Raw genomic sequence first — 112,867 nt, forward strand, 5'->3', positions numbered from 1 at the left:
GGCCACGGCGGCCAACGGCGCGGCGACGAGCAGCGCACGCGGCACCTCGGTGCGTCGTTCAAGCCGCATGCGCCACCTCCCGGCCGGCACCGGCCATCGCCAGGCCGATGTCGGCCAGCGTCCAGTCGGCCGCGGCGCGCGGCGCGCCGAGCACGCCGTGGCAGATGACGGCGACACGGTCGGCGAGCGCGAAGATCTCGTCCAGGTCTTCGCTGATCAGCAGCACCGCGGCGCCGGCGGCGCAGGCGTCGAGCAGCTGCTGGTGCACGTAGGCGACGGCGCCGACGTCCAGGCCCCAGGTCGGCTGGTTGGCGACGACCAGCCGCGGCGTCGTGCCGCTGCCCCGCAGCGCGCGGCCGAGGATCAGCTTCTGCATGTTGCCGCCGGACAGCGAGCGCGTCGTCGTGTCCAGGCCGCCGCCGCGCACGTCGAAACGTTCGACGACCTCGCGTGCGAAGGCGCGTGCGGCGCCGCGGCGCACGACGCCCCAGCGGGCGAAGGCCGGGCTGGCGTGGCGCTCGAGCACCGCGTTCTCCCAGATCGGCAGGTCGCCGACGACACCGACGGCGTGGCGGTCTTCGGGGATGCGCGCGACGCCGGCTTCGACAAAACGCCGCGGCGACGGCGGCAGCGCCTGGCCGTCCAGCCGCACGGCGCCACCGGGTGGCGCGTGCTCGCCGCACAGCGCCTCGGCCAGCGCCTGCTGGCCGTTGCCGGCGACCCCGGCGACCGCGAAGACCTCGCCGGCGCGGATGGCCAGCGTCGTGCCGGGCAGCTCGCAGACCACCGGACCGGGTTCGTGGCGCGTCTTGACCGCCGGGGCCACCGTGCGGCCGACCATCGCCTCGGCGAGGTCGGCCTTGCTCGCGCCTTCGGCCGGCAGCACGGCGATCAGCTTGCCGCCGCGCAGCACGGCGATGCGGTCGCTGACACGCAGCACCTCGTCGAGCTTGTGGCTGATGAAGATGATCGACAGGCCGCCTTCGACCATCTGCGCCAGCGTCGCGAACAGCGACTCGCTCTCCTGCGGCGTCAGCACCGCGGTCGGCTCGTCGAGGATCAGGATGCGCGCGCCGCGCACCAGGGCCTTCAGGATCTCGACACGCTGGCGCTCGCCCACCGACAGCTCGGCGATGCGCGCGTCGGGGTCGACCTGCAGGCCGAAACGCTGCGCCGCGTCGAGCAGGCGGCGGCGCCAGTCGCCGCGGCGCGTGAACGGCTGCCACAGCGGCTCGGTGCCGAGCATCACGTTGTCGAGCACGCTCAGGTTGTCGGCCAGCGTGAAGTGCTGGTGCACCATGCCGATGCCGGCGGCCAGCGCCGCCTTCGGCTGGCCCGGCGGCAGCGTGCGGCCGTCGACCTCGATCGAACCTTCGTCGGCGACGTAGTGGCCGAAGAGGATGGACACCAGCGTGCTCTTGCCGGCGCCGTTCTCGCCGAGCAGCGCGAGCACCTCGCCGCGGTCCAGATCCAGCGAGATGCCGTCGTTGGCGACCAGGGGGCCGAAGCGTTTGGTGACGCCCTTCAGGCGCAGGACCGGGGGACTCGCAGACATCGGCGGATTGTCACGCACGAAGCGCGCCAGCCCGGGCGGGCGCCGGGGCGGCCGCTACCATCACGGCCGCCCGCCACCTGAAGCACACATCCTGGACTCCTGCCCCAACTGCGAGCAGCCGCTGCCCGAGCCGACGCCCAAGTTCTGCCCGCACTGCGGCCAGGAGACGCGCGTGCGTGCGCCGACCGTCGGCGAGTTCGTGCAGCAGTTCGGCGGCGCCTACCTGTCGACCGAAGGCGCGATGTGGCGCACGCTGGCGCTGCTGCTGCGCCGCCCCGGCGAGCTGACGCGCCAGTACCTGCGTGGCCGGCGCAAGCACTACGTGCTGCCGCTGCGGCTGTACCTGACGATCAGCGTGCTGGTGCTGCTGGCGGTGCGTGTGTCCACGCTGCTCGACCCCAGCACGCCGCAACCGGCGCTGCAGGTCGACAAGGGCGAGACGCCGAAGATCGAGCTCAGCGTCGGCGGCGCCAGCATGCAGGTCGGCATCAAGCCGGGCGGCGAGGGCTTCGAGTGCCGCAACGTGCCGGCGGCGGTCTGCAAGCGGCTGGAGCAGCGCCTGGGCATCGGGCCGGCGGCGCTGGCCAACGACACGAGCGGGCTCAAGGCCCGGCTGACCGACGCCGTCGGCCCGATGATGTTCGTGCTGCTGCCGTGTTTCGCGGCCGGGCTGGCGATCGCCTACCGCAACCGGCGGCTGCGCTACACCGAGCACCTCGTCTTCGCGCTGCACCTGCACGCGTTCTGGTTCCTGATGCTGGGCGTGACGCTGCTGCCGCTGGGCGGCCTGCAGCTCGTGGCGTGGCTGGCCGTGCCGGTCTACACCTGGCTGGCGCTGCGCCGCGTCTACGGCGGCCGCTGGTGGACGCAGGCGCTGCGCGCCAGCGTCCTGGCGACGTTCTACTTCACGACGCTGGTCACCGCGACCATGTTCGCGGCGCTGTGGGCGCTGCTGGCCTGAGGCCGCGGCGCTCCGGGCCTCAGCCCTCGTGCGTGCAGTCGCGCGAGGGCCTTCGGCAGGCGCAGAACGCCTTCCGGCGTCCTGCGTCCAGGCTCAGCTCTTGACCAGGCTGGAGACCAGCGAACGCAGCGCGTCCTTCAGCCGGTCCTGCGCCAGCGCGCTGCACTCGGCGGCCGTGGCGACCGGGCGGCCGTCGAAGACCGTCGAGCTCTTGGCCGGCTCCCAGACGAAACGCCGCGTCGGCGAGGTCTTGGGCAGCAGCGTCACGCGCGCGGTGACGACACACAGCTTGCCGTCGACGACGCCGCCCTCGACCTGGCTGAGGAAACCCCACTTGGCCTTCGGGTAGAGCTTGACCAGGCGCTCGGTGGGCAGCGCCTCCTTCCAGGCCGCCATCACGGTCGGCTTGTCGATCAGCGCGGCGGTCGAGAAGTCCTCGATGTCGTAGGTCGGGGCGGTGGCGGCCGACGCGAACGGCGCGGCGACGGCGAGAACGGCGGCACAGAGCAGGGCACGGGTCATGGAAGGCGCTTCTTCGTCTTGTTGGCGAGAGGGGGCGTGAGCCCGCGGGCGGGCGTCGTGCGCCCGGGCGGCATGCTAAGCGCGAACGCGCCGGGGGAACCAGGCGGTTCCCCCGGGCCGCGTCACTTGCCGGCCTTGGGCTGGCTGTCGTCGACCTTGACGACGAAGCTGCCGTCGAGGATGGCCTTCTCCTTGGCCTGGACCTTGGCGACGAGGTCGGCCGGGACCTTCTTCGCGAACGTGCCCAGCGGCGACAGCTCGGAGCCCTTGAACTTCATCGTCGAGTAGCGGCCGTAGTCCTCGGCCTTGAAGGCGCCGGCCTTCACCGCCTTGAGCGCGGCGTCGATCGTCGGCTCCATGTTCCACAGCGCCGAGGCGACCACCGTGTCGGGGTACTGGGCCTGGGTGTTGATGACGTTGCCGATCGCCAGCACCTTGCGCTCCTTGGCGGCGTCGCTGACGCCGAAACGCTCGGCGTACATCACGTCGGCGCCCTTGTCGATCATCGCGAAGGCGGCTTCCTTGGCCTTCGGCGGGTCGAACCAGCTGTTGATGAAGCTGATCGAGAACTCGACCTTCGGGTTCACTTCCTTGGCGCCGGCGATGAAGGCGTTCATCAGGCGGTTGACCTCGGGGATCGGGTAGCCGCCGACCATGCCGATCTTGCCGCTCTTGCTCATGCCGGCGGCGATCATGCCGGTGAGGTAGGCCGGCTCCTGGATGTAGTTGTCGAAGACGCCGAAGTTCGGCGCCTGCGGCTTGCCCGAGCTGCCCATCAGGAAGGCGACCTTCGGGTAGTCCTTGGCGACCTTGCGCGCGGCGGTCTCGACGGCGAAGGACTCGCCGACGATCAGCACGTTGCCGGCCTCGGCGTACTGGCGCATCACACGCTCGTAGTCGGCGTTGGCGACGTTCTCGCTGAACACGTACTCGACCTCGCCACGCGCCGCGGCGGCCTTCAGCGCCTTGTCGATGCGGCTCACCCACTGCTGCTCGACCGGCACGGTGTAGATGGCGGCGACCTTCAGCTTGGTTTGGGCGAAGGCCGGGACGGCGACGGCGGCCGCCAGCGAAGCGGCGGCGAGCAGGGTGATGCGGCGGGTGATCTTCATCAGGGCTCCTGGGGCTGTATCGGTATGTGACGACGACAACCGGCCCACTTTAGCAAGGGCCATGCCTTGACGCACTTGACGGCCGCCAAGAGTGTCAGGCTGGGTTGTCAGTGCGACTGTCGCGCGTCATTGACTTAGGGCAAAACTGAAATCAGGGTGCCCGCCTACCGTGCGAGTCCGAATCGCGAGGAGCCGTTTCCATGCGTGTGCTGTTCATCCACCCCAACTATCACTCCGGCGGTGCCGAGATCGCCGGCAACTGGCCTCCCGCGTGGGTGGCGTACCTGGCTGGCTACCTCAAGGCGGGCGGCTACACGGACGTCATCTTCGTCGACGCGATGACCAACGACCTGAGCGAAGACCAGGTCCGCGAGAAGATCACGACGCTCAAGCCCGACATCGTCGGCTGCACCGCGATCACCCCGGCGATCTACAAGGCCGAGCGCACGCTGCAGATCGTCAAGGAAGTGAACCCCGACATCGTCACGGTGCTCGGCGGCATCCACGGCACGTTCATGTATCCGCAGGTGCTCAAGGAAGCGCCGTGGATCGACGCCATCGTGCGCGGCGAAGGCGAGCAGGTCATGCTGAACCTGGTCACCGCCGTCGACCAGGGCCGCTTCATGGCCGACCGCAACTGCGTCAACGGCATCGCCTTCGCGACGCCGGACGGCAAGGTGGTCGCCACGCCGGCCGAGCCGCCGATCGAGGACCTGGACCGCATCACGCCGGACTGGGGCATCCTCGAGTGGGACAAGTACATCTACATCCCGATGAACAAGCGCGTCGCGATCCCGAACTTCGCGCGCGGCTGCCCGTTCACCTGCTCGTTCTGCAGCCAGTGGAAGTTCTGGCGCGACTACCGCATCCGTGACCCGAAGAAGGTGGTCGACGAGATCGAGGTCCTGGTCAAGCAGCACGACGTCGGCTTCTTCATCCTCGCCGACGAGGAACCGACGATCCACCGCAAGAAGTTCATCGAGTTCTGCGAAGAGCTGATCAAGCGCGACCTCGGTGTGCTGTGGGGCATCAACACCCGCGTCACCGACATCCTGCGCGACGAGAAGCTGCTGCCGCTGTTCCGCAAGGCCGGCCTGATCCACGTCTCGCTGGGCACCGAGGCCGCCGCGCAGCTCAAGCTCGACATGTTCAACAAGGAGACCACGATCGAGCAGAACAAGCGCGCGATCCAGCTCCTGAAGGACAACGGCATCGTCACCGAAGCCCAGTTCATCGTCGGCCTCGAGAACGAGACCGCCGAGACGCTGGAAGAGACGTACCGGATGGCGCGCGACTGGAACCCGGACATGGCCAACTGGGCGATGTACACGCCGTGGCCGTTCTCCGACCTGTTCCAGGAACTCGGCGACAAGGTCGAGGTCTTCGACTTCGAGAAGTACAACTTCGTGACCCCGATCATGAAGCCCGACGCGATGGACCGCGGCGAGCTGCTGGACCGGGTGATGAACAACTACCGCCGGTTCTTCATGAACAAGGCGTTCCTGCAGTACCCGTTCACGAAGGACAAGCTGCGCCGCAAGTACCTGATGGGCTGCCTGAAGGCGTTCCTGAAGAGCGGTTTCGAGCGCAAGTTCTACGACCTGGGCCGCGTCGGCTACTGGGGCCCGCAGTCCAAGAAGGTGGTCAACTTCAGCTTCGACAAGGAGCGCCGCATCGACGCCCAGACCGCGGACGCGCTGTCGCGCGTCGACGACGGCTGGGTCACGATGCACGGCCCGAAGATCGAGATGAAGCGCCGCAAGGGCGACGAGAACTTCGAGATCGCGGCGAAGGCCATGGCCTGCGGCGGCGGCACCGAGCAGCTGACCGAAGAGCAGCAGGCCGCCACGGAGGCGCGCGCGTCGTGAACGTCGCCGGCCGCATCGGTCCGAACGCCATCATCCGCGTCGCGGAGGTGCTGCCCTCGCGGGTCGGCACCGACCTGACGCGGCGGCTGTTCGACCGTGCCGGCCTGGTGAACTACCTGACCGCCCCGCCGGAGTCGATGGTCGACGAGGCGGAGGTGCGCCGCCTGCACGGCGTGCTGCGCGAGTCGCTGGGCCCGGCGGCCGCGCGCGAGATCGCGCACGCCGCCGGCGTGCGCACCGCCGACTACCTGCTCGCCCGGCGCATCCCCAAGCCGGTGCAGGTGCTGCTCAAGCTGATGCCGGCCCCGCTGGCCGCGCGCGTGCTGCTCACCGCGATCAGCCGCAACTCCTGGACCTTCGCCGGCAGCGGCCGCTTCAGCTACGTCGTCGGCCGCCCCTGCGTGCTGACGATCCGCGACAACCCGCTGTGCCGCGGCTGGCAGGCCGACGAGCCCGCCTGCGACTTCTACACCGGCACCTTCGAGCGCCTCTTCACGGTGCTCGTGCACCGCAATGCGCAGGCCCGCGAGGTGGCCTGCGAGGCCTGCGGCGACACCGAGTGCCGCTTCGAGCTGACCTGGTAGACGCCTGATGCGCGGCCCGGCGCGGAAAACGCCGGCAAGGTGTCACAGGACACGGCCTAGAATCTGCAATACCCCTTGATGGGGGACGTTCGGCCGTCTTCGCGACGGCCGCCGCCATTTCCGCCTGCCCGGCGCGCCCGCGATGACCCTGACCGCCCTGACCGCCCTCTCCCCTCTCGACGGCCGTTACGCCGCCAAACTCGCCGCGCTGCGCCCGCTGCTCAGCGAGTTCGGCCTGATGCACCGGCGTGTGCAGGTCGAGGTCGAGTGGTTCATCGCGCTGTCGGACGCCGGTTTCGCCGAGTTCAAGCCGCTGTCCGAAGCTGCACGCGGCCTGCTGCGCAGTCTGGCGCTGCGTTTCAGCGAGGCCGACGCCCAGGCGATCAAGGACATCGAGCGCACGACGAATCACGACGTCAAGGCGGTCGAGTACTGGATCAAGGCGCGCATCGAGCATGAGCCCGAGCTGAAGACGGCCGGCGAGTTCGTGCACTTCGGCTGCACCAGCGAGGACATCAACAACACCAGCCACGCGCTGATGCTGAAGGCCGCGCGTGACACCGTGCTGCTGCCGGCGCTGGATGCGCTGATCGAGCGCCTGCGCAAGATGGCGCACGGCTTCGCCGCGGTGCCGATGCTCAGCCGCACCCACGGCCAGACCGCCAGCCCGACGACCGTCGGCAAGGAGATCGCCAACGTCGTCGCGCGGCTGACGCGCGCCCGCGACGTCATCGCCTCGGTGCCGCTGCGGGCCAAGATGAACGGCGCGGTGGGCAACTACAACGCCCACATCGCCGCCTGGCCCGAGTTCGACTGGGAGGCCTTCAGCCGCCAGGTCGTCGAGGACCGCCTGGGCCTGGTGTTCAACCCGTTCACGATCCAGATCGAGCCGCACGACTACATGGCCGAGCTGTTCGACGCCGTGACCCGCTGCGACACCATCCTGATCGACTTCGCGCGCGACGTCTGGGGCTACATCTCGCTGGGCTACTTCAAGCAGAAGACCAAGGCGGGCGAGATCGGCTCGAGCACGATGCCGCACAAGGTCAACCCGATCGACTTCGAGAACGCCGAAGGCAACTACGGGCTGGCCAACGCGCTGCTGACGCATCTGTCGCAGAAGCTGCCGATCAGCCGCTGGCAGCGTGACCTGACCGACAGCACGGTGCTGCGCAACATGGGCGTGGCGCTGGGCTACGCGGTGCTGGGCCACGACAGCCTGCTGCGCGGCCTGGACAAGCTGGAGCTCAACGAAGCCGCGCTCGCCGCCGACCTGGACGGCGCCTGGGAAGTGCTGGCCGAAGCCGTGCAGACGGTGATGCGCCGCCACGGCCTGCCCAACCCCTACGAGCAGCTCAAGGAGCTGACGCGCGGCCGCGCCGTCACGCGCGAGACCTTCCACGCCTTCATCGACAGCCTGGACGCGCTGCCCGCCGGCGAACGCGAGCGGCTCAAGGCGATGACGCCGGGCAACTACATCGGCCGGGCGGTGCAGCTGGCGCATAAAGCATGACGTCTTTCATCGACCGGCTGGCCGACGCGACGGCGCGCCAGGCGTCGATGCTGTGCGTCGGGCTCGACCCCGAGCCGGCGCGCTTCCCCGGCGCCTGGAAGGGCGACGCGACGCGCATCCACGACTTCTGCGCCGCGATCGTCGACGCGACGCACGACCTCGTCTGCGCCTTCAAGCCGCAGATCGCCTACTTCGCCGCGCACCGCGCCGAGGACCCGCTCGAACGCCTGGTGGCCCACATCCGGCGCGTCGCGCCCGGCGTGCCGGTGATCCTGGACGCCAAGCGCGGCGACATCGGCTCGACGGCCGAGCAGTACGCACGCGAGGCCTTCGAGCGCTACGACGCCGACGCGGTGACGCTGTCGCCGTACATGGGCTTCGACTCGATCGAGCCCTATCTGCGCTGGGACGGCCGCGGCCTGATCCTGCTGTGCCGCACCTCCAACCCCGGCGGCAGCGACCTGCAGAACCAGCTGCTCGACGGCGGTGAACGCCTGTACGAGCGTGTCGCGCGTCTGGCCGCCGGCCCGTGGAACCGTGACCGCCGCCTGGGCCTGGTCGTCGGTGCCACCTTCCCGGAGGAGATCGCCCGCGTGCGCGCGATCGCGCCGACGGTGCCGCTGCTGATCCCCGGCGTCGGCGCCCAGGGCGGCGACGCGGCGGCCACGGTGCGTGCCGGCTGGCGCCCCGACGGGCCGATCATCGTCAACTCGTCGCGTGCCGTGCTGTACGCGAGCGCGGGCGAGGACTTCGCCGCCGCGGCCCGGCGTGTCGCCGAGGCCACCCGCGAGCTGCTGCAGCGCGAACGCGGCTCGTAGCCAGGGCTCACCTTGGTCACGCGCCCGCCCGAAGACCACGCACTGCCGGCGTCGCAGCGCAGTCCGGCCGGCGACGCGACCACCGAGCGCCTGCGCCGGCGCACGCAGGCCGGCCGCCGTGCACTCGGGGCCACGGCCCTGGCCTGCGCGGCCGCGGCGCTGGCCGCACTGGCCGCACCGCTGCCGCTGGACGCCGCACTGCGTGTGCCGCTGGCCCTGGCGCTGGGCCTGGGTGCGCTGCTCGCCGCCACCGGCAGCCGGATGGGCGGCAGCGCGCTGCAGCTGGCCGAGGCCGCCGCCGCCGGCGAACGCCGCGCGCGCACGCTGCTCGAGCTGGCCTCCGACGTCTGCTGGGAGCTCGACGCCGAGCACCGCCTCGTCGCCGCCTATCGCCAGCGCGGCGACACGAGCCCGCTGGCCGGCACCGAGGCCCGGGGCCGCCTGCCCTGGGAGCTGCCGCAGTTCCAGTGCGACGACGAGACCCTGGACCTGCTGCGCGCCGACCTCGACGCCCGCGCCCCGTTCCGCGACCGGCTGGTGCACTGGCTGGGTGCCGACGGCCGGCCGCTGTCGCTGCTGGTCAGCGGCGAGCCGCGGCGTGACGAACGTGGCGGCTTCGCCGGCTTCTGGGGCGTCGCGCGCGACGTCTCGGCCGAGATGGACGCGCGGCGCGCGCTGGCGGCCGCCGAGACCCGCTGCGAGGAGCTGTTCGCGCGCATCCCGACGCCGCTGGTGCTGCACCGCCGCGGGCGTGTGCTCGACGCCAACCCGGCGGCGCTGGTGCTGCTGGGCTGCGACACGCTGGAGACGCTGGTCGGCCACGAGCTGCTGGGCGCCTACGAAGCCGGCGAATCGCGCGAGCGCGAGCGCCGCCGCTTCGACGAACTGGAGGGCGCACCGGTCGGCACCGCGCTGACGATCGCCGACTTCCGCCTGCAGCCGCGCGGCGGCGAGCGCCTGTCGGTGCGCGCGATCTCGGTGCGCATCGAGGCCGAGGGCGGCCCGGCGACGCTGTCAATCTACGCCGACGACACCGACCGCCTGGCCGCCGAGCAGACGCTGCGCCGCTCCGAGGCGGTGCTGGCGCACCTGTTCGCCAGCAGCCCCGAGCTGATCACGCTGACCGACCTGGGCACCGGGCGCTTCACGATGGCCAACGACACCTTCGTGCGCGCCACCGGTTTCGCCGCCGCCGACGTCGTCGGCCGCACCGCGATCGAGCTCGGCCTGTGGCTGCACGACGAGCAGCGCCGCCAGTTCGCCGAGCAGATGCAGCGCAGCGGCACCGCCACCGACCTGCCGGCGGACTTCCGCGCCCGCGACGGCCGCGTGCTGTCGGTGCTGGTCTCGGGCACACGCTTCAGCGTCGAGGGCCACGACTACCTCGTCGTCAACGCACGCGACGTCACCGAGACCGAACGCAGCCGGCGCGAGCGCGAGGCGATCCTGGACAACGCCTCGATCGGCATCGCGGTGACACGCGGCGGCCGCTTCATGATGGCCAACCGGCGTTTCGAGCAGATGTTCGGCTGGCCGCCGGGCGGCCTCGTCGAGCGCCCCGCGGCGGCGGTCTGGCCGGGCAGCGACGAGATCGTCGAGATCGCCCGCGGCACGCTGCCGGCGCTGGCCCGCGGCGAGCCGGTGGAGATCGAGGGCCATGCCCAACGTCGCGACGGCAGCACCTTCCTGGCCCGGCTCGTGGTCAAGGCCGTCGACCCGGTCGACCCGGCGCGCGGCGGTGCGGTCTGGATCGTCGAGGACGTCACCGAGCGGCGCGAGTTCGAGCGCCGCCTGGCCGCCGCACGCGACGCCGCCGAGGCCGCCAGCCGCGCCAAGAGCGCCTTCCTGGCCAACACCAACCACGAGCTGCGCAACCCGCTCAACGGCATGATCAACCTCGCCAAGCTGGCCCGCGACGCCCAGCTCGACGAGCAGGTGCGCCAGCAGTACCTGGACCACATCGCCGAGAGCGCGCAGTCGCTGGCGGCGATCGTCTCGGACATCCTGGACGTTTCCAAGATCGAGGCCGGCCGCATGGAGCTGGCCAGCGAGCCCTTCGACCTGGTCGAGCTGCTGCACGGCGCGCAGCGCGTCTACGCGACGATGGCCGCGGCGCGCAGCCTGACGCTGGACTTCGACATCGGCCCGGGGCTGGACGGCACCGTCGTCGGCGACCCGCTGCGGGTGCGCCAGATCGTCACCAACTTCCTCGGCAACGCGCTGAAGTTCACCGCCGCGGGCGGCGTGCGTGTCGTGGTGCGCCGCGTGCCGGCCGGCCGCGTGCGGCTGGAGGTGCACGACACCGGCCCCGGCATCGACCCGGCGACGCAGGCCCGGCTGTTCCGCCCGTTCACGCAGGCCGACGAGTCGACGACGCGGCGTTTCGGCGGCACCGGGCTGGGGCTGTCGATCTGCCGCGAGCTGGCGACGCTGATGGGTGGCGAGGTCGGCGTCGACAGCCAGCCCGGCCGTGGCAGCGTGTTCTGGGCCGTGCTGCCGCTGCCGCGCAGCCTGGCCCCGGCGCCCGCTGCGGCGGCCGCCGCCAGCGCGGCGGCGGCGGGCGCGCCGCGCGAGCTGGCCGGCGCACGCGTGCTGATGGCCGAGGACAACCCGGTCAACATGATGATCGCGGTGGCGCTGCTGGAGCGCTGGGGGCTGCAGGTCGAGCAGGCGATCGACGGCCGCCAGGCGGTCGAGGCGGTGGAACGTGCCGCGGCCTGCGGCCAGCCCTTCGATGCCGTGCTGATGGACGTGCAGATGCCGGTGATGAGCGGCTACGAGGCAACACGCGCGCTGCGCTACCGCGAGGCCGGCCGGCGCCTGCCGATCATCGCGCTGACCGCCGCGGCGCTGGTCAGCGAACGCGAGGCCGCGACCGCCGCCGGCATGGACGACTTCCTGACCAAGCCGATCGACGCGGACAAGCTGCGCGAGACCTTGGCCCGCTGGGTCCGGGCCTCGGCCTGAGCCGGTCGTTCAGTCGAGCGTCACCTCGGTGCGCACCGTGCCGGCGCGGTCGGCGCTGGCGACGAGCCCGATCGCCGCACCGCGCGGCCCCTGCACGACCCATTCGACGACGGCGCGGTCGGCGGTGATCTCGCGCTGCGGCAGGAAAGCCTGCAGCGACTGGCGCGGCGCATGGCCGTCCAGGTGCGGGCCTTCGATGCGTTCGCGGCCGGAGATCAGCGTGCACTCGGGCGGCAGGTGGATGCGGAACACCGTGCCGCGCACCGTCTTGCGCTCGATCGCACGCTTGCTGATGTTCGACGGCAGGTAGCCGGCGTTGCCGACGGCCAGGCGCACGCGCCAGGTGTCGGGGCCCAACGCCCGCACCTCGGCGCGCAGCAGCTCGAGCTTCGGCAGCGACAGCGCGAGCTGCGTCAGCCAGGCCGGGAAACGCGCCGCCTCGCGCTCGCGCAGCGCCGGCGGCGGGTTGCGCCAGTAGTTCATGCGGTCCCAGCCGCCGAGCTCGACCATGCCCAGCTGCGGGTGGCGGAACGGGTACCAGTCGACGTGCGCCTGGCCGCCGCACTGCTCGTCGCTCCACTTCAGCAGCTTCAGGTCGTCCTCGGGCGGGTGGTCGCGGTACCACTCGATCCACTTGTAGTCGGTGATGCCGGCTTCCTTGTTCGGCGCCCAGATCTCGACCGTCCAGAACAGCGCGCCGAGGTGCTCGTAGACCCAGTCCTGGGTGCCGGTGATGACTTCCTTCGGGTGGTACTTGAAGTCGTGGAAGCTGCTGATCGCCGGGTAGCCGGTGAGCCTGGCGCCGATGTCGGACAGGCGCTTGTAGATCCACAGATCCTCGGGCGTCATGTCGTCGTCGGACTGGGTGCCCATCGGCCGCAGGATGACGCCGCTGTGGGTGTGGAAGCTGACCGCGGCGCCGACGTTGGGGTGGCGCACGAGGAAGTCGACCATCGCCCGCACCTCGGGCTCGCTGGCCGGGTAGGGGCCGGCGCCGAGCTGCTCGAACTCCTGGCGCCAGTAGGCGGGGAAGTTGCGGTTCAGGTCCAGGCCCTCGACGTCGCGGTTTGCGCTGATGCGCACGCCGTCGAAGTGCTTCAGCGTGCCCTCGGGGATCAGCCGGTAGTACTCGCCGCCGAACTCGCCGGGCTCGCGCGCGACCATCAGCCGCGGTTCTTCGGCGTGTTTCTTCCACGGGCCGTGCGGGTCGGGCACCCGCATGTAGAGGATGCGGCCGTCGCCGTCGACGTCCTCGATCGTCAGGCCGTCGACCGGCTCCTCGGCATACGGGTAGGGCCGCGTCGACGAGCGGATGTGGCGCGGGCGCTCGGCCAGCGCTAGCTCGGCACCGTCGGGGTTCAGCCGCGGGCAGAGGTAGACGGCGCGCGTGTCCAGCAGCTGGCGGATCTTCTCGTCGCCGGCTTCGTAGCCGGTGACGAGCTGGTGCAGCCAGTACAGGCAGGCGGTGCTGGCGGTCAGCTCGGCGGCGTGGATGTTGCCGTCGACCCAGAACGCAGGCTTGTCGACGTCGGCGCCGGTGTCGGGGTTGGTCAGCACCACCAGCCAGATGTCGCGGCCCTCGTGGCTCTTGCCGATGGACTCCAGCCGCACGAGCCCGGGGCGGGCGGCGGCGTAGTCGGCCAGCAGGCGCGAAAGCTCGGCGTGGCGGTAGAAGACGTCGAAGCGGGGGACGGGAATGGCGGCCATGGTGTCGTCGCGGCGGGAGACCGCGGCGATTGTGGCCCGCGCCGGCCGTGCGTGGGGCTCAGGGGCAGCGCCGCAGCCGGCACTCGCCGTCGACGAAGACACGCAGCTCGCCCGGTGCGAACGCCGACCAGGGCTCGCCGGCGGTCAGCGGTTCGGTGGCGACGATGGCGACGCGGTCGCCGGGCTGGGTCAGCGCGGCGAAGTCGACCGTCAGGTCCTCGTCGGCCAGCGTCGCGGCGCCGAACGGATGGCGGCGCTCCAGCGAATGCAGCTTGGTCGAGCCGTGCGCCCACAGCGCCTGGCCGTTGGACAGCAGCAGGTTGAACGTGCCGTAGCGCGCCGGCAGCGGCAGCAGCTCGGCCAGCGTGCAGGTCAGCTCGTCGATGCTCGGCAGGTCGGCGTGGGCCTTGTCCAGCTCCTGCATCAGCCAGCAGAAGGCCCGTTCGCTGTCGGTGTCGCCCACCGGGCGGAAGGCGCCGTGCAGCCGCGGCGCGAAGTCCTTCAGGTCGCCGTTGTGCGCGAACACCCAGTAGCGGCCCCACAGCTCGCGCACGAACGGGTGGGTGTTCTCCAGCGCGACGCGGCCCTGCGTCGCCTTGCGGATGTGGGCGACGACGTTGAGGCTCTTGATCGGGTAGTGCTTGACCAGCTCGGCCACCGGGCTGGTGCGCGCGCCGTGGTGGTCGATGAAGTGGCGCAGCCCGCGCTCCTCGAAGAAGCCGATGCCGAAGCCGTCCTTGTGTTCATCGGCGCGACAGGCCAGACCGGCGAAGCTGAACATCACGTCGGTCGGCGTGTTGGCATTCATGCCGAGCAGCTGGCACATCGCGGTTACTCGAACATCAGTTTGGTCATGCCGCGCCAGCTGAGCAGGCGGCCGGGGTTCTGGCGCTCCTCGAGCACCGCGCTCATGCGGCGCAGGATGCGCGGGCTGCGGCGCGCGCGCCAGACGACGAGGTCGGCCAGCCAGGGCAGGCGGTTGACGTGCGCGGCCTTCTCGTAGAGCTCGAAACGCGGCTTCAGGCCGGCCAGCGCGGCCTCGTGGCGGGCGCGCACCGCGGCATCGTCGCCGCCTTCGGCCAGCGCGGCGGCGGTCAGCAGGCCGGTCTCCAGCGCCTTGCCGATGCCCTCGCCGGTGAAGGCGTAGGTGCTGCCGGCGGCTTCGCCGGTGACCAGCAGCCCGGGACGCGACCAGCGTGCGCCACCCAGCGAGCAGCGCAGCGGCGCGCCCTTCCAGTCGCCGCGCAGCTCGCCGCGCGCCAGCAGGTCGGCCGCCGGGGCGTGCACCGCGGCGAAGGTGTCGAGCATCCGGCGCAGGTTGACCTCGCGCATCGAGGCCCGGCCCCCTTCTTCGCTGGCGTGGCTGGCGGTCAGCCCGACCCCGACGTTGAAGGTGCCGCCCGGGCCGGGAAAGATCCAGCCGTAGCCGCCCGACAGGCGCGGGTGCCAGACGATCTGCAGCTCGCGCAGCGTCGCCGCGAGCTCCGGGTGGTGCAGGTAGCCGCGCAGCGCGACGCTGCTGGGCGCGCGGCGCTCGCAGACGCCGGCGGCGACCAGCGGCGGCGCCGCGGCGCCAGTGGCGAGCACGACCCAGCGTGCACGCACCTCGTGTTCGATGCCGTCGCCACGCAGCCGGGCGCCGACGACACGTTCGCCGTCGAGCAGCGGGGCGACGAAACGCCACGGCGCGGCGAAACGCGCCCCGGCCGCACGCGCGGCGCGGCAGACGATGTCGTCGAGATCACGCCGCGGCAGCACCGCCAGCGTGCCGGGCACGTCGACGTGGCCGCCACGCGGCGCGACGCAGCGCACGTGCGCGGCGCGCAGGGCGCGGTCCATCACCTCGTCGTGCACGCCGAGCACACGCAGCGCGGCGTGGGCGTCGGGGATCAGGCCGTCGCCGCAGACCTTGTCACGCGGGAAGACGTGCTGGTCGACGAGCAGCACGTCGTGCCCGGCCGCGGCGAGCGTGCGCGCGCAGGCGCTGCCGGCCGGGCCGGCGCCGACGACGAGCACTTCGCAGGCAGCCGGAAGCACGGGAGGCGACACGCGGCCCATTGTAGGGAGCGCGGCCGGGGCCGCCGCGGCGGGCTGCGGCTTGATGAACCTCAATTCAGCACCCGACAGCGCGGCGCAAGATGAGCCGCACCGAGGCTCCCGAGAGCCCTGCCGAGGAGAAGACGATGTCCACCCAACTGACGGCGGGCCAGCGGGCATGGCTGGAAGCCGCGCTCGTGCAGCGGCAGCACCAGCTCGACCGCCGGCTCGAAGACCACCACCAGGGCCTGTCGCGCGCCGAGCACGCGCACGAGCTGCGCGAGCAGGATCACGACGACCAGCCGCAGCGTGAGGACGAGCGCGACGTCGACATGGCGCTGTCCGACCTGGAGCTGCGTGAACTGGGCGAGGTCAGCGCCGCGCTGCGCCGGCTGCAGGCCGGCGCGTACGGCCGCTGCGCCGACTGCGACGAGGCGATCCCGTTCGACCGGCTGAAGGCCGAGCCCTGGGCGCTGCGCTGCGTGGCCTGCGAGAGCCGGCGCGAGCGCCAGCCCTCGCGCTAGCCGGGAGCTGTCAGGCCGCGGCCTTCACCTTCAGCCGCCAGGCGTGCAGCAGCGGCTCGGTGTAGCCGGACGGCTGCTGGGTGCCCTTGAAGACCAGGTCGCAGGCGGCCTGGAACGCGGCGCTGTCCTTGGCACGGCCGGCCATCGGGCGGTAGGCCGGGTCGCCGGCGTTCTGCTGGTCGACGACCTTGGCCATGCGCTTGAAAGTGGCACGCACCCGCGCCTTGTCGACGACGCCGTGCTCCAGCCAGTTGGCGATGTGCTGGCTGGAGATGCGCAGCGTGGCGCGGTCTTCCATCAGGCCGACGTCGTGGATGTCGGGCACCTTGGAGCAGCCGACACCCTGGTCGACCCAGCGCACGACGTAGCCGAGGATGCCCTGCACGTTGTTGTCGAGCTCCTGCTGGATCTCGGCGTCGCTCCACTTGGCCTTCTTGACCACCGGCACCGTCAGCAGGCCTTCGAGCAGGGCCTCGCGCTCGGCGTCGACGTCGGTCTTCTCCAGCGTCTTCTGGATCTTGAAGACGTCGACCTGGTGGTAGTGCATCGCGTGCAGCGTTGCCGCGGTCGGGCTGGGCACCCAGGCGGTGTTGGCGCCGGCCATCGGGTGGGCGATCTTCTGCTGCAGCATCGCGCCCATCAGGTCGGGCATGGCCCACATGCCCTTGCCGATCTGCGCCTTGCCGCGCAGGCCGCATTCCAGCCCGACGAGCACGTTCTGGCGCTCGTAGGCCTGGATCCAGGCGGTGGTCTTCATGTCGCCCTTGCGCAGCATCGCGCCGGCCTGCATCGCGGTGTGCATCTCGTCGCCGGTGCGGTCGAGGAAGCCGGTGTTGATGAAGGCCACGCGGTCGGCGGCGGCGGCGATGCAGGCCTTGAGGTTGACGCTGGTGCGGCGCTCCTCGTCCATGATGCCGAGCTTGACGGTCGCCTTGGGCAGGCCCAGCAGCGCCTCGACGCGGCCGAACAGCTCGCTGGCGAAGGCCACCTCGGCCGGGCCGTGCATCTTCGGCTTGACGATGTAGATCGAGCCGGCGCGCGAGTTGACGATGCCGTTCGCGCCGTGGCGCTGCAGGTCGTGCAGCGCGATCGTCGTCGTCACGACGGCGTCGAGGATGCCTTCGGGGATCTCGCGCCCGTCGTCGCCGAACAGCACCGCCGGCGTCGTCATCAGGTGGCCGACGTTGCGCACGAAGAGCAGCGAGCGGCCGTGCAGCACGACCTCCTCGCCGTTCGGGCCGGTGTAGCGGCGGTCGGGGTTCAGGCCGCGCGTGAAGGTCTTGCCGGCCTTCGTGACCTGCTCGGTCAGCGTGCCCTTCAGGATGCCCAGCCAGTTGGAATAGGCCAGCACCTTGTCGGCGCCGTCGACGACGGCCACCGAATCTTCCAGGTCGAGGATGGTCGACAGCGCCGCCTCGACGACGAGGTCGCAGACGCCGGCCGGGTCGGAGGCGCCGATCGTCGTGCCGCGGTCGATGCGCAGGTCCAGGTGCAGGCCGTGGTGCACGAACAGCACCGACGACGGCGCGGCGGCCTCGCCCTGATAACCGACGAACTGCGCCGGCTTCTTCAGCGCGACGGTCTTGCCGTCCTTCAGCGTCACGACGAGCTGGCCGCCTTCGACGCGGTAGCCGGTGGAGTCGAGGTGCGAACCCTTGGCCAGCGGCACGGTGCGGTCGAGCACGTGGCGCGCGTACTCGACGACCTTGGCGCCGCGCACCGGGTTGTAGGCGCCGGCGCGCGTGGCGCCGTCGGTCTCGGGCAGCGCGTCGGTGCCGTAGAGCGCGTCGTACAGCGAGCCCCAGCGCGCGTTGGCGGCATTGAGCGCGTAGCGCGCGTTGGTGATCGGCACGACGAGCTGCGGGCCGGCCTGCAGCGCGAGCTCGCTGTCGACGTTCTTCGTCGTCGCCTTCACCTTGGCCGGCACCGGCACCAGGTAGCCGATCTTCTCGAGGAAGGCGCGGTACTTGGCCATGTTCCTGATCGGGCCCGGGTGCTTGGCGTGCCAGGCATCGAGCTCGGTCTGCAGCCGGTCGCGTTCGGCCAGCAGCGCGGCGTTCTTCGGCGCCAGGTCGGCGACGAGGGCGTCGAAGCCGGCCCAGAAGGCAGCGGGCTCGATGCCGGTGCCGGGCAGCACCTGGTCTTCGATGAAGCGGGCCAGCAGCGTGTCGACGTGCAGTCGGTGGAAGGTCGTGCGCATGAGGAGGCGTTTCAGGAAGGGAAGAACGAAAGAACCTCGCGCAGGCTGGTGCCGGTGCGCGTGGGGGCGGTGTCGAACGGTTCGGGCGGCAGGCCGGCGCGGTTGACCCACAGCGTCGTGAAGCCGTACCAGGTGCCGCCGAGCGCGTCCCAGCCGTTGCTGGAGACGAAGAGGATCTCGCGCGCGGCGACACCCAGCGTCGCCGGCGCCAGCGCGTAGGCGGCGGGGTCGGTCTTGTAGCGCTGCGCCGGCTCGACGCTGATGACGTGCTGCAGCAGCGGCGCGAAGCCGGCGCTGCGCACCGCGACGGCCAGCATCTCGGGGTCGCCGTTGCTGAGGATGGCCGCCGGTACGCCACGCGCCTTCAGCGCCTCCAGCACCTCGCGGCCCTCGGGGAAGGCGCTGAGGTGCCGGTACTGGTTCATCAGCCGGTCCTCGGTGGCGGCGTCCAGCGCCAGGCCGCGGCGCGCGGCGGCGTAGCGCAGGCCGGCGCGCGTGAGGTCCCAGAACGGGCGGTAGCGGCCGCTCATCGACACCAGCCGCGTGTAGTCGATCTGCTTGTCGCGCCAGAGCTGGGCCAGCGCCTCGCCGTGGCCCGGGAACAGCTGCTCGGCGAGCAGGCCCACGCTGTAGACGTCGAACAGCGTGCCGAACGCGTCGAAGACGACGGCGCGGGGCGGGGCGGGCGTGCGGGCGACCATGGTGCAGAGGAATCTAATCGCCGCCGCGGCCGCGATTGCGTACGCCGGAGTTCGGAGTCCTGTGCACCAGGCGCACGAAACCGGCCCGATTCCAACCTTCAAGGCACGGAGCCAGCGTAAGATCAGCCGGCAATCCGGCTACCGGAATCACGAATCCCGCCGATGCCGCGCCTCAAGCAGATCGAATCCTTCGTCGCCGTCGCGACCAAGGGCAGCCTCACCGCCGCAGCCCAGGCCGAGGGCGTGGCACCGGCCGTGGTCGGGCGGCGCATCGACGCGCTGGAAGAGCGGCTGGGCGTCAAGCTGATGCTGCGCACGACGCGGCGCATCACGCTGACCCACGAAGGCAGCGCCTTCCTGGAGGACTGCCAGAAGGTGCTGGCCGACCTGGGCAACGCCGAGGCCAGCGTCAGCGCCGGCGGCGTCAAGGCCAGCGGCCATCTGCGCATCACCGCGCCGGCCGGTTTCGGCCGCCGCCACGTCGCGCCGCTGGTGCCCAGCTTCATGGCCGAGCATCCGGACGTCAGCCTGTCGCTGAACCTCAGCGACCGCGTCGTCGACATCGTCAACGAGGGCTTCGACTGCGCGATCCGCGTCGGCGACCTGGCCGACTCCAGCCTCGTCAGCGTGCGCCTGGCCGACAACCGGCGGCTGTGCGTGGCCTCGCCGCGCTACCTGCAGCGTGCCGGCGTGCCGCGCACGCCGGCCGACCTGGCGCGCCACGAGTGCCTGACGCTGTCGTCGGACGCCAGCCAGACGCGCGGCTGGGCCTTTCTCGTCGACGGCCAGGTGCAGCACCTGCGCCCGACGGGCCGGCTGGACTGCAGCGACGGCCAGGTGCTGCACGCCTGGTGCCGGGCGGGCCTGGGCATCGCCTGGCGCAGCACCTGGGAGGTGCAGCAGGACATCGCCTCGGGGCAGCTGGTGGCGGTGCTGGAGGAGTTCTCCGCGCCGCCGAACGGCATCTACGCCGTGTTTCCGCAACGGCGGCTGCTGCCGCTGCGGGTGCGGCTGTGGATCGACTTCGTCAAACACAGCTACGGCGACCCGGGCTACTGGGCCCGGGCCGCCGTCTGAAGCAGGAAACTCACTTGGCCGACAGGCACTCCTTCATGAAGGCCTTGCGCTCGTCGCCGGTCTTGCCGGCGGCCTCGGCGTTGCAGGTCTTCATGCGTTCCTGCGGCGTCGCCTTGGCCGGCTTGGCCGACAGGCATTCCTTCATGAACGCCTTGCGCTCGTCGCCCTTGCGGTCGCCGGCGTCCTGGTTGCAGGTCTTCATCTTGCTCTGCTGCGCCGTCTCGGCGGCCAGCGCCGTGCCGCAGGCCAGCAGGCCCGCGATCGCGGCGGCGATGATCGTGCTCTTCATGTCGTTTCTCCTGGTCTGCCCTCCGGGGCCGGCGTCGATTGGATCAGAGGCCCGGGCCGCGGGCCAGGGGCAATCGTGGCGAATTTCCAGCCCGATGCTTGTGGCCGGCCGCCGCGGGCCGGAAGATAGGCGCCCATGATCTCGCTGGAGGGTGTGCCCTCGGCCCTCGTGGCCCGCAATCAGAGCTGGGTGCGCCAGCAGGCGCAGTCGCTGGTGCGCCACCTCCCGGCCAATGTCGAGAAGGCCGACCTGATCCAGGTCGGGCTGATCGCCGTGGCCCAGGCCTCGCTCAGCTTCGTCTGGGACGGCGACCCCGACACCGCGGAGGCGCACGAGGCCTTCGCGCGTTATGCCCGCCAGCGCGTCAAGGGCGCGATGATCGACGAGCTGCGCCAGATGGACGTGCTGACCCGCGCCCAGCGCCGCAAGATCAAGGTGCTGCAGATCGCGCGCGAGCGCTGGCGCTCGACCAACGGCGGCGAGGCCGGCCTGGCCGAGCTGGCGCGGCTGTGCAAGATGGACCTGGAGGAGGTGGCGCTGCTCGAGCAGCTGGCCCAGGCGAGCCAGCAGCGCAGCAGCAGCGGCGAGGACGACGAGCCCGAGTTCACCGAACGCCACCACCCGGCCACCGAGAAGGACGAGGTCGAGGCGCGGGTGGACACGGCGATCGTGCTGCGCCACCTGGAGACCTTCTTCGCCCAGCTGCCGGAGCGCGAGCGCCGCGTGATCGACGCCTACCTCGGCATCGGCATGTCGCCGGTGGAGCTGGCGGCGTCGCTGAAGGTGACGCCGTCGCGGGTCTCGCAGATGTACCACGGGCTGCTGCGGCGCATGGCGCAGCGCTTCGGCACCGCGCCGCAGCAGCGCGCCACCGACCGCACCCGCCGGCCCGACCGCGCCGACATGGAGGCGCTGGTCGCCCAGCGCGAGCGCGAGCTGCAGGCGCGCCCCGAAGCCGGGCCGTGGGGCGCGATGATGGAAGACGTGCTGGTCTCGCCGGCCGAACGTTTCGGCGTGCACATCGACGTGCCCGAAGGCACGCGCTGGTAGGCGTGGAACGGGCACGCGCCGAAGGCACGTGCTCGTTCAAACGAGCTGTTGGGCGCGGAACGCGCACGCGCCGAAGGCACGTGCTCGGTGCACGCTGAACGGCGCAAAGGCACTCGTCAGACTGACTGGAGCCTCGCTCGCGGAGGGAGGCTGGAGGGAGCCGTCGAACAAGCTGGAGCACCCTCTCGGAGGGGCTCGGGGGAGCCGTACGCAAAGCCGCAGGCTAGGCGTCGGCGAGGCTTCTGCCGCGCCGACGCCTAGAGGATGCGGCGCGGATGCGCCAGCGCCTCGTGCGCGGCGTGCAGCCGGCGCACCAGCACGCCGATGAAGGCCTGGTCGAAGCGGTGGCGGGTGTCCATCGACAGCTGCACCAGCGTCTCCGGCGTGAACGAGATGCTGGTCAACGGCTCGGACACCAGGATGTCGGCGCTGTGCACACGCAGCTCCTCGCTGGGCGCCAGGTAGGCCATCTCGCCGACCGAGGTGCCCATGCCCAGCCGGGCGACACGCTGGCCGTCGCGGTAGACGTCCACCTGGCCGGCGGCGACGATGTGGAAGGCGTTGCCGGTGTCGCCCTTGCGGAACAGCGCGTGGCCGTAGGGGAAACGCTGCCACTTCGCGCGGTGCACCACCTCCCAGAGCTCGACGTCGCCGAAACGCGAGAAGAACTCCAGCTTGCGCAGCAGGTTGAAGCGCTCGGAGTCGAGCACGTTCTGGGCGTGGCCCTGCGTCACCTCGCGGTTGGCGACGAGTTCGGACAGCGCCTGCGCGAACGCGCTCCAGTCGGCCGGGCGCTCGTCGCGCTTCTTGGACAGCGCACGCAGGATCAGCGCCTCCAGCCGCGGCGGCACGCCTTCGCGCAGCAGGCCCAGCGCCGGCGGCTCGGCGCGGTAGATCTGGTGCATCAGCGCCGGCTGCTGCTGGGCGTCGAACGGCGGGCGCCCGGCGATCAGGTGGTACAGCACCGCGGCCAGCGAATAGATGTCGGCGCGGCAGTCCAGCGTGTCGCCGTCGAGCTGCTCGGGCGACATGTAGGCCAGCGAGCCGACGCGGTAGATCTGGGTGCGCTCGGTGTCGAAGTTGAAGACGCTGCCGAAGTCGGTGATCTTGACGTCGACGACCTGGTCGCCGTCGACCACCGCCAGCAGGTTGGCCGGCTTCACGTCGCGGTGGATCAGGCCCTGGCGGTACATGTAGTCCAGCGCCATCGCGCACTTGAAGCCGATCTCGACGATCTGGTCCAGCGGCAGCAGCGCGTCGGCACGGCAGAAGCGCCTGAGCGTCGAGCCGGGCACGTACTCCATCACCAGGTACGGCGCCTGGCCGTCGGCCACCGCGTCGAGGATGCGCACGACGTTGGGGTGCTGCAGCCGGCCGACGAGCGCCGCCTCGGCGGCGAAGAAACGCTGCTGGAAGTGGCTCTCGCGCGAGTCGGCGGCCAGCGCCGGGCGCACGCGCTTGATCGCCACGTCCTCCTCGCGGAACTCGTCGCGGGCGCGGAAGACCTCGCTGGTGGCGCCCTCGCCCAGGCGCTCGAGCACCCGGTACTTGCCGATGCGCTCGGGCAGGTCGGGGTCGAAGAAGGTGGACGTCGTGGTGGGGGCGTCGGTCATCGTCTCGGGCCGTGTGGGGCCGGCCGATGTTGCCACCTTCGCCGCGCCCCGGCGAGCCCGCGCCGGGAGCAGGGCCCAAAAGTAGAATCGGCCGATGATCCAAGCCAAGCAAGAGCTGCTGCAGGCGCTGGCCGCGGCGCTGGCCGAACTGGCCCCCGGCGCCGCCCCGGTCGCCGCGTTCGAGTCCCCCAAGCAGGCCGCCCACGGCGACCTCGCGATCACCGCCGCGATGGGGCTGGCGCGCACGCTGAAGAAGAACCCGCGTGAAGTCGGCCAGCAGCTCGTCGAGCTGCTCGGTCGCCAGCCGGCCTTCGAGCGCTGGGTGCAGGCCCTCGAGATCGCCGGCCCGGGCTTCATCAACCTGCGCCTGAAGCCGGCGGCGCGCCAGGCCGTCGTCGCCGAGGTGCTGCAAGGCGGCGAGGCCTTCGGCCGCAAGCCGGCCGGCGCCGGCAAGCTGATGGTCGAGTTCGTCTCGGCCAACCCGACCGGCCCGCTGCACGTCGGCCACGGGCGCCAGGCGGCGCTGGGCGACTCGATCTGCCGCCTGTTCGAGTCGCAGGGCTGGGACGTGACGCGCGAGTTCTATTACAACGACGCCGGCGTCCAGATCCAGAACCTGGCCACCTCGACGCGCTGCCGCCTGAAGGGCCTCAAGCCCGGCGACGACGGCTGGCCCGAGTCGGCCTACAACGGCGACTACATCGCCGACATCGCCGCCGACTTCGCCGCGAAGAAGACGGTGCACGCCGACGACCGCGCCTTCACCGCCTCGGGCGACGCCGACGACGTCGACGGCATCCGCCAGTTCGCCGTCGCCTACCTGCGCCACGAGCAGGACCTGGATCTGCAGGCCTTCGGCGTGCGCTTCGACAACTACTACCTCGAGTCCAGCCTCTACGCCGACGGCCGCGTCGAGGACACCGTGCGCCGCCTCGTCGACGCCGGCAAGACCTTCGAGGACGGCGGCGCGCTGTGGCTGCGCAGCACCGACTACGGCGACGACAAGGACCGCGTGATGCGCAAGTCCGACGGCAGCTACACCTACTTCGTGCCCGACGTCGCGTACCACATCGCCAAGTTCGAGCGCGGCTTCACCAAGGTCATCAACGTCCAGGGCAGCGACCACCACGGCACGATCGCGCGGGTGCGCGCCGGCCTGCAGGCCGCCGGCGTCGGCATCCCCGCCGGCTACCCCGACTACGTGCTGCACAAGATGGTCACCGTGATGAAGGGCGGCCAGGAGGTGAAGATCTCCAAGCGCGCCGGCAGCTACGTCACGCTGCGCGACCTGATCGACTGGACCAGCCGCGACGCGGTGCGCTACTTCCTCATCAGCCGCAAGGCCGACACCGAGTTCGTCTTCGACATCGACCTGGCGCTGAAGGCCAACGACGAGAACCCGGTCTTCTACGTCCAGTACGCGCACGCGCGCATCTGCTCGGTGCTGGCGCAGTACCAGGGCGAGACCGACTTCGCCGGCGCCGACCTGTCGCGGCTGACGGCGCCGTCGGAATACGCGCTGATGCTGCAGCTGGCGGCCTACCCGGGCATGCTCGAGCGCGCCGCGGCCGAACACGCGCCGCACGACGTCGCGTTCTACCTGCGCGACCTGGCCGCGGCCTTCCACAGCTACTACGCCAGCGAACGGTTCCTCGTCGACGACCCGGCGCTGGCCCGCGCGCGCATGGCGCTGCTGGCGGCCACCGCCCAGGTGCTGCGCAACGCGCTGGGCATGCTGGGCGTGTCGGCGCCGACCTCGATGTCGCGCGCCGCCGCCGAAGAGGTGCCGGCGTGAAGGGCCAGCGCGGCGGCTTCGCGCTCGGGCTGATCGTCGGCCTGCTCGCCGGCCTGGCGATCGCGCTGGCGGTGGCGCTGTACATCACCAAGGCGCCGGTGCCCTTCATCGACAAGGTTCCGCAGCGCACCGCCGAGCAGGACAGCGCCGAGGTCGAGCGCAACAAGCGCTGGGACCCGAACGCGCCGCTGGCCGGCAAGCAGCCGCCGCTGCCGGCGGCGGCCGCCTCGGCGCCGACGGCCGCACCGTCCGCGCCGCCGACGGCCGCGCGGACGCCCGCCAGCGCCCCGGCCGCGCAGGGTGGCTCCACCCGCGATCCGGCGGCCATCCTCGCCGGCCAGTCCACCGACCGGGCCGCTGAAGCGTTCGTGTACTTCGTGCAGACCGGCGCGTTCACGCGCACCGAGGACGCCGAGCAGGAGCGCGCCCGCCTGGCGATGCTCGGCTTCACGGCCAAGGTGAGCGAGCGCGAGCAGGCCGGCAAGACGATGTACCGGGTGCGCACGGGCCCCTACGGCACGCGCGACGACGCCGAGGCTGTCCAGGGACGGCTGCAGGCGGCGAACATCGACGCCCGGCTGGTCCGCGCCGAGAAGCCCTGAGCAGGGAACCCGGCACGGGTGCGGCCGGTCCCATGCGACGACACCGATCACTCGAAAGGAAACTCATGAAGCGGCGCGATTTCTCGATCCAACTGGCCGGTGCGGGCCTGGGCCTGGCGATGGCCGGTGGCGCCCGCGCGCAGGGCGGGCCGGTCGAGGGCACGCATTACGTGCGGCTGCAGACGCCCGCACCGACCTCGATCCCCGAGGGCAAGAAGGTCGAGGTCGTCGAGTTCTTCTGGTACGAGTGCGGCCACTGCTTCAACTTCGAGCCGCTGCTGGAGACCTGGAGCAAGCGCCTGCCGGCCGACGTCGTGTTCCGCCGCGTGCCGGTGGGCTTCACCGCGCGCCACCAGATCGCCCAGAAGATCTTCTACGCGCTCGAGGAGATGGGCCAGGTCGGCGCGGTGCACCGCAAGGTGTTCAACGCGATCCACGTGCAGGGCAAGCGCCTGCTGTCGGAGTCGGACATCATCGACTTCATGGTCGCCAACGGCCTCGACGGCAAGCGCTTCGGCGACGCCTTCCGCTCGTTCAGCGTGGCGACCAAGGCCAGCCGCGCCAAGCAGCTCGCCGACGCCTACAAGATCGACGGCGTGCCGGCGATGGGCATCCAGGGCCGGTACTACACTTCCGGCGCCCTGGCCGGCGGCCACGAGCGTGCGCTCGCGGTGGCCGACTTCCTGATCGCCCGCTCCCGCCAGGGCGCCTGAGCCCGGGCCCGCGCCGGGTCTTGATCCGGCGCATCGGCCTCGCAACGCGGGGCCCGCGAACCCTGTTCGACGGCACGAACTTGTGGCTAGAATGCTTGCAAGTTTCGTGCCGAAAATGACGCTCCGTTTCGCCCTCCTCCGCCGTGCCGCACCGCTGGTGCTGGCGCTGCTGTGCGCCGCCGCGGCCGCCGAGCGCGCCGACCGCGAGCGCCAGATGGTCGTCGAGGCCGACCGGCCGGGCTCGGTCGACCTGCAGCGCCAGCTCGTCGAGTTCAACGGCAACGTCGTCATCACCCAGGGCACGATGGTCATCCGCGCCGACCGCGTCGAGCTGCGCGAGACGGCCGACGGCTACCGCGCCGCCACCGCCATCGGCAGCGCCGGCCGCCCGGCGAGCTACCGCCAGAAGCGTGACGGCGTCGACGAGGTCGTCGAGGGCGTGGCCGACCGCATCGAGTACGACGGCCGCGCCGACACGCTGCGTTTCATCGGCAACGGCGCGGTGCGCCGGCTGCGCGGCGCGGTCGTCGCCGACGAGATCACCGGCTCGCAGATCGTCTGGGACAACACCGCCGAGACCTTCAGCGTCGCCGGCGGCGAGACGACCCGTGCCAACCCGAGCGGTCGCGTGCGCGCGGTGCTGAGCCCGCGCAGCGACAAGGCGGCCACGCCGCCGGCCGCGCCGGCCTCGGCCGCGCCGCTGGCGCCGGCGCGCTCGCTCGGGGGCCAGCGCTGATGGAAACCGCCGTCGCGGGCAGCCGGCTCGAAGCCGAGAACCTGCAGAAGAGCTACGGCCAGCGGCGCGTCGTCAAGGACGTGCACCTGTCGGTGGCCGCCGGCGAGGTCGTCGGCCTGCTCGGCCCCAACGGCGCCGGCAAGACCACCACCTTCTACATGGTCGTCGGCTTGGTGCGTGCCGACGCCGGCCAGATCCGCATCGACGGCCGCCCGGTCGAGCGCCTGCCGATCCACCAGCGATCGCGCCTGGGGCTGTCGTACCTGCCGCAGGAAGCGTCGATCTTCCGCAAGCTGACCGTCGAGGAGAACATCCGCGCCGTGCTCGAGCTGCAGCAGGGCCCGGACGGCCGGCCGCTGAAGCCGGCGCAGATCCAGGAGCTGCTGGACAAGCTGCTGCACGACCTGTCGATCGAGAAGCTGCGCGACTCGCCGGCGCCGGCGCTGTCCGGCGGCGAGCGCCGCCGCGTCGAGATCGCCCGGTCGCTGGCCACGCAGCCGCGTTTCATCCTGCTCGACGAGCCCTTTGCCGGCGTCGACCCGATCGCCGTCATCGAGATCCAGCGCATCATCGCCTTCCTCAAGTCGCGCGGCATCGGGGTGCTGATCACCGACCACAACGTGCGCGAGACGCTGGGCATCTGCGACCGCGCCTACATCATCAGCGAGGGCAGCGTGCTCACCGAAGGCACGCCGCAGGCGATCGTCGAGAACGCCGAGGTGCGCAAGGTCTACCTCGGCGAGCATTTCAAGATGTGACGCGCGGCCGATGAAGCCCTCCCTCCAAGTCCGCCTGTCGCAGCATCTGGCGCTGACGCCGCAGCTGCAGCAGTCGATCCGGCTGCTGCAGCTGTCGACGCTGGAGCGGCACCAGGAAGTCGAGCAGATGCTCGAGCAGAACCCGTTCCTGGAGATGGACGAGGACGCGGCGACACCGTTCGACGCGCCGGCCGAACGTGCCACCGTCGACCGCGTCGCCGAGCGTGACGACGGCGACGGTGCCGCCGAGCCGGCACCGGCCGAGGTCGACGCCGCCGAGTTCGGCACCACCGAACGCGACGACTGGGAGAACGGCACCGAGCGCGACGACTTCGACGGCATCCGCGAGACCCCGGCCGCGGCAGCGCCCGAAGGCGACGACGACCTCGACCCGCAGGAGCGCCGCGCCAGCGCCGGCACGCTGCAGGACCACCTGCGGCGCCAGATCGCCGGCATGCGGCTGTCGGCCGAGGACGCTGCGGCACTGCACGTGCTGATCGAGTCGCTGGACGACGACGGCTACCTCGCCGACCCGCTGGAGGACATCGCCGCGCGCCTGGCCGACATGCTGGACCTGGACGACGAGGAGCAGCGCGAGGCCCTGGCCGACCGCCTGCAGTGCGCGCTGCGCTGGCTGCAGAGCCTGGAGCCGACCGGCGTCGGCGCACGTTCGCTGTCCGAGTGCCTGGTGCTGCAACTGCGCACGACGCCGCGCTGCGAGGCGCGCGAGGTCGCGATCCGCATCTGCGAGCACTCGCTGGAGCTGCTGGCGCGGCGCGACGTGAAGAAGCTGACCGCCGCCACCGGCGCCGGCGAGGACCTGCTGCGCCAGGCGCAGGCACTGATCGTCGCCTGCGAGCCCAAGCCGGGGCGGCCGTTCGCGCCGGCCGAGTCGAACATCATCGTGCCCGACGTCATCGTCCAGAAGTCGGGGCGCGGCTTCAAGGTGCTGCTGAACCCGGACGTGATGCCCAAGCTGCGCATCAACGACCTCTACGCCCAGGCGATCCGCGGCCAGCGCAACGGCGCCGGCGGGCTGTCGTCGCGGCTGCAGGAGGCGCGCTGGTTCATGAAGAACATCCAGCAGCGTTTCGACACCATCCTGCGTGTGTCCAAGGCCATCGTCGAGCGCCAGAAGGGTTTCTTCACCCACGGCGCGATCGCGATGAAGCCGCTGGTGCTGCGCGAGATCGCCGACGAGCTGGGCCTGCACGAGAGCACGATCTCGCGCGTGACGACGGCCAAGTACATGGCCACGCCGCAGGGCACCTTCGAGCTGAAGTACTTCTTCGGCAGCTCGCTGAACACCGAGGCCGGCGGCAACGCGTCGAGCACCGCTGTGAGGGCGCTGATCCAGCAGCTCGTCTCGGCCGAGGACGCCAGCAAGCCGCTGTCGGACAGCCAGCTGTCGCAGATGCTCGAGGAGCAGGGCATCCAGGTCGCGCGCCGCACCGTCGCCAAGTACCGCGAGGCGCTGAAGATCGCGCCGGCCTCGCTGCGCCGGGCGATCTGACGCGACCACAGCCCAGGGTCAGGTCCCGCAGGACCTGACCCCGTCCTCCGCCGCGACGCGCCGCCGCCGCAGCTGAGGCAGCCCGGGCAGCCCGGGGTCAGGTCTTGCGAGACCTGACCCCGTCCTCCCGTCCTCCTGACCCCGTCCTCCGCGTCCTCCGCCACAACGCGCCGCCGCCGCCGCAGCTGGACTACAGTCCAGCGCTTTCGTCCGTCGCGCCGCCGTCATGACCGTCTCCCTGTTCCTTCCCTGCGCCGGTGGCGTCGAGCCGCTGCTGGCCGACGAGGCCGCCCGCATCACCGGCTGCCGCACCGAGGCCGTGCGCGGCGGCGTCTTCGTCGACGGCGACGCCCGCGCCGCGATGGCGCTGAACCTGGAAAGCCGGCTCGCCCAGCGTGTGCTGTGGCCGCTGATCGACGGCCCCTACCGCGACGAGCACGAGCTCTACGAACTCGCGCGCCGCGTGCGCTGGGACGACTGGATCACGCCGCGCCAGACGCTGCGTGTCGACGTCGCGGCGCAGCGTTCGCCGCTGAAGAGCCTGAACTTCGCGACGCTGCGCGTGAAGGACGCCGTCTGCGACCAGCTGCGCGAAACGAGCGGCGAACGCCCCAGCGTCGACACCCGCCACCCCGACCTGTCGCTGCAGCTGTACGTCGGCCCCGAGCACGCGACGCTGTACGCCGACACCTCGGGCGAGGCGCTGTTCAAGCGCGGCTGGCGCGACGAACGCGCCGGTGGCGTCAAGGGCGAGGCGCCGCTGAAGGAGACGCTGGCCGCGGCGATGCTGGCCGCCGCCGGCTGGCAGGGCCGCGAGGAGGACGGCGCGCTGCTCGACCCCTGCTGCGGCGCCGGCACGATCGCCATCGAGGCCGCGCAGATCGCCTGCGGCATCGCCCCGGGCATCAAGCGCCGTTTCGCCTTCGAGCGCCTGCTGCCCTTCCGCGACCAGCTCGGTGCCTGGCGCGAGCTGCAGCAGGCCGCGCGCGAACGTGTGCACGCGCCTGCGGTCGAGGTCTTCGCCGGCGACGTGAGCTTTCGCATGACCGACTTCGCGGCGCGCAATGCCGCCAACGCCGGCGTCGGCCAGGCCATCGCCTTCAAGACTGCCGACGCGCTGCAGCGCCCGGCGCCGGCCGAACGCGGCACGCTGATGCTCAACCCGCCGTACGGCGAGCGCATCGCGCCCAAGGGCAGCGGCAGCGCCCGCGGCGACGCGCCCGGCGGCGCGCGTGAAGGCTTCGACGGCGGCGGCTCGTCGGCCGAGTTCTTCGGCGCGCTGGCCGCGCACTGGAAACGCCGCTACGCCGGCTGGACGGCCTGGGTGCTGAGCCCGGAGATGAAGCTGCCGTCGCTGATGCGGCTGAAGGAGAGCCGGCGCGTGCCGATGTGGAACGGGCCCATCGAATGCCGGCTGTTCCGCTTCGACATGGTTGCCGGGTCCAACAAGGAGGCCGCATGAAGCGTCTGCACATCGACTTCGTCAGCGACGTCGTCTGCCCCTGGTGCGCCGTCGGCCTGGCGTCGCTGGAGCGGGCGCTCGAGAACCTGGCCGGCGAGATCGAGGCCGAGATCGAGGTCCGCCCGTTCGAGCTGAACCCCGACATGGCGCCCGAAGGCGAGGCCATCGACGAACATCTTCAGCGCAAGTACGGCGGCGCGCCCGAGCAGTTCGCCGCCGTGCGGCGCACGCTGGCCGAACGCGGCGCGGCGGTCGGCTTCGCCTTCGGCGAGCGCACGCGCATCTGGAACACCTTCGACGCCCACCGGCTGCTGCACTGGGCCGGTCTCGAAGGCCGGGCGCTGGACCTCAAGCGGGCGCTGCTCGCCGCCTACCACGGCGAAGGCCGCAACCCGAGCGACCCCGAGGTGCTGGCCCAGGTCGCGGCCGGCGTCGGGCTGAACGAGGCCCGCGCCCGCGAGGTGCTCGAACGCGGCGAGTTCGCCGACGCCGTGCACGCCGAGGAGCAGCGCTGGCTGGCGCTGGGCATCCGCTCGGTGCCGGGCGTCGTGGTCGACGAGCGCCACCTGATCTCCGGCGGCCAGCCGCCCGAGGTCTTCGAGCAGGCGCTGCGCGAGATCGCCGCCGGCCGCTGAACGGCCGGCCCGGCCGCGGCAACAACTCGCCGCGCGCCGGCGCACCGACTGCGGGCTGGGGGGTGCCCCGGGCTTCGCTGACACAGCGCAAGCGGCGGGCCGCGGTGCGGCCGAGCATGGCCTCGACGGGCCCCGCGGCGCAGTCGTCCGGCCGCCGGGCGACCGTTGTCCGCACCAGGAGATCGATCATGGCCACCCGTTTGGACCTGCTGGGCTCCGTGCCCGCACCCAACCGCACCGACCTGTTCCGGCCGCGCCCGCCGCTGCCGTTCGCCCGCCCGACGATCATCACCTTCGACGACGTGCCCGACGGCACCGTCATCGACGAGCAGTACGCCGCCAAGGGCGTGCACTTCGCGTCGATCAGCACCAGCCCGCCGCGGCGCTGGAGCAGCTACGCACGCTCGGCCTGGGGCATCGAGAGCGCACCCAACGGCGTGTCGGTGGTCGCGCCGCCGCAGCTGAGCCTGTTCGACGCCCGCCAGGGCGGCATCGAGGCGCGTTTCGACAAGCCGCAGCAATGGGTGTCGATCGACGCCCAGCCGGTGCTGCCGCCCGAGTACTTCGGCAACCCGACGGCGCGACCCTTCATCGAGGCCTACGACGCCGGCAACCGGCTGCTCGAGCGCACGCGCTACCCGCTGAACCCCGGCGACCCGGCCTGGGGCAGCTGGCAGGTGCTGATGGTGTCGGCCGGCAGCGCGGTCATCACCCGGGTCGTCATCTCCAGCGCCTGGGATGGCGGCGTCGCGGTCTACGGCCTGTTCGACCGGCTGGCTTTCGGCACCGAACGGTCGCTGCTGCCGTTCTCACTGGGCGGCTGAACCGCTGGCGATCGGCGGCAGGCGGTCGAACCAAGGCGCATCGGCCTCGAGCTCGGCCGCCAGCTGCAGCAGCGTCGCCTCGTCGCCCTGGCGGCCCATGGCCTGCACGCCCAGCGGCAGACCCTCGGGCGTGCGGTGCAGCGGCAGGCTCATCGCCGGCACGCCGGCCAGGTTGGCGAGCTGCGTGAACGGGTACGGCGCCAGGTTCTGCACGAACAGGCGCTGCACACGCGTGTCGAGCGCGCCCCAGCGCGCCAGCGGCGCGAGCAGCCCGCTGGCCAGCAGCAGGTCGGTCAACCGGGCCTCGGCCGGCGACGGCTCCAGCGCGCCGAGCGGCAGCGCCGGCCGTGCGGTCGTCGGCGTCAGCCAGACGTCGTGGGCGGTGAAGAAGGCCCCCAGCGTGCGCGCGAACCCGTTCCAGCGCGCCAGGCCGGCGGTCAGCGCCGCGCCGCCCAGGCGCTGGCCGTAGGCGGCCATCACCCGCGTCAGCGGCTCGAACTCGGTGTCGCGCGCACCCAGCGCACGCGCCTGGGCCATCACCGCCGGCACCTGGGCCGCGTAGAGCTGCAGATAACAGGCCGCGACCGCATGGCCGTCGACGGGCGGCGCGGCTTCCTCGACGTGGTGGCCCAGGGCTTCGAGCCGGCGCGCCGCGGCCTGCACCGCCGCCGCGGCCTCGGCGTCGACCGCGGTGCCCAGCGGCGAGGCCGTCGAGAACGCCACACGCAGCCGCGCCGGCGGCCGGCGCAGCGCGGCGACGAAGGGCTCGGCCGGCGCGGCGCCGGTGAACGGGTCGCCGGGCTCGGGGCCGCAGAGGATGTCCAGCGCCAGCGCGCTGTCACGCACGCTGCGCGAGATCACGCCTTCCGAACAGGCGCCGAACCAGACCTCGCCCAGACCCGGGCCGTTGGAGATGCGCCCGCGCGACGGCTTCAGCGCGAACAGCCCGCAGAACGCCGCCGGGATGCGCAGCGAGCCGCCGCCGTCGTTGCCGCCCGCCATCGGCACCACACCCGCGGCGACCGCCGCCGCCGAGCCGCCGCTGGAGCCACCGGCGTGGCGCGCCGGGTCCCAGGGGTTGCGCACGGGGCCGAAGGCGCGCGAGTCGCTGACGCCCTTGAGGCCGAACTCCGGCAGGTTGGTCTTGGCGAAGACCGTCGCGCCGGCGTCGAGCAGCCGGCGCAGCACCGCGGCGTGCACCGGCGGCACGAGGCGTTCGCCGGCGCGGCTGCCGTAGCTCGTCGGCACGCCGGCGACATCGGCGACGCTGTCCTTGACGACGAACGGCACACCGCCCAGCGGACCGGCGGCGCCGTGCGCCAGCTGGGCCTCGGCCAGCGCCGGCAGCCAGCGTGTGACGGCGTTGAGACGTGGCTGCACCCGTTCGGCCTGGGCGCGGGCCAGGTCCAGCAGCTCCTGCGGCGAGACCTCGCCGCGGCGCACCAGATCGGCCAGCGCGGTGGCGTCGTGGCGCAGGTACTCGTCGTGCCGCATCGGCGGCCATTCTGGCGGCGGCGCCGGCTGCCGCGCAGCGGGTCAGACCCGCAGCCCGGCCCAGCCCAGCACCGCCAGCGGCGCGGTGTCGGCGCGCAGCACGCGCGGGCCCAGGCCGACGGCGGCGAAGCCGGCGGCAACGGCCGCGGCCTCCTCGGCCGGCGACAGGCCGCCTTCGGGGCCGCTGAGCGTGCAGAAGCCGGCACCGGCCGGCAGCCGCTCGGCCAGCGGGCGCGCGCCGGGGCGCGGGCTCAGCAGCAGCCGGGTGCCGAGATCCTGCTCCGCGGGCAGCGCGCCCAGCCAGGCCGCCAACGGCCGCACCGGCTGGATGCGCGGCACGCGCGTGCGCCCGCACTGCTCGCAGGCGGCGACGGCCACCGCCTGCCAGTGCGCCTGCTTGCGCTCGGCACGTTCGCCGTCCAGGCGCAGCACCGACCGTTCGCAGACCAGCGGCTGGATCGCCGCGACGCCGAGCTCGGTGGCCTTCTCGACCAGCGCGTCCATGCGGTCGTTGGCCGGCATGCCGACGGCCAGCGTCGCCGCGAACGGCAGCTCGCGCTCGACGGCTTGCGGCTCGCCGACACGCACCGTGACCTCGCTGCGCCCCATCGCGACGACCTCGGCCGGCCATTCGGCGCCGCCGCCGTCGAACAGGACCAAGGCGTGGCCGGGCTGCAGCCGGCGCACCTGGACGTGGCGCGCGGCGCCGGGCGGCAGCGCCAGCGTGCTGCCGGCGGCCAGGGGAATGTCGAGATAAAGACGGGTGCTCATCGCGGCGCGCAGTGTGCCGCAAGCCGCCCCCGGCGCGCCGCCCCGTTGCTCAGGGCGCGCCGCCGAGGCGGCGGCAGAAGGCCAGCGCCGCAGCCTCGCCGTCGGCGGCCTCGAGCTCGTCGACGAAACGCAGCGCGAGCTGGCGAAGCTCGTCCAGGCCCTGGCTGCGCTCGACGTCGAGCACCATGCGGTAGCCCTTGACGAGGCCCAGCCGCGAGCGGGCCTCGGAGGTCAGCAGGTCGTACAGCACCCGCGGCTCGGCGCCGGCCAGCGCGGCCTGCGCCGCGCCCCGCGCCCGCGAGACGGCCGCCGCAGCGGCCGCCAGACGCGGCGGCGGGCTGCTCTCGGCGACGTAGCCGAGCGCGATCAGGCGCTCCAGGTCGGCCGGTTCGGCGCCGGCGACGGCGGCCAGCCACTGCTCGGCCGGCCGCGAGGGGTCGACGATCAGCAGCAGGTTGCGCGCGGCGCGAGAGAGCTGGCCGTCGCGGGAGCGGATGGCCTCGCGCCCGGCGTCGGTGCGCTGCAGGCGCACGCTCATGCGCGGCCCCGGCGGGCGCAGGCGCCCGTGCGGCGGTCGGCGCCCATGGCGTCAGCCGCGCAGTTCGCGCCGCAGGATCTTGCCGACCGGGGTCTTGGGCAGGTCGGTGCGGAACTCGACCACCTTCGGCCGCTTGTAGCCGGTGAGGTTGGCCTCGCAATAGGCCCGCACGTCGGCCTCGGTGACCGCCGGGTCCTTCTTGACGATGACCACCTTCACGGCCTCGCCGGCCTTGGCGTCGGGCACGCCGACGGCGGCGCACTCGAGCACGCCGGGCATCTGCGTGATGACGTCCTCGACCTCGTTCGGGTACACGTTGAAGCCCGAGACCAGGATCATGTCCTTCTTGCGGTCGACGATGCGGAAGTAGCCGCGTTCGTCGACCAGGCCGACGTCACCGGTGCGGAAGAAACCGTCGGCGGTCATCACCTTGGCGGTCTCGTCGGGGCGCTGCCAGTAGCCGGCCATGACCTGCGGGCCCTTGATCGCGATCTCGCCGGCGACACCGGGCGGCACCTCGTGGCCGTCGTCGTCGAGCAGGCAGACCTCGGTGGACGGCAGCGGCAGGCCGATGGCGCCGCTGTAGGCGTCGGTGTCGACCGGGTTGCAGGTCGCCGACGGGCTGGTCTCCGACAGGCCGTAGCCTTCGCAGATCGGGCAGCCGGTCTTCTCCAGCCAGAGCTTGGCGGTCGCGTGCTGCACCGCCATGCCGCCGCCGATGCTGATCTTCAGGTGGCTCCAGTCGACCTTGTCGAAGTCCGGGTGGTTGGCCAGCGCGTTGAACAGCGTGTTGACCGCCGGGAAGCTGTGGAAACGGTGCTTGGACAGCTCCTTCAGCGTCGACGGGAAGTCGCGTGCGTTGGGGATCAGGATGTTGCAGCCGCCGGTGCGCATCGACAGCATCATGTTCGCCGTGAAGCCGAAGATGTGATAGAGCGGCAGCGCGCAGACGGTGACGACCTGCTCGCCGGCCGGGATCCTCTTCAGCGCCGGCTGGTACCAGGCCTCGGACTGCAGCACGTTGGCCACCAGGTTGCGGTGCAGCAGGATCGCGCCCTTGCTGACGCCGGTGGTGCCGCCGGTGTACTGCAGCACGGCGATGTCGTCGGGGCCGATCTTGCCCGTCGCCAGCGGCTTGTTGCGGCCGCGCGCCAGCGCGTCGGGGAAACGCACCGCGCCCGGGATGTCCCAGGCCGGCACCATCTTCTTCACCTTGCGCACGACGTGGTTGACGATCGCGCCCTTGATCAGGCCGAGCATGTCGCCCATCGCGGCGACGATCACCTTCTTCGTCGGCACCGCCTCGTAGACCTTCTGCAGCGTGGCGGCGAAGGTCTCGAGGATGACGATGGCCTTGGCGCCGGAGTCCTTGAGCTGGTGCTCCAGTTCACGCGGCGTGTACAGCGGGTTGACGTTGACGATGACGTAGCCGGCCCGCAGGATGGCCGCGACGGCCACCGGGTACTGCGGCACGTTGGGCATCATGATCGCGACGCGGTCACCGCGTGCCAGCCCCAGCGACTGCAGGTAGGCGGCAAAGGCGCGCGAGAGCTCGTCGACCTCGCCGAAGCTCACGGTGCGACCCATGAACTTGTACGCGGGCAGCTCGCGATACTTGCCGAAGCTTTCCTCGAGCAACGCGACCAGCGACGGGTACAGCTCGGCGCTCACTTCGGCGGGCACGCCCGCCGGGTACTGCTTCAGCCAGATCTTCTCCATGCACCTTTTCTCCGTGGAACGCGGGATTCTGTCGGCTGCCTTACGTCCGCGTCATCCGGGATTCCGAGCAGGCACGCCTGCCCCGGGAGGTGCTGCACGCGCCGGCCTCGGGGCGGGGCCGGCGCGCAGGGCCGTCACTCGACGGCCTTGACCATCTCCTCGACGACCTTCTTCGCGTCGCCGAAGACCATCATGGTCTTGTCCATGTAGAACAGCTCGTTGTCCAGGCCGGCGTAGCCGCTGGCCATCGAACGCTTGTTCACGATGACGGTCTTGGCCTTGTAGGCCTCGAGGATCGGCATGCCGTAGATCGGGCTGCCCTTGACGTGCGCCGCCGGGTTCACGACGTCGTTGGCGCCGAGGATGATCGCCACGTCGGCCTGGCCGAACTCGGCGTTGATGTCTTCCATCTCGAAGACCTGGTCGTACGGCACCTCGGCCTCGGCCAGCAGCACGTTCATGTGCCCCGGCATGCGGCCCGCCACCGGGTGGATGGCGTACTTCACCGTCACGCCCTTCTCGGTGAGCTTGGCCGCCAGCTCCTTCACCGCGTGCTGGGCGCGCGCCACCGCCAGGCCGTAGCCCGGGACGATGATCACCGTCTCGGCATTGCCGAGGATGAAGGCCGCGTCGTCGGCGCTGCCGCTCTTGACGCTGCGCTGTGCCTGGCCGCCCGCCGCCGCCGTCGAGCCTTCGCCGCCGAAGCCGCCCAGGATGACGTTGAAGAACGAGCGGTTCATCGCCTTGCACATGATGTAGCTGAGGATCGCCCCCGAGCTGCCCACCAGCGAGCCGGCGATGATCAGCATGCTGTTGTTCAGGCTGAAGCCGATGCCCGCCGCCGCCCAGCCCGAGTAGCTGTTGAGCATCGACACCACGACCGGCATGTCGGCGCCGCCGATCGGGATGATGATCAGCACGCCCAGCACGAAGGCCAGCGCCAGCATCGCGAAGAACGCCGGCCAGCTCTCGGTGGCCGCGAAGGCCAGGCCCAGGCCGACCGTCGACAGCCCCAGCACCAGGTTCAGCATGTGCTGGCCGCTGAAGGTCACCGGCGCGCCCTGGAACAGGCGGAACTTGTACTTGCCGCTGAGCTTGCCGAAGGCGATGACCGAGCCGCTGAAGGTGATCGCGCCGATGGCCGCACCCAGGAACAGCTCGATGCGGTTGCCGACCGGGATCGGCTCGCCGCGGTTGATGATGCCGAAGGCCCAGGGCTCGGCGACCACCGCGACGGCGATGAACACCGCGGCCAGGCCGATCATGCTGTGCATGAAGGCCACCAGCTCGGGCATCTTCGTCATCTCGACGCGGTTGGCCATCAGCGTGCCGGCGCCGCCGCCGATCACGAGGCCCAGCAGCACCCAGCCCAGGCCCAGCGGCGAACCGGCGAGCTTGACGATGAGCGCCGCGGTGGTCAGCACGGCGATGGTCATGCCGACCATGCCGAAGACGTTGCCGCGGATCGAGGTCGTCGGGTGCGACAGGCCCTTCAGCGCCTGGATGAAGCAGATGCTGGCGACGAGGTAGAGCAGCGTGACGAGATTCAGGCTCACTTCTTGGCCTCCGCCGCCGGCTTGCGGTCCTTCTTCTTGAACATCTCCAGCATCCGCCGCGTGACCAGGAAGCCGCCGAAGACGTTGACCGCGCACAGCGCGACGGCCAGCACGCCCATGGTCTTGCCCAGGTCGGTCTCGGTCAGCGCTGCCGCCAGCATCGCGCCGACGATGACGATCGCCGAGATCGCGTTCGTCACCGCCATCAGCGGCGTGTGCAGCGCGGGCGTCACGTTCCACACCACGTGGTAGCCGACGTAGATCGCCAGCGCGAAGATGATCAGGTTCGTGACGGTCGGGCTCACGATTTCCATCGCCGCCTCCTTCAGTTCTTCTTCAGTTCGCCGCCCTGCGCCATCAGGCAGGCGAGCACGATGTCGTCGTCGGCCGGCACGTGCAGCGTGCCTTCCTTGGTGATGACGAGCTTCAGGAAATCGAGCACGTTGCGCGCGTACAGGCTGGAGCTGTCCGCCGCGACGAGCGCCGGCAGGTTGGTCTCGCCGATGATCGTCACGCCGTGCTTGTTCACCGTCTTGCCGGCCTCGGTCAGCGGGCAGTTGCCGCCGACGCCGTCGGCGCCACGGCCGGCGGCCATGTCGACGATCACCGAGCCCGGCTTCATGCTCCTGACCATGTCCTCGGTGACGAGCACCGGCGCCGCGCGGCCCGGGATCAGCGCCGTCGAGATGACGATGTCGGCCTGCGCGACGCGCTTGGCGACCTCGACCTTCTGGCGGTCCAGCCAGCTCTGCGGCATCGGGCGGGCGTAGCCGCCGACACCTTCGGCGACTTCCTTCTCCTCGGGCGTCTCGTAGGGCACCTCGATGAACTTGGCGCCCAGCGACTCGACCTGCTCCTTGACGCTCGGACGCACGTCGGAGGCCTCGATGACCGCGCCCAGGCGCTTGGCCGTGGCGATGGCCTGCAGCCCGGCGACGCCGACGCCGAGGATGACGACACGCGCGGCCTTGATCGTGCCGGCGGCGGTCATCAGCATCGGGAACAGGCGCTGGTACTTGTCGGCGGCCATCATCACGGCCTTGTAGCCGCCGATGTTGGCCTGGCTGGACAGCACGTCCATGCTCTGCGCCCGCGTCGTGCGCGGCGCGGCCTCGAGCGCGAAGGCGGTCAGGCCGGCCGAGGCCAGGGCCTGCAGCCCAGGCTTGTCGAACGGGTTCAGCATGCCGACCAGCGTCGTGCCCGGCTTCATCAGCGCGAGCTCCTGCGCATCCGGGCTGCGCACCTTGAGCACCAGCTCGCAGCCGAACGCCGTCGCACGGTCGCAGATCTCCGCGCCGACGGCCGCGTAGGCCTCGTCCGGCGCGCTCGCCGCCACGCCCGCGCCGCTCTGCACCTTCACGGTGTGGCCTTGCGCCTTCAGTTTCTTCGCCGTCTCTGGCGTGACGGCGACACGCGTCTCGCCCTGCGCCGTCTCCAGCGGCACCCCGATCAGCATGGGGATCTCCTAACCTACGTTGGTGAATTGGCCGCCGCGGGCGTCTGGTGCCGGCGCCCGGGGGCGTCGGAAGCTACCACAAGTCGCCGCTACGATCCGCCGATGCCGAGCACCCGCTGGACCCCCTTCGTCACCGTGGCCGCCGTCGTCGAGCACGACGGACGCTATCTGCTCGTCGAGGAGCAGACGCCCGACGGCCTGCGCCTGAACAACCCGGCCGGGCACCTCGAGTGCGGCGAGTCGCCGCTCGAGGCGGTGGTGCGCGAGACGCTCGAGGAGACCGCACGCGCCTTCACGCCCGAGGCGCTCCTCGGGCTGTACCTGTCGCGGTTCACGCCGCGGCCCGGTGACGACCGCACCTATCTGCGCATCGCCTACGCCGGGCGCGTCGGCGAGCCGCTGCCGGGCCGGGCGCTGGACAGCGGCATCGTGCGCACGCTGTGGCTGACGGCCGACGAGATCCGCGCCCAGGCCGCGCGGCTGCGCAGCCCGCTGGCGCTGCAGTGCATCGAGGACCACCTCGCCGGGCGGCGCCTGCCGCTGGACGGCGTGTACAGCCATCCCAGCCTGTGGAACGGCGCGGACCCCGTTTTGCGCTAGGACAAATCCCCGGACGCACAAGCTCAAGCTGGCGACAGGCGCGTCGATAGCCCGGGATGTCCTGGACAGTGTTCGCCCAACGCAGGCGGCACAAGGCCTCCGTCAACGCCTAGACCAGAATAAGCCAACATGCGCCAGAACCTGCCCGTGACCCAGCGCGAGCACCCGTTCCCGGACGGCACGACGTTGATGTCGATGACCGATCCGCGCGGCAAGATCACCTACGCCAACGCGGCGTTCGTGGCGATCTCGGGCTACAGCCGGGAGGAGCTCGTCGGCAAGGCGCACAACATCGTGCGCCACCCCGACGTGCCGCCGGCGGCCTTCGCCGACATGTGGGCGACGCTGAAGTCCGGCCAGGCCTGGACCGGCATCGTCAAGAACCGGCGCAAGAACGGCGACCACTACTGGGTGCGCGCCAACGTCGCGCCGATCGTGCGCGACGGCCGCATCGTCGGCCACCTGTCGGTGCGCACGCGGCCGACGCCCGAGGAGATCCAGGGCGCGGAGGCGCTGTACCAGGAGATCCGCGAAGGCCGCGCCAAGGGCCTGGCGATCGAGGCCGGCCTGCTGGTGCGAACCGGCGTCGGCAGGCTGCTGTCGCTGCGCCAGCGCATGTCGCTGGCCTGGCGCGTGCGGCTGGGCGTGATGGTGGCGGCGCTGCCGGCGGTGGCTGCCGCGGCGGTGGCCGGCGCTCCGGCCGAGGTGCTCGCCGCCGTGGCTGCCGCCGCGGGCGTCGGCGGCCTGGCCGGCGGGCTGTGGCTGCGCCAGCAGGTCACGCAGCCGATCCGTGTCGCCGCCGAGCAGGCGCTGAAGGTCGCCACCGGCCAGCCCGGCAGCACGCAGCTGCTGGACCGCGCCGACGACGTCGGCATGCTGCTGCGCTCGGTGAACCAGGCCGGCCTGAACCTGCGCTCGCTGGTCGACGACGTCGCGCAGCAGGTCGACGGCCTGGGCAACGCCAGCCGCGAGATCGCCGCCGGCAACCTCGACCTGTCGCAGCGCACCGAGCAGACCGCCGCCAGCCTGCAGCAGGCCGCGGCGTCGATGCAGCAGATGACCGGCAACGTGCGCCAGACGGCCGACAGCGCCGCCTCCGCGCACGACCTGGCCGAGGAGGCCACCGCCGCGGCCGCGCACGGCGGCCAGGCCGTCGGCCAGATGGTGGCCACGATGACCGAGATCAGCGGCAGCTCGGCGCGCATCGGCGAGATCGTCGGCGTCATCGACGGCATCGCCTTCCAGACCAACCTGCTGGCGCTGAACGCCGCGGTGGAGGCCGCACGCGCCGGCGAACAGGGCCGCGGCTTCGCCGTCGTGGCCGGCGAGGTGCGCGCGCTGGCCAAACGCTCGGCTGACGCGGCACGCGAGATCAAGCGCCTGATCACCGAGTCGCAGGAACGCGTGGAGGCCGGCAACCGCCAGGCCGGCGACACCGGCGCGGCGATGGAGCGCCTGGTGCAGCAGGTGCACCGCGTCGGCGACCTGCTGGCCGAGATCAGCGCCGCCGCACGCGAGCAGAGCGAAGGCATCGGCCAGGTCAACGTGGCCGTCAACGAGCTCGACCGCTCGACACAGCAGAACGCCGCGCTCGTCGAGGAGACGGCCGCCGCCGCCGCCAGCCTGCGCCAGCAGGCGGTGGCGCTGTCGGAGGCGGTGGCGGTGTTCGACCACGGCTCGGCCGCCCGCAGCTGAAGGGGCGCGTGGCGCGCCGGCGGCGCGAATAATCGCCGCGTTCCTTCCAGGAGGCCGGCGTGAACTTCCAGCAGCTGCGGTCGGTGCGCGAGACGGTGCGCCGGGGCTTCAACCTCACCGAGGTGGCGCAGGTGCTGCACACCTCGCAGCCCGGCGTGAGCCGCCAGATCCGCGAGCTGGAGACCGAGCTCGGCGTCGACATCTTCGTGCGCGCCGGCAAGCGGCTGACCGGGCTGACGGCGCCGGGTGCGACCATTCTGCCGATCGTCGAGCGCCTGCTGCAGGAGGCCGACAACCTCAAGCGCGCCGGCGACGACTACGCGGGGCAGGGCAAGGGCACGCTGGTCATCGCCGCGACGCACTCGCAGGCGCGCTACGCGCTGCCGACGGCGGTGCGCGACTTCCGCGCCACCCACCCCGACGTGCAGCTGCGCCTGCACCAGGGCTCGCCGCAGCAGGTGGCCGAGCTGCTGCTCGAAGGCGAGGCCGACCTGGGTGTGGCCACCGCGCTGATCGCCACCTGCCCGGACCTGGTCGCGCTGCCCTGCTACCGCTGGACGCACTCGGTCGTCGTGCCGGCGGGGCACGTGCTCGCGCAGGAGGCCGAACGCGGCGTGCCGCTGACGCTGGAGCGGCTGGCGGAGTTCCCGCTGATCACCTACGAACCCGGCTACACCGGCCGCAGCCAGATCGACGAGGCCTTCAGCCAGAAGGGACTGGTGCTGGACCTGGTGCTGTCGGCAATGGACGCCGACGTCATCAAGACCTACGTCGAGCTGGGCATGGGCGTGGGCATCATCGCCGCGATGGCCTGGGACGAGCAGCGCGACCCGGGGCTGCGCGCGATCGACGCGCGCCACCTGTTCGCCACCAACATGACGCACGTCGGCCTGCGCCGTGGCGCCTACCTGCGCGACTACGTCTACGACTTCATCCGCACTTTCGCGGCACCGCTGGACCGGGCGCTCGTCGACCGGGCGCTGGCGGCGCCGGCGGGGGTGGTGGTGGAGCCGTGAGCGTCGTGACGGCGATGCGCCCGGTGCGGGCCACCGGCGCGGCAGCGATCAATCGCCGGCAGCGTTCTTGACGTAGTTGCGAACCAGGTATTCCTCGAACATCGGCACCGTGAATGCGATATCGCCATGCGATGGGCTGTAGATCATTCCCTTGCTGATGATCTGTGACCGGCGCGGGCCGAGACTTTGGTGCGTCTCCTTCAATGCGGCCGCGACATCGGACGATCGATAAGGCCCTGACCCGAGTTTGGCCATCGCAATCACGTATTCCCGTTCCTTCGGCGTCAAGCGGTCGAAGCGCACCTTGAAGAATCCGTCGTCGAGGCGCTTCGTCGCCGCACCTGCCGCCCGCACGGCGTCAGCCAGCGTGATGGGCGATCTCTCGGCGATGTTCCAGCATTGGTATCCCCATTCCTGCAGAAAGTACGGGTAGCCTTTGGTTTTCGCCACGATCTCGTGCAGCGCTTCGTTCTCGATGCGCTCGCCCTCGTCTTCGATCGGCTGCCGGATCGCACTTTCAGCATCCTCGTTCCCGAGGGCACCCACCGCGGGATAGTGAAACAGGCGCTCGGCGTAGGACTTTGCGTCCCCGGACAGTGCCGCGACTTGCGGCAACCCCGCACCAAAGAACAGCACCGGCAATTCGCGCTGATTGGCCTTGTGCAGGGCGACGATCAGCGCCGCCAGGTCCGAGGAACGAAGGTATTGCACCTCGTCGATCAGCAGAGTCCACGCCTTGCCTGCGGCCCTCGCGGTCTCGCCAACCCGCACGAACAGCTCCGGCAGGTCCGCCTCCAGATCGCCGCTGTCGGCAACACCGACTTCCGGGTCGACCGATATCGAGATCTCGCCATAGGTGAGCTTGAACGCCGCAGAAAATGAGCGCAGAGCCCGCAGTGCCTGATGCGCCTTGGCCTTGGCATTCTCGGCAGCGGAGAGCTTTCGGACGGCTTGGTTGATCTTCGGGACGAGAAGCTCGCTCAGCGCCTTGCCCTCCGGCGCCTCGATCGCCGAGGTGATGTGGCCGGCAGACTCGGCCATCTCCTCGATCTTGTTGAGCAGGACCGTCTTGCCCACCCCTCGGAGGCCGAGCAGCATTTGCGACCGGCTCGACTTCCCGAGCAGCGCTCTCTGGATGGCGGTCCGGGCGTCTTGAAGAATGCCCTCCCGTCCCGCCAACTCGGGGGGACGGCTTCCAGCGCCAGGCGCAAACGGGTTGCGGACCGGGTCCATGATGACTCCTTGCGAACGGCCTCTATTGATTTCTAACCTAGTCTATGACCAAGAGGCTAGACTTTGCTAGCTTCAGCTAGATCTCGGCCATGGCTTCTTCCCTCATCCGTTTCGACGGCAAGCTCACCCGCTGGAACGACGACCGCGGCTTCGGGACCATCGAGTCCACCCAGGGCGGCGAACCGATCTTCATGCACATCTCGGAATGGCCCCGGGACGCGCCGCGGCCACGCGTCGACCAGCGGGTGTCGTTCGAGATCGAGCAGGGGCCCAAGGGCAAGCGGGCGACCAGGATCCAGCCGCTCGTGCCACGCAGAACAGCGGCACGCGCCGCGCGGCCGGGGCCGGCCGCCTGGGGCACGGCCACGCTGTTCGTGATCCCCGCCTTCCTGCTGCTGTACCTGGGCCTGTCGGTGCTCTGGCGGCTGCCGCTGTGGGTCGGCGGGCTGTACCTCGGCGCCAGCGTCGTCGCCTTCCTGGCCTACGCGCAGGACAAGTCGGCCGCCGAGCGCGGCGCCTGGCGCACGCCGGAGAGCACGCTGCACACGCTGGCGCTGCTCGGCGGCTGGCCGGGCGCGCTGCTGGCGCAGCAGTGGCTGCGTCACAAGTCGAGCAAGCCGGCCTTCCGCCGCGTGTTCTGGGCGACGGTGATGCTCAACGTGGCGGCGCTGGCGGTGCTCGGTTCGCCGCTGGGTGCGGCGCTCGCCGGCGCCGCAGGCTGAGCCGCTGCGCCTAAACGCTCCCCGCCACGAAGCGCGTCACGCGCCGCGGCCGCAGGTGGTAGTGGCCGCCGACGGCCAGCCCCAGGCGCTCGCGCAGCGCGACGTAGTCGGCGCGCAGCATCTCGACGTCGACGAAGCCGCCGTCGTCGCCACGGCGGAACTCCAGCCGCGTGTGCGCACCCACCGTCAGCGTGTGCGCCAGCGTCGCCGGCAGCGCGTCGGGCGCGGCGTCGGCCAGGATGTCCAGCTCGTGCGGGCGCACGTAGCCGGTCTCGCCGTCGGGCACGCCGAAGCGGCCGCGGAACAGGTTCACGTCGCCGAGGAACTGCAGCACGAACGGCGTCGCCGGGTGGTCGTAGACCTGGTCGGGCGCGCCTTCCTGCTCGATGCGGCCGGCGTTCATCACGACGACGCGGTCGGCGACTTCCATCGCCTCCTCCTGGTCGTGGGTGACGAAGACGCTGGTCACGTGCACCTCGTCGTGCAGCCGGCGCAGCCAGCGGCGCAGCTCCTTGCGCACCTTGGCGTCGAGCGCGCCGAAAGGCTCGTCGAGCAGCAGCACCTTCGGCTCGACGGCCAGCGCCCGCGCCAGCGCCACCCGCTGGCGCTGGCCGCCGGAGAGCTGGTGCGGGTAGCGGTCGAGCAGCGGGCCCAGCTGCACGAGTTCCAGCAGCTCGGTCACCTTGCGCCGGATCGTCGCGTCGTCCGGGCGCCGGTGCTTGGGCCGCACGCGCAGGCCGAAGGCGACGTTCTCGAAGATCGTCATGTGACCGAACAGCGCGTAGTGCTGGAAGACGAAGCCGACGTTGCGCTCGCGCACGTCGGTGTTCGTCGCGTCCTCGCCGTGGAAGTGCACGCTGCCGGCGTCCGGCACCTCGAGCCCGGCGATGATGCGCAGCAGCGTCGTCTTGCCCGAGCCCGAGGGGCCCAGCAGCGCGACCAGCTCGCCGGACGGGATGTCGAGGTTGAGGTCGTCGCAGACGACCGTGCTGCCGAAACGCTTCTTCAGGTTGCGGACTTCAATGCTCACCGGCAGCTCCCTTCATCGTCGCCTTCACGCGCTGCTCGACGGCGTACTTCAGCACCAGCGTGACCAGCGCCAGCGCCGCGAGCAGCGACGCGACCGCGAAGGCGGCGGCGAACTGGTATTCGTTGTAGAGGATCTCGATGTGCAGCGGCATCGTGTTCGTCTCGCCGCGGATGTGGCCGCTGACGACGCTCACCGCGCCGAACTCGCCCATCGCCCGCGCGTTGCAGAGGATCACGCCGTAGAGCAGCGCCCACTTCACGTTGGGCAGCGTCACGCGGCGGAAGATCTGCCAGCCGCCGGCCCCCAGCACACGCGCCGCCTCCTCCTGCTCGACGCCCTGGGCCTGCATCAGCGGGATCAGCTCGCGCGCGATGAACGGGAAGGTCACGAAGACGGTGGCCAGCACGATGCCCGGCACGGCGAAGATGACCTTCAGGTCGTGCTCGCGCAGCCAGCCGCCAAACCAGCCTTGCATGCCGAAGACGAGCACGTAGATCAGGCCGGCGATCACCGGGCTCACCGAGAACGGCAGGTCGATCAGCGTCAGCAGCAGGCTCTTGCCGCGGAAGTCGAACTTGGCGATGCACCAGGCCGCGGCGATGCCGAAGACAAGGTTCAGCGGCACGCTGATCGCCGCGGCCACCAGCGTCAACTTGATCGCCGCGAGCGCGTCGGGCTCGACGATCGCCGCCAGGTAGACGTCCCAGCCCTTCTTCAGCGCCTCGTGGAAGACGGTGGCCAGCGGCACGAACAGGAACAGCGTCAGGAACACCAGCGCGGTGCCGATCAGCAGCCGGCGCACCCAGGCCGGCTCCTCGGTAGGCCCCAGGCGGCGCTCGACGGCCGGGGCGGCCACCGGCCAGGGCTCCGTCTTGCGCCGCACGACGGCGCGCCAGCCGCCACGCAGCCGGGTCGTCGTCGTGTTCATTGGGGCACCCTACGGCCTGCGGCCGGTCCCGCCAGGCGGGAATGAGCCCCGGACAAGTCCTGAGGTCTCATTGGGGCACCCTTCGGCCTGCGGCCGGTCCCGCCTGGCGGGAATGAGCCCCGGACAAGTCCTGAGGTCTCATACCCCCCCCTGCCGCTTGCGCGCCCAGGCCTGCAGCGCGTTGATGACGAGCAGCAGCGCGAAGGACACGGTCAGCATCACCACCGCCACCGCGGTGGCGCCGGCGTAGTCGTACTGCTCGAGCTTGGTGATGATGATCAGCGGCGTGATCTCGCTGACCATCGGCATGTTGCCGGCGATGAAGATCACCGAGCCGTACTCGCCCAGCGCACGCGCGAAGGCCAGCGCGAAGCCGGTCAGCAGCGCCGGCATGACGATCGGCAGCACGACCCGGGTCGCCGTCTGCCAGCGTGTCGCGCCCAGCGTCGCGGCGGCTTCCTCGAACTCGCGGTTCACGTCCTCCAGCACCGGCTGCACGGTGCGCACGACGAAGGGCAGGCCGATGAACACGAGCGCCACGAACACGCCCACCGGCGTGAACGCCACCTTGAACGGCAGCCACTGGCCGATGAGCCCGTTGCCGGCGTAGATCGCCGTCAGCGCGATGCCGGCGACCGCGGTCGGCAGCGCGAACGGCAGGTCCACCAGCGCGTCGACGAAACGCCGCCCCGGGAAGCGGTAGCGCACCAGCACCCAGGCCACCAGCATGCCGAACACGGCGTTGACCAGCGCCGCCGCCAGCGAGGCGCCGAAGGTCAGCCGGTACGAGGCGACGACACGCGGCGACATCGTCGCCGCGACGAAGGCGTCCCAGCTCAGCGTCGCGGTCTTCAGGAAGGCCGCCGACAGCGGGATCAGCACGATCAGGCAGACGTAGAACAGCGCGAAGCCGAACGCGAGATCGAAGCCGGGCAGGACGGTGTGGCGGCGCAGCAGCGCGCGGGAGAACGGCATCAGGCCTCCACGCGCCGTGCCGTTCGGCCGCGCTTCATCGGTTTGCTCATGCTGGCGAGGGGAATGCAAAGGCCGACGCATCGTAGGCAGCGGCCGTGCGCGGCCTACGAAGCGTTTCGAGGATCGTTATGCGGCCGCCGTCTGTGCCTGCGCACGCCGGCGGCGGCCGGCGGCGGTCAGCGGCGCACGTAGACCTGGTCGAAGGTGCCGCCGTCGCCGAAGTGGGTCTTCTGCGCCTTGGCCCAGCCGCCGAAGACCTGGTCGATCGTGAACAGCGTGACCTTGGGGAACTGGCCCGCGTACTTGGCCGCGACCTTCGGGTCGGTGGGCCGGTAGTAGTTCTGGCCGGCGAGGTCCTGGCCCTCGGGCGAGTACAGGTACTCGAGATAGGCCTGGGCGACGGCGCGTGTGCCCTTGCGGTCGACGACCTTGTCGACCACGGCCACCGGCGGCTCGGCCAGGATGGACAGCGAGGGCGCGACGATGTCGAACTTGTCCGGGCCCAGCTCCTTCAGCGCCAGCAGCGCCTCGTTCTCCCAGGCCAGCAGCACGTCGCCGACACCGCGTTCGACGAAGGTGGTGGTCGAGCCGCGCGCGCCGCTGTCGAGCACCGGCACGTTGGCGAGGACCTTGCCGACGAACTCCTGCGCCTTGGCCTCGGAGCCGTACTTCTTCAGCGCGTAGCCCCAGGCGGCGAGGTAGTTCCAGCGCGCGCCGCCGGAGGTCTTGGGGTTGGGCGTGATGACGCCGATGCCGGGCTTGGCCAGGTCGTCCCAGTCCTTGATGCCCTTCGGGTTGCCCTTGCGCACCAGGAACACGATCGTCGAGGTGTACGGCGCGCTGTTGTGCTTCAGGCGCTTCTGCCAGTCCGGCGCCAGCAGCCCGGCCTTGGCGGCGATCTCGTCGATGTCGTAGGCCAGCGCCAGCGTGACGACGTCGGCGTCCAGGCCGTCGATGACCGACCGCGCCTGCTTGCCCGAGCCGCCGTGCGACTGCTTGATCGTCACGTTGTCGCCGGTCCTGGCCTTCCAGTGCGCGGCGAACGCCTTGTTGAAGTCCTGGTAGAGCTCGCGCGTCGGGTCGTAGGAGACGTTCAGCAGCGTCACGTCCTTGGCCCAGGCGCCGGCGGTGGCGATGGCCAGCGTGGCGGCGGCCAGCGTGGCGCGCCAGGGGAAGCGGGTGGTGTTCATGCGGTATCCGTTCGGTCGGGGATGCGATGCATGCTAGGAACGAGCAAGACGCCGAAGAACGAATGAAATCGCCGATCCTTATGCGGTTTGCGGCCACCCCGGGGCCTCGGCAGCCGGCTTGCGCGGCGTGAAGCGGCCGGGTGCGGCGGGCGGCTATGCTCGGCCGCCATGCCCCGCCCCGTCTTCGGCCCGCCTACCGTGCGCGGGTGCCCCCGATGAGCCTGCCGCCCCCCGACTGGCCGCTGCGCGAGTTCAGCCGCTCGGTGCGCACCGGCGAGGTCGACTGGCACGTGCAGGTCGCCGGCCGCGGCCCGGTGATCCTGCTGCTGCACGGCTCCGGCGGCTCCTCGCACTCGTTCGCCGGCATGCTGCCGCACCTGGTGGCGCACGGCACCGTCGTCGCGCCCGACCTGCCGGGCCACGGCTTCACGACCGGCGCCCGTTTCGACGCGCTGACGCTGCCACGGCTGCGCGAGGCCATCGCCTCGCTGCTGCAGGCGCTGGAGCTGCCGCGCCCGGCGCTGGTGGCCGGGCACTCGGCCGGCGCCGCGCTGGCGCTGCGCTGGGCGCTGGACGCGCCGCGGCCACCGAAGGCGGTGCTGGGCTTCGCGCCGTCGCTGGTGCCGCCGCCGGCCTATTACATGCAGTGGATGGCGCCGCTGGTGCACCCGTTCGCGACCTCGGCGCCGGTGACCTCGATGCTGGCCTGGGCCGTGGGCCCCACCGGCATGCTCGACTGGCTGCTCGACTCCACCGGCAGCAAGCTGCCCGAGGCCGAACGCCGCCTCTACCGCACGCTGTTCGCGCAGCCGACCCACGTGCGCGGCGCGATGAGCTTCATGGCCGCCGCCGACCTGCCGTCGCTGCTGCCCGGCTGCGCCGCGCTGCCCTGCCCGACGGCCTTCGTGCTCGGCCGCGAGGACGGCTGGATCCGCGAGCGCCCGCTGCGCCGCGTGCTGCAGCGCCACCTGCCGCAGGCCGAGGTGCAGACCTGGCCCGGCGGCCATCTGCTGCACGAGCAGAGCCCCGAACGCGCCGCCCAACGCCTCATCGAACTGCTCTGAGCCGGCGGCATACTCGCCGCCGATGACCGAATTCCTCTTCATCCGCCACGGCGAGACCGACTGGAACCGCCAGCAGCGTTTCCAGGGCCGCATCGACGTGCCGCTCAACTCCACCGGCCGGCTGCAGGCCGAACGCCTCGCCGAGCGCCTGGCGCCGGAAGTGGTGGCCGCGCTCTACGCCAGCGACCTGACGCGGGCGATGCAGACCGCCGAGCCGCTGGCGCGCACCTGGAAGCTGGGCACGCGCCCTGAGCCCGGGCTGCGCGAGCAGGGCTTCGGCATCCTCGAAGGCCTGGACGTGCCGACGATCCGGCTGGAGCACGCCGAGCTCTGGGCGCGCTGGACCGAACGCCGCGCCGACTTCGCGCTGCCCGGCGGCGAGAGCGTGCGCGACTTCAGCGCCCGCGTGCTCGACGCCGTCGCCCGCCTGGCGAGGGTGCACGTTGGCGAACGTGTCGCCGTCGTCACGCACGGCGGCGTGCTCGACATGCTGTGGCGCCATGCACGCGCCGAGCCGCTGGACGGCGCACGCGCCTGCCCGATCCCGAACACCGGCCTGAACCGCCTGCGCTGGCGCGACGGTGCGCTGGAGATCGAGAACTGGGGCGACGACGCCCACCTCGCCGACCTGCCGGGAACGGCACCGGTCACGCCGCTGGCGCGCTGAAGGCGCGCCGGATCAGCCCGCCACCGGCTGGATCGTCGCCACCGGCTCGGGCGCCAGCAGCGAGCCGTCGCGCAGGCCACGCAACGTCGCCAGCGCCAGCCAGGCGATGACCAGCGAGGCCAGCGCCAGCGCCACCGGGGCGAACGCGGCCAGCGCACTGCCGGGCTCGGCCAGGCGCAGTGTCAGCGCCGCGAACGCCGCCAGCGGGAACGACAGCCCCCAGTGCGGCAGCGCGAACGGCAGCGCCGCGATGCGCCGCGCCTGCGTGCCGGCCCAGACGACGGCGAACGCCGCCGCGCCCCAGCACATCCAGCCCAGCAGCGGCGAGGCGCCGAACTGCAGCGCCGACAGCCCGACGACCGCCGGCGGCGCCACGAGGATGAAGGCCGTGGGCCGCAGCCGCTCGGGCCAGGGCCCGCGCAGCGCCACACGCGTGGCCAGCAGGCCGATGACCACCGGCCAGAACACCAGGCCGACGCCGAACTGCGCCGCCGACCATTCGACCCGCCCCAGCGGCACGCCGGCCAGCGGCGCCAGCACGTTGCCGACCACCGGGATCAGCATCGCCGGCGTGACGCCGGGCCACTGCAGGCCGCCGGACTGGGCGTCGTGCCACCAGTGCTGCAGCACCCAGGCGGTGACGACCAGCTGCCCCAGGCAGCCCAGCCACCAGACGGCCTCGATCCAGCGCGCCGGGCCGAGCAGCGCGGTGGCCACCGTCGCCAGCAGGATCACGGCCACCGGCATCGCGGCGACGAAGGGGTAGCGCACCGGGTGGCGCCGGTCCTCGCGCCAGGCGTCCGGGTGGCGCGACAGGCGCAGCACGAAGGCCCCGGCCAGCGCCAGGAAGACGAGCCCGGCCAGCGCGCCCACAGCCAGCGCGATCGCGCCGGCCATCTCGCCCATCAGCGGCACTGCGCGGTGCCAGGCGAGCGACAGGCCGCACAGGCCCATCACGGTGGTGAACCAGCCGGGGTGGAGGAACTTCAGCGCGTCGGGACGGGACATGCGTGGGGCCATGGGCAAACCGGCGCGCGCGGCAGGCGCGACGCCGGCCGGCCCCGCACGCGGCAGGGCCGGAGGTTCTTCGGTTCGAGAGCGGGCCGACAGGCGCCCGCGCGTGGCTTCGCCCGCGGGCTCAGCGCACCTTGGACAGCAGGTTCTGCACGTCGGCCAGCACCGCGGCGAGTTCGTCCTCGCGCGACTCGGCCAGCGACAGGCGCTGCTGCAGTTCCTGCTGCATGAAGCACACCGTCATGCGCACGTAGGTGCTGTCCAGCGCCTTGCGCACGGCCGACATCTGGCCGGCGATCTCGAGGCAGGGTTCACCTTCCTCGACCATGCGCTGGATGCCCCGCAACTGACCCTCGGCACGCTTGAGGCGGTTCAGGATGTCGGTGCGGCTGGTGGTGTCGACGAGCGAGCTCATGGGGCAGGGCTCCGGGGACGGGGCGGATGGATCGTGTACCCCCATTGTCCTACCTCAAGCACGTTTGGTGACGGGGACGCCCAGCTTCTTCAGCACGATGCCCAGCGGGCAGACGTCGGTGAAGCCGAACTGGAACAGGTTCAGGCCGACGAAGGCGGTGAAGGCCAGCCACCATTCGCTGACGAACAGCGGGCTGGCCGGCGCGCCCAGCGCCAGCGAGATCAGGATGAAGCTGCCCGCGAAGACGCGGATCAGGCGGTCGACGGTCATCGTCAGGCTCCTTCGGTTGCGGGTGGGGTCTCGTGGCGCCGGCGGAACAGCGCGTAGTACAGGACCGGGATCACGACCAGCGTCAGCAGCGTGGACACGGCGATGCCGAACAGCAGCGAGATCGCGAGGCCGTTGAAGATCGGGTCGTCGAGGATGAAGAGCGCGCCGGTCATCGCCGCCAGGCCGGTCAGCGCGATCGGCTGAGCGCGCACCGCGGCGGCGTCGACCACCGCCTGCTTGAACGGCACGCCGCGTGCGGCCTGCAGCTCGATGAAGTCGACGAGCAGGATCGAGTTGCGCACGATGATCCCGGCCAGCGCGATCATCCCGATCATCGAGGTGGCGGTGAACTGCATGCCCAGCAGCGCGTGGCCGGGCATCACGCCGATGATCGTCAGCGGGATCGGCGCCATGATCACCAGCGGCGCGAGGTAGCTGCGGAACTGGGCGACGACCAGCAGGTAGATCAGGATCAGCCCGACGCCGTAGGCCGCGCCCATGTCGCGGAAGGTCTCGTAGGTGATCTGCCACTCGCCGTCCCACTTCAGCGCGTACTCGGCGTAGGGGTTGGCGGGCTGGCGGATCCAGTACTCGCCCAGCGGGCCGGCGTTCGGCAGCGCCGCGTCGGCCAGCCGCGAGCGGATGCCGAACAGGCCGTACAGCGGCGAGTCGGGTGTCGCGCCACCGGCGCCGACGTCACCGTAGACGTAGCTGACGCCCTGCAGGTCCTTGGTGTAGAGCGGCTTGTCGACGACGCCGCGTTCGACACGCACCAGTTCTGACAGCGGCACCAGCGCACCCGAGGCGCTGCGCAGCGGCAACGCCAGCAGCGCATCCAGGCCGACCTGGGCCTCGCGCGGCAGCTGCAGCCGCACCGGCACCGGGTACTTGGACTGGCCGTCGTGCAGCCAGGCGGCGTCGGCGCCCGACAGCGCGCCCTGCACCGTGGCGGCGATGTCGGCCACCGCGATGCCCAGCGTCTCGGCGCGCTGGCGGTTCACACGGAGGAAGGCGCGCGGCGCGTCGGCGTGCAACGAGCTGTCGATCGACGTGACGTCGGGCGTCGCGTGGAAGGCCTGCTCCAGCCGCGCGGCGAGCTGCTGGCGGCCGGCCTCGTCGGGGCCGTAGACCTCGGCGACGATCGGGCTCATCACCGGCGGGCCGGGCGGCACCTCGACGAGTTTCAGCTTGGCGCCGCGGCGCGCGGCGATCTTTTGCAGCTCCGGGCGCAGGCGCTGGGCGATCGCGTGGCTCTGCTCGTGGCGCTCGGACTTGTCGACCAGATTGACCTGCAGCTCGCCCTGCTCGGCGTCGGCACGTTGGTAGTACTGGCGCACCAGGCCGTTGAAGGTGATCGGGCTGGCGGTGCCGGCGTAACCCTGCAGGTCGCGCACCTCGGGCTGGGCGGCGAGGTAGGCGCCGAGCTCGTGCAGCGTCGCCGCGGTGTCTTCCAGCGGCGTGCCGGCCGGCATGTCGACGACGAGCGCGAACTCGCTCTTGTTGTCGAAGGGCAGCATCTTCAGCACCACCCACTGCACGGCGGCCAGGCCGACCGAGAGCACGAGCGCGGCGACGATGCCGGCGAGCAGCAGCCAGCGCTTGCGCGCGCTGTCCAGCAGCGGCTGCAACAGCCGCGCGAAGAAGCCCTGCAGCCGCCCGGCCAGCGCCTCGGCGCGGCCGCCGTGCGCCGCGGCGCCGTGCGGCTTCATCAGCTTCAGCGCCAGCCACGGCGTCACCGTGAAGGCGATGGCCAGCGAGATCGCCATGCCCAGGCTGGAGTTGATCGGGATCGGGCTCATGTACGGGCCCATCAGCCCGCTGACGAAAGCCATCGGCAGCAGCGCCGCGATGACGGTCATCGTCGCCAGGATCGTCGGCCCGCCGACCTCGTCGACCGCGGCGGGGATGATCGCGGCGAGCGGCCGGCCGGGCTCCAGCCGCTGGTGGCGGTGGATGTTCTCGACGACGACGATGGCGTCGTCGACGAGGATGCCGATCGAGAAGATCAGCGCGAACAGCGACACGCGGTTCAGCGTGAAGCCCCAGGCCCAGCTGGCGAACAGCGTCGCCGCCAGCGTCAGCACGACGGCGGCGCCGACGATCACCGCCTCGCGCCGGCCCAGCGCCAGGCCGACGAGCAGGATCACCGAGCCGGTGGCGAAGACGAGCTTGCTGATCAGCTTGTTCGCCTTCTCGGCGGCGGTGGCGCCGTAGTCGCGTGTCACCGTCGCCTCGATGCCGTCGGGCAGCAGGCCGTTGCGCAAGGCGTCGACACGTTCGCGCGCGGCGCGCGCGACGTCGACGGCGTTGGTGCCGGGTTTCTTCGTCAGCGTCAGCGTCACCGCCGGGTGGCCGCCGGAGGCATCGGCACCACCGGGCGTGAACCAGACGTAGCGCGAGGGCTGGGCCGCGCCGTCGACGACCTCGGCCACCTCGCGCAGATAGACCGGGCGCCCGGCGTGCGTGCCGACGACCAGTTCCCCGACCTCGGCGGCCGAGCGCAGGAACTCGCCGGTCTCGACCGTCAGCGCGCCGCCGTGCTCGTCGATCACGCTGCCGGCCGGCATGCCCTGGTTGGCCGCGGCCAGCGTGCGCTTCAGGCGCAGGATGTCGACGCCGCGCTCGCGCAGCCGTGCCGGCTGCAGCGTCACCTGGACCGCGCGGCCCGGGCCGCCGATCGTCTGCACCTCGCGTGCGCCGGGCACACGCTTGAGTTCGGCCTCCAACGCGTGCGCGACACGCTCCAGGTCAGCGGCGGCGCGGTCGTCGCGGCTCCACAGCGTCAGCGCCAGCACCGGCACGTCGTCGATGCCCTTGGGCTTGACGATCGGGGGCAGCGTGCCCAGGCCGGCGGGCAGCCAGTCCTGGTTGGCGTCGAGCACGTCGTACAGCCGCACCAGGGCCTCGGTGCGGGGCACGCCGACCTCGAACTGCACCGTCAGCACCGCCATCCCGGGGCGCGAGACCGAGTACGTGTGCTCGATGCCGGCGATCTGGCCCAGCACCTGTTCGGCCGGGCGCGCGACCATGTTCTGCACGTCGGCCGACGAGGCGCCCGGGAACGGGATCAGCACGTTGGCCATCGTGACGTTGATCTGCGGCTCCTCCTCGCGCGGCGTCACCAGCACCGCGAACAGGCCCAGCAGCAGCGCCACCAGCGCCAGCAGCGGCGTGATCGCGTTGGCCTGGAAGGCGCGCGCCAGGCGGCCGGCGATGCCCAGCGGGGCGACGTCGCTCACGGCAGGCTCGTTCACTTGGCGGCCACCGCGCCGGCCAGGCCGGCGCGCACGGCGTCGGCGGCGACCCGTTCACCGCCCTTCAGGCCGGCGAGGATCTCGACCGTGTCGCCGGCCGTCGCGCCGGCACGCACGGCCTGCAGCACGAAACCTTCACCGCGCTGCACGTAGACCGCGCTCAGTTCGCCGCGGCGCAGCAGCGCCGCCGCCGGCACCGCCAGCCGGCCCGCGGGGGCCGCCGCGCCCGGCACGCCGGCAAAACGCACGCGCACGTTCTGGCCGGGCGCGAGGCCGGACGTGGCCGCCGGCGGCAGGTCCAGCCGCCATTCGACGGTCTGCGAGACGGCGTCGGTGGCCGGCAGCTCGGTCTTGGCGACCGGCGCGACACGTCGGCCGTCGGGCAGCACGACCTCGATGCCAGCCGCCGCACGCGCCGCCGCCGAACGCGAGGCCGGCAGCTGCACGACGGCACGCAGCGCGCCCGGCGCGTAGACGGTGGCGATCGCACGCCCGGCGCTGGCCAGGTCGCCGGCCTCGACGTGCGTGGCCTGAACGACGGCGTCGAACGGCGCAACGACGGCGGTGAAACCACGCGCCAGCGCCGCCTGGGTGCGCGCGGCGCGCGCCTGTTCCAGGCCGGCCTGCGCGGCGCGGGCCTGGGTCTCGGCGACGTCCAGCGCAGCCTGGCTGACGAAGCCCTGGCCACGCAGATCACGCGTGCGCTGCAGCTGCAGCGAGGCGTTGCGCCACTCGGCGTCGGCCTGGGCGACGCCGGCTTCGCTGCGCAGCAGGCCGGCCTGGGCGTCGCGTTCGTCGATGCGTGCGATCAGCTGGCCGGCCTTGACGCGGTCGCCGGCCTTCACCGCCAGCTGCAGCACGTTGCCCGAGACCTGGGCGCCGAGCGTGCTCTGGCGCAGCGCCTGCAGGCTGGCGTCGATCTCGAAACCGCCAGCCGCGGCGGCCGGGCCGACGACGACCACCGGCACCGCCGGCGGCGCGGCGGACACGGAGGCGGCGGCCAGGCCGGCGAGCAGGGCCGGCAGCAGGGCGCTGCGGACGAAGGCGCGGGCGACGGGGTTCATGGCCGCATCATAATTCATACCCCACAGGGTATCAAATCAGCACCCACGAAGCCCGCGGCTACGTGTCGGAAGTCGCGCGGAACGGGCCGTCAGCCGGGCAGGCCGGCGCAGGGGTCGCGGCGCGGCATCGCCGGCACCGCAACACCGCGCTCCTTGGCGCGTGCGGCCATGTCGGCGTGGTGCTGCTCGACGTAGGCGCGGCAGTCGGCGCGCGTCGTCATCGACCGCATCTTCGTCTGGTGCGCGGCACGTTCCTCGGGCGTCATCAGCGCCCAGCCGGGTGTCACGCCCGGGCCCCAACGCCCCGCGCCCGGGCCGCGACCACCCCCCGGCCCCATGCCGCCGCCCATGCCCGGGCCCATTCCGGGGCCCATGCCGGCAGCGGGTGCGCTGGCCGGCGCGGCCGGCGCCGGGGTCTGCGCGCAGACGGCCGCGGCAGCCAGCGCCGCGGCGGCGAACACGAAGGCAGTGCGGGTCGGGAACATCGTCGCCTCCTGGAGTGGAGGCCTCAATCTACCCCCGGCGGTATGCAGGAGCTTGATCCAGGGACAGGCCCGTGGCGATGCGCGCCAGCCGGGCGTGGGCCCGCACCGGCTCGGCGTCCAGCGCCAGCCAGCGTGTCGGCAGCTCGCCGTCGGCCGGCACGTCGGCGCTCAGGCGGGCGATGAAGCAGAAGTCCAGGTGCCAGTGCTCCGGCTCACCCTTGCGCGGGTTGGCGGGGATGGCGTGCAGGTCGACGTCGATGGCCCTTTCGTCCAGCACGGCGACGCCGGCGATCGCGGCGCCGCATTCCTCGCGCAGCTCGCGCGCAGCGGCCTGGCGCAGCGTCTCGCCGGCTTCGAGGTGGCCGCCGGGCTGAAGCAGCCGGCCCAGCGTCGGGTGCTCGACGAGCAAGGTGCGCCGGCCGGCGGCATCGACGACGAAGACGCTGGCCGTCAGATGCCAGGGGAAGCTGGAGCGCCGGCCGTGTGCCGCCGTGACCGGCGCGCAGCGGTCGAACGCCGCCCAGTCCAGCCCGGGGCGAGCGGCACGCGCGCTCGCGATCTCGGCCAGCACGGCGGCCAGCGGCAGTTCATCCATCGAAAGAGGCCCGGAAATAGAAACGGCCCGCGCACCCGAAGGTGGCGGGCCGTGATCTCAGCTGACTCAGAACGGAATGTCGTCGTCCATGTCGTCGAAGCCGGTGCTCGACTTCTGCGGCGCCGGGGCACGCGGCGCGGGGGCCTGCGGGCGCGGTGCCGGGGCGCGGCGCGCCGGTGCGGCGCCCATGTCGTCGCCACCGCCGTAGTCGCCGCCACCACCGCGGCCGCCTTCACGGCCGCCGAGCAGCTGCATCTCCATCGCGATGATTTCGGTCGTGTACTTCTCGACGCCGTCCTTGTCGGTCCACTTGCGGGTCTTCAGGCGGCCTTCGACGTAGACCGGGCGGCCCTTCTTCAGGTATTCACCGGCGATCTCTGCCAGGCGGTCGTAGAACACCACGCGGTGCCACTCGGTCTCTTCCTGGCGCTCGCCGCTGGTCTTGTCCTTCCACTGGCGGCTGGTGGCGATGGTGACGTTGCAGATCGCCGAGCCGCTGGGGGCGTAGCGCACTTCGGGGTCGCGGCCGAGGTTGCCGACGAGGATGACTTTGTTGACCGAGGCCATGGGGGATGCCCTCCTGGGGTGGGCGAAGACGAGAGGGGAAACACGGACGCCGGCGCGAAGGCCGGCACTGGGCGCCGATGATACCGGCCGCCCCGCCCGCCGGGGTCAGGTTCGGCGCGTCACCCCTCCCGGTGGGAACATCCCCCTCGCGAGGGCGCGCCGGCGCCGCGGCACGGCTCGCGTACCATCCGGCCCCTCCATGAGTCCCGCCCCCGTCGAGGCCGACGCCGCGCAGCAGGTGCTGCACGAGGTGTTCGGCTACACCGCCTTCCGCGGCCGCCAGCGCGAGATCGTCGAGCACGTGGCCGCCGGCGGCGACGCCCTGGTGCTGATGCCCACCGGCGGCGGCAAGAGCCTGTGCTACCAGGTGCCGGCGATCCTGCGCCACCGTGCCGGCCAGGGTGTCACCGTCGTCGTCTCGCCTTTGATCGCGCTGATGCACGACCAGGTCGGCGCGCTCGACGAGGTCGGCGTGCCGGCCGCCTTCCTGAACAGCACGCTCGACGGCGACGAGGCGCGGCGCATCGAGCGCGAGCTGCTCGCCGGCCGCCTGGTGCTGCTCTACGCCGCGCCCGAGCGCATCCTGACGCCGCGTTTCCTGGCGATGCTGGAGTCGCTGGCCGAACGCGACCGGCTGGCGCTGTTCGCGATCGACGAGGCCCACTGCGTCAGCCAGTGGGGCCACGACTTCCGCGAGGAATACCTGGGCCTGTCGGCGCTGCACGAACGTTTCCCGCAGGTGCCGCGCATGGCGCTGACGGCCACCGCCGACGCCCACACGCGCGAGGACATCGTCGCGCGGCTGAAGCTGGAGGACGCGCGCCGCTTCGTCTCCAGCTTCGACCGGCCGAACATCCGCTACACGATCGTCGAGAAGGACGAGCCCAAGCGCCAGCTGCTGCGTTTCCTGCGCGACGAGCACGAGGGCGACGCCGGCATCGTCTACTGCCAGAGCCGCAAGAAGGTCGAGGACACAGCCGCCTGGCTCAGCGACGAAGGCATCCCGGCGCTGCCGTATCACGCCGGCCTGGACGCCGAGACGCGCCGCCGTCACCAGGACCGCTTCCTGCGCGAGGACGGCCTGGTGATGGTCGCGACGATCGCCTTCGGCATGGGCATCGACAAGCCCGACGTGCGTTTCGTCGCCCACCTCGACCTGCCGAAGAACATCGAGGCCTACTACCAGGAGACCGGCCGCGCCGGCCGCGACGGCCTGCCCGCCGACGCCTGGATGACCTACGGCCTGGCCGACGTCGTCAACCAGCGCCGCATGATCGACGACGGCGAGGCCGACGAGGAGTTCAAGCACCTGCAGCGCGGCAAGCTCGACGCGCTGCTGGCGCTGGCCGAGGCGCATGACTGCCGCCGCGTGCGCCTGCTCGGCTATTTCGGCGAGCGTTATGGCGAAGGCGACGAGCACGCCGGCGCGGTGCCCAGGCTGCGTTGCGGCAACTGCGACAACTGCCTGGCGCCGCCGGCCACCTGGGACGCCACCGAAGCCGCGCGCAAGGCGCTGTCCTGCGTCTACCGCTTCCGCCAGCAAGGCGGCCAGCGTTTCGGCGCCGGCCATCTCGTCGACGTGCTGCGCGGCAAGCAGACCGACAAGGTCGCGCAGTACGGCCACGAGACACTGTCGACCTTCGGCATCGGCGCCGACGTCGCCGAGACGCAGTGGCGCGGCGTGCTGCGCCAGCTGATCGCGCTGGGCCATCTGCGCACCGAAGGCGAGTTCAACACGCTGGAGCTGACCGCCAGCGCGCGCGAGGTGCTGCGCGGCGAAGTGCAGCTGCTGCTGCGCGTGCCGGCCGAGACGCCGCGGCGCGGCCGCACCACGCGCACGCGCGCCAGCGCCGACAAGCCGCCGCCGCTGCCGCTGGACGAGGCCGCCACCGCACGCTTCACGGCGCTGAAGGCCTGGCGGGGCGAGGTCGCGCGCGAGCACAACGTGCCGGCCTACGTCGTCTTCCACGACGCCACGCTGGCGGAGATGGCACGCGAACGCCCGGCTTCGCTCGACGAACTGGCCACGATCAGCGGTGTCGGCACGAAGAAGCTCGAGGCCTACGGCGAGGAAATCCTGCGCGTGCTGCGCCAGGACGCTTGATCTGCGTCTATCCAGACAGGTCGCCTGAAACGATACTCATGCATCAGGGGGACCATCTCGACCGGACCCCGGCAAGCGGGGAGACCCGGGAGGGCGGGGTAAAGGTGGCGGGAAACACCCAAGAGCACACGCCGGTGCTGACCGCGGCAGAGGCCGCCGAACCGCTGCTGCCCGAACACGCGGGCTTCTTCGCCGGGCGCGTCGTCGCCATCGGCGCTTCCGCCGGCGGGCTCGACGCGCTGGCCCGCGTCTTCAAGGCGCTGCCGCCGGACACCGGCGCCGCCTTCGTCGTGATCCAGCACCTGTCGCCTGACCACAAGAGCATGATGGCCGACCTGCTGGGCCGCTACACCGAGATGCCGGTGTGCGTGGCCGAGCACGACATGGCGCTGGCACCCAACCGCGTGCACCTGATCCCGCCGGGCAAGATGATGCGCGTGGCCGGCGACCGGCTGCAGCTCGCACCCAAGCCCGAACACGGGCTGACGCTGCCCATCGACACCTTCTTCAGCAGCCTGGCCGAGCAGTTCGCCGACCGGGCGATCGCCGTCGTGCTCTCGGGCACCGGCTCGGACGGATCGCGCGGCGTGCAGGAGATCAATGCCGCCGGCGGTGTTTTCTACGTGCAAGACCCAGCCACCGCCAAGTTCGACGGCATGCCGCTGTCGGCCAGCCACGCCGCGCAATACGACTTCATGGGCAGCGCCGAGGCGCTGGCCGCGCAGCTGACGACGCAGCTCGTGACGCCGCGCGCCGAAGGCACGCGCCACCTGTCGCCGCACGCGCCGGCGGTCGCCCAGCCGCTGGACACGATCCACGAGATCCTGCTGCACTCCAGCGGCATCGACTTCCGCCAGTACAAGCCGACGACGGTGCTGCGCCGCATCGAACGCCGCATGCAGGTGCTGCACTGCCCGTCGCTCGTCGAGTACCGAGAGCGCCTGGCCGGCTCGCCCGACGAGCAGGTGCTGCTGCGCCGCGAGCTGCTGATCCCGGTGACACGCTTCTTCCGCGACGCCGAGGTCTACGACCTGCTGGCCGAGCAGGTGATCCCCGACCTCGTCACGCGCGCCGGCCACGAGGGCATCCGCGCCTGGGTCTCGTGCTGCGCCACCGGCGAGGAGGCGTACTCGATCGCGATCCTGTTCGCCGAGGCCTTCCGCAAGGCCGGACGCACGCGGCCGGTGAAGATCTTCGCCACCGACGTCGAGCAGCAGTACCTGGACCACGCCGCCGCCGGCCTGTACCCGGAGACGATCGCCGCCGAGATCTCGCCGGAGCGCCTGGCGCAGTTCTTCATCGAGCGCCAGGGCCGCTACCAGGTGCAGCCCGAGCTGCGCCAGATGATCATCTTCGCGCGCCACAACGTCATCGCCGACCCGCCGTTCACGCGCATGAACCTGGTCAGCTGCCGCAACGCGCTGATCTACATGGAGCCGCCGGCGCAGGAGAGCGCGCTGCGCCGCCTGCAGTACGCGATGGCACCGGGCGCGCACCTGATGCTCGGCCCGAGCGAGTCGCTCGGCGACCTGCACCGCGACTTCCAGGCGCTGAAGTCGCGCAGCAAGGTCTATCGCCTGCTGCGCCGCGACCGCTCGGTGGCGACGATCGACATGCGCGGCCTGCACCAGAGCCGCCTGGGCGAGACCGTGCGGCGCGGCGGCACGCTGCCGCCGGTGATGCCGCGCCCGGGCAACGACGGCGCGCTGGCGCTGCTGATGCAGCACTACGCGCCGCCATCGGTCGTCGTCAGCGAAGCGCGCCAGCTGATGCGCGTCTACGGCGACACCCGCCATCTGCTGCAGTTCACCGAGGGCCAGGCGACGCTGGACCTGATGAAGCTGCTGCCGCGCGACCTGGTGCCGGTGGCCAGCATGCTGCTGCAGGCCGTCACCAGCGACGGCGCACCGCAGCGCTCGGCGCCGATCCGCCTGCCCGACGGCGACGGCTGGCGCCGCGTGCAGCTCGTCGCCCGGCCGCTGGGCGGCAGCGACGACGGCGGCTTCGCGATGCTCTCGCTGGAAGACGTCCCTGACCACGAAAGCGGCGCGGCCGCCCCGGGCGGCGCCTCGGCCGCCGAGCCGGCCGACGACCGCTACCTGCGCCGCATCGAGGAGCTCGAGCGCGACCTCGCGGTCATGCACGACAACCTGCAGGCGACGATCGAGGAGCTCGAGACCTCCAACGAGGAGCTGCAGGCGACCAACGAGGAGCTGATGGCCTCGAACGAGGAACTGCAGAGCACCAACGAGGAGCTGCAGTCCGTCAACGAGGAGCTCTACACCGTCAACTCCGAGTACCAGGAGAAGGTCGACGTCCTGAACTCGGTCAACGCCGACCTGGAGAACGTCTCCAAGGCGGCCGCGATCCCGACGATCTTCGTCGACGAGGAGCTGCGCCTGACGCGCTTCACGCCCGAGGCGACGCCGCTGTTCCACCTGCGCCAGGGCGACGAGGGCCGCTCGATCGAGGACTTCGCGCACCGGCTGGACTACCCGTCGCTGTTCGCCGACCTGCGCCTGACGCTGGAGCGCGGCAGCGTCACCGAACGCGAGGTGCGCAGCCGCAACGGCCAGTGGTGGCTGGCGCGCATCCAGCCGTACCCGGGGCGCTCGCCGGGCGCCAGCCGCGCGGTGATGACCTTCGTGAACATCGACTCGGTGAAGGACTCGCAGCGCCTGCAGGCCGTCATCGACTCGCTGCCGCAGCACGTCGCCGTGGTCGACACGCACGGTGCGATCACGCTGGTCAACGAAGCCTGGCGCCGCTTCGCCACCGAGAACGGCGACCCGGCCGAACGCAGCACCGGCCCGGGCGCCAACTACCTGCGCACCTGCGCCGAGTCGGCGCTGACCGAGGCCGACGCCCGGCGGGCGCACGAAGGCCTCAGAGCGGTCCTCGACGGCCGCCTGCCCATGTTCCAGATGCACTATCCCTGTCATGCCCCGGACCGGCAGCGCTGGTTCCTCATGTACGTCGCCCCGATCGGGCAAGCCGCCGGCGGCGCCGTCGTCAGCCACGTCGACATCAGCGAATGGGTGCGGCTGAGCGGCGGCTCGCTGCCCGACGGCAGCAAGGCGGTCTCATGAGCGAGATCCAACTGCGGCAACGCGTGCGCCAGCGCGACCGTCTGGTCGCGCAGGTGGCCAGCAACGGCGCGGACCTGCGCAGCGACCTGCTGGACGCGCTGAAGCGCGGCGACATGGGCGCCGCCGAAGCGGCGCTGCAACGCAACGACACCAAGGTGCGCACGCTGGCCGAGGAGCTGCGCATCTACCAGGCCGAACTGCACGCCCAGGCCGACGAGCTGCAGCAGAGCCGCGAACGCACCGAGCAGGCGCTGTCGCGCTTCACGACGCTGTTCCTGGGCATGCCGGTGGCGTCGATGCTGGTCAGCTTCAACGGCGAGGTGATCGAGCACAACGGCCAGGCCGAGCGCCTGTTCGCGATGCAGCGCCAGACGATGAGCGCGCGGCTGCTGTTCCGCATGGTCGACTCGCAGCAGTACCAGCAGCGCGTGCGCCCGGCCTTCCACCAGGCCCGCGCGCTGGGCTCGATCACGCTCGACGAGGTCGGCTTCGTCGCCGAGGACGGCCGCCGCTTCATCGGCGAGATGCATCTGTCGACGCTGCCCGGCGATGACGAGACGCCGCAGTTCGCGATGGCCGTCATCGACCGTACCGAGCACATCGAGGACGTGCGTGCGCTGCGCGAGACGACCGAGGCGCTGCGCGTGCGCGAGGCCTTCCTCGCCGACACGGCGCGCCTGGCGCGCATCGGCGGCTGGGAGTACGACATCGAGTGCGCCACGATGCGCTGGTCCTCGCACCTGCGCCGCGTCTTCGAACTCTCCGAACACGAGCCGGCGACGCTGGAGCGCACGCTGCAGCTGTGCACGCCCGACGGCCACGCCGCGCTGTCCGGCGCGCTGCACGCGGCCAAGCCGGGCCAGGCGCCGTTCGACTTCGAGCTCGACATGCACGACGCCCACGGCCGCGCGCTGCGCGTGCGCGTCGTCGGCCATGCCGAACTCGGCGACGACGGCCCGGTGGTCATCGGCATGTTCCAGGACATCACCGCCCAGGCCCAGGCCCGGCGCCAGATCGGCGAGCTGACCGAGCGCCTGAGCGTGGCCAACGACGCCGGCGGCATCGGCGTCTGGGACTGGGACCTGCAGCACGGCGAGCTCTACCTCGACGGCCGCATGCGCGAGCTGACCGGCTTCGGCGACGATGTGGCGCCGTCGGACCTGTGCGCGGCCCTGGCCGGCTGCCTGCATGCCGAGGACGCGCCGGTGTTCGTCGACGCGGTGCACCACGCGGTCGAGGCCTGCACGGCCTTCGGCATCGAGCTGCGGCTGGCACCAGGCCCCGGCGGCGAGCGCTGGCTGCACCTGGCCGGCCGCGCCCACGTCGAAGGCGGCCCGGCACCGCGCACCGTGCGCCTGGTCGGCTGTGCCTGGGACACGACCGACGAGCACCAGCAGGCGCGCCTGCTGGCGGCCAAGCAGGCCGCCGAGTCGGCGAACCGGGCGAAGACCGTCTTCCTCTCGCGCGTCAGCCACGAGCTGCGCACGCCGCTGAACGCGATCCTCGGTTTCTCGCAGCTGATGCGGCTGGAGGCCGAGGCCGGCGACCTGGTGGTCAAGCCCTACCGCGTGGCGATGGTCGAGGACGCGGCGCGCCACCTGCTGGAGCTGGTCAACGAACTGCTCAACGTCTCGGGCATCGAGAGCGGCCAGCTGGCCTTGAAGCGCGTCGCGCTGGACCTGCGCCCGCTGGTGCGCGACTGCCTGCAGATGATCGCCGCGCAGGCCGCCGAGATGCAGCTGACGATGGACGACCGCTGCAGCGACGGCCCGCCGCTGCTGGTGCTGGCCGACCCGCTGCGCACCAAGGAAGTCCTGCTGAACCTGCTGTCCAACGCCGCCAAGTACAACCGCACCGGCGGCCGCATCACGGTCTCGGCACGGCACTTCGCCGGCAGCGTCGAGCTGACCGTCGCCGACACCGGCCGCGGCCTGTCGGAGCAGCAGCTCGCCGAGCTGTTCCAGCCCTTCAGCCGCGCCGGTGCCGAGTGCTCGGGCATCCCCGGTTCGGGCATGGGGCTGTATTTCAGCAAGCGAGTCGTCGAGGCGATGGGCGGGCGCATCGAGGTCGAGAGCGTGGCCGGCGAGCGCACCGCGTTCACCGTCGCACTCGACGAGGTGCCGCTGCACGGCGCCCCGGGCGAGCGCCTCTGAGGCGGCGGGCCGGCGCTGGCGCCGCGGCGCCGGCGCTCGCTATGATGGCCGGTTGCCCGCCGCACGCTCAGCCGATGCCCGAACACCGCCCCCGCCCCGCACCCGCCGCCGAAGCCCCGGCGTTGCGCGTGCGCGGCGCCCGCACGCACAACCTGAAGAACGTCGACCTCGACATCCCGAAACACGCGCTGGTCGTGATCACCGGGCTGTCGGGTTCGGGCAAGTCCAGCCTGGCCTTCGACACGCTGTACGCGGAGGGCCAGCGGCGCTACGTCGAGAGCCTGTCGGCCTACGCGCGCCAGTTCCTGCAGCTGATGGACAAGCCCGACGTCGACGTCATCGAAGGGCTGTCGCCGGCGATCTCGATCGAGCAGAAGGCCACCAGCCACAACCCGCGCTCGACCGTCGGCACGATCACCGAGATCCACGACTACCTTCGCCTGCTGTACGCGCGCGCCGGCACGCCCTACTGTCCCGAGCACGGCCTGCCGCTGCAGGCGCAGAGCGTCAGCCAGATGGTCGACGCCGTGCTCGCGCTGCCGCCCGAGACCAAGCTGATGGTGCTGGCGCCGGTGGTGCGCGACCGCAAGGGCGAGTTCGCCGAGCTCTTCGCCGACATGCAGGCGCGCGGCTACGTGCGGTTCCGCATCGGCAGCGACGGCCAGCCGGGCGCCGTCGTCGAGGCCGACGCGCTGCCGGCGCTGAAGAAGACCGAGAAGCACGACATCGACGTCGTCGTCGACCGGCTGAAGACGCGGCCCGACATGAAGCAGCGCCTGGCCGAGAGCTTCGAGGCGGCGCTGCGCATCGCCGACGGCCGCGCCATCGCGCTGGAGATGGACAGCGGCCGCGAGCATCTCTTCAGCAGCAAGTTCGGCTGCCCGGTGTGCAGCTACTCGCTGCCCGAGCTGGAGCCGAGGCTGTTCTCGTTCAACTCGCCGGTCGGCGCCTGCCCGGCCTGCGACGGCCTGGGCCAGGTGACGGTGTTCGACCCCGAGCGGGTCGTCGCCTTCCCGTCGCTGAGCCTGGCCGCCGGCGCCGTGAAGGGCTGGGACCGGCGCAACGCCTACACCTTCTCGCTGCTGGAGAGCGTGGCCGCGCACTACGGCTTCGACATCGACACCGCGTTCGAGGACCTGGACCCGAAGGCGCGCCAGGTGCTGCTCTACGGTTCCGGCGACGAGGAGATCGAGTTCTCGTACACCGCCGAAGGCACCAAGGGCCGCCAGCGCAGCGTCAAGCGCCGCCACCCCTTCGAAGGGATCATCCCGAACTTCGAGCGGCGTTTCCGCGAGACCGACTCGGCCGCGGTGCGCGAGGACCTGGTGCGCTACCAGGCCGCCAAGTCCTGCCCGCAGTGCGAAGGCACGCGGCTGCGGCGCGAGGCGCGCCACGTCTTCCTGCGCCACGCCGCCGACGGCGACGAGGCCGCACGCCGGGGCCTGCCGATCTACGCCGTCGAGCACGCGACGCTGGCCGAGTGCCTGGCCTACTTCGAGGGCCTGAAGCTCGAGGGCGCCAAGGCCGAGATCGCCGACAAGATCGTGCGCGAGATCCGCTCGCGGCTGCGCTTCCTGAACGACGTCGGCCTGACCTACCTGAGCCTGGACCGCGGCGCCGACACGCTGTCCGGCGGCGAGGCCCAGCGCATCCGCCTGGCCAGCCAGATCGGCAGCGGCCTGTCGGGCGTGATGTACGTGCTCGACGAGCCCAGCATCGGCCTGCACCAGCGCGACAACGAGCGCCTGATCGGCACGCTGCAGCACCTGCGCGACCTCGGCAACTCGGTGCTCGTCGTCGAGCACGACGAGGACATGATCCGCGCCGCCGACCACGTCGTCGACATGGGCCCGGGCGCCGGCGTGCACGGCGGGCGCGTCATCGCCCAGGGCACGCCCGACGAGGTGGCGGCCGACCCCGAGTCGCTGACCGGGCGCTACCTGGCGCACACGCTGCGCATCGAGGTGCCCCAGCGGCGTGTGGCCGCCGACGCCGAACGCGGCGTGCTGCGCATCGTCGGCGCACGCGGCCACAACCTGAAGGGCGTCGACGTCGAGATCCCGGTCGGGCTGCTGACCTGCGTCACCGGCGTCAGCGGCTCGGGCAAGAGCACGCTGGTCAACGACACGCTCTACACCGCGGTGGCCAAGCGGCTCTACCAGGCGCATGCCGAGCCGGCCGAGCACGAGCGCATCGACGGCCTGGAGGCCTTCGACAAGGTCATCAACGTCGACCAGAGCCCGATCGGGCGCACGCCGCGCTCCAACCCGGCGACCTACACCGGCCTGTTCACGCCGATCCGCGAGCTCTTCGCCGAGGTGCCGATGGCGCGCGAGCGCGGCTACGGCGCCGGGCGCTTCAGCTTCAACGTCGCCGGCGGGCGCTGCGAGGCCTGCGAGGGCGACGGCGTCATCAAGGTCGAGATGCACTTCCTGCCCGACGTCTACGTGCCCTGCGACGTCTGCCACGGCGCACGCTACAACCGCGAGACGCTGGAGGTGCTCTACAAGGGCCGCAACATCACCCAGGTGCTGGAGATGACGGTCGAGGAGGCGCACGGCTTCTTCTCGGCGGTGCCGGCGATCGCGCGCAAGCTGCAGACGCTGCTCGATGTCGGCCTGGGCTACATCCGCCTGGGCCAGGCGGCGACGACGCTGTCCGGCGGCGAGGCCCAGCGCGTGAAGCTGGCGCTGGAGCTGTCCAAGCGCGACACCGGGCGCACGCTGTACATCCTCGACGAGCCGACCACCGGCCTGCACTTCCACGACATCGGCCTGCTGCTGAAGGTGCTGCACCAGCTGCGCGACGCCGGCAACACGATCGTCGTCATCGAGCACAACCTCGACGTCATCAAGACCGCCGACTGGCTGATCGACATGGGCCCCGAAGGCGGCGCCGGCGGCGGCCGCGTGCTGATCGCCGGCACGCCCGAGGACATCGCCGCGCATCCCGGCAGCCACACCGGACGCTTCCTGGCGCCGCTGCTGGAGACGGCGCGGCGCTGGCACACGGGCGGCTGAAGCCGGCGGGTCACGGCGAGACCGGCCAGGACCGAGGCCCCGCATCCGGGCGGCTCGGGATGGCGCCCGGGCCGCGCTGACGCCAGCATGGGTGCTCCAGATCCGCCCGGGAGGCCGATGGACACGATGGACACCCCGCAGACGCTGCGCGACTGGCTGGAAGCGGCCTGGGACCGCCACCCCGTGGCGCCCCAGGACGTGTCGCAGGAGCTCGTCGCGCGCGCCGCGACGCTGCCCGACGACGAAGACGGCGCCGACGCCGTGCATCTGGCGCGGCACACGATGCTCGGCCACCTGGGCCGGACCGACCTGCTGCAGGCTTTCGTCGCCGCGCTGCCGTCCGGCACGAGGCTCGACGCGATGCGCGTGCGTGCCGAGTGGGCACTGGCGCAGATCGAGGGCCGGCCGGCCGAGCCGCTGCCCGAAGCCGTGAGCTGGGGCCTGCTCGGCGACGTGGTGGAGGCCGAGCTGCGCCTCGGGCGCCACGACTCGCCGCGCGTGCGCGTGCTGCCGCTGGAGACCCGCGCCGCGAGCCACCCCGACCCGGCGGCGCGCCGCGCCTATGCCGCGACCGCGCACAACGTGACGCACGCGCTGCGCCTGGGCCCGCGCGAGCCGGCGCTGGACGCGCTGCTGATCGAGATGGCCGAACTCGAACGCCGCGCCTGGGAGCGGGCCGGCACCTGGATGCACGTCGAGCGCGCCGACTATCACCTGGCGCTGTGCCACGCGACGCTGGGCCACGGCGCCGAGGCGCGACGCCATGCCGAGGCCTGCATCGCGGCCTGCGAGGCCCACGACGCCGAGGCTTCGGAGCGCTTCTTCGCCCACGAGTGCGCCGTGCATGCGGCGCGTGCGGCCGGCGACGGCCAGGCCGCCGCGCATCACCGCGCCGCGATGGTGGCCCTGCTGGCCGAGGTGGAGGACGCCGCGATGCGCGCGTTCTGCGAACAGACGCTGGCGGCGGCGACGCCATGAAAAAGGCCGGCTGACGCCGGCCTCGTCTGGAACCCGGGGCGCCGCAGCGCCCGCGTGTTCACTTCAGGTGGCTGCTGATCAGCTTGGTCATCTCGAACATCGACACCTGGGCCTTCTCGAAGATGGCCTTGAGCTTGGCGTCGGCGTTGATCATCGTCTTCTTGGCCTTGTCCTGCAGGCCGTTCTTCTTGATGTACTCCCAGACCTTCTTGGTGATCTCGGTGCGCGGCAGCGGCTTGTCGCCGATGACGGCAGCCAGCGCAGCGCTCGGGGTCAGGGGCTTCATGAAGGCGGCGCTCGGGGTGCGCTTCTTGGCGGCAGCCTTCTTCGGCGCAGCGGCCTTCTTCGCCGGCGCGGCGGCCTTCTTGGCGACGACCTTCTTCGCCGGGGCGGGAGCAGCCTTCTTCGGCGCGACGGCCTTCTTGGCCGGAGCCGCCTTCTTCGCCGGTGCCTTGGTGGCCGCGGTCTTCTTCGCGGCGGTCTTCTTCGCAGTTGCCATGGGGATGTTCTCCGTCAGATGTGGCTCGACGCCGGCGCTGCGCGAAGTCTCATGCGAGCCTCGTCTGGCAGGGTGCGCCGTGCACGCGGGATGGTACTGCCTCACGAGGGTCGCTGAGAAGCGGTTTTCATAGGTGGAAGGCATTCTCGCCACGCTATGCTGCGGCCCATGAAGATCCTCGCGAGATGGTTCCTGCTGGCGGCCGCGCTGCTGCTCGTGGCCAACCTCTATCCCGGCGTCACCGTGCAGGGCTTCGGCACGGCGCTGATCGCCGCCTTCGTGCTCGGGCTGCTCAACACGCTGGTCAGGCCGCTGCTGGTGCTGCTCACCCTGCCCGTTACGCTGCTGACGCTGGGCCTGTTCCTCTTCGTCATCAACGCGCTGATGTTCTGGGCCGCGGCCAGCATGCTCGACGGCTTCCGCGTCGCGGGCTTCGGCGCGGCGCTGATCGGCTCGGTGATCTACAGCCTGTGCGGCATGGTCATCGACGCCGCCGTCGAGCAGCTCTTCGGCCGTTCGGCGCCCTGAGGGCGCCGCGTCAGCGCGGGCAGTCGCGCGGGTCCAGGCCTTCGACCGGGCCCACGGCGCCTTCGGCCGCCGCCTCGCAGAACGCGCGGCGCTGCTGCGCCCGCAGCTCGCGCAGGCGCGCGTCGATCACCGAGGCCTCGATGAAGTCCTGGCCCGCGCTGCCGCGGGCGGCCGCCTGGCCGGCGCGCAGGCGGTCGATCGCCCCGACGAGGTCGCCCGACACGTAGCGCGCCTCGGCCTCGGCACGCACGGCGCGCAGCTTGAAGCCGGAGGCGTCGGACGTGGCCGCCAACTGCATCCAGGCGCCGGCGTCGCGCGGGTGGTCGGCGACCCAGGTCTGCAGCGCCTCGGTGGCCGCACGCAGCGCCTGCGGCGCCGGCTGGCCGGCACGATGCAGGTCCAGCGCCGCCTGGGCGCGCATCAGCAGCGGCGCCCGGCCACGGGCGTCGACCGTGATCGTGTCCAGCGCCTGCAGCGCCGACGCCGGCTGGCCGGCCGCCAGCCGCACCTGGGCCAGCAGCAGTTGCAGGTCGCGTTCGGCCTGGGGCTCGCGCGGCTCGGCGCGCACCGCCAGCGCCAGCGCCTGCGAGGCCAGGCGATCGGCGGCGGCATGCTCGCGCAGCAGCGAGGCCGACAGCGCCCCGGCATAGGCCGCCGCCAGGCGTTCGCGCAGCGGCGCGTCGGCAGCCGCCGTGCCCTGGTCGACGAGGCGGTGCAGGGTCTGCGGGTCGGTGTCCATCATCACGCGCGCGCGCTGCTGCATCAGCGCGTGGCGCAGCGGCGGCGCGCCCGCGCCGGCGCCGGCGAACAGCGCACGCGAGCGCGCCTCGCTGATGCGCTCGGTGGTCAGCGGGTGGCTGCGCAGGTAGGGGAAGCCGCCGCTGTCGTTGAGCCGCGTGGCCGAGTCCAGCCGCTCGAACATCTGCGCCATGCCCTGCGGCGCGAAGCCCGCCGCGGTGAGCGTGCCGTAGCCCATGCGGTCGGCCTCGCGCTCCATGTCGCGCGAGAAGTTGAGCTGGCCCTGGATCGACGCCGCCTGGCTGCCGGCGATCGCGGCGTTGGCGACGTCGGCGTTGTTGCTGCGCGCCGCGGCGATCACGCCGAGCAGCAGCGCGGCCATGCTGAGCATCGTGGTGCGCTGGGCGGCGATGCTGCCGCGCGCGATGTGGCGCTGGGTGACGTGGGCGAGCTCGTGCGCGACCACCGAGGCCAGCTCGTCGGTGCTGGTGGTCAGCGCGATCAGCCCGAGGTGCACGCCGACGAAGCCGCCGGGCAGCGCGAAGGCGTTGACGCTGCGCTCGCGCACCAGGAAGGCCTCCCAGGCGAACTGGCGGTCGATGTCGGGCGGAATGTCGCCGCGCTGGCGCGACGCGGCCAGCAGCGGCTGGAAGATCGAGTCCACGTACTCGAGCAGCACCGGGTCGTCGAGGTAGGCGGGATCGGCGCGGATCTGGCGCATGATCTGGTCGCCGACGCGGCGCTCGGCGCCGACGGTGATGTCCTCGACGGCCGACTCGCCGAGCGACGGCAGCCGCACCTGGGCCGGCACGGCCTGCACGGCAAACGCCAGCGCGAGCGCCAGCACGAGGGCCCGGGGACGACGCGGGCGACGCGGGGGGTGGGAAGGCGTCAAGGCAGAGTGTCCGTCGTGGGCGCCGGCCGCGGCCGGCGCAGGTGCATGCAGCACGGCCTATCATGACATCGTCGCGTTGCCCCCTTGTTTCCGCCGATGAACTCTCCGCTCACCCACTTCGACGCGCAGGGCCGGGCGCAGATGGTCGACGTCGCCGCCAAGGACGAGACGCACCGCGTGGCGCGTGCCGCCGGCACGATCCGCATGCTGCCGGCCACCTTCGAGCTTGTCGCGCAGGGCCGCGCCGCCAAGGGCGACGTGCTGGGCGTGGCGCGCATCGCGGCGATCCAGGGCGCCAAGCGCACCGCCGAGCTGATCCCGCTGTGCCACCCGCTGCCGATCACCCGCGTGGCGGTCGAGTTCGCGCTGGACGCCGCCACGTCCAGCGTGCGCTGCGAGGCCCAGGTCGAGACCCGCGGGCGCACCGGCGTCGAGATGGAGGCGCTGACGGCGGTGCAGGTCGGCCTGCTCACCATCTACGACATGTGCAAGGCCGCCGACCGCGGCATGGTGATGACCGACGTGCGCGTGCTGGAGAAGCGCGGCGGCAAGAGCGGGGACTGGGTGGCGCCGCAGGCCTGAGGCCGCGCCTCAGGGCCGGAAGAACTCGCGCCAGTCGGGCACGCGCTGCGGCGACTGGCACTGGAACGGCGGCTCGGCGTCGGCCGGCGCCGGGGCCTCGCAGACGGCGAAGAACTCGCGGCTGGCCGGGTTGCGGAACTCGCGCAGGCGCTCGGCCAGATGGCGCGCCGCGTCGAGCTCGCCGCGCGCCGCCAGCGCCTGGGCCCAGGCCATCATCAGCCGGGTGTCGAGCAGGTGGTGGGTGGCGTGCTCGAAGGGCTGCATCGCGTCGGGGCCGGGCTCCAGGCCGGTGGTCGCCGCGGCGTAGTCGGCATGGTGGGCGAAGAAGACGCTGCGCTGGCCGCGCGCGATGCGCTCGACGAGCGGCGGGTCGTCCGGGGCGCTGGTGAAGATGCGCGTGACCGGCCGGTAGTCGGCCACCGCGAGCGCGGCCCCGATCACCAGCGCCAGGCCTGAGGCGACGAGCGCGGGCTGCGGCCAGCCGCCGGGCATCGCCGGGCCGCGGCGGTGCCCGGCGGCATAGCCCCAGGCCCAGGCCGCGGGCAGCAGGAAGTAGGCGTACCACAGCGGATATTCGAGCAGGCTGTGCAGCCCGATCATCAGCACCATGACCCAGGCCGCACGGCGCTCGAGGCCGCCGCGTTCGTCGCCCGGGGCCTCGCCGCGCGGCGCGAACGCCCGCCGGCCCGAAGCCGCCAGCGCCCACAGCAGCAGCGCCAGCACCACCGCCGCCGCCGGCAGGCCGAGCTCCACGGCGAGCTGCAGCAGCAGGTTGTGGGAATGGTCGAAGAACGCCACCGGACGGTCGGGGAACGGGGTCAGCGTCCAGGCGAAGTTGAACTCGCCGAAGCCGACGCCGCCCCAGGGCTGGCGGCGGATCAGCTCCAGCGTGTTGAGCCAGATGCGCACGCGCGAGCTCGACAGGTCGTTCTCGGCCAGCCGCGCCTCGCCGCCGAAGACGTGCTGCGACAGGCGCGCCCATTCGGCCATCGCCAGCCAGCCGGCGACGTAGACCAGCGGCGCGGCCAGCAGCAGCCAGCGGGTGCGGCGTGCCAGGCGCCGGTCGGCGAGGCCCCACAGCGCCAGCAGCAGCACGCCGACGAAGCCGGTGCGCGAAGCCGTCAGCACGACGGCGAAGACCAGTGCCGCGAACAGCGCCGGCCCGGCGATGCGCAGCACCCGCCCGATGCGGCCGTCGCGGTAGAGCTCGACCAGCGCGACGACGGCGATCGCCGACCACAGCAGCAGGCTGCTCAGGTGGTTGGGCTGGCGGAGGTTGCCGACGGCGCGCCCGGGGATGCCCGAGCGCGCGATCCACTGGCCGTCGGCCGCCTCGGGCGCGAAGACCTGCACCAGCGCGACGGCGACGTTGAAGACCCCGGCCACGGCCCAGCCGACGCAGAAGGCGGCGAACACCGCGCGCGGATCGGCCCGCGACTGCGCCGCGGCGCCGCCGGAGACCATCACCATCGCCGCCAGCAGCAGCCCGATCGCCGACAGCGCGATGCTGGACGGCAGCGCGTGCGACCACGACCAGCACACCCCGGCCAGCACCACGGCCAGCGCCGCCTGCAGCGCCCCGGCGCCACGCCAGTCGGCCCCCGAGCGCGGCGCGCAGGCCGCGACGAACAGGCCCCACAGCGCGATCGCCAGCGCCTGGTTCAGGAAGGTCGGCGAAGGCGAGAGGTTGTACGCCAGCAGCGAGGGGGCGCTGGCGGCGAGGGTGGCCAGCGCCAAGCCGGGCAGATGCAGCGCGATGCGGGGCGTCACGGGTTGCGGCGTAGAAGGGCCGCGCATGCTAACGCGGCAGGCCGATCAGCCGGAGCGCCAGTTCGTGACGACGATGCCCAGGATGATGATCCCGGCGCCGATCCAGGTCTGGGTCGTCATCGGGTCCCCGAGGAAACGGCTGGCCATCAGCGGGACGAACACGAAGGACAGGCCGAAGAACGCGAACGCCTGGGTGATCGGGACACGCGAGAGCACCCAGAGCCACAGTGCCATGGCGCTGCAGTAGACGATCACCGCGAGCACCGAGGTGAACGACATCCAGGCCCGCAGGCCGGCGGCACCGCTGGCCGCCGCGCCCAGCGACGCGGCGCGCATCAGGACCTGCCCGACCGATGACAGCAGGACGACGAACACGACCAGGACGGCCTCGTTGAACTTCACCGGTCGCCGTCCAGCGTGGAGATGTCGCGCGCACCGTCGTGCGGCAGCCGGCAGCGGAAACGCTCGATGTCCTGCTGCCAGGTCTCGACGCGGCCGATCGGCACGTCGGTGCTCTGGCGCTCCTGGACGTAGACGATGTCGCCGCGGGCGAAGTTGACGTTCACGAACAGATCGTACTTGCCGTAGAGGCGGGTCCAGATGTCGCCGGAGCCCTCGACCTGGACTCCGTTCGGGGAGAAGACCGCGGGACACTTGCGTTCCAGCGCATCCATGATCCGCGACGCCTGTTCGCGGGCCGCGGCCTGTTCGGCAGACGGGGTTGCCAGCCGCGTGGCATCGCAGGCAAACACCTGCCGGTCCAGAGACACGCCCGGCTGGCCGGTCGGGCCCCGCCAGAGGTAAGGAATCGCACCATCGGCCTGCCCGAAACGAAGCGCCTCGCACCGGCTCGGCTCGAACGTCAGCCCCAGCCGGTCCACGGCCCCTTGCAGCCGGGCCAGCCGGAGTCTGGTCTTCTCCTCGGGAATGTCTGCCGGTACGGGGAAGATGATCGTCGTGCGGGCGGCGAACCGGTCGCGCAGCGCCGTGTAGCGGCTCCAGCCCGGGCCGTCATTGGGGATCGACAGCAGGCCGATCGGATTCACGAACACCGAGTCGGGATGCACATGGGCCGCGACATAGGACTCGGAGGAACTGGAGATCGACACGAACAGGTGCGGCTCCCGTTGCAGCCGCTCGGGAACCTGCGCCGACAGCCACCGCGGCGCCCAGTCGCGCGGCGACCAGCGCGGGTTGCCGGTGTCGACGATCTGGACCATCTGCAGCACCCACAGGACCAGGCACAACATAGCCGCACGACGCTCGCCGAAGAGCGCGGCGCCCGCGACGTAGATCAGCGGCGCGAGCAGCAGCAGCAGCGGAACGGCATAGCGGCCGTTGGTCGACGTGAGCACCCAGACCGCGGTCGAGACGACGACGAACGCCACCAGAGGCGCGGTCGGCGCGGGCTGGCGCGTCGCCAGCGCGAGCGGCACGCCCCGTGTACGGCGAACGGCGTGCAGGACGACGGCCGCCGAAGCGAGCACGAGAAGCACCGCGGGCCGCAGGTCGGGCGCCACCTGCTCGACGTAGACATAGGAGCTGTGCTGCAGCATGGCCACCGGCAGCGTCAGAAGCTGCTCCAGCGTCTGCGGCACGAAGCGGTGGAGCTCGATCGGATAGGCCGGGAAGTCGGGCGACCCGAAGACGTTGTTGAACAGCGGGAACACGGGACTGCCGTGCAGGCTCCAGAGCTTCCAGCCCCAGGGCAGGTAGAGCAGGGCGAAACCCAGGCCCGTGGCGAGGGCCGCCACGGCCGCGCGGCGCCAGGCGAGCGTCCACCCGGGCAGCACGGCGGCAGCCGCCACCAGCCCGATGGCAAACGGCACGTTCGTGAGCTTCAGCGCCACGGCCAGGCCACCGAGCACCCCGGCAACCGCCGGCGCGGAGTTCCCACGGGAACGCCCGGCACGCAACAGGACCCAGAGCGCCGCCATCACGAGCGGCGTCGCCAGCGGGTCGATGAAGGTGCTGCCGATCTGGCCGATGAACGGCAGCGCGGCTGCACCGAGCGCCGTGACGGCTGCAGCGACGAAGCGGGGCCGCGGCACGTCGCGCACGAACTCGCGCACGACGAGATACAGGAACGCCACGTTCAGCGAGTGCAGCGCCGCCAGCACGCTGCCGATCGCCAGGCTGTGCCAACCCGCGGCATCCATCAGCGAGAAGGGCAGGAACGCCAGCCGGTACAGATAGGCCTGATAGCCGGCGGGAAAGAAGTCCTGGCCCAGCCGCGCGCCGAACGGGTCGAACGCGTCGTAGCCGTGGTAGTTGAAGAAGTCCCAGTTGAGGTCGCGCCCCATCGCGTAGGACACGGCCACCGCGAGCACGGCGCAGGTCACCAGGACGAGCCCGAACTCCAGCGATGCCGGCCGCACCGCCTGCTCCGGCGCGCGGGCATCACGGCCGGGCAGGGTCTGCAGCAGGGAACTCATCGCCGGGCGTGGACCTTCAGACCGAGCACGCCCAGGAACATCGCCGCGAACGCGAGCTGCACGCCGATGGTCGTGACCGTCATCGACGGGATCACGATGCGCATCACGCGCGACGGGTCGAGATGGCCGAAGCTGGCGCCCTCCCAGGCCGCGACGCTGTAGAGCGACAGTCCGATGCCGGCGGCGATGAAGCCGAGACCGACGACCAGGCCGATCTCGATCGGGAACCAGCGGCGGACGTTCTCGACCATCCGGCTCGACGGCAGGATGCCGTGCTCGACCGCATACACCTTGGCGAAGACGGCGAACATCGCGACCTGGAGGCCGACGATCGTCGCCGCGGCGGCGTACAGCATCGTGTGCACGTCGAACTGCACCGCGCCGACACTCAGCGGCCCCGGGAGCAGCAGCGCCTGGCCGAGAAGCCCGAGCAGCAGCAGCGCCACGCCGGGGTAGAGGAACAGCCAGCGCGGGCTGAACAGCAGCAGGAAGCGCAGGTGCCGCCAGCCGTCGCGCCAGCTGCGCAGATGGGGCGGGCGGTCGCGCCCGTCGGGCGACAGGGTCGTCGGCACCTCGACGATGCGCAGCCCGTTCAGCGAGGCCTTGACGACCATCTCGCTGGCGAACTCCATGCCTTCGCAGCGCAAGGACAGCGCACGCATCGAGTCGCGATCGAAGGCACGCAGGCCGCAATGGAAGTCACGGATGGGCGTGCGGAAAAACAGACGCCCGATGAAACTCAGCACCGGATTGCCGAGGTAACGATGCAACGGCGGCATGGCGCCGGGCTGGATGCCGCCGGCGAAACGGTTGCCCATGACGAGCTGCGCGCCCTGGCGCAGCTCGCGCAGGAAGGGCCCGAGCGCGGTGAAGTCGTAGCTGTCGTCGGAGTCGCCCATCACGACATAACGGCCGCGCGCGGCATCGATCCCGGCGATCAGGGCGGCGCCATAACCGCGGCGCGGCACGTCGACGACACGGGCGCCGCAATCGCGCGCGATCTGCTGCGAGCCGTCGCTGGACCCGTTGTCAGCAATCAGCACCTCGCCGCGCACGCCGGCGCTCGCCAGGAAGGCACGCGCCTTCGCGATGCACACCGGTAGCGTGAGCGCCTCGTTGAGGCAGGGCATCAGGATCGTCAGCTCGAGCGCGTCCTCGCCAGCGCGCGTATCCGCGGCGCCCGCCATTGCGGCCGGATCAGCAAACGACAGTGCGTGCTCCATGGAAGATCCCGTTTCCTCGAATGACGAATCAGACCACACGTTCAGAAGGGTCAGAAACAGAAAAGGCAGCCCGAAAGCCGCCTTCTCGTCGATCGCGTCGTGTAGACGCTTAGAACGACAGGCCCGTCACCTTGCAGGAGCCCGGCAGGAACTTGGCCGGCATCGTGCCCGGGCCACACTGCCACTCACGGACCAGGTTGCTCTCGATGGTCGGGACCAGGATGACCGTGCCGTTGGCATCGTCGAGGTTCTGCGCCGTGACACGGATCGCACCGTCGTCATTGGTCTCGATCGAGGCAACGTACTTGGAGGTCGAGCTGGTCGACTCGCAGCCCCAGCTGCCACCGGACGGCAGCGTGCTGCCGGCGGTCTGCACGGCCTCGGTGACCGCCGTGCGGCAGGTCGAGGCCGCCAGGATCACTTCAGACACCTTGGCCTTCTTCGTGTAGTCCTGGTAGGCCGGCAGCGCGACGGCAGCCAGGATGCCGATGATCGCGACGACGATCATCAGTTCGATCAGGGTGAAACCTTGTTGGACTCGCTTCATGGACGGAACTCCCGTGGGGTGAGTGGAAAGGGAAGGTCGAGGACACCCCGCATTTGCAGGGGGCGTGCCATGCCGTGGGTTGTCGACTGGTTCACGGCCACTGACGAAAAACGTCACTTCGCGGGCCGCATGGTGTGCCGTGACGGGCGCAAAGCGACGGATTTGGTCACTCGCCGAACCGCAGGCACTGGCCGGTGTGCAGCGCACTGACGCGATGCGGGCCGGCCTGAGCCGCGACCTGCGACATCACAGCATCGACCATGCCGGGCTTGATGTGCGTGATGTAGACGTCCACCGGCCGGCGCAGCTGCGCCAGCTCGTCGCGCAGCAGCGTGGGACACAGGTGGCGGCTGACGTCGGCCAGTTCGCGCTCGTCGTCGCCGAACGCGGTCTCGACGATCAGCCCGCGCAGGTCCATCTCGGCCAGGCGGCGCCACAGCGCGGGCACCGGGCCGGTGTCGCCGCTGTAGGCCCAGGCGCGGCCGGCCGCGTCGAGCAGCGCGAAGCCGACCGCCGGCACCGTGTGCGCCGCCGGCAGCACCTCGAGCGAACGCCCGCGCGACAGCGCCAGCCGGTCGCCGACGGCGAAGGGCTCGAAGCACAGGATCGGCCGATCTGGACTGGGCAGCCGCGTGAAGTCGGGCCAGATGACGCCGTTGAACACGTGGGTGCGCAGCGCGTGCAGCGTCTCGGCCAGCGCATGCACGCGGATCGGCGGCCGCCCGGCGTCGGCACGGAGGCGCTTGACGCTGTCGGCCAGCAGGGCGATCGCGAGCACGTGGTCGAGATGCGAGTGGCTGACGAAGATGTCGTCGATGCGGGCAAGCTCGTCGAGCGCGAGGTCGCCGACCCCCGTGCCGGCGTCGACGAGCACGTCGTCGTCGACGAGGAACGAGGTGGTTCGGCTGCCGGCCGCGATGGAGCCGGAACAACCGAGGACGCGGATCTGCATGGGCGGTGATGAGCCGCCGGACATCCGACGGAAGGCGCATGCTGACCGCCGCCGGCGCCCCGCGCAAGCCGCGGAATCGACGTTCAGCCCGCTTCGGCAGGGGTGCGCCGCACGGCAGACGGCGCGAGCGTGAAGACGGTCACACGGCACCCCTGGCGCCCGCGGCGAGCCGGCCGAGGACGCACGATGCGGCAACGCCGCTCCGGGGCACCAAGCCGCCCGAGAGCGGCCCGGCGCTCGCGCCTCAGTGGTGGATGAACTGCATCGCCGTGCCGGCGAGCTCGATGACGTCGCCGTTGCGCAGCGGCACCGAGTCGCCGATCAGCGGCACGCCGTTGACGCTGGGCCGATTGCTGCCCTCGACATGCGCGAAGGCGTAGCCGTTGGGCCGGCGCGTGATCGAGGCCACCTGCACACCGGGCTTGCCGACCGTCGTGACGACCTTGGTCAGCGTCACCTCGCGGCCGGCCGCGGCACCGTTGAGGACCTTGATCGAGGCGCTGCCCGCCGGAGCGGCCGCGATCGGCGCGTGGCCCGAGCGGGTCGGGCCGGCGGACGCGAAGGGCGGCGGCGACGGCTGTGCCGGCCGCATGACCATCGTGCGCTCGTAGTCGGTGCTGTCCTCGGTCAGGTACTTGATCTTGTACTTGCCGATCTCGACGGTGTCGTCGTGCGCCAGCAGCTGCTTCTTGATCGCCTTGCCGTTGATGTAGGTGCCGTTGGTGCTGTTGAGGTCTTCGATGAAGACGTCGGCACCGACCATCTGCAGCACGGCGTGCTCGCCGCTGACGGCGAGGTTGTCGATCACGATGTCGTTGTACGGGCGCCGCCCGAGCGTCGTCTTGTCCTTCGTGATCTGGACTTCCTTGATGACGACACCGTCGAGCGAAACGACCAGCTTGCCCATTCGAGACCTCAGATGTGCCGGCGTTCAGCCGCGGCGTGCAATGGCCCTGCCAGCAGGGGAAGGCGATGAGGGGACCGTGAAGGCCGGCACCGATGACCGGCTAGCGGCGGAACGGCCACCAGGACCGGGCGGCAGCCCCCGCGCCCCCCGAGACGCGGACCAGGATCACCGAGATATTATCCCTTCCACCTGCGGCGTTGGCCGCATCGATGAGGTTGCGACACCCTTCGTCGAGGGACTCGCCGCAAGCCGCCAGCAGGCGGCCGATCGCACCGTCGTCGAGCATGTCCGACAGGCCGTCGGAGCACAGCAGGTACAGGTCGCCGGGCATGACGTCGTGCGGGTGCATCTCCAGCAGCACGGTGTCCTCGACCCCGACGGCGCGCGTGACGAGGTTCTTGTTCGACGAGAAGGCCGCCTGCTCGGGCGTGATCAGGCCGGCATCGATCTGCTCCTGCAGCAGCGAGTGGTCGCGCGTGATCTGCTGCAGGCGCCCGGCGCGCATGCGGTAGGCGCGCGAGTCGCCGACGTGGCCGATGATGACGCGGCCCTCGCGGAACACGGCGACGACCAGCGTCGTGCCCATGCCGGCGTACTGCGGGTTGGCGTTGGCGGCGTTGAAGATCGCGCGGTTGGCGTTGTCGACGCAGATGTCCATCGCGCGCCGCACGTCGGTGTCGCCGGCCTGCGCGCCGGCTTCGTGCAGCCAGCGGCCAAGCTCGCCGACGATGAAGGTCGTGGCCATCTGGCTGGCCACCTCCCCGGCGTTGTAGCCGCCCATGCCGTCGGCCAGCACCGCCAGCGACGTGGCCTCGTCGACCGCGACCGAGTCTTCGTTGTTGCTGCGGGCGCGGCCGGTGTCGACGGCCGAGCAGAACTCGGTCGTCATCGGCACGGCGCAATCCTCGGACGCAAGATCATGGTTTTTTGCGATTGTGCATCGAAGAACACCCACTCAGCCGTCGACTCTCGTCAAGGTCGTGACTTCGATCCGCGCCGCGGCGAATCAATCGTCGAGAGGATGAGATCCAGCGCGTCGGCCACCGCAGCGGCCGACGCGGGGCGTGCGGTCGGCTGCTTGCTCAACAAGGCGGCGACCAGATCGCACAGTGCCGGCGGCAGCTCGGGACGGAGGGTGCGCAGGTCGGGCGGCGTGCGCTGGGCGACCTGCTGCAGCAGCTCGCCCAGCGACGCGGCTTCGTGCGGGCGACGGCCGGCCAGCAGCTCGAAGAGCATGACGCCGAGCGCGTAGAGATCGCCGGCCGGCGCGGCGGCGGCGCCCGCCAGCTGCTCCGGCGCCATGTAGTCGGGTGAGCCCAGCACCAGGCCGGTCCGCGTGTTCTCGGCATCGGCATCGCGCGCCAGGCCGAAGTCGCTCAGCGTGACCCGGCGCGCGCCCCAGTCGACGATGACGTTGGCCGGCTTGAGGTCGCGGTGCACGACGCCCTGGGCATGGGCACAGGCCAGCGCACGGGCGACACGCGCGACCAGGGCCACGACGACCGGCTCGGGCAGCAGGCGCGCGGCGCGGGTGTAGCGCTCGAGGCTGCAGCCGTGCAGCAGTTCCATCACCAGCCAGGGCCCGGCCTCGTCGCAGCCGGCCGCCAGCACGCGCACGATGTCCGGGTGGTCCAGCCGCCGGGTGGTCTGGGCCTCGGCGACGAAGCGTCGGGCGAGTTCGCCGCGCTGCTGCGCGTCGCCGGCGGGCAGGCGAAGCCGCTTGACGGCGACCTGCATGCCGCTGTCCGGGTGCGTGGCCAGGTAGACGTCGCCGTGCTGGCCGCTGCCGATCAGGCCGTCGAGGCGGTAGCCGCCCACGACGGGGCCGCACACGAGGGGGTCGGAGCGCACGGAGGACAGGGCGACGGACTCGGCGGGGACAGGCGCTCGACGCTAGCACAGCGCCGACCCCGCAGCGGCCCGCCGCGCCGGCCGCGTGCACCCCGCGTTCGCGGGCTCGGCGGGCTCAGTCGGTGAGCGCGAGCACCGTCGCCATGCCAGTGGCAACCGCCAGGCCGGTGGACCAGCGATGGTCCTGGGCGGCCGGCTGTTCGGCGCTGAGCGGCGGCATCACCGCCCCCAGCTTGGGCCGGCGGGCGTCGAGCAGGCGCAGATCCGCGCCGAGGCGGCGACGCAGGCGCGCGCTGACGTCGGGCAGCGGTGCGCGCGCCACCATCCACTCGCGCTCGCCGGAGGCCATGGCGAAGGTCGGCTCCAGGCGGTCACGCAGGGTGCGCAGCCACTGCTCGCGCCAGTTCTCGCGGCTGCGGTGCGACACCCACTTGCCGACGCGGTGCGTCAGCTTGGGCGCGCAGCCGACGACGACCCAGCGTGTCGGGCCGGCGGCCTGCGCGAGCATCGGCGCCAGGATGCGACGCGCATGCTCGGCGTCGTCGACGAAGACTGCGATCTGTTCCATGGTGCCTCCTGCGGACTGGGACTCAGCCCGCGTTGCGGGGTTCCGCGTCGCGCTGCAGCCGCGCGCGGCGCGACGCCCACCATCCTGCGGCCAGCACGCCGCAGACGAACACGAAGTAGGTCGCGAGCCGGGCCGCGAGGTTGGGATCGTAGACCTCGTCGAGCAGGGGTTCGCCGACGATCATCTTGGCCGCGGTGAAGGCCAGCACGCCGGCGCCGACGTAGGTGATGACGGGGTAGCGGTCGACGAGCTTGAGCACCAGCGAGCTGCCCCAGACGACGATCGGGATGCTGATCAGCAGGCCGATGACGACCAGGTCGAAGCTGCCGTGCGCCGCGCCGGCGACGCCCAGCACGTTGTCGACGCCCATCAGCGCGTCGGCGACGATGATCGTGCGCATCGCGCCCCAGAACGTCGTCGCGCCCACGCCGTGTTCGCCTTCCTCGGCCTGCGGCACGAGCAGCTTATAGGCGATCCACACCAGACCCAGACCGCCGACGAGCATCAGCCCCGGCACCTTGAGCAGCCAGACGACCGCCAGCGTCATCGTCGAGCGCACGACGACCGCACCCACGGTGCCCCAGACGATGGCGCGCTTGCGCAGGTGCTCGGGCAACTGGCGCGCGGCCAGGGCGATGACGATCGCGTTGTCGCCGGCAAGGACGAGGTCGATCAGGATGATGGCGGCGAGCGCCGAAAACCAGGCGGGGGACAGAAACTCCATGCGGACTCCGGGCGAGAACGGACGACGGCGAGCACGCCGCTTTCGCGGCGCGCTCTGGCGTCGAAGGTCTCGCTCGGCTGGAGTTGTGTGGTTATGGCCCGACGGACCGGAAGCTGCGCTTCGTACTGACGGCCCGCCAACGTCGGGCTCCGTCCTGGTCCTGCCCGGGCGGGCCGACGGGAGCTACTCCCCTTCGGTTGCAGGGATGATAACCACTCCCCCCAGGGCGCCGGGTACGTGAGGACACTTACTCCGCGGCGCGGCGGGCAGCGGCACGCCGCTGCAGCAGCGTGCCCAGGCCGACGACGAGCGCGGCGCCGAGCGCGCCGACGGTGTTGATCAGCGCGTGCGGCAGCTCGCCGAAGCGCTCGACGACAGCCGGATCGGTCATCAGCATCTCGCCGGCGAGGAAACCGAGCAGCGCGGCGCCTGCGGTGACGATCAGCGGGTAGCGCTCCATCACGCGCAGCAGCAGCGTGCTGCCGAAGATGATCAACGGGATGCTGACCGCCAGCCCGATGACCAGCAGCGGCACGTCGCCGTTGGCAGCGGCGGCAACCGCCAGCACGTTGTCCAGGCTCATCACCAGGTCGGCGACGAGGATGGTGCGGATGGCGGAGAGGATGTTGCCCTGGCCCTCGTTGGCGCCCTGATCGCCACCCTCGTCGTCCTCGAGCAGCAGATCCACGCCGATGTAGAGCAGGGCCAGCGCGCCGACGATCTTCAGGAACGGCAGTTGCAGCAGCCGTGCGGCGACGATGGTCAGCACGATGCGCATCACGATCGCCGCCGCGCTGCCCCAGAAGATCGCCTTCTTCTGCTGATGCGCCGGCAGGGCGCGCGCGGCGAGCGCGATGACCACAGCGTTGTCGCCGGACAGCAGCACGTTGACCCAGATGATCGAGCCCAGTGCGGCCCAGAAGGCCGCCGTCGTGATTTCCATGACACCCCGTGTTATGCGTATGCCCGGCGCTGGAACGACGCCGGGCTTTGTTGGCGTTCAGTGTAGGCAGCGTGCGAACGTGCCCGGTGCGTGGAACTACGCACGGTCGCGCGGCGCCTGAAACACCGAGGCCCGGACGTGCCGGGCCTTGTTCAGTGGCGGCGCGTGCCGCTCAGATCAGCTTCTGCAGCAGCCGCCCCATCTCGGATGGGTTGCGCGTGATCGTGAAGCCGCACTCCTCCATGATCGCCAGCTTGGCATCCGCCGTGTCGGCGCCGCCGGAGATCAGCGCGCCGGCATGGCCCATGCGCTTGCCCGCCGGCGCGGTGACGCCGGCGATGAAGCCGACCACCGGCTTCTTCATGTGCTCCTTGCACCAGCGCGCCGCGTCGGCTTCGTCGGGGCCGCCGATCTCGCCGATCATGATCACCGCGTCGGTGTCCGGGTCCTCGTTGAACAGCCGCATCACGTCGAGGTGCTTCAGGCCGTTGATCGGGTCGCCGCCGATGCCCACCGCGCTGCTCTGGCCGATGCCGAGTTCGGAGAGCTGCGCCACCGCCTCGTAGGTCAGCGTGCCCGAGCGCGACACGACACCGATGCGGCCCTTCTTGTGGATGTGGCCCGGCATGATGCCGATCTTGATCTCCTCGGGCGTGATCGTGCCCGGGCAGTTCGGCCCCAGCAGCAGCGTCTTCTTGCCACCGGCGGCTTCCTTGGCCTTCATGCGGTTGCGCACCTCGAGCATGTCCTTGATCGGGATGCCTTCAGTGATGCAGATCGCCAGATCGAGTTCGGCTTCCACCGCTTCCCAGATCGCCGCCGCGGCACCGGCCGGCGGCACATAGATGACGCTGACGGTGGCGCCGGTCTGCGCCGCCGCTTCCTTGACGCTGGCGTAGATCGGGATGCCCTCGAAGTCCTCGCCGGCCTTCTTCGGGTTCACGCCGGCGACGAAGCAGTTCTGGCCGTTGGCGTAGTCGCGGCACATGCGGGTGTGGAACTGGCCCGTCTTGCCGGTGATGCCCTGCGTGATGACGCGGGTGTCCTTGTTGATCAGGATGCTCATGCGGGTGCTCTCGGCGGGTTACTTGACGGCGGCGACGATGGCGGTCGCGGCTTCGGCCATCGTGTCGGCGGCGATGATCGGCAGGCCCGAGTCGGCCAGCATCTTCTTGCCCAGGTCCTCGTTGGTGCCCTTCATGCGCACCACCAGCGGCACCTGCAGGTTCACCGCCTTGCACGCGGCGATGACGCCTTCGGCGATGGTGTCGCACTTCATGATGCCGCCGAAGATGTTGACGAGGATGCCTTTCACCTCTGGGTTCTTCAGCATGATCTTGAAGGCCTCGGTGACCTTCTCGGCACTCGCGCCGCCGCCGACGTCCAGGAAGTTCGCCGGCTCGCCGCCGAAGAGCTTGATGGTGTCCATCGTCGCCATCGCCAGGCCCGCGCCGTTGACCAGGCAGCCGATGTTGCCGTCCAGGCTGATGTAGCTGAGGTCGAACTTGCTGGCCTCGACCTCGGCCGGGTCCTCTTCGTCCAGATCCCGGTAGGCGACGATCTCCGGATGCCGGAACAGCGCGTTGGCGTCGAAGTTGAACTTCGCGTCCAGCGCCTTGATGCCGCCGTGGCCTTCGAGGATCAGCGGGTTGATCTCGGCGAGGCTGGCGTCGCTGGCCATGTAGCAGGCGTAGAGCTTCTGGAAGACGTCGACCGCCTGCGCCTGGCTGGCCTCGGGCACGCCGATGCCCACGGCCAGTTCACGCGCCTGAGCCTCGGTCAGGCCCACCAGCGGGTCGACGAAGACCTTGAGGATCTTCTCCGGCGTGGCGTGCGCCACTTCCTCGATGTCCATGCCACCTTCGGACGACGCCATCAGCGCCACCTTCTGCGTCGCGCGGTCGGTCAGCGCGGCGACGTAGTACTCCTTCCGGATGTCGGCGCCTTCCTCGACCAGCAGCCGGCGCACCTTCTGGCCTGCGGGGCCGGTCTGGTGGGTGACGAGCTGCATGCCCAGGATCTGCGAGGCCAAGGTCTCGACCTCGGCCAGCGAACGCGCGAGCTTGACGCCGCCACCCTTGCCGCGCCCGCCGGCGTGGATCTGGGCCTTGACCACCCACACCGAGCCGCCGAGCTTCTGCGCCGCCTCCAGCGCCTCCTGCACCGTGAACGCCGCATAACCCCGCGGCACCGGCACCCCGTGCGCGCGCAGCAGTTCCTTGGCCTGGTATTCGTGGATCTTCATTCGGGGCTCCCGGAAGTGTCGAGAACCGCGCCGGGCCGACGGAACCAGCGCGGGTAGTGGAGACGGGCGACCTCGCCGTCGCTGCGCAAGGCATGACAGCGGTCGAGCTGGAAGGGTTTGACGCCGCTGTCGCCGCGCGTGTCGATGACTTCGCCGGCAAAAGCCTGGATGACCGCCGTCGGCAGCACCTGGGCGAGTTCGGTGATGTGGGTGCAGCCGAGCACGCCGCCGACCCGCTGCTGCAGCCCCTTGCGGAAGCCGCGCGCGAGGTTCAGGCCGATCAACGAGCGGTAGGCCTCGCCGTGGTCGTCGCAGTGGCCGGCGTACGGCATCCAGCGGGTCCTGGCGCCGGCGTCGACGACGTTCAACGAGGTGTCGACGACGAGCCGGATCAGCATGTCGTGGATCGGCGTGCCGGCCGGGCGCACTTCGCCGGCCAGGCGGGCGTCGCGGGTCTTGGTGTCGACGAGCGTCGCGTCGACCTCCCACAAACCGTCGTCCCGGGCATAGACCTGCACGTCGATCTGACGACGGTGCTTGAGCTGGCGTCGGGCCGCGGCGGGAGGAAGACTCATGGAGGAGGACAGGGCCGGCGGCTGGCCGCTGAAAAAGCGGCGGCAATGTAGCACGCGGCGCCGCGGCCAGCAGGCGGCGGCTGGACAAGCCCTGGACGGCGCTCGGGTGCGCGCCGTCGGCGCTTCACGCGACGATCAATCGAGCTCGGGATCGCCGTCATCGGCGGCGCCGATCGACGGCACGACACGGCGGATCACGTCGCCGTCGAAGCCCCGGCCGGCGAGAAAACGCATCTGCTTCGCGCGGCCGGCCGCATCAGCCGGCACGCTGCCGAAACGCCGGCGCCAGACCTCGCGTGCACGGTCCAGCTCGGTGCTGCGGGCCTGCTCGAGCGTCTGGGAGACCAGCTCGGGCGCCAGGCCCTTGGCCTGCAGGGTCTGGCGCAGGCGGCGGCTGCCGAAACGCGCGCCCTGCGTGAGCACCGACTCGGCGACCCGCGCCTCGCTCAGCAGCCCGGCGGCCTGCAGTTCGTCGAGTGCACGCGCGATGCGCTCGGCGGCGCTGGCGTCGGGGCCGTCCTCGGCGTGGCGGGCGAGCTTGCGCTCGAGCTCGGCACGCGAATGTTCGCGCTGCGCCAGATAACGCAGCGCGCGGCCTTTCAGCGAGGGGGAGGAGAAAGCCATCGAGGTGTCGACCGGGCCGGGTGACGGAGCGTCACCCGGCCCCGGAAAGCCACCGGGGCGCGCTCGCGCCCCGGCCGCCGGCCTCAGGCGCCGGCTTCGGCGCCTTCGGCGGCGGGCAGCTGCGGAATGCCGAGCGACTCACGCACCTTGTTCTCGATCTCGCGGGCGATGTCGGGGTTCTCGCGCAGGAACTCGCGCGCGTTGTCCTTGCCCTGGCCGATCTTCTCGCCGTTGTAGGCGTACCAGGCGCCGGACTTCTCGACGATGCGGGCGTTGACACCCATGTCGATGATCTCGCCTTCGCGGCTGATGCCTTCGCCGTAGAGGATGTCGAACTCGGCGGTCTTGAAAGGCGGCGAGACCTTGTTCTTGACGACCTTGACCTTGGTCTCGCTGCCGATGACCTCGTCGCCCTTCTTGATGTTGCCGGTGCGGCGGATGTCCAGGCGCACCGAGGCGTAGAACTTCAGCGCGTTGCCGCCGGTGGTCGTCTCGGGGTTGCCGAACATGACGCCGATCTTCATCCGGATCTGGTTGATGAAGATGACCATCGTGTTGGTCTTCTTGATCGTCGCCGTCAGCTTGCGCAGCGCCTGGCTCATCAGCCGCGCCTGCAGGCCGGGCAGCGAGTCGCCCATCTCGCCTTCGATTTCGGCCTTGGGCGTCAGCGCGGCGACCGAGTCGACGACGATCAGGTCGATCGAGCCCGAACGCACCAGTGCGTCGACGATCTCCAGCGCCTGCTCGCCGGTGTCGGGCTGGCTGATCAGCAGGTCCTGCAGGTTGACGCCCAGCTTCTGCGCGTACTGGATGTCCAGCGCGTGTTCGGCGTCGATGAAGGCGCAGGTGCCGCCGGTCTTCTGCATCTCGGCGATGACCTGCAGCGTCAGCGTCGTCTTGCCCGACGACTCGGGGCCGTAGATCTCGACGACGCGGCCGCGCGGCAGGCCGCCGACACCGAGCGCAACATCCAGGCCCACCGAGCCGGTGGACACGACCTGGATGTCCTCGATCACCTCGCCTTCGCCCAGGCGCATGATCGATCCCTTGCCGAACTGTTTCTCGATCTGGGCAAGAGCGGCCTGCAGGGCCTTGGCTTTCTCGGCGTTCAGCGGTTTCGGGGCGTCCATCGGGTTCTCCTTGATTGGCGCCGATTATTGCAGAAACTGGATATTCGTACAGTTCTTTGGTGGGCCCTCGACGGTGGGGTGAGCGGCGACTACACCCTGCCCTGTATCAAGAGGCAAGCCGTTAAAATTTCCACAGCCAGAGCCCGACGACGGGCCCGCCGACGGAGACAGTCATGCGCATCCTCATCGCCGAAGACGACCAGGTCCTGGCCGACGGCCTGCTGCGCTCCTTGCGCGCCTCGGGTTACGCGGTCGACCAGGTCGGCAGCGGCACCGAGGCCGACGCCGCGCTGTCGGCGCACGAGTTCGATCTCGTGATCCTCGATCTCGGCCTGCCCAAGCTGCATGGTTTCGACGTGCTCAAGCGCCTGCGCGCGCGTGGCGCGTCGGTGCCGGTGCTGATCCTCACCGCGGCCGACAGCGTCGAGCAGCGCGTCAAGGGCCTGGACCTGGGCGCCGACGACTACATGGCCAAGCCGTTCTCGCTGCAGGAGCTGGAAGCGCGCGTGCGTGCGCTGACGCGCCGCGGCCTGGGCACCGCCTCCAGCGTCATCAAGCACGGGCCCCTGACCTTCGACGCCACCGGGCGCGTCGCCTACCTCAACGACCAGATGATCGAGCTGTCGGCACGCGAGCTGTCGCTGCTGGAGGTGCTGCTGCAGCGCTCGGGCCGCCTGGTCAGCAAGGACCAGCTCGTCGAGCGCCTGTGCGAGTGGGGCGAGGAAGTCAGCAACAACGCGATCGAGGTCTACATCCACCGCCTGCGCAAGAAGATCGAGCAGGGCCCGGTGAGGATCGCCACGGTGCGCGGCCTGGGCTACTGCCTGGAGAAGATCGCGGCCTGACGGCCCACCCCCGAAGCCCCCCCGGGACCTGCACCCTCGACGGCGACACCCGCGGACCGGCGCAGCAGGCCCCTCGGCGTCCGCCCGGGAAGACCAGACGGTATCCTGAAGACGCATGGCGGCCCGCGAACAACGCTCCCTCTTCGGCGAGATCCTCGACTGGATGCTCGCGCCACTGCTGCTGCTGTGGCCGATGAGCGTGGCGCTCACCTGGCTGGTGGCGCAGAACATCGCCAACCGCCCGTACGACCGCGAGCTCGGCGTGATGGTGCGTGTCATCGCGCGCCAGGCCGCGGCCGAACACGAGATGCCGGCGCGCGCCAGCGACGCCGCGCGCCGCAGCCTGGAGCAGGCAGCGACGCAGCTGCTGCGCCCCGACGACAACGACAGCCTGTTCTTCCAGGTGCGCGGCGCGCGCGGCGAGCTCGTCGCCGGCGACGCCGACCTGCCGGTGCCCAGCGACGGCCCGCCGACCGTCGAACCGCGTTTCCGCGACGACGTGATCCGCGACGAGCCGGTGCGCGTGGCCTACCTCTGGACCGGCGAGGACGCCGGCGGCAACGCCGGGCTGATCCAGATCGCCGAGACGGTGGACAAACGTTCGCGCCTGGCCACCGAGATCATCAAGGGCGTGATCCTGCCGCAGTTCGTCATCCTGCCGGTGGCGGTGCTGCTGGTGTGGCTGGCGCTGGCGCGCGGCATCCGCCCGCTGTCGGACCTGCAGCAGCGCATCCGCCAGCGCGACAGCACCGACCTGTCGCCGATCGAGGACCGCCACGTGCCCGAGGAGGTGGCGCCGCTGGTCGGCGCGATCAACGACCTGCTCGGCCGGCTCGACCAGTCGATCGCCGCCCAGCGACACTTCCTCGCCGACGCCGCGCACCAGCTGAAGACGCCGCTGGCCGGGCTGCGCACCCAGGCCGAGCTGGCCGAACGCGAACTCGACTTCGGCCGCGGCGACACGCAGTCGATGAAGCACTCGCTGCAGCAGATCGCGCTGTCGAGCCAGCGCGCGGCGCACATGGTCAACCAGCTGCTGTCGATGGCGCGCGCCGAGGACAAGGAGCAGGCCCTGCGCAAGCAGGACGTCGACCTCGCCGCCACGGTGGTCGAGACGGTGCGCGACTTCGTGCCCAAGGCGATGGAGAAGCACATCGACCTCGGCTACGAGGGCCCCGACCCCGACAGCCGCGACGCCCGCCTGTGGGGCCAGCCGGTGCTGGTGCGCGAGATGGTGCGCAACCTCGTCGACAACGCGCTGCAGTACACGCCCGCCGGCGGCACCGTCACCGCACGCGTGATGCCCGACCCCTTCGGCCAGGTGCTGGTGCTGCAGGTCGAGGACACCGGCCCGGGCATCGCGCCGGCCGAGCGCGAGCTGATCTTCCAGCCCTTCTACCGCGCGCTGGGCACCGACGTCGACGGCAGCGGCCTGGGCCTGGCCATCGTGCAGGAGATCGCCAACGTGCACGGTGCCGAGATCGGCGTCACCGACGCCGAGCTGCGCCCCGGCAGTGCGCACGGCACGCCCGGCGCGGTGTTCACGGTGCGCTTCCCGCTGAACGGCGACGAGGCGGCCGAGGGGTGAGTCGCGGGGTCAGAAAGCCTGGGGTCAGGTCTCGCGAGACCTGACCCCGCCATGTCGCGTCATGCCGATGCGCGCGGCCGATGCGCGCGTCAACTCATCATCAGCCGCCGGCTGCGCGCCACGGACATCAGGATCCCCAGCCCCAGGCCCAGCGTCACCATCGCCGTGCCGCCGTAGCTGACGAAGGGCAGCGGCACACCGACCACCGGCAGGATGCCGCTGACCATGCCCATGTTGACGAAGGCATAGGTGAAGACGCTCAGCGACATCGCGCCGGCCAGCAGGCGCGAGAACACCGTCGGCGCCTCGCCGGCGATCATCAGCCCGCGGAAGATCAGGAAGACGAAGGCGAACAGCAGCAGCAGCACGCCGGCCAGCCCGAACTCCTCGCAGAAGGCGGCGAAGATGAAGTCGGTGGTGCGCTCGGGGATGAACTCCAGGTGGGTCTGGGTGCCGTTCATGAAGCCCTTGCCGGTCAGCCCCCCGGAGCCGATGGCGATCATGCCCTGGATGATGTGGAAGCCCTTGCCCAGCGGGTCCTGCATCGGGTCGAGCAGCGTGCAGACGCGGTGGCGCTGGTACTCGCGCAGGATCGGCCATTCGACGCCAGGCTGGCAGATCGTCGGCTCGGCGATGACCAGCGCGATGATGCCGGTGGCGCCCAGCACCAGCACCGGCACGATCAGCTTCCACGACAGCCCGGCGAAGAAGATCACGTACAGGCCGCCGGCCAGGATCAGCAGCGAGGTGCCCAGGTCGGGCTGGTGCATTACCAGCAGCACCGGCACGCCCAGCAGCGCCGCGGCGACGAGGAAGTCGGGCACGCGCAGCAGGCCTTCGCGCTTCTGGAACCACCAGGCGAGCATCAGCGGCATCGCGATCTTCAGGATCTCGCTGGGCTGGATGACGATGCCCAGGTTGAGCCAGCGTGTCGCGCCCTTCTTCGTGATGCCGATGCCCGGCAGCGCGGTCAGCACGACCAGCACGACGCCGACGACGTACAGCGGCACGGCGATCTGCTGCAGCCGCTGCGGCGGCACCTGCGCGACGACGAACATCACCACGAAGGCCAGCAGCATGTTGCGGCCGTGGTCGACGAAGCGCGTGCCGTGGTCGTAGCCGGCCGAGTACATCGTCACCAGGCCGATGGCGACCAGCAGCAGCAGCGCCGCGGCGAGCGGGCCGTCGAAGCCGGAGAACAGCGTCCTGACACGCTGCAGCACCGAGGGACGTTCGAACACCGCGTTCATGGCCGGGCGATCCTCTGCGGGGCGGGCACGGCGGCACCGACCGGCGGCGGCGCGAGCGCCGGGGCCGGCCGGCGTTCGTCCGGCCGCGACGGCGCCGACGGGGCCGACGCGGCCGGCGCAGCGGCCACCGCCGCACCGGCGGCGGCGATCTCCACCGCGATCGGGCCCTGGCCGGGCAGCGGCACGTCCTCGGCGCGCCGCGGCGTGCCGAGCGGCGCGCCGGAGCGGCCGCTGCGCACCGCGGCCAGGTCCTCCTCGCTCGGGTACTGACCGAGCAGCAGGTAGTCGATGACGCGCCGCGCGATCGGCGCCGCCGACGCGGCACCGAAGCCGGCGTTCTCGACGATCACCGCCAGCACCACACGCGGCGCCTCCATCGGCGCCACCGCGGTGTACAGCGCGTGGTCGCGCTTGTGCTCCTCGAGCTTGGCGGCGTTGTACTTCTCGTTGGAGCGGATCGTCACCGCCTGCGCCGTGCCGGTCTTGCCGCCGCTGGTGTACGGCGCACCGGCGAAGGCGCCGGCGCCGGTGCCTTCCAGCACCACGCCCTGCAGCGCGCGCATCACCACGGCGACGTTCTCGGGCTTGAGCGCCAGCGGCTCGCGCGGCTGGGCGGCGACCTGGCGCCGTTCGCGCGTGATGACGTCCTCGACCTCGCGCACCAGGTGCGGCGTGTAGCGCTGGCCGCCGGAGGCCAGCGTGGCCATCGCGTTGGCGATCTGCAGCATCGTGAAGTGGTTGTATCCCTGGCCGATGCCCAGCGAGATCGTCTCGCCGGCGTACCAGCGCTGCTGGTCGGCGCGCTTGTAGGCGCGGCGCTTCCAGTCGGTGGACGGCAGCACGCCGGTGACCTCGCCCTCGAGGTCGATGCCGGTGCGCTGGCCGAAGCCGAACGGCGCCATCAGGTCGTGGATCAGGTCCACGCCCATCTCGTTGGCCAGCGAATAGAAGTAGACGTTGCTGGACTTGACGATCGCGCGGTGCATGTCCACCGGCCCGAGCGCGATGTCGCCGTGGCTGCGGAAGGTGTGGTTGCCGAAGGTCCAGCTGGCGTTGTCCTGAATGACCGTCGAGGCGCTGCGTTTGCCCGACTGCAGCGCGGCCATCGCCATGAACGGCTTGTAGGTCGAGCCCGGCGGGTAGGTGCCGCGCAGCGCGCGGTTGAGCAGCGGCCGGTCGATGCTCTCGTTGAGCTCGCGCCAGCTCTCGACGTCGATGCCGTCGACGAACAGGTTGGGGTCGAAGCTCGGCTTGCTGACGAAGGCCAGGATCTCGCCGTTGCGCGGGTCGATCGCGACGAGTGCGCCGCGGCGCTCGCCGAACAGCTGCTCGACCAGCGCCTGCAGCTTGATGTCGATGGACAGCACGAGCTTGTTGCCCGGCGTCGGCGGGTGGCTGGCCAGGCGGCGCACGGCGCGGCCGTTGGCGCTGGTCTCCACCTCCTCGAAGCCGGTGGTGCCGTGCAGCTCGCGCTCGTAGCTCTGCTCCAGGCCGAGCTTGCCGATGTACTCGGTGCCGCGGTAGTTGTCCTGCTGCTCCTCGGGCCAGTCGGACATCGCCTTCTTCTCGGCCTGGTTGATGCGGCCGATGTAGCCCAGCAGGTGGCCGCCGACCTCGCCCAGCGGGTACTGGCGGAACAGCCGCGCCTTGACGTCCACGCCCGGGAAGCGGAAACGCTGGGCCAGGAACCGCGCCACCTCCTCGTCGCTGAGCTTGGTGCGGATCGGCAGCGACTCGAAGCCCTTGCTCTCCTCGAGCTGGCGCTTGAAGCGGCGGCGGTCGCGGGGCTGGATCTCGACGTGCTCGGCGATGCGGTCGATCAGCTCGTCGAGCTCGACGTCGCCGATGCGCGACGGCGTGATCTCCAGCGTGTAGGCCGAGTAGTTGGTGGCCAGCACGACGCCGTTGCGGTCGACGATCAGGCCGCGGTTGGGCACGGTCGGCACGACGGCGATGCGGTTGTTCTCGGCCTGCGTCGCCAGCTCGTCGTGGCGCACGACCTGCAGGTACACCAGGCGCGCGGCGAGCAGGCCGAAAGCGACGAGAACAAAGGCCGCGGCGGCGATCAGCCGGGCACGGAAACGCCCGAGTTCGAGCTCGAGGTCCTTGATCTCGGTCACAGCGGCCGATTCTCGTCCGGATCCGGCGCGCGGCGCTGCGGCGCCAGCAGCACGATCGTGACGAGCGGCCAGACGAGGGCCTCGATCACCGGCGCCAGAAACATCCACCAGCCGGGGAACATGCCGCCGGCGGCCAGGCGCACGACGAGCGCGACGAGGTGGGCGGCGAAGAACAGCGGCGCGATCTGCAGCGCCTGCTCGACGACCCCGAACCACAGCAGCCGGCGATGCACGAGGGTCGCGGCATAAGCCAGCAGCGAGTACGCCAGCGCGTGCTGGCCGAGCAGCGCGCCCTGGTGCACGTCCAGCAGCAGGCCGAAGAAGAAGCCGACGCCGACACCGACGCGGCGCGGCTGGTGCACGGCCCAGAACACCAGCACCACGGCGAGCAGGTCCGGGATCGCCGGGTGGCGCCCGAACGGCAGCAGCATGAAGGCGAAGGCCAGCAGCAGCGTCAGCGCGATGAAGAAGGGGTTGACCGGCAGCAGCAGCTGGTCGGAGCCGCGGGGCATGATCATCGGCGGCCGCTCCCCTTGCGCCGCGCGACCTCGGGCGCCGCCGGCGCCGGCTCGGGCCGCGGCGGCAGCATCGCCGCCAGCGGCTCCAGCACCAGCACGTGACGCACGCCGTCGCTGCCCGCCGCCGGCGCCAGCGTGATGCGCGCGAAGCCCGATTCCGAGCGCCGTTCGACCGCCACCACCTTGGCCACCGGCAGGCCCGGCGGGTAGACGCCGTCCATGCCGCTGGTCTGCAGCTCGTCGCCGGCGCGCACGTCGTCGTTGGCCGAGGTGAAGCGCAGCTCCATGCCGCCGGCGACGCCGAAGGCGGCGCCGCGCTGCTGGGTGCGCACGTTGAGCACCGGGATCGCGGCGTCCTTGTCGACGAGCAGCGTGACCTCGGAGGTCAGCGCGAAGACGCGCGTGACCTGGCCGAGCACGCCGTGCTGGTTGACGACCGGCGAGCCGGCGACCACGCCCTGGGCCTGGCCGCGGTCGATGACGACCTTGCGCGAGTACGGGTCGGCAGCGTCGTACAGCACCTCGGCGGCCTGCGAGCGCACCGCCAGCGCCGGCTTCAGGTCCAGCAGCGCGCGCAGCCGGGCGTTCTCGGCGGCCAGCGCGCCGGCACGCGCCAGCTGGTCGGCGCTGAGCGCCAGCTGCGCCTGCGCCTCGCGCTCGGCGGCGCGTGCGGCCTCCAGGCCGCGCAGGTAGTCGGCGCCGCCGAAAACCAGTTCGACCGGCACCGCCAGCGCCCGCTGCACCGGCAGCAGCACGATGGCGATCGCCTCGCGCACCGGATCGGCAATGCGCAGCCGCACGTCGGCGACCATCAGGAAGAAGGCCAGCGCGGAGAAGAAGACGAGCTTGGTCAGCGCCGGGGTGCCCTGGCGGAAGAAGGGCGGCGGCGTGCGGTCGAGCGTACCCAGCGGCATGTCGGCTCGCGGCGGGTCAGGACAGACGGCGCGCGCCCAACGGCCGGCCGGCCGTGCGGGGACACGCGTCGCAGGGGTTCACGCCGTCACTCGGACGTGAAGATGCTTCCCAGGCGCTCCATGCGCTCCAGCGCCATCCCGCAGCCGCGCACGACGCAGGTCAGCGGGTCTTCGGCGACGAGCACCGGCAGGCCGGTTTCCTCGGCGAGCAGGCGGTCCAGGTCGCGCAGCAGCGCGCCGCCGCCGGTGAGCATCATGCCGCGCTCGGCGATGTCGGCACCGAGTTCCGGCGGCGTCTGCTCGAGCGCGTTCTTCACCGCGCTGACCATCTGGTTCAGCGGGTCGGTCAGCGCCTCGAGGATCTCGTTGGAGCTGATCGTGAAGCTGCGCGGCACGCCTTCGGAGAGGTTGCGGCCCTTGACCTCCATCTCCTTGACCTCGGAGCCGGGGAAGGCGCTGCCGATGTTCTTCTTGATCGCTTCCGCCGTCGGCTCGCCGATCAGCATGCCGTAGTTGCGGCGGATGTAGTTGATGATCGACTCGTCGAACTTGTCGCCGCCGACGCGGATCGAGCCCTTGTAGACCATGCCGCCCAGGCTGATCACGCCGACTTCGGTGGTGCCGCCGCCGATGTCGACGACCATCGAGCCCGAGGCCTCGGACACCGGCAGGCCGGCGCCGATGGCCGCGGCCATCGGTTCCTCGATCAGGTAGACGTCCGAGGCGCCGGCGCCCAGCGCCGACTCGCGGATCGCGCGGCGCTCGACCTGGGTCGAACCGCAGGGCACGCAGATGATGATCCGGGGGCTGGGCCGTGTCATCGACCGCGGATGCACCATCTTGATGAACTGCTTCAACATCTGCTCGGTCACCGTGAAGTCGGCGATGACGCCGTCCTTCATGGGCCGGATGGCCTCGATGTTGCCGGGCACCTTGCCGAGCATGGCCTTGGCTTCGGCACCGACGGCCTGGATGGTTTTTTTGCCATTCGGGCCACCTTCGTGGCGGATGGCGACGACGGACGGCTCGTCGAGCACGATCCCCTTGCCGCGCACGTAGATCAGCGTGTTGGCGGTGCCGAGGTCGATCGCGAGGTCCGTCGAGAAATAGCGACGCAGGGAGGCGAACATGTGGGGAGACGGCGGTCGGGAGGCGGCTGGATCGAAAGGCGGGGCCTTGGCGCCTGGAGCGCGGGCGACGCGGTCGCACGGCCGGCTACCGACGAGGCATGTGGGGTAACCATAGATAATACCTGATCACCCCCCGCGCTTGCCCTTGGGCAAGCGCCCATTTGCACCTGTTTCCATGGCCCTCACACCGCAGGACGTGAGCCGCATCGCGCATCTGGCGCGGCTCGAGCTTCAGCCCGACGAAGAGCAGCGCATGCTCGCGCAGCTCAACGACTTCTTCGGCATCGTCGAGAAGATGAGCGCGGTCGACACCAGCGGCGTCGAGCCGCTGTACACGCCGCTGTCGGCGGTGCAGGAAGTCGCGCTGCGCCTGCGCGAGGACCGCGTCACCGAAGGCGACGAGCGCGAGGCCAACCAGCGCAGCGCCCCGGCCGTCGAGGACGGCCTGTTCCTCGTGCCGAAGGTGATCGAATGAGCGCCGCGCTGCACCGGCTGGGCGTCGCCGAAACCGCCCGCGCGCTGCGCGCCAAGCAGTTTTCCAGCGTCGAACTCGTGCAAGCGCTGCTGGCGCGCGCCGACGCGCATCGTTCGCTCGGCGCCTTCCTGGCGGTCGACACCGACGGTGCGCTGGCCGCCGCACGCGCCGCCGACGCCGCGCTCGCCGCCGGCAGCGCCCCGGCGCTCGCGGGCGTGCCGATCGCCCACAAGGACATCTTCGTCACGACGGACCAGCCGAGCACCGCCGGTTCGAAGATGCTGGCCGGCTACCGCAGCCCCTTCGACGCCACCGTTGTCGCGCGGCTGAAGGCCGCCGGCACGGTGACGCTGGGCAAGCTCAACTGCGACGAGTTCGCGATGGGCTCGGCCAACGAGAACTCCGCCTTCGGCGTGGTGCAGAACCCCTGGGACACGACGCGTGTGCCCGGCGGCTCGTCGGGCGGCTCGGCCGCGGCGGTGGCCGCGCGCCTGGTGGCCGCCGCCACCGGCACCGACACCGGCGGCTCGATCCGCCAGCCGTCCAGCTTCTGCGGCATCACCGGCATCAAGCCGACCTACGGCGTGTGCTCGCGCTACGGCATGATCGCCTTCGCCTCCAGCCTGGACCAGGCCGGCCCGATGGCGCGTTCGGCCGAGGACTGCGCGCTGCTGCTGTCGGCGATGAGCGGTTTCGACGAACGCGACGCGACCAGCGCCGAGCGCCCGCCGCAGGACTACCACGCCCAGATGCTCGCCGTGCGCGAGGGCGCCAGCGCCACGCGCCCGCTGGCCGGCCTGCGCATCGGCCTGCCGCGCGAGTTCTTCCCCGAAGGCCTGTCGGCCGACGTCGCCGCCGCCGTGCGCGGCGCGCTCGCCGAGCTGGAGAAGCTGGGCGCGACGCTGGTCGACGTCAGCCTGCCGCGCACCGAGCTGTCGATCCCGGTCTACTACATCATCGCGCCGGCCGAGGCGAGCTCGAACCTGTCGCGCTTCGACGGCGTGAAGTTCGGCCACCGTGCAGCCCAGTACACCGACCTGCTCGACATGTACAAGAAGACGCGCGCCGAAGGCTTCGGGCCCGAGGTCAAGCGCCGCATCATGATCGGCACCTACGTGCTGAGCCACGGCTACTACGACGCCTACTACCTGCAGGCGCAGAAGCTGCGCCGCATGATCGCCGACGACTTCCAGGCCGCCTTCCGCGACTGCGACCTGATCGCCGGCCCGGTGGCGCCGACCGTCGCCTGGCAGCTCGGCGAGCAGGGCGACCCGCTGCAGGCCTACCTGGCCGACATCTTCACGCTGCCGGCCAGCCTGGCCGGCCTGCCGGGCATGAGCGTGCCGGCCGGCACCGGCGCCCACGGCCTGCCGGTCGGCCTGCAGCTCGTCGGCAACTACTTCGACGAAGGCCGCTTGCTGCACGCCGCCCACGCGCTGCAGCAAGCGACCGACTTCCACACCCGCGCCCCGGCCGGGTTCTGACGCGATGGCGACCTTCCCCCTCATCCGCGGCTACGAAGTCGTCATCGGCTTCGAGACCCACGCCCAGCTCTCCACCGAGAGCAAGATCTTCAGCGGCGCCTCGACGCGTTTCGGCGCCGAGCCCAACACCCAGGCCTGCCCGGTCGACCTGGCGCTGCCCGGCACGCTGCCGGTGGCCAACCGCGGCGCCGTCGAACGCGCGATCCGCTTCGGCCTGGCCGTCGGCGCCAAGGTCGCGCCGCTGTCGATCTTCGCGCGCAAGAACTACTTCTATCCCGACCTGCCCAAGGGCTACCAGATCAGCCAGTACGAGATCCCGGTCGTGCAGGGCGGCAGCGTGTCCCTCCTGCTCGACGGCGAGAAGCGTTCGGTGCGGCTGACCCGCGCCCACCTCGAGGAAGACGCGGGAAAAAGCCTGCACGAGGACTACCACGGCCAGTCGGGCATCGACCTGAACCGCGCCGGCACGCCGCTCCTGGAAATCGTCTCCGAGCCCGACCTGCGCAGCTCGGCCGAGGCGGTGGAGTACGCCAAGGCGCTGCACGCGCTCGTCGTCTGGCTGGGCATCTGCGACGGCAACATGCAGGAAGGCAGCTTCCGCTGCGACGCCAACGTCTCGGTGCGCCGCCCCGGCGAGCCTTTCGGCACGCGCCGCGAGATCAAGAACCTCAACAGCTTCCGCTTCCTGCAGCAGGCGATCGACTTCGAGGTCCAGTGGCAGATCGACCGGCTGGAAGACGGCCTGGCGATCGAGCAGGCCACGGTGCTGTTCAACCCGGACACCGGCGAGACGCGGGCGATGCGCAGCAAGGAAGACGCGCACGACTACCGCTACTTCCCCGACCCCGACCTGCCGCCGCTGGTCATCGCGCCCGACTGGGTGGAGCGCGTGCGCGCCGCGATGCCCGAGCTGCCGGCGGTGATGGCCGAACGTTTCCAGCGCGACGACGGCCTGCCGGCCTACGACGCGGCGATGATGACCCAGAGCCTGGCCTTCGCGCGCTACTACGAGGCGGCGCGCGACGGCTGCGGCCAGCCCAAGCTGGTCGCCAACTGGCTGATGGGCGAGATCAGCAAGCGGCTGAACGCCGGAGGCGGCGCGATCGACGCCGCGCCGGTGGGCCCGCAGACGCTGGCCGCGCTGATCGGCCGCATCGCCGACGGCACGGTGTCCAACAACGGCGCGCGCCAGGTCTTCGACGCGCTGTGGAGCGGCGAGGCCAGCGAAGTCGACGCCGTCATCGAGGCCAGGGGCCTCAAGCAGATGAACGACAGCGGCGCGCTGGAGAAGATCGTCGACGAGGTGCTGGCCGCCAACGCCAAGTCGGTCGAGGAGTTCCGCGCCGGCAAGGACAAGGCCTTCAATGCGCTCGTCGGCCAGGTCATGAAGGCCAGCAAGGGCAAGGCCAACCCGGCGCAGGCCAGCGAGCTGCTGCGCCGCAAGCTCGGCGGCTGAGGCGGACTCGGCAGGCATGGGGCGCCTTCCGGCACCCCATGTCCAGGCTCAGCGCGCCGCGGCCGATGCCGGCTCGGCCGGCATCGGGCCCAGCGTGCCGGGCCGGGCGCCGGCCCACAGCCGGCGCAGGCGCTCCAGTTCGGCGTCGTACAGCCGGTTCACGCGCACCAGCTCGGCTTCCTGGTTGGCCATCGCCGTGCGCTGCGCCTCGGTGGCGGCGTCGTTGGCGTCCAGCGACTGGCGCAGCTTGGGCGGCAGAGGGCGTGCGGGATAGAACTCGGCCTCTTCGGTCAGCGGCTTGCGCTCGGCGGCGAGCATCGCCAGCCGCTGCTCGGAGGCCCGGATCGCCACCCGCACGGTGTCCAGCGCGGCCTCGCGCGCACGCCGGTGCGCTTCCTCGTTGGGGTAGCGCGCCATCAGGTTGCGGTCGCGGCGCACCGCGTCGGCCTGGGCGGCGCGCGCCTCGGCCGCACGGCGTTCGCGTGCCTCGATCTCGGCACGCTCGTCGGCCGTCGGCGTCGGCGGCACGACGCGGCGCAGCGAGCCGTCGCGGTTGAGCAGCCGCTGCTCCTTGGCGATGCACTCCGGGATCGGGCGGTCCGAGGTGATCTTGCGGCCGGCGTCGTCGACGCAGGTGTAGATGCCCTCGGCCGGACGCCCCCCCTGTGCCGCCAGCACCGAGCCGGCCAGCAGCGCGGCGCCGGTCAGCGCGAGGCCGCGAGTGGAAGCGAGACGCCCGGCCCTGGCCATTCAGACCCCGTAGCGCTCGCGATAGGCCTGCACGGCCGGCGCGTACTGCTCGAGCGCGGGGTCGGCGCCGGAGCGCAGGTAGGCCAGCAGGTCGGCCAGGGTCGCGATCGCGACCACGTCCAGCCCGAGCTGCGAGCGCACCGACTGCACGGCCGAGAGTTCGGCGTCGCGCCCGTCGGCGTCGGTCGCCTTCTCCTGGCGGTCGAGCGCGATCGCGACGCCGCAGGGCGTCGCGCCGGCGGCGCGGATCATCGCGATCGACTCGCGCACCGAGGTGCCGGCAGAGATCACGTCGTCGACGATCAGCACGCGCCCGGCAACCGGCGCGCCGACCAGCGTGCCGCCTTCGCCGTGGTCCTTGGCTTCCTTGCGGTTGTAGGCGAAAGGCAGGTTGCGGCCTTCGCGCGCCAGCTCGATGGCGATCGCCGCGGCCAGCGTGATGCCCTTGTAGGCCGGGCCGAAGAGCATGTCGAACTCGAGCCCGCTGGCCACCAGACGGCGTGCATAGAATGAAGCGAGACGGCCCAGCCTGGCGCCGTCGTTGAACAGCCCGGCATTGAAGAAGTAGGGCGACAGCCGCCCGGCCTTCGTGCGGAACTCGCCGAAGCGCAGCACGCCGGCCTCGACCGAGAACTTCACGAATTCTTGCGCCAGGGCGTCGGGGGCGTTCATGGAGGTCATCCCTTGGGTTTTCGACTGGTCACGCTCAACCTGAACGGCATCCGTTCGGCCGCGAGCAAAGGATTTCTCGACTGGGCCGAGGCAGCGGCCGCCGATTGTATGGGGGTGCAGGAGGTCAAGGCGCAAGCCGCCGACGTGGCCGGACGCTTCGAACGGGTGGGCGGCCTCGACGGCCACTTCCACTTCGCGCAGAAGAAGGGCTACTCCGGGGTCGGGCTGTACACGCGCCACGAGCCCAGCGACGTCGTCGTCGGCTTCGACGGCGGCGAGTTCGACGCCGAGGGCCGCTGGATCGAGCTGCGCTTCGACAAGCCCGGGCGCAAGCTGTCGATCATCAGCTGCTACTTCCCCAGCGGCTCCAGCGGCGAGGAGCGCCAGGCCGCCAAGTACCGCTTCCTCGACCTGCTGCAGCCGCACCTGATGGCGCTGAAGGCCGAGCGCGAGTTCATCCTCGTCGGCGACGTCAACATCGCGCACAAGGAAATCGACCTGAAGAACTGGCGCGGCAACCAGAAGAACAGCGGCTTCCTGCCCGAGGAGCGGGCCTGGATGACGCGGCTGCTCGACAGCGGCGTCGTCGACGTCTTCCGCCGCCTCAACCCGCAGCCCGAGCAGTACACGTGGTGGAGCAACCGCGGCCAGGCCTGGGCGAAGAACGTGGGCTGGCGGCTGGACTACCACCTGGCCACGCCGGCGCTCGCCGAGACCGCGCGGCGCGAACAGATCTTCCTGGCGCAGCGTTTCTCGGACCACGCGCCACTGACGATCGACTACGACTTCTGCCTCTGATCGGCGCCGCTGGCGCTCGTTCAAGTCAGTGTCGCAGGGCCCGCGACACGACACAGGTCAAACAAAGGCGATTGACCAACGGCAGAATGGCCGCGCGACAAGAGGCGGGAAGCAGGGCCGCAGAGCCTGCAAGCATGACCCGCCCGGGACGCACATTTCCTCGGGAGGAAGTCACCGCCTGCCCGCCCTCGTTTGGACGACCGACGAAAGGCGATGACCATGCTCGACCGGCAGCCTGCTGCACGCTCCGCAACGCCCGCTCTGTTGCCGCGCTCGATGACCGAGCGCACCCCGACCGGCGGCTGGGCCCGCTGCCTGGGCCTGATGCTCGACGAGATCGACTACGGCCTCGTGCTGATCGACGCCGCCGGCATCGTGCGCTGGCGCAACCACCGCGCGCTGAGCGAACTCGACGACAGCCACCCGCTGCAGATCACCGCCGGGCGCATCGGGGCGGTGCTGCCCGAAGACGCCGCGCGACTGGCCACCGCGGTCTCCGACTCCATGCAGCGCGGCACGCGCGAGATGCTGACGCTGGGCGCCAGCGGCGAGCGCGTCACGCTGGCGGTCGTGCCGCTGGCGGCCGACGCGCTCGACGGCCAGCCGGCGACGATGCTGCTGTTGTGCAAGCGCCAGGTCTGCGAGGACCTCTCGGTGCGCGGCTTCGCGCGCGCGCACCGGCTGACGCCGGCCGAGACGCGGGTGCTCGAGGCCCTGTGCGCCGGCGTGGCGCCGCAGAAGTTCGCCGAGCACCAGGGCGTGCGCATCTCCACGGTGCGCACCCAGATCGGCAGCATCCGCGAGAAGACCGGCGCACGCAGCATCCGCGCGCTGGTGCGCATGGTCGCGCTGCTGCCGCCGATGGTGCCGGCGCTGCGCGGCGTGGTCTTCGAGCCGATGGAACGCTGGCCGCGAGACCGCGCGTCGGACGGCGCCTGACGGCGCGGCGCGCCTAGGCGCGCGCCGGCGGGCCGAAGTTGCGCGCCGGCTTGGCGGCGCGCTCGTACAGCGGCATCACCTTGGGCAGCTTGGACTGGATGTCGGCGATGCGTGTCGGCCCCGAAGGGTGCGTCGACATGAACTCCGGCGGCGCGTTCTTGTTCGCCTGGATCATCTTGTTCCACAGCGAGACGCCGGCGCGCGGGTCGTAGCCCGAGCGCGCCGCCAGGTCCATGCCGACGATGTCGGCCTCGGACTCGTCCTCGCGGCTGAACTTCAGCGTCAGCAGCTGGCCGCCCATGTTGAGCAGCGTGTCGCCGGTCTGGCCCAGGCCGAGCAGCGCGCTGAGCACCCCGGCACCGATGCGCGTGGCCGCGGTCTTGCCCATGCGCTCGCGGGCGTGCTCGCGCAGGGCGTGCGCGACTTCGTGGCCCATGATCGTCGCGACCTCGTCGTCGCTGAGCTGCAGCTCCTTGAGGATGCCGAGATAGAAGGCGATCTTGCCGCCCGGCATGCAGAAGGCGTTGAGCTGCTTGCTGCCGATGAGGTTGATCTCCCACTTCCAGTTCGCGGCGCGCCGGTTCCAGGGCTGGGCGTACGGGACGATGCGGTCGGCGATGGCCCGCAGGCGCACCAGCTGCGGGTGGTCGGCCGGCGCCAGCGCCTTGGCCGCGCGCGCCTCGCGCAGCATCTGCTCGTACTGCTGGGCGGCGGCCTTCTCGACGTCCTCGGCCGGCACCAGCTTGGCGAACTTCGACTCGCCGCCGACGTCGCCACGAACGCCGTCCTGGGCCATCGCCGGGCCGGCGAGCGCAGCGCCGGCGCCGGCTGCCAGCGCCGTCGTGAACAGGCGCCGGCGGTGCAGCGCGCAGCTGCAGCCCATCGCGTGCAGCATCGGGGGCAGGTCGATCCGGGCGTCGGTTTCGAAGGTGTTCGGCATGGCGTGTCGGACCCGGTCGCCAGCGCCGGGGTTCCGTCGGCGGATTCTAGGAGCGCGGGCCCGGCTCAGTCGTCGGCGGGCACCGGCGCGGCGGGATCGAACTCCAGCGCGCGCACGCTGTCGCGCAGCCAGACCAGCATCACCAGCGCCGGCGCCGCGAGCACCGTGCTGAGGATGAAGAAAGTCGGCCAGCCGATGCTCTCGGCCAGCACGCCGGCCAGCGGGCCGACCCAGACGCGGCCGACCGCGGCGAAGGCCGACAGCAGCGCGTACTGCGTCGCCGTGAAACGCTGGTTGCACAGGCTCATCAGGAAGGCGACGAAGGCCGCCGTGCCCATGCCGCCGGAGATGTTCTCGAAAGCGACCACCATCAGCAGCCCGCCGTCGACCGGCGTCGGCTGCGCCAGGCGCACGAAGCCCCAGTCGAAGGCCGGAATCAGCAGCCCGGGCATCGCGCCCTTGCCGTGCACCGCCAGCCACCAGAAGCCGAGGTTGCTCGCCATCTGCAGCACGCCGAAGACGAGCAGCGAGCGCCACAGGCCCAGGCGCAGCATCAGCGCGCCGCCGACGAGCGCGCCGGCGATCGTCAGCCACAGCCCGATCAGCTTGTTGACGACGCCGACCTCGGCCGAGCCGAAGGCCATCGCCTTCAGCAGGAACGGCGTCATCAGCGAGCCGGCGAAGGCGTCGCCGAGCTTGTAGAGCACGATGAACAGCAGGAAGGCCGCGGCGCCGCGCTGCGAGAAGTAGCTGCGCAAGCCGCCGAGCAGGGTCTCGAAGCGCGCCGCGCGCGCCGCCCAGGCAGCCAGCGGCAACGTGAACGCCAGGCCCATCATCAACACGGCCAGCTCGAGCCAGCGCGTCTGCAGTGCCGGCGCCATCGAACTCGCAGCCAGAACGCCACCGAACAGCGCCTGCGCCACGCCGGCGCCGAAGCGGTCGGTCAGCATCGCGCCGGCGGCCACCGCGGCGAGCACGGCGAAGAAGCCGACGAGGTCGTTGCGCGCCAGCGTGGCCTGGCGCGGCGCGGTCTTCAGCCGCGGCAGCGCCAGCGCCGACAGCACCGCCAGCGCCGCCATCAGGCCGGCCATCAGGCGGTAGACCTCGGGCCAGGACCAGCCGCCGCCCTGGGCGGGGTCGGTCCAGATCAGCGCGATGCCGCCGGACAGGATCATCGCCAGGCGGTAGCCCATCACGTTCAGCGACGCGCCCAGGCCGCGCTCGCGGTGCTGCAGCACGTCGGTGCGGTAGGCGTCGATGACGACGTCCTGCGAGGCCGAGACGAAGGCGACCAGCACCGCCAGCAGCGCGAAGGCGCGGATCGAGTCCGACGGCGAGGTCGTCGACAGCGCGAACAGCACGCCGGCCAGCGCGAGCTGCGTCAGCACCAGCCAGCCGCGCCGCCGCCCCAGGCCGGGCAGCTCGAAGCGGTCCATCAGCGGCGCCCACAGGAACTTGAAGGTGTAGGGCAGGCCGACGAGGCTGAGAAAGCCGATCGTCGCCAGGTCGATGCCGTCGACCGTCAGCCAGGCCTGCATCGCCTGGCCGGTCAGCGCCAGCGGCAGGCCCGAGGCGAACCCGAGCAGGGTGACGACGGCGAGGCGGTGCAGCGCGGCGGCGCGCTGCGCCAGCGAAGAAGGCATCGGCGGATTCTAGGAGGCGGCCACGCCGCCCTTGACGTCGCGGCAGGCCGTCCTCATCTGACGGAGATGGATCACCCGCTGCACCTGCGCTGCCCGCATTGCGAGGCCATGAACCGCCTGCCCGCCGCCCGCCTGGGCGAGGCGCCGAACTGCGGCCGCTGCGGCCGTCCGCTGCTCGACGGCCGCCCGGTCGAACTGGGCGACGCCGAGTTCGACGCCGCGGTCGGCTCGAGCACCGTGCCGGTGCTGGTGGACTTCTGGGCACCGTGGTGCGGCCCGTGCCGGGCGATGGCGCCGGCCTTCGAGCAGGCCGGCCGAGCACTCGCCGGGCGCGCCCTGCTGGTCAAGGTCAACAGCGACGACAACCCGCAGCTCTCGACGCGCTTCGGCATCCGCAGCATCCCGACGCTGATCCGGCTGGAGAACGGGCGCGAGACGCACCGCCACAGCGGCGCGATCCCGGCACAGGCCATCCAGCAGTTCGCGCGCGCGGCGGCCTGAGGCCGCGATCTCAGTTGATGCTCGCGGAAGCGGGCGTCTGCGCGGTCATCAGGCGGGCGATGATGCCCGTCTCCTCGCGCGGCGAGAACGCGTAGGGGTAGAGCGAGCGCTCGTCGGCGTCGAGGTCGACACGGCCGCCGAAGGCCTCGATCTGGTCGCGGATGTAACCGAAGTCGATCGTCAGCAGCACCGCCGGCGCGTTGACGAAACGGTTCAGGCGCTCCTCGCCGATGACGCGTGCGCCGAGCATGCGCTCGTAGTAGCGCACGTGGCGGGGGTTCACCTCCATCACCAGCGCGTCGTAGCCGCGGATGCGGTGGGCGACGATGTAGGCGACGTGGAACAGCGCCGCCAACACACGTTTGCTGCCGGAGATCGGGTCGATCGCCAGCTTGGTGAACTCGCAGACCCGGACGCCGTCGCGGCGCAGGGCCTCCATCTCGGCCGGGAACGCGTCCTCCGCGCTCAAGCCTTCGGCGCTGTCGAGCGCGACGGTGATCGTGCCGATGGTGTCGTCGTTCTCGGTGGCCGACAGCGTGATGCGGTTGGTGGTCTGGTCGCTGGGCAGCGACACGGCGTGATAGCCGCGCCAGGCGTAACGCTGCTTGAGCAGCGAGTTCGCGCTCTGGCGGCAGACATAGGAGTCGGCGGAGCGGATTCTGAACACCCGCTCCGGCACGTCCACCGCTGGTGCCCGGGCGGGCAGCGCCCGCCCTTCCGACACCGGGCGCCGCACGGCGCGCTGACCGCCGATCGGCGCGACGATGATCGTGTCAGTCGTCATGAATGGTCTCTTTGGATCCCGATTGCGGTGCGAGTCTGCCCAAGCGCACCCGCCGCGACTGTGAGAAAGGTTTACCAGTCTGCCCGAGGATCGTGAGCTCACTCACGAATGCGCCCCAAAGTTGTAACAGCGGGTTTACAGCGCGAGTTTTGTGGCGTATCGCGAAACATTTGGCGTCGCACCGACGCACCAACGCCGTAAGCGTTTGTATCGGGCCGGGATCCGGGACGGCGTCAGTCGACCTTCACGCCGGCGGCCGCGCGCATTGCCGGGTCTAGGTCGACGAGGTGCCACCATTCGCTCCAGAACACCGGGCGGCGGAAACCGCTGACCCAGGGCTGCCACATGTCGGTGCTGACGCGGTGCACCGACGGCTTGTACGGCATGTAGGCCACCGACAGGATCTTGGCCTGGCGGAAGAGCTCGTCGCGTTCGGGGCCGTCGGGCAGCGCCGACATGCGGTCGTACAGCGCGTCGAAAGCCGGCAGGCTGAAGCGCGCGAGGTTCTGGCCGCCGGCCTGCGGGCCGTGCAGGCGGTCGAACGCGCTCTGGCCGTCACGCCCCGAGGCCGACGAGCCCAGCGTCCAGATCTGCAGCTTGCCGGCACGCGCCAGCTTCAGCTGCTCGGGCCACTGGCCGGTCTGGAAGGTCGTGCGGATGCCGATCGCCTCCATGTTCTTGCGCCAGAGCTCGTCGAACTGGCGGCTGATCTGCGTCGGCTGGGTGGCGTAGACCAGCACCAGCGGCTTGCCGTCGGGCAGCTCGCGCCAGCCGTCGCCGTCGCGGTCGACGTAGCCGTACATGTCCAGCAGCGCACGCGCGCGCGCCGGGTCGTAGTCGCCGGCCTCGCTCTTGAACTTCGGGTCGTAGCCGGTCGTGTGCGGCACCACCTGCGACTGCGCCGGGATCGCCTGGCCCTTGCGCACGACGCGGATCTCGCGCTCGACGTCCATCGCCAGCGAGAGCGCCCGGCGCAGTGCCACCTTCTCCGGCGTGTAGCCGCCGACCACCGGGTCCTCCATGTTGAAGTAGGTGATCCCGATGTCGGCGTTGACCTGCTGCGCCGCCAGGATGCCCTTGCGTTCGAGGTTGGGCGCGACGTGGCCGTTGGGCATCGCGACGTTGACGAAGGACCCCGGCACCGAGCCGTACTGCCCGGCCAGCATGTCGATCTGGCCGTTGAGGAAGGCCAGCCAGCGCGGCTGCTCCTCCTCGATGATCGAGATGCGCACCTCGTCGATCATCGGGATGCGCCGGCCCTTGAGGCGCGCCAGGATGGCCTGGCCTTCGGCGTCATCGGCCGCCGGCTCGGCGTCGTAGTGCATCTCGCGGAAGTCCGGGTTGCGCTCGAGCACGATCAGCGAGCTGCGTCGCCACTGCTTGAGCTTGAACGGGCCGGTGCCCACCGGATGCTCGGCGATCTTGTCGCCGTAGAACTCGACGACCTCGCGCGCGATGCCGCCCAGCAGGTCCGACGCCGTCAGGTTCTCCAGGAAACGCGGCGACGGTTCGGACAGCGTGAAGCGGATCGTGTGGCGGTCCAGCGCGCGGATGCCCGGGATCACGTGGTCGTAGTCGAAACGCTTCTTCTGCGCCACGACCTCACGCCGGTACTCGGCGAGCCCGGCGATGTTGAAGGTCTCGACCCAGCTCCAGAGCTGGCTGCGGTTGGCCGGGTCGGCGGTGCGCAGGAAGGCGTAGACGTAGTCCTGCGCCACCAGCTCGCGCTTCTTGCCCTTGAAGGCCGGATCGTCGGCGTAGTAGATGCCGGGCTGCAGCTTCACCGTCCAGACCTTGTAGTCGGCCGAGACCTCGGGCATGCCGGCGGCCGTCAGCGGGCGGATCCTCACCGGCCGCGCGAGGTGGTCGTAGCGGTACAGCGCCTCGAAGATGTGCGGCGTGACGGTGCGCGAGTAGAGGTCGCTGATCTGCGCCGGGTCGAAGCCGGTCTCGGCCGTGGTGAACGCGACACGCAGGATCTTGCGGCCGCCGTCGGCCGCGGGCGCGGCGGCGTGCACGGCGGTGGAGCAGGCCAGCAGCACGCCGGCCAGGAGGGAGAGCAGCTTCATCGTCTCGGCAGATTCAGGACCCGCGGCGCGCCTGCGCCTGCGGGTCGATGTCGACGTACTTCCAGAACTCGCGCACGAAGATGTTGCGGCTGTAGCCGCCCACCCAGGGATGCGCGAGGTCGGTCCAGATGCGGTGCGCGTGCACCTTGTAGGGCATGTAGGCGATCATCAGCTTCTTGGCCGCATCCATCGCCGCCTGGCGCTCCGGCCCGTCGGGCAGCAGCGCCTGCTTCTCGTACAGCGTGTTGAAGGCCGGCAGGTCGAAGCGCGCGTGGTTGGCCTGGCCGCGGTTGGGCCCGTAGCCCAGCGCGAGGAAGGTGTCGCCGTCGGGCTGGCCGGCGCTCCAGCCGACGCCCCACATCATCAGCTTGCCGGCGCGCGAGGCCTTCAGCTGCTCGGGCCACTTGGCGGTCTTGAACACGATGCGGATGCCGATCGCGTCCATGTTCTTCTTCCACAACTCGTTGAGCTTGCGGCTCTGCTGGTCGGGCTGCGTGGCGTACTCCAGCACCAGCGGGCTGCCGTCGGGCTGGTCGCGCCAGCCGTCACCGTCGCGGTCGATCCAGCCGTGCATGTCCAGCAGCGCCTTGGCGCGCGCCGGGTCGTAGTCGCCCATCTCGCTCTTGTAGGCCGGGTCGTAGCCCCAGGCCTCCGGGCCGATCGGCGACTGCGCGCGTATCGCCTGGCCGCCGCGCACGAGGCGGATCTCGCGCTCGACGTCGACCGCCAGCGCGATCGCGCGGCGCAGCGCCACCTTGTGCGGCTCGTAGCCGCCGACCACCGGGTGCTCCATGCCGAAGTACGACACGGCGACGTCCGAACGCGGGTAGCGCAGCATCAGCACGCCGCGCTTGGCGAGGTTGGGCGCGAGTTCGTTGTTCGGGAACGCGACGCCAGCGAACTCCGCCGGCACGTTCTCGGCGATGTCCTGCTCCTCGTTCAGGAACGACAGCCAGCGCGGCTGCGGCTCCTCGACGATGGAGATCTGCACCCGGTCGACGAGCGGCAGGCGGCGGCCCTTGAACTCGCGCGCCACGGCCTGCAGGCGCTCGTCGCCGGCGGGCGCCTCCTCGTCGTAGAGCACGCTGCGGTAGCCGGGGTTGCGGTCGAGCTCGATGCGCGAACTGCGCTTCCACGCGCCAAGCTTGAACGGCCCGGTGCCGACCGGGTGCTCGCCGATGCGGTCGCCGTAGAACTCGACGACCTCGCGCGCCAGCGCGCCGGTGAACGACGAGTCGGCGAAGTTGTAGAGGAACCGCGGCGACGGCTCGGCCAGCTTCACCTGGAAGGTGTAGCGGTCCAGCGTGCGCAGGCCTTCCACCGGACGGTCGTAGTCGAAGGGCTTGCGCTCCTTGATGGCGCGCGAGCGCAGCTCCGACAGGCCGAGCAGCTTGGCGCCTTCGAGCAGGTAGAGGTTGCCGCTCTTCCAGCGCGGGTCGTAATGGCGCTTGATCGAGTAGACGTAGTCCTCGGCGACCAGCTCGCGCTTCCTGCCCTTGAACGCCGGGTCGTCGGCGAAGTAGATGCCGGGCTTGATGCGGAAGGTGAAGGTGCGGAAGTCCTCCGAGACCTCGGGCATCGCCGCCGCGGTGTTCGGCCGCATGCGCACCGGGCGCGCCAGGAAGGCGAACTCCAGCGGCGCCTCGAAGATGCCCGAGACGACGGTGCGCGAGTACAGGTCGGTGATCGCCGCCGGGTCGAAGCTGGTCTCGGCGATCGGGAAGGCGTAGCGCAGCGTCTTCGGCGCCGCGGCGGGCGTCTGCGCGACAGCCGCGACGGCCGTCGCCAGCAGGCAGGCGGCCAGCGCGGCGGAGCGGACCAAGCGTTTCATCGGGCAGCGGTTGGGTGACGAAAGCGGCGGAGTCTACGGCGCGGCCGCCCCGCCGTGGAGCGGCACCACCCCGCGCCGGCGCGGGGCTCCGGACGGCTCGCAAGCGGCGTGCCCCGCCAGGGCCTGGCGCGTGTCGTGCTTGCCCCGCGCCTTCGCGGGGGAATGCCCCGGCGGGCAAGCCCCGTCGGCGCCCCTACACTCGCGCATCCTGTAACACGGGCCCCGGCACGAGCGGGGCCCGCTTCACGTCGATTCCCAGATGGCGGCTTACCTGATACGACGCCTGTGGCAGATGATCCCGACGCTTGCCGGCGTCGTGCTGCTGGTGTTCCTGCTGTTCAAGTTCTTCGGCGGCGACCCCGCGGAAATCCTGGGCGGCCTCAACGCGACCCCCGAGCAGATCGCGGCGATCCGCCAGGAGCTGGGCCTGGACCAGCCCTGGTCGGTGCAGCTGTGGATCTTCGTGAAGTCGATCCTCACCTTCGACTGGGGCCACAGCTGGGCGACCAACGAGCCGGTGTCCAGCCTGTTCGCCAGCCGCCTGCCGGCGACGCTGACGGTGATGGTGCCGATCCTGATCCTCGACACGCTGCTGGCGCTGCCGATCGCGATGTGGGTGGCCTACC

At 71.4% G+C, this 112,867-nt stretch carries 102 protein-coding genes (2 of these 102 only partly in view); 40 read left to right on the top strand and 62 right to left on the bottom strand.

Annotated features, from left to right (window positions below; all coding sequences use genetic code 11):
• Positions 1 to 69: the beginning of an ABC transporter permease gene (locus tag LOC65_RS07475; protein ID WP_230247095.1), read on the bottom strand. 993 nt of this gene lie to the left of the window's left edge; 69 of the gene's 1,062 nt are visible here — the first part of the coding sequence; its start codon is at positions 67 to 69; its stop codon lies beyond the left edge, outside the window.
• Positions 59 to 1,555, bottom strand: a complete 1,497-nt coding sequence (locus LOC65_RS07480) for an ABC transporter ATP-binding protein (protein WP_230247096.1) — start codon at positions 1,553 to 1,555, stop codon at positions 59 to 61. The genes LOC65_RS07475 and LOC65_RS07480 overlap by 11 nt, the downstream gene beginning before the upstream one ends.
• Before the next feature lie 7 nt (positions 1,556 to 1,562).
• On the opposite strand from LOC65_RS07480, the gene LOC65_RS07485 reads away from it, so the two are divergent.
• On the top strand, positions 1,563 to 2,516 hold the full coding sequence (locus tag LOC65_RS07485) for a DUF3667 domain-containing protein (protein ID WP_230247097.1): 954 nt from the start codon (positions 1,563 to 1,565) through the stop codon (positions 2,514 to 2,516).
• 93 nt (positions 2,517 to 2,609) lie between these two features.
• On the opposite strand, the gene LOC65_RS07490 is transcribed toward LOC65_RS07485, so the two are convergent.
• Entirely contained in the window at positions 2,610 to 3,038 is a 429-nt protein-coding gene (locus LOC65_RS07490; RefSeq protein ID WP_230247098.1) for a hypothetical protein, read from the bottom strand.
• Positions 3,039 to 3,160: 122 nt separating this feature from the next.
• Entirely contained in the window at positions 3,161 to 4,150 is a 990-nt protein-coding gene (locus tag LOC65_RS07495; RefSeq protein WP_009856154.1) for a BMP family protein, read from the bottom strand.
• Positions 4,151 to 4,350: 200 nt separating this feature from the next.
• Between LOC65_RS07495 and bchE the strand changes: the two genes are divergently transcribed.
• The 5 genes from bchE (at position 4,351) to LOC65_RS07520 (ending at position 11,900) form a co-directional block, all read left to right on the top strand.
• Complete coding sequence (gene bchE, locus LOC65_RS07500) at positions 4,351 to 6,018, top strand: magnesium-protoporphyrin IX monomethyl ester anaerobic oxidative cyclase (protein WP_009856153.1); 1,668 nt, start codon at positions 4,351 to 4,353, stop codon at positions 6,016 to 6,018.
• Positions 6,015 to 6,602, top strand: a complete 588-nt coding sequence (gene bchJ, locus LOC65_RS07505; RefSeq protein ID WP_009856152.1) for a bacteriochlorophyll 4-vinyl reductase — start codon at positions 6,015 to 6,017, stop codon at positions 6,600 to 6,602. Before bchE ends, bchJ begins: the two co-directional genes overlap by 4 nt.
• A gap of 142 nt (positions 6,603 to 6,744) precedes the next feature.
• Complete coding sequence (gene purB / locus LOC65_RS07510) at positions 6,745 to 8,115, top strand: adenylosuccinate lyase (protein WP_009856151.1); 1,371 nt, start codon at positions 6,745 to 6,747, stop codon at positions 8,113 to 8,115.
• The gene (gene pyrF, locus LOC65_RS07515) at positions 8,112 to 8,933 is read left to right on the top strand and encodes an orotidine-5'-phosphate decarboxylase (RefSeq protein ID WP_230247099.1); all 822 of its coding nucleotides are present in this window, start codon (positions 8,112 to 8,114) and stop codon (positions 8,931 to 8,933) included. The genes purB and pyrF overlap by 4 nt, the downstream gene beginning before the upstream one ends.
• Before the next feature lie 12 nt (positions 8,934 to 8,945).
• Positions 8,946 to 11,900 (top strand): PAS domain S-box protein, encoded by a 2,955-nt coding sequence (locus LOC65_RS07520; RefSeq protein WP_230247100.1) that lies wholly within the window; start codon positions 8,946 to 8,948, stop codon positions 11,898 to 11,900.
• 9 nt (positions 11,901 to 11,909) lie between these two features.
• Here the strand turns inward: LOC65_RS07520 and LOC65_RS07525 are convergent, their stop codons facing one another.
• From LOC65_RS07525 to LOC65_RS07535, 3 genes are read right to left on the bottom strand one after another with little or no spacing between them, the layout of a single operon-like run.
• Complete coding sequence (locus LOC65_RS07525) at positions 11,910 to 13,607, bottom strand: M14 family metallopeptidase (RefSeq protein ID WP_164963511.1); 1,698 nt, start codon at positions 13,605 to 13,607, stop codon at positions 11,910 to 11,912.
• Positions 13,608 to 13,665: 58 nt separating this feature from the next.
• Positions 13,666 to 14,433 carry a class II glutamine amidotransferase gene (locus LOC65_RS07530; RefSeq protein ID WP_230247101.1) on the bottom strand — a complete coding sequence of 256 codons (768 nt, stop codon included), beginning with the start codon at positions 14,431 to 14,433 and terminating at the stop codon, positions 13,666 to 13,668.
• Positions 14,434 to 14,438: 5 nt separating this feature from the next.
• Entirely contained in the window at positions 14,439 to 15,665 is a 1,227-nt protein-coding gene (locus LOC65_RS07535; RefSeq protein WP_164963559.1) for an NAD(P)/FAD-dependent oxidoreductase, read from the bottom strand.
• A gap of 125 nt (positions 15,666 to 15,790) precedes the next feature.
• Here LOC65_RS07535 and LOC65_RS07540 point away from each other — a divergent pair, with 125 nt between their 5' ends.
• Positions 15,791 to 16,168 (top strand): TraR/DksA C4-type zinc finger protein, encoded by a 378-nt coding sequence (locus LOC65_RS07540; RefSeq protein ID WP_230247103.1) that lies wholly within the window; start codon positions 15,791 to 15,793, stop codon positions 16,166 to 16,168.
• A gap of 10 nt (positions 16,169 to 16,178) precedes the next feature.
• Here LOC65_RS07540 and LOC65_RS07545 read toward each other — a convergent pair whose 3' ends face one another.
• Both LOC65_RS07545 and LOC65_RS07550 read right to left on the bottom strand, forming a co-directional pair.
• Positions 16,179 to 18,368 carry a malate synthase G gene (locus LOC65_RS07545; RefSeq protein ID WP_230247104.1) on the bottom strand — a complete coding sequence of 730 codons (2,190 nt, stop codon included), beginning with the start codon at positions 18,366 to 18,368 and terminating at the stop codon, positions 16,179 to 16,181.
• An 11-nt stretch (positions 18,369 to 18,379) separates the two neighbouring features.
• Complete coding sequence (locus tag LOC65_RS07550; RefSeq protein WP_164963516.1) at positions 18,380 to 19,069, bottom strand: haloacid dehalogenase type II; 690 nt, start codon at positions 19,067 to 19,069, stop codon at positions 18,380 to 18,382.
• Positions 19,070 to 19,231: 162 nt separating this feature from the next.
• Between LOC65_RS07550 and LOC65_RS07555 the strand changes: the two genes are divergently transcribed.
• Positions 19,232 to 20,146, top strand: coding sequence for a LysR family transcriptional regulator (locus LOC65_RS07555; RefSeq protein ID WP_009855381.1), 915 nt, complete (start codon positions 19,232 to 19,234; stop codon positions 20,144 to 20,146).
• Positions 20,147 to 20,156: 10 nt separating this feature from the next.
• Here the strand turns inward: LOC65_RS07555 and LOC65_RS07560 are convergent, their stop codons facing one another.
• Entirely contained in the window at positions 20,157 to 20,435 is a 279-nt protein-coding gene (locus LOC65_RS07560) for a PsiF family protein (RefSeq protein ID WP_009855382.1), read from the bottom strand.
• Positions 20,436 to 20,570: 135 nt separating this feature from the next.
• Here LOC65_RS07560 and LOC65_RS07565 point away from each other — a divergent pair, with 135 nt between their 5' ends.
• On the top strand, positions 20,571 to 21,485 hold the full coding sequence (locus LOC65_RS07565; RefSeq protein ID WP_009855383.1) for a sigma-70 family RNA polymerase sigma factor: 915 nt from the start codon (positions 20,571 to 20,573) through the stop codon (positions 21,483 to 21,485).
• Positions 21,486 to 21,742: 257 nt separating this feature from the next.
• Here the strand turns inward: LOC65_RS07565 and LOC65_RS07570 are convergent, their stop codons facing one another.
• The gene (locus LOC65_RS07570) at positions 21,743 to 23,098 is read right to left on the bottom strand and encodes a serine/threonine-protein kinase (protein WP_009855384.1); all 1,356 of its coding nucleotides are present in this window, start codon (positions 23,096 to 23,098) and stop codon (positions 21,743 to 21,745) included.
• A gap of 94 nt (positions 23,099 to 23,192) precedes the next feature.
• Between LOC65_RS07570 and argS the strand changes: the two genes are divergently transcribed.
• The 9 genes from argS (at position 23,193) to LOC65_RS07615 (ending at position 32,136) form a co-directional block, all read left to right on the top strand.
• On the top strand, positions 23,193 to 24,893 hold the full coding sequence (gene argS, locus LOC65_RS07575) for an arginine--tRNA ligase (protein WP_230247105.1): 1,701 nt from the start codon (positions 23,193 to 23,195) through the stop codon (positions 24,891 to 24,893).
• A complete protein-coding gene (locus tag LOC65_RS07580; protein ID WP_029718884.1) occupies positions 24,890 to 25,495 on the top strand; it encodes an SPOR domain-containing protein in 606 nt (201 codons plus the stop codon). The genes argS and LOC65_RS07580 overlap by 4 nt, the downstream gene beginning before the upstream one ends.
• Positions 25,496 to 25,560: 65 nt before the next feature.
• Entirely contained in the window at positions 25,561 to 26,208 is a 648-nt protein-coding gene (locus LOC65_RS07585) for a thiol:disulfide interchange protein DsbA/DsbL (RefSeq protein WP_009857860.1), read from the top strand.
• 115 nt (positions 26,209 to 26,323) lie between these two features.
• On the top strand, positions 26,324 to 26,944 hold the full coding sequence (lptA, locus tag LOC65_RS07590; protein WP_009857861.1) for a lipopolysaccharide transport periplasmic protein LptA: 621 nt from the start codon (positions 26,324 to 26,326) through the stop codon (positions 26,942 to 26,944).
• Positions 26,944 to 27,702 (top strand): LPS export ABC transporter ATP-binding protein, encoded by a 759-nt coding sequence (gene lptB / locus LOC65_RS07595; protein WP_009857862.1) that lies wholly within the window; start codon positions 26,944 to 26,946, stop codon positions 27,700 to 27,702. Before lptA ends, lptB begins: the two co-directional genes overlap by 1 nt.
• Before the next feature lie 10 nt (positions 27,703 to 27,712).
• Positions 27,713 to 29,215 carry an RNA polymerase factor sigma-54 gene (locus tag LOC65_RS07600; protein ID WP_230247106.1) on the top strand — a complete coding sequence of 501 codons (1,503 nt, stop codon included), beginning with the start codon at positions 27,713 to 27,715 and terminating at the stop codon, positions 29,213 to 29,215.
• Between the two features lie 226 nt (positions 29,216 to 29,441).
• Positions 29,442 to 30,677, top strand: coding sequence for a class I SAM-dependent RNA methyltransferase (locus LOC65_RS07605; protein WP_164963519.1), 1,236 nt, complete (start codon positions 29,442 to 29,444; stop codon positions 30,675 to 30,677).
• Positions 30,674 to 31,312 (top strand): DsbA family oxidoreductase, encoded by a 639-nt coding sequence (locus LOC65_RS07610; RefSeq protein WP_230247107.1) that lies wholly within the window; start codon positions 30,674 to 30,676, stop codon positions 31,310 to 31,312. The genes LOC65_RS07605 and LOC65_RS07610 overlap by 4 nt, the downstream gene beginning before the upstream one ends.
• A gap of 188 nt (positions 31,313 to 31,500) precedes the next feature.
• Positions 31,501 to 32,136 (top strand): hypothetical protein, encoded by a 636-nt coding sequence (locus LOC65_RS07615; RefSeq protein WP_009857866.1) that lies wholly within the window; start codon positions 31,501 to 31,503, stop codon positions 32,134 to 32,136.
• On the opposite strand, the gene LOC65_RS07620 is transcribed toward LOC65_RS07615, so the two are convergent.
• The 7 genes from LOC65_RS07620 to LOC65_RS07650 all read right to left on the bottom strand — a co-directional run bounded on the left by LOC65_RS07620 (position 32,122) and on the right by LOC65_RS07650 (position 39,670).
• Positions 32,122 to 33,630, bottom strand: a complete 1,509-nt coding sequence (locus LOC65_RS07620; protein WP_230247108.1) for an amidase — start codon at positions 33,628 to 33,630, stop codon at positions 32,122 to 32,124. The two genes, LOC65_RS07615 and LOC65_RS07620, sit on opposite strands and share 15 nt — an antisense overlap.
• Positions 33,631 to 33,672: 42 nt before the next feature.
• Positions 33,673 to 34,401, bottom strand: coding sequence for a 16S rRNA (uracil(1498)-N(3))-methyltransferase (locus LOC65_RS07625; protein ID WP_009857868.1), 729 nt, complete (start codon positions 34,399 to 34,401; stop codon positions 33,673 to 33,675).
• Positions 34,402 to 34,450: 49 nt separating this feature from the next.
• A complete protein-coding gene (locus tag LOC65_RS07630; RefSeq protein ID WP_164963523.1) occupies positions 34,451 to 34,939 on the bottom strand; it encodes a hypothetical protein in 489 nt (162 codons plus the stop codon).
• 51 nt (positions 34,940 to 34,990) lie between these two features.
• A complete protein-coding gene (locus LOC65_RS07635) occupies positions 34,991 to 36,658 on the bottom strand; it encodes a long-chain-fatty-acid--CoA ligase (protein ID WP_230247109.1) in 1,668 nt (555 codons plus the stop codon).
• A 134-nt stretch (positions 36,659 to 36,792) separates the two neighbouring features.
• Positions 36,793 to 38,214 carry an NAD(P)(+) transhydrogenase (Re/Si-specific) subunit beta gene (locus tag LOC65_RS07640; protein ID WP_009857871.1) on the bottom strand — a complete coding sequence of 474 codons (1,422 nt, stop codon included), beginning with the start codon at positions 38,212 to 38,214 and terminating at the stop codon, positions 36,793 to 36,795.
• Positions 38,211 to 38,528 (bottom strand): NAD(P) transhydrogenase subunit alpha, encoded by a 318-nt coding sequence (locus LOC65_RS07645; RefSeq protein ID WP_009857872.1) that lies wholly within the window; start codon positions 38,526 to 38,528, stop codon positions 38,211 to 38,213. The genes LOC65_RS07640 and LOC65_RS07645 overlap by 4 nt, the downstream gene beginning before the upstream one ends.
• Before the next feature lie 11 nt (positions 38,529 to 38,539).
• Positions 38,540 to 39,670: a Re/Si-specific NAD(P)(+) transhydrogenase subunit alpha gene (locus LOC65_RS07650; protein ID WP_230247110.1), complete on the bottom strand. Its 1,131-nt coding sequence runs from the start codon at positions 39,668 to 39,670 to the stop codon at positions 38,540 to 38,542.
• Positions 39,671 to 39,772: 102 nt separating this feature from the next.
• On the opposite strand from LOC65_RS07650, the gene LOC65_RS07655 reads away from it, so the two are divergent.
• From LOC65_RS07655 to LOC65_RS07665, 3 genes are all read left to right on the top strand, one after another.
• Positions 39,773 to 40,270, top strand: a complete 498-nt coding sequence (locus tag LOC65_RS07655) for an NUDIX hydrolase (protein ID WP_009857874.1) — start codon at positions 39,773 to 39,775, stop codon at positions 40,268 to 40,270.
• Positions 40,271 to 40,399: 129 nt separating this feature from the next.
• Positions 40,400 to 41,965 carry a PAS domain-containing methyl-accepting chemotaxis protein gene (locus tag LOC65_RS07660; protein WP_009857875.1) on the top strand — a complete coding sequence of 522 codons (1,566 nt, stop codon included), beginning with the start codon at positions 40,400 to 40,402 and terminating at the stop codon, positions 41,963 to 41,965.
• Between the two features lie 59 nt (positions 41,966 to 42,024).
• Complete coding sequence (locus LOC65_RS07665) at positions 42,025 to 42,981, top strand: CysB family HTH-type transcriptional regulator (RefSeq protein ID WP_230247111.1); 957 nt, start codon at positions 42,025 to 42,027, stop codon at positions 42,979 to 42,981.
• Between the two features lie 48 nt (positions 42,982 to 43,029).
• Here the strand turns inward: LOC65_RS07665 and LOC65_RS07670 are convergent, their stop codons facing one another.
• The gene (locus tag LOC65_RS07670) at positions 43,030 to 44,214 is read right to left on the bottom strand and encodes an ATP-binding protein (protein ID WP_009857877.1); all 1,185 of its coding nucleotides are present in this window, start codon (positions 44,212 to 44,214) and stop codon (positions 43,030 to 43,032) included.
• 89 nt (positions 44,215 to 44,303) lie between these two features.
• Between LOC65_RS07670 and LOC65_RS07675 the strand changes: the two genes are divergently transcribed.
• Complete coding sequence (locus LOC65_RS07675) at positions 44,304 to 44,936, top strand: cold shock and DUF1294 domain-containing protein (protein ID WP_230247112.1); 633 nt, start codon at positions 44,304 to 44,306, stop codon at positions 44,934 to 44,936.
• A 10-nt stretch (positions 44,937 to 44,946) separates the two neighbouring features.
• On the opposite strand, the gene LOC65_RS07680 is transcribed toward LOC65_RS07675, so the two are convergent.
• From LOC65_RS07680 to LOC65_RS07695, 4 genes are all read right to left on the bottom strand, one after another.
• On the bottom strand, positions 44,947 to 45,966 hold the full coding sequence (locus tag LOC65_RS07680) for a sulfate/molybdate ABC transporter ATP-binding protein (protein ID WP_230247113.1): 1,020 nt from the start codon (positions 45,964 to 45,966) through the stop codon (positions 44,947 to 44,949).
• A complete protein-coding gene (cysW, locus tag LOC65_RS07685) occupies positions 45,956 to 46,894 on the bottom strand; it encodes a sulfate ABC transporter permease subunit CysW (protein WP_230247114.1) in 939 nt (312 codons plus the stop codon). The genes LOC65_RS07680 and cysW overlap by 11 nt, the downstream gene beginning before the upstream one ends.
• 138 nt (positions 46,895 to 47,032) lie before the next feature.
• Positions 47,033 to 47,869: a sulfate ABC transporter permease subunit CysT gene (gene cysT / locus LOC65_RS07690; RefSeq protein ID WP_009857881.1), complete on the bottom strand. Its 837-nt coding sequence runs from the start codon at positions 47,867 to 47,869 to the stop codon at positions 47,033 to 47,035.
• Between the two features lie 176 nt (positions 47,870 to 48,045).
• A complete protein-coding gene (locus LOC65_RS07695) occupies positions 48,046 to 49,059 on the bottom strand; it encodes a sulfate ABC transporter substrate-binding protein (RefSeq protein ID WP_230247115.1) in 1,014 nt (337 codons plus the stop codon).
• Positions 49,060 to 49,274: 215 nt separating this feature from the next.
• Here LOC65_RS07695 and bchO point away from each other — a divergent pair, with 215 nt between their 5' ends.
• A complete protein-coding gene (bchO, locus tag LOC65_RS07700; RefSeq protein WP_009857883.1) occupies positions 49,275 to 50,123 on the top strand; it encodes an alpha/beta fold hydrolase BchO in 849 nt (282 codons plus the stop codon).
• Positions 50,124 to 50,145: 22 nt separating this feature from the next.
• Positions 50,146 to 50,790 carry a histidine phosphatase family protein gene (locus LOC65_RS07705; protein WP_164963531.1) on the top strand — a complete coding sequence of 215 codons (645 nt, stop codon included), beginning with the start codon at positions 50,146 to 50,148 and terminating at the stop codon, positions 50,788 to 50,790.
• Positions 50,791 to 50,802: 12 nt separating this feature from the next.
• On the opposite strand, the gene LOC65_RS07710 is transcribed toward LOC65_RS07705, so the two are convergent.
• From LOC65_RS07710 to ssb, 8 genes are all read right to left on the bottom strand, one after another.
• Positions 50,803 to 51,798, bottom strand: coding sequence for an SLAC1 anion channel family protein (locus tag LOC65_RS07710; protein ID WP_230247116.1), 996 nt, complete (start codon positions 51,796 to 51,798; stop codon positions 50,803 to 50,805).
• Positions 51,799 to 51,928: 130 nt separating this feature from the next.
• Positions 51,929 to 52,219, bottom strand: coding sequence for a metal-sensing transcriptional repressor (locus LOC65_RS07715; RefSeq protein WP_009857886.1), 291 nt, complete (start codon positions 52,217 to 52,219; stop codon positions 51,929 to 51,931).
• Positions 52,220 to 52,273: 54 nt separating this feature from the next.
• Positions 52,274 to 52,489: a DUF2892 domain-containing protein gene (locus tag LOC65_RS07720; protein ID WP_009857887.1), complete on the bottom strand. Its 216-nt coding sequence runs from the start codon at positions 52,487 to 52,489 to the stop codon at positions 52,274 to 52,276.
• 2 nt (positions 52,490 to 52,491) lie between these two features.
• Entirely contained in the window at positions 52,492 to 55,728 is a 3,237-nt protein-coding gene (locus tag LOC65_RS07725; RefSeq protein ID WP_230247117.1) for an efflux RND transporter permease subunit, read from the bottom strand.
• Positions 55,729 to 55,739: 11 nt separating this feature from the next.
• The gene (locus tag LOC65_RS07730; protein WP_230247118.1) at positions 55,740 to 56,807 is read right to left on the bottom strand and encodes an efflux RND transporter periplasmic adaptor subunit; all 1,068 of its coding nucleotides are present in this window, start codon (positions 56,805 to 56,807) and stop codon (positions 55,740 to 55,742) included.
• Positions 56,808 to 56,896: 89 nt separating this feature from the next.
• Positions 56,897 to 57,292, bottom strand: coding sequence for a hypothetical protein (locus tag LOC65_RS07735; protein WP_230247119.1), 396 nt, complete (start codon positions 57,290 to 57,292; stop codon positions 56,897 to 56,899).
• A 28-nt stretch (positions 57,293 to 57,320) separates the two neighbouring features.
• The gene (locus LOC65_RS07740) at positions 57,321 to 57,887 is read right to left on the bottom strand and encodes an NUDIX hydrolase (protein ID WP_230247120.1); all 567 of its coding nucleotides are present in this window, start codon (positions 57,885 to 57,887) and stop codon (positions 57,321 to 57,323) included.
• A 66-nt stretch (positions 57,888 to 57,953) separates the two neighbouring features.
• On the bottom strand, positions 57,954 to 58,454 hold the full coding sequence (gene ssb, locus LOC65_RS07745) for a single-stranded DNA-binding protein (RefSeq protein WP_230247121.1): 501 nt from the start codon (positions 58,452 to 58,454) through the stop codon (positions 57,954 to 57,956).
• A gap of 199 nt (positions 58,455 to 58,653) precedes the next feature.
• Here ssb and recQ point away from each other — a divergent pair, with 199 nt between their 5' ends.
• The 5 genes from recQ (at position 58,654) to LOC65_RS07770 (ending at position 69,798) form a co-directional block, all read left to right on the top strand.
• Entirely contained in the window at positions 58,654 to 60,558 is a 1,905-nt protein-coding gene (gene recQ, locus LOC65_RS07750; RefSeq protein ID WP_009857893.1) for a DNA helicase RecQ, read from the top strand.
• 134 nt (positions 60,559 to 60,692) lie between these two features.
• A complete protein-coding gene (locus LOC65_RS07755; protein ID WP_230247122.1) occupies positions 60,693 to 63,647 on the top strand; it encodes a chemotaxis protein CheB in 2,955 nt (984 codons plus the stop codon).
• Positions 63,644 to 65,800, top strand: a complete 2,157-nt coding sequence (locus tag LOC65_RS07760; protein ID WP_009857895.1) for a PAS domain-containing sensor histidine kinase — start codon at positions 63,644 to 63,646, stop codon at positions 65,798 to 65,800. Before LOC65_RS07755 ends, LOC65_RS07760 begins: the two co-directional genes overlap by 4 nt.
• 74 nt (positions 65,801 to 65,874) lie before the next feature.
• The gene (gene uvrA, locus LOC65_RS07765) at positions 65,875 to 68,820 is read left to right on the top strand and encodes an excinuclease ABC subunit UvrA (RefSeq protein WP_164963538.1); all 2,946 of its coding nucleotides are present in this window, start codon (positions 65,875 to 65,877) and stop codon (positions 68,818 to 68,820) included.
• Positions 68,821 to 68,946: 126 nt separating this feature from the next.
• Positions 68,947 to 69,798, top strand: a complete 852-nt coding sequence (locus LOC65_RS07770) for a hypothetical protein (RefSeq protein ID WP_138938871.1) — start codon at positions 68,947 to 68,949, stop codon at positions 69,796 to 69,798.
• A 58-nt stretch (positions 69,799 to 69,856) separates the two neighbouring features.
• On the opposite strand, the gene LOC65_RS07775 is transcribed toward LOC65_RS07770, so the two are convergent.
• Entirely contained in the window at positions 69,857 to 70,297 is a 441-nt protein-coding gene (locus LOC65_RS07775; protein ID WP_009857898.1) for an SWIB/MDM2 domain-containing protein, read from the bottom strand.
• Between the two features lie 168 nt (positions 70,298 to 70,465).
• Here LOC65_RS07775 and LOC65_RS07780 point away from each other — a divergent pair, with 168 nt between their 5' ends.
• Positions 70,466 to 70,825: a phage holin family protein gene (locus LOC65_RS07780; protein WP_029718878.1), complete on the top strand. Its 360-nt coding sequence runs from the start codon at positions 70,466 to 70,468 to the stop codon at positions 70,823 to 70,825.
• 10 nt (positions 70,826 to 70,835) lie between these two features.
• Here the strand turns inward: LOC65_RS07780 and LOC65_RS07785 are convergent, their stop codons facing one another.
• Complete coding sequence (locus LOC65_RS07785; protein ID WP_230247123.1) at positions 70,836 to 72,410, bottom strand: M48 family metalloprotease; 1,575 nt, start codon at positions 72,408 to 72,410, stop codon at positions 70,836 to 70,838.
• 144 nt (positions 72,411 to 72,554) lie between these two features.
• Between LOC65_RS07785 and moaC the strand changes: the two genes are divergently transcribed.
• Positions 72,555 to 73,040: a cyclic pyranopterin monophosphate synthase MoaC gene (gene moaC, locus LOC65_RS07790; protein WP_029718876.1), complete on the top strand. Its 486-nt coding sequence runs from the start codon at positions 72,555 to 72,557 to the stop codon at positions 73,038 to 73,040.
• A 9-nt stretch (positions 73,041 to 73,049) separates the two neighbouring features.
• On the opposite strand, the gene LOC65_RS07795 is transcribed toward moaC, so the two are convergent.
• The 17 genes from LOC65_RS07795 to recA form a co-directional block, all read right to left on the bottom strand.
• Positions 73,050 to 74,810: a PglL family O-oligosaccharyltransferase gene (locus LOC65_RS07795; protein ID WP_230247124.1), complete on the bottom strand. Its 1,761-nt coding sequence runs from the start codon at positions 74,808 to 74,810 to the stop codon at positions 73,050 to 73,052.
• Between the two features lie 45 nt (positions 74,811 to 74,855).
• Positions 74,856 to 75,212 (bottom strand): EamA family transporter, encoded by a 357-nt coding sequence (locus LOC65_RS07800; RefSeq protein ID WP_230247125.1) that lies wholly within the window; start codon positions 75,210 to 75,212, stop codon positions 74,856 to 74,858.
• Positions 75,209 to 77,245, bottom strand: coding sequence for a glycosyltransferase 87 family protein (locus LOC65_RS07805; protein ID WP_230247126.1), 2,037 nt, complete (start codon positions 77,243 to 77,245; stop codon positions 75,209 to 75,211). The genes LOC65_RS07800 and LOC65_RS07805 overlap by 4 nt, the downstream gene beginning before the upstream one ends.
• On the bottom strand, positions 77,242 to 78,468 hold the full coding sequence (locus LOC65_RS07810) for a glycosyltransferase family 2 protein (RefSeq protein ID WP_202796736.1): 1,227 nt from the start codon (positions 78,466 to 78,468) through the stop codon (positions 77,242 to 77,244). The genes LOC65_RS07805 and LOC65_RS07810 overlap by 4 nt, the downstream gene beginning before the upstream one ends.
• A 109-nt stretch (positions 78,469 to 78,577) precedes the next feature.
• Positions 78,578 to 79,015: a pilin gene (locus LOC65_RS07815; RefSeq protein WP_230247127.1), complete on the bottom strand. Its 438-nt coding sequence runs from the start codon at positions 79,013 to 79,015 to the stop codon at positions 78,578 to 78,580.
• A gap of 166 nt (positions 79,016 to 79,181) precedes the next feature.
• Complete coding sequence (locus tag LOC65_RS07820; RefSeq protein WP_230247128.1) at positions 79,182 to 79,967, bottom strand: MBL fold metallo-hydrolase; 786 nt, start codon at positions 79,965 to 79,967, stop codon at positions 79,182 to 79,184.
• 244 nt (positions 79,968 to 80,211) lie between these two features.
• Positions 80,212 to 80,874 (bottom strand): FHA domain-containing protein, encoded by a 663-nt coding sequence (locus tag LOC65_RS07825; protein ID WP_009857908.1) that lies wholly within the window; start codon positions 80,872 to 80,874, stop codon positions 80,212 to 80,214.
• Positions 80,875 to 80,974: 100 nt separating this feature from the next.
• The gene (locus tag LOC65_RS07830; RefSeq protein ID WP_009857909.1) at positions 80,975 to 81,763 is read right to left on the bottom strand and encodes a Stp1/IreP family PP2C-type Ser/Thr phosphatase; all 789 of its coding nucleotides are present in this window, start codon (positions 81,761 to 81,763) and stop codon (positions 80,975 to 80,977) included.
• A gap of 83 nt (positions 81,764 to 81,846) precedes the next feature.
• Positions 81,847 to 82,725, bottom strand: a complete 879-nt coding sequence (locus LOC65_RS07835; protein ID WP_230247129.1) for a serine/threonine-protein kinase — start codon at positions 82,723 to 82,725, stop codon at positions 81,847 to 81,849.
• 115 nt (positions 82,726 to 82,840) lie between these two features.
• Positions 82,841 to 83,293: a hypothetical protein gene (locus tag LOC65_RS07840; RefSeq protein WP_164963550.1), complete on the bottom strand. Its 453-nt coding sequence runs from the start codon at positions 83,291 to 83,293 to the stop codon at positions 82,841 to 82,843.
• Positions 83,294 to 83,315: 22 nt separating this feature from the next.
• Positions 83,316 to 84,017, bottom strand: coding sequence for a TerC family protein (locus tag LOC65_RS07845; protein ID WP_009857912.1), 702 nt, complete (start codon positions 84,015 to 84,017; stop codon positions 83,316 to 83,318).
• Between the two features lie 247 nt (positions 84,018 to 84,264).
• On the bottom strand, positions 84,265 to 84,960 hold the full coding sequence (locus LOC65_RS07850; RefSeq protein WP_009857913.1) for a TerC family protein: 696 nt from the start codon (positions 84,958 to 84,960) through the stop codon (positions 84,265 to 84,267).
• A 172-nt stretch (positions 84,961 to 85,132) separates the two neighbouring features.
• A complete protein-coding gene (gene sucD / locus LOC65_RS07855) occupies positions 85,133 to 86,026 on the bottom strand; it encodes a succinate--CoA ligase subunit alpha (protein ID WP_230247130.1) in 894 nt (297 codons plus the stop codon).
• Positions 86,027 to 86,044: 18 nt separating this feature from the next.
• Positions 86,045 to 87,205, bottom strand: a complete 1,161-nt coding sequence (sucC, locus tag LOC65_RS07860; RefSeq protein WP_230247131.1) for an ADP-forming succinate--CoA ligase subunit beta — start codon at positions 87,203 to 87,205, stop codon at positions 86,045 to 86,047.
• On the bottom strand, positions 87,202 to 87,780 hold the full coding sequence (locus LOC65_RS07865) for a DUF2889 domain-containing protein (protein ID WP_029718391.1): 579 nt from the start codon (positions 87,778 to 87,780) through the stop codon (positions 87,202 to 87,204). Before LOC65_RS07865 ends, sucC begins: the two co-directional genes overlap by 4 nt.
• A 135-nt stretch (positions 87,781 to 87,915) precedes the next feature.
• The gene (recX, locus tag LOC65_RS07870) at positions 87,916 to 88,404 is read right to left on the bottom strand and encodes a recombination regulator RecX (RefSeq protein WP_230247132.1); all 489 of its coding nucleotides are present in this window, start codon (positions 88,402 to 88,404) and stop codon (positions 87,916 to 87,918) included.
• An 83-nt stretch (positions 88,405 to 88,487) separates the two neighbouring features.
• Entirely contained in the window at positions 88,488 to 89,534 is a 1,047-nt protein-coding gene (gene recA / locus LOC65_RS07875; protein ID WP_009857918.1) for a recombinase RecA, read from the bottom strand.
• A gap of 173 nt (positions 89,535 to 89,707) precedes the next feature.
• On the opposite strand from recA, the gene LOC65_RS07880 reads away from it, so the two are divergent.
• Complete coding sequence (locus tag LOC65_RS07880; protein ID WP_009857919.1) at positions 89,708 to 90,379, top strand: response regulator transcription factor; 672 nt, start codon at positions 89,708 to 89,710, stop codon at positions 90,377 to 90,379.
• 115 nt (positions 90,380 to 90,494) lie between these two features.
• Positions 90,495 to 91,967, top strand: coding sequence for a sensor histidine kinase (locus LOC65_RS07885; RefSeq protein ID WP_230247133.1), 1,473 nt, complete (start codon positions 90,495 to 90,497; stop codon positions 91,965 to 91,967).
• 89 nt (positions 91,968 to 92,056) lie between these two features.
• On the opposite strand, the gene rodA is transcribed toward LOC65_RS07885, so the two are convergent.
• The 5 genes from rodA to LOC65_RS07910 all read right to left on the bottom strand — a co-directional run bounded on the left by rodA (position 92,057) and on the right by LOC65_RS07910 (position 97,899).
• Positions 92,057 to 93,217, bottom strand: coding sequence for a rod shape-determining protein RodA (gene rodA, locus LOC65_RS07890; RefSeq protein ID WP_009857921.1), 1,161 nt, complete (start codon positions 93,215 to 93,217; stop codon positions 92,057 to 92,059).
• On the bottom strand, positions 93,214 to 95,337 hold the full coding sequence (gene mrdA / locus LOC65_RS07895; protein ID WP_230247134.1) for a penicillin-binding protein 2: 2,124 nt from the start codon (positions 95,335 to 95,337) through the stop codon (positions 93,214 to 93,216). The genes rodA and mrdA overlap by 4 nt, the downstream gene beginning before the upstream one ends.
• Positions 95,334 to 95,855, bottom strand: a complete 522-nt coding sequence (gene mreD / locus LOC65_RS07900) for a rod shape-determining protein MreD (protein WP_009856760.1) — start codon at positions 95,853 to 95,855, stop codon at positions 95,334 to 95,336. Before mreD ends, mrdA begins: the two co-directional genes overlap by 4 nt.
• Positions 95,852 to 96,769, bottom strand: coding sequence for a rod shape-determining protein MreC (gene mreC, locus LOC65_RS07905; RefSeq protein WP_009856759.1), 918 nt, complete (start codon positions 96,767 to 96,769; stop codon positions 95,852 to 95,854). The genes mreD and mreC overlap by 4 nt, the downstream gene beginning before the upstream one ends.
• A gap of 86 nt (positions 96,770 to 96,855) precedes the next feature.
• Positions 96,856 to 97,899, bottom strand: a complete 1,044-nt coding sequence (locus tag LOC65_RS07910; RefSeq protein WP_009856758.1) for a rod shape-determining protein — start codon at positions 97,897 to 97,899, stop codon at positions 96,856 to 96,858.
• A gap of 175 nt (positions 97,900 to 98,074) precedes the next feature.
• Between LOC65_RS07910 and gatC the strand changes: the two genes are divergently transcribed.
• From gatC to gatB, 3 genes are read left to right on the top strand one after another with little or no spacing between them, the layout of a single operon-like run.
• On the top strand, positions 98,075 to 98,374 hold the full coding sequence (gene gatC, locus LOC65_RS07915; RefSeq protein ID WP_230247135.1) for an Asp-tRNA(Asn)/Glu-tRNA(Gln) amidotransferase subunit GatC: 300 nt from the start codon (positions 98,075 to 98,077) through the stop codon (positions 98,372 to 98,374).
• On the top strand, positions 98,371 to 99,858 hold the full coding sequence (gene gatA, locus LOC65_RS07920; protein WP_230247136.1) for an Asp-tRNA(Asn)/Glu-tRNA(Gln) amidotransferase subunit GatA: 1,488 nt from the start codon (positions 98,371 to 98,373) through the stop codon (positions 99,856 to 99,858). Before gatC ends, gatA begins: the two co-directional genes overlap by 4 nt.
• A gap of 4 nt (positions 99,859 to 99,862) precedes the next feature.
• Complete coding sequence (gene gatB / locus LOC65_RS07925) at positions 99,863 to 101,314, top strand: Asp-tRNA(Asn)/Glu-tRNA(Gln) amidotransferase subunit GatB (protein ID WP_230247137.1); 1,452 nt, start codon at positions 99,863 to 99,865, stop codon at positions 101,312 to 101,314.
• A gap of 48 nt (positions 101,315 to 101,362) precedes the next feature.
• Here the strand turns inward: gatB and LOC65_RS07930 are convergent, their stop codons facing one another.
• Positions 101,363 to 102,064, bottom strand: a complete 702-nt coding sequence (locus tag LOC65_RS07930; protein ID WP_009856754.1) for a DUF4124 domain-containing protein — start codon at positions 102,062 to 102,064, stop codon at positions 101,363 to 101,365.
• Entirely contained in the window at positions 102,065 to 102,736 is a 672-nt protein-coding gene (gene pyrE / locus LOC65_RS07935; protein WP_138938810.1) for an orotate phosphoribosyltransferase, read from the bottom strand.
• 12 nt (positions 102,737 to 102,748) lie between these two features.
• Between pyrE and LOC65_RS07940 the strand changes: the two genes are divergently transcribed.
• Both LOC65_RS07940 and LOC65_RS07945 read left to right on the top strand, forming a co-directional pair.
• Positions 102,749 to 103,534 carry an exodeoxyribonuclease III gene (locus LOC65_RS07940; protein WP_029718393.1) on the top strand — a complete coding sequence of 262 codons (786 nt, stop codon included), beginning with the start codon at positions 102,749 to 102,751 and terminating at the stop codon, positions 103,532 to 103,534.
• Between the two features lie 276 nt (positions 103,535 to 103,810).
• A complete protein-coding gene (locus LOC65_RS07945; RefSeq protein WP_230247138.1) occupies positions 103,811 to 104,473 on the top strand; it encodes a helix-turn-helix transcriptional regulator in 663 nt (220 codons plus the stop codon).
• A 13-nt stretch (positions 104,474 to 104,486) separates the two neighbouring features.
• Here the strand turns inward: LOC65_RS07945 and LOC65_RS07950 are convergent, their stop codons facing one another.
• A complete protein-coding gene (locus LOC65_RS07950) occupies positions 104,487 to 105,413 on the bottom strand; it encodes a M48 family metallopeptidase (RefSeq protein WP_009856750.1) in 927 nt (308 codons plus the stop codon).
• Between the two features lie 65 nt (positions 105,414 to 105,478).
• The gene (locus tag LOC65_RS07955; RefSeq protein ID WP_230247139.1) at positions 105,479 to 107,056 is read right to left on the bottom strand and encodes an AmpG family muropeptide MFS transporter; all 1,578 of its coding nucleotides are present in this window, start codon (positions 107,054 to 107,056) and stop codon (positions 105,479 to 105,481) included.
• 66 nt (positions 107,057 to 107,122) lie between these two features.
• Between LOC65_RS07955 and trxC the strand changes: the two genes are divergently transcribed.
• Complete coding sequence (trxC, locus tag LOC65_RS07960; protein WP_009856748.1) at positions 107,123 to 107,557, top strand: thioredoxin TrxC; 435 nt, start codon at positions 107,123 to 107,125, stop codon at positions 107,555 to 107,557.
• Between the two features lie 10 nt (positions 107,558 to 107,567).
• Here trxC and LOC65_RS07965 read toward each other — a convergent pair whose 3' ends face one another.
• From LOC65_RS07965 to LOC65_RS07975, 3 genes are all read right to left on the bottom strand, one after another.
• Positions 107,568 to 108,341, bottom strand: a complete 774-nt coding sequence (locus LOC65_RS07965; protein WP_230247140.1) for an N-acyl amino acid synthase FeeM domain-containing protein — start codon at positions 108,339 to 108,341, stop codon at positions 107,568 to 107,570.
• A gap of 233 nt (positions 108,342 to 108,574) precedes the next feature.
• Positions 108,575 to 110,410, bottom strand: a complete 1,836-nt coding sequence (locus tag LOC65_RS07970; RefSeq protein WP_230247141.1) for an ABC transporter substrate-binding protein — start codon at positions 110,408 to 110,410, stop codon at positions 108,575 to 108,577.
• Between the two features lie 13 nt (positions 110,411 to 110,423).
• Complete coding sequence (locus LOC65_RS07975) at positions 110,424 to 112,241, bottom strand: ABC transporter substrate-binding protein (protein ID WP_164962384.1); 1,818 nt, start codon at positions 112,239 to 112,241, stop codon at positions 110,424 to 110,426.
• Between the two features lie 259 nt (positions 112,242 to 112,500).
• Between LOC65_RS07975 and LOC65_RS07980 the strand changes: the two genes are divergently transcribed.
• Positions 112,501 to 112,867: the 5' end (the start) of an ABC transporter permease gene (locus tag LOC65_RS07980; RefSeq protein WP_164962385.1), read on the top strand. Its footprint extends 572 nt past the window's final position; the window shows 367 of its 939 coding nt (coding positions 1–367); its start codon is at positions 112,501 to 112,503; its stop codon lies off the right edge, out of view.

The sequence above is a fragment of the Rubrivivax sp. JA1055 genome (assembly GCF_020966565.1).
GTDB lineage: Bacteria > Pseudomonadota > Gammaproteobacteria > Burkholderiales > Burkholderiaceae_C > Rubrivivax > Rubrivivax benzoatilyticus.

Bases quoted from the DNA above. Each gene is read 5' to 3' on its own strand.
- LOC65_RS07480 (WP_230247096.1), bottom strand. From the start codon at position 1,555: ATGTCTGCGAGTCCCCCGGTCCTGCGCCTGAAGGGCGTCACCAAACGC.
- LOC65_RS07490 (WP_230247098.1), bottom strand. From the start codon at position 3,038: ATGACCCGTGCCCTGCTCTGTGCCGCCGTTCTCGCCGTCGCCGCGCCG.
- LOC65_RS07495 (WP_009856154.1), bottom strand. From the start codon at position 4,150: ATGAAGATCACCCGCCGCATCACCCTGCTCGCCGCCGCTTCGCTGGCG.
- bchE (WP_009856153.1), top strand. From the start codon at position 4,351: ATGCGTGTGCTGTTCATCCACCCCAACTATCACTCCGGCGGTGCCGAG.
- purB (WP_009856151.1), top strand. From the start codon at position 6,745: ATGACCCTGACCGCCCTGACCGCCCTCTCCCCTCTCGACGGCCGTTAC.
- pyrF (WP_230247099.1), top strand. From the start codon at position 8,112: ATGACGTCTTTCATCGACCGGCTGGCCGACGCGACGGCGCGCCAGGCG.
- LOC65_RS07525 (WP_164963511.1), bottom strand. From the start codon at position 13,607: ATGGCCGCCATTCCCGTCCCCCGCTTCGACGTCTTCTACCGCCACGCC.
- LOC65_RS07530 (WP_230247101.1), bottom strand. From the start codon at position 14,433: ATGTGCCAGCTGCTCGGCATGAATGCCAACACGCCGACCGACGTGATG.
- LOC65_RS07535 (WP_164963559.1), bottom strand. From the start codon at position 15,665: ATGGGCCGCGTGTCGCCTCCCGTGCTTCCGGCTGCCTGCGAAGTGCTC.
- LOC65_RS07540 (WP_230247103.1), top strand. From the start codon at position 15,791: ATGTCCACCCAACTGACGGCGGGCCAGCGGGCATGGCTGGAAGCCGCG.
- LOC65_RS07545 (WP_230247104.1), bottom strand. From the start codon at position 18,368: ATGCGCACGACCTTCCACCGACTGCACGTCGACACGCTGCTGGCCCGC.
- LOC65_RS07550 (WP_164963516.1), bottom strand. From the start codon at position 19,069: ATGGTCGCCCGCACGCCCGCCCCGCCCCGCGCCGTCGTCTTCGACGCG.
- LOC65_RS07555 (WP_009855381.1), top strand. From the start codon at position 19,232: ATGCCGCGCCTCAAGCAGATCGAATCCTTCGTCGCCGTCGCGACCAAG.
- LOC65_RS07560 (WP_009855382.1), bottom strand. From the start codon at position 20,435: ATGAAGAGCACGATCATCGCCGCCGCGATCGCGGGCCTGCTGGCCTGC.
- LOC65_RS07565 (WP_009855383.1), top strand. From the start codon at position 20,571: ATGATCTCGCTGGAGGGTGTGCCCTCGGCCCTCGTGGCCCGCAATCAG.
- LOC65_RS07570 (WP_009855384.1), bottom strand. From the start codon at position 23,098: ATGACCGACGCCCCCACCACGACGTCCACCTTCTTCGACCCCGACCTG.
- argS (WP_230247105.1), top strand. From the start codon at position 23,193: ATGATCCAAGCCAAGCAAGAGCTGCTGCAGGCGCTGGCCGCGGCGCTG.
- LOC65_RS07585 (WP_009857860.1), top strand. From the start codon at position 25,561: ATGAAGCGGCGCGATTTCTCGATCCAACTGGCCGGTGCGGGCCTGGGC.
- lptA (WP_009857861.1), top strand. From the start codon at position 26,324: ATGACGCTCCGTTTCGCCCTCCTCCGCCGTGCCGCACCGCTGGTGCTG.
- lptB (WP_009857862.1), top strand. From the start codon at position 26,944: ATGGAAACCGCCGTCGCGGGCAGCCGGCTCGAAGCCGAGAACCTGCAG.
- LOC65_RS07600 (WP_230247106.1), top strand. From the start codon at position 27,713: ATGAAGCCCTCCCTCCAAGTCCGCCTGTCGCAGCATCTGGCGCTGACG.
- LOC65_RS07605 (WP_164963519.1), top strand. From the start codon at position 29,442: ATGACCGTCTCCCTGTTCCTTCCCTGCGCCGGTGGCGTCGAGCCGCTG.
- LOC65_RS07610 (WP_230247107.1), top strand. From the start codon at position 30,674: ATGAAGCGTCTGCACATCGACTTCGTCAGCGACGTCGTCTGCCCCTGG.
- LOC65_RS07615 (WP_009857866.1), top strand. From the start codon at position 31,501: ATGGCCACCCGTTTGGACCTGCTGGGCTCCGTGCCCGCACCCAACCGC.
- LOC65_RS07620 (WP_230247108.1), bottom strand. From the start codon at position 33,630: ATGCGGCACGACGAGTACCTGCGCCACGACGCCACCGCGCTGGCCGAT.
- LOC65_RS07625 (WP_009857868.1), bottom strand. From the start codon at position 34,401: ATGAGCACCCGTCTTTATCTCGACATTCCCCTGGCCGCCGGCAGCACG.
- LOC65_RS07630 (WP_164963523.1), bottom strand. From the start codon at position 34,939: ATGAGCGTGCGCCTGCAGCGCACCGACGCCGGGCGCGAGGCCATCCGC.
- LOC65_RS07635 (WP_230247109.1), bottom strand. From the start codon at position 36,658: ATGGAGAAGATCTGGCTGAAGCAGTACCCGGCGGGCGTGCCCGCCGAA.
- LOC65_RS07645 (WP_009857872.1), bottom strand. From the start codon at position 38,528: ATGGAAATCGTGAGCCCGACCGTCACGAACCTGATCATCTTCGCGCTG.
- LOC65_RS07650 (WP_230247110.1), bottom strand. From the start codon at position 39,670: ATGCTGATCGGGGTGCCGCTGGAGACGGCGCAGGGCGAGACGCGTGTC.
- LOC65_RS07655 (WP_009857874.1), top strand. From the start codon at position 39,773: ATGCCGAGCACCCGCTGGACCCCCTTCGTCACCGTGGCCGCCGTCGTC.
- LOC65_RS07660 (WP_009857875.1), top strand. From the start codon at position 40,400: ATGCGCCAGAACCTGCCCGTGACCCAGCGCGAGCACCCGTTCCCGGAC.
- LOC65_RS07670 (WP_009857877.1), bottom strand. From the start codon at position 44,214: ATGGACCCGGTCCGCAACCCGTTTGCGCCTGGCGCTGGAAGCCGTCCC.
- LOC65_RS07675 (WP_230247112.1), top strand. From the start codon at position 44,304: ATGGCTTCTTCCCTCATCCGTTTCGACGGCAAGCTCACCCGCTGGAAC.
- cysW (WP_230247114.1), bottom strand. From the start codon at position 46,894: ATGAACACGACGACGACCCGGCTGCGTGGCGGCTGGCGCGCCGTCGTG.
- cysT (WP_009857881.1), bottom strand. From the start codon at position 47,869: ATGCCGTTCTCCCGCGCGCTGCTGCGCCGCCACACCGTCCTGCCCGGC.
- LOC65_RS07695 (WP_230247115.1), bottom strand. From the start codon at position 49,059: ATGAACACCACCCGCTTCCCCTGGCGCGCCACGCTGGCCGCCGCCACG.
- bchO (WP_009857883.1), top strand. From the start codon at position 49,275: ATGAGCCTGCCGCCCCCCGACTGGCCGCTGCGCGAGTTCAGCCGCTCG.
- LOC65_RS07705 (WP_164963531.1), top strand. From the start codon at position 50,146: ATGACCGAATTCCTCTTCATCCGCCACGGCGAGACCGACTGGAACCGC.
- LOC65_RS07710 (WP_230247116.1), bottom strand. From the start codon at position 51,798: ATGTCCCGTCCCGACGCGCTGAAGTTCCTCCACCCCGGCTGGTTCACC.
- LOC65_RS07715 (WP_009857886.1), bottom strand. From the start codon at position 52,219: ATGAGCTCGCTCGTCGACACCACCAGCCGCACCGACATCCTGAACCGC.
- LOC65_RS07720 (WP_009857887.1), bottom strand. From the start codon at position 52,489: ATGACCGTCGACCGCCTGATCCGCGTCTTCGCGGGCAGCTTCATCCTG.
- LOC65_RS07730 (WP_230247118.1), bottom strand. From the start codon at position 56,807: ATGAACCCCGTCGCCCGCGCCTTCGTCCGCAGCGCCCTGCTGCCGGCC.
- LOC65_RS07735 (WP_230247119.1), bottom strand. From the start codon at position 57,292: ATGTTCCCGACCCGCACTGCCTTCGTGTTCGCCGCCGCGGCGCTGGCT.
- LOC65_RS07740 (WP_230247120.1), bottom strand. From the start codon at position 57,887: ATGGATGAACTGCCGCTGGCCGCCGTGCTGGCCGAGATCGCGAGCGCG.
- ssb (WP_230247121.1), bottom strand. From the start codon at position 58,454: ATGGCCTCGGTCAACAAAGTCATCCTCGTCGGCAACCTCGGCCGCGAC.
- recQ (WP_009857893.1), top strand. From the start codon at position 58,654: ATGAGTCCCGCCCCCGTCGAGGCCGACGCCGCGCAGCAGGTGCTGCAC.
- LOC65_RS07760 (WP_009857895.1), top strand. From the start codon at position 63,644: ATGAGCGAGATCCAACTGCGGCAACGCGTGCGCCAGCGCGACCGTCTG.
- uvrA (WP_164963538.1), top strand. From the start codon at position 65,875: ATGCCCGAACACCGCCCCCGCCCCGCACCCGCCGCCGAAGCCCCGGCG.
- LOC65_RS07770 (WP_138938871.1), top strand. From the start codon at position 68,947: ATGGACACCCCGCAGACGCTGCGCGACTGGCTGGAAGCGGCCTGGGAC.
- LOC65_RS07775 (WP_009857898.1), bottom strand. From the start codon at position 70,297: ATGGCAACTGCGAAGAAGACCGCCGCGAAGAAGACCGCGGCCACCAAG.
- LOC65_RS07780 (WP_029718878.1), top strand. From the start codon at position 70,466: ATGAAGATCCTCGCGAGATGGTTCCTGCTGGCGGCCGCGCTGCTGCTC.
- moaC (WP_029718876.1), top strand. From the start codon at position 72,555: ATGAACTCTCCGCTCACCCACTTCGACGCGCAGGGCCGGGCGCAGATG.
- LOC65_RS07805 (WP_230247126.1), bottom strand. From the start codon at position 77,245: ATGAGTTCCCTGCTGCAGACCCTGCCCGGCCGTGATGCCCGCGCGCCG.
- LOC65_RS07810 (WP_202796736.1), bottom strand. From the start codon at position 78,468: ATGGAGCACGCACTGTCGTTTGCTGATCCGGCCGCAATGGCGGGCGCC.
- LOC65_RS07815 (WP_230247127.1), bottom strand. From the start codon at position 79,015: ATGAAGCGAGTCCAACAAGGTTTCACCCTGATCGAACTGATGATCGTC.
- LOC65_RS07820 (WP_230247128.1), bottom strand. From the start codon at position 79,967: ATGCAGATCCGCGTCCTCGGTTGTTCCGGCTCCATCGCGGCCGGCAGC.
- LOC65_RS07825 (WP_009857908.1), bottom strand. From the start codon at position 80,874: ATGGGCAAGCTGGTCGTTTCGCTCGACGGTGTCGTCATCAAGGAAGTC.
- LOC65_RS07830 (WP_009857909.1), bottom strand. From the start codon at position 81,763: ATGACGACCGAGTTCTGCTCGGCCGTCGACACCGGCCGCGCCCGCAGC.
- LOC65_RS07840 (WP_164963550.1), bottom strand. From the start codon at position 83,293: ATGGAACAGATCGCAGTCTTCGTCGACGACGCCGAGCATGCGCGTCGC.
- LOC65_RS07845 (WP_009857912.1), bottom strand. From the start codon at position 84,017: ATGGAGTTTCTGTCCCCCGCCTGGTTTTCGGCGCTCGCCGCCATCATC.
- LOC65_RS07850 (WP_009857913.1), bottom strand. From the start codon at position 84,960: ATGGAAATCACGACGGCGGCCTTCTGGGCCGCACTGGGCTCGATCATC.
- sucD (WP_230247130.1), bottom strand. From the start codon at position 86,026: ATGAGCATCCTGATCAACAAGGACACCCGCGTCATCACGCAGGGCATC.
- sucC (WP_230247131.1), bottom strand. From the start codon at position 87,205: ATGAAGATCCACGAATACCAGGCCAAGGAACTGCTGCGCGCGCACGGG.
- LOC65_RS07865 (WP_029718391.1), bottom strand. From the start codon at position 87,780: ATGAGTCTTCCTCCCGCCGCGGCCCGACGCCAGCTCAAGCACCGTCGT.
- recX (WP_230247132.1), bottom strand. From the start codon at position 88,404: ATGGCTTTCTCCTCCCCCTCGCTGAAAGGCCGCGCGCTGCGTTATCTG.
- recA (WP_009857918.1), bottom strand. From the start codon at position 89,534: ATGGACGCCCCGAAACCGCTGAACGCCGAGAAAGCCAAGGCCCTGCAG.
- LOC65_RS07880 (WP_009857919.1), top strand. From the start codon at position 89,708: ATGCGCATCCTCATCGCCGAAGACGACCAGGTCCTGGCCGACGGCCTG.
- LOC65_RS07885 (WP_230247133.1), top strand. From the start codon at position 90,495: ATGGCGGCCCGCGAACAACGCTCCCTCTTCGGCGAGATCCTCGACTGG.
- rodA (WP_009857921.1), bottom strand. From the start codon at position 93,217: ATGAACGCGGTGTTCGAACGTCCCTCGGTGCTGCAGCGTGTCAGGACG.
- mreD (WP_009856760.1), bottom strand. From the start codon at position 95,855: ATGATCATGCCCCGCGGCTCCGACCAGCTGCTGCTGCCGGTCAACCCC.
- mreC (WP_009856759.1), bottom strand. From the start codon at position 96,769: ATGCCGCTGGGTACGCTCGACCGCACGCCGCCGCCCTTCTTCCGCCAG.
- LOC65_RS07910 (WP_009856758.1), bottom strand. From the start codon at position 97,899: ATGTTCGCCTCCCTGCGTCGCTATTTCTCGACGGACCTCGCGATCGAC.
- gatC (WP_230247135.1), top strand. From the start codon at position 98,075: ATGGCCCTCACACCGCAGGACGTGAGCCGCATCGCGCATCTGGCGCGG.
- gatA (WP_230247136.1), top strand. From the start codon at position 98,371: ATGAGCGCCGCGCTGCACCGGCTGGGCGTCGCCGAAACCGCCCGCGCG.
- gatB (WP_230247137.1), top strand. From the start codon at position 99,863: ATGGCGACCTTCCCCCTCATCCGCGGCTACGAAGTCGTCATCGGCTTC.
- LOC65_RS07930 (WP_009856754.1), bottom strand. From the start codon at position 102,064: ATGGCCAGGGCCGGGCGTCTCGCTTCCACTCGCGGCCTCGCGCTGACC.
- pyrE (WP_138938810.1), bottom strand. From the start codon at position 102,736: ATGAACGCCCCCGACGCCCTGGCGCAAGAATTCGTGAAGTTCTCGGTC.
- LOC65_RS07945 (WP_230247138.1), top strand. From the start codon at position 103,811: ATGACCGAGCGCACCCCGACCGGCGGCTGGGCCCGCTGCCTGGGCCTG.
- LOC65_RS07950 (WP_009856750.1), bottom strand. From the start codon at position 105,413: ATGCCGAACACCTTCGAAACCGACGCCCGGATCGACCTGCCCCCGATG.
- LOC65_RS07955 (WP_230247139.1), bottom strand. From the start codon at position 107,056: ATGCCTTCTTCGCTGGCGCAGCGCGCCGCCGCGCTGCACCGCCTCGCC.
- trxC (WP_009856748.1), top strand. From the start codon at position 107,123: ATGGATCACCCGCTGCACCTGCGCTGCCCGCATTGCGAGGCCATGAAC.
- LOC65_RS07965 (WP_230247140.1), bottom strand. From the start codon at position 108,341: ATGACGACTGACACGATCATCGTCGCGCCGATCGGCGGTCAGCGCGCC.
- LOC65_RS07970 (WP_230247141.1), bottom strand. From the start codon at position 110,410: ATGAAGCTGCTCTCCCTCCTGGCCGGCGTGCTGCTGGCCTGCTCCACC.
- LOC65_RS07975 (WP_164962384.1), bottom strand. From the start codon at position 112,241: ATGAAACGCTTGGTCCGCTCCGCCGCGCTGGCCGCCTGCCTGCTGGCG.